This is a genomic window from Actinomadura nitritigenes (assembly GCF_017573545.1).
In the GTDB taxonomy this organism is placed as follows: domain Bacteria; phylum Actinomycetota; class Actinomycetes; order Streptosporangiales; family Streptosporangiaceae; genus Spirillospora; species Spirillospora nitritigenes.
The window spans coordinates 1-111,965 of record NZ_JAGEOK010000010.1; the positions used below are offsets into that span (position 1 = coordinate 1).

Here is a 111,965-nt window from a genome sequence, read left to right on the forward strand (position 1 = left end):
TTGGGCGGGTACGGGTACACGCGGGAGTTCCCGGTGGAGCGGATGATGCGCGACGCCAAGATCACCCAGATCTACGAGGGCACCAACCAGATCCAGCGCATGGTCATCGCCCGCCAGCTCCTCAAGTGACCCGGCGCTCGTACCCGCGACCGGACCGCGGCTGACGGGCCTTCCCGCGGGAAGACCCCCAGGACGGCGGATGACGGCGAAAGGGCTGTCGCCGCCGGGGGAGTGCCGTCAGGATGGTGGTGCCGGCGGTCCACCGCGGACGAGGGAGCGCGCATGAGCGGAACAGGGCCCGTACCCGAGATCGACACGAGCACCTCGCACGTGGCGCGCATCTGGAACTACTGGCTGGGCGGCAAGGACAACTATCCCGTCGACCGGGAGGTCGGCGACCAGATCCTCGGGATCCTCCCGGACGTGGCGCGCCTCGCCCGCGCGTCCCGGCTGTTCCTCAACCGGGTGGTCTGGCACCTGGCCGCCGAGGCGGGCGTCCGCCAGTTCGTCGACATCGGGACGGGCCTCCCCACCGTCGACAACACCCACGAGGTCGCGCAGCGCGCGGCGCCCGACGCGAAGATCGTCTACGTGGACAACGACCCGCTGGTCCTCGCGCACGCGCAGGCGCTCCTCACCAGCACCCCCGAGGGCGCGACCGCCTACGTCGACGCCGACCTGCGCGACCCGGACCGCATCATCGCGAAGGCCGCCGAGACCGTCGACCTCGATCGTCCCGTCGCGCTCACGCTGATGGGCATCCTGGAGTTCGTCACCGACGACGAGCAGGCGTACGCGGTCGTCCGGCGGCTGCTGGACGCGGTGCCGCCCGGCAGCTACTTCGCCATGTACGACGGGACGAACGTCGTCCACGGCGAGGCGTCCGACCGGATCGTCGACGTGTGGAACGCCTCCGGCAACGCCGGCCTGGTGCTGCGCACGCCCGAGGGCATCCGCCGCTTCTTCGACGGCCTCGAACTGCTGGACCCCGGCGTCGTCCCGGTGAACGAGTGGCGGCCCGAGGTGACCGTCGGGACCGAGCCGGAGCCCGTCGACGCCTACGGCGGCGTCGGCCGCAAGCCCTAGCCCGGACCCCGGCCGCCGGGGGCCCCGTCCGCGTGCCGAAGGATCTCGGTGATCGCGAACGCCGCGTCGAGCCGCCCGCCCTGCACGGCGGCCTTGTAGTAGACGAGCGCGGCCTCCCCGTCCGCCGCCGCGCCGCCCCGGCCCGCCTGGTCGCCGAGCAGGTGGGCGCGGCGGGCCGCCTCCGCGGCGTCCAGCCCGTCGGGCGAGGCGTCCAGCAGGTCCAGCGCGCCGGGATGGCCGGCCGCCGCGGCCTCGATCAGCAGCGGGACGGTCTCCCCGCCGCGGGCCGGGTCGGTGCCGAGCAGCACCGCGACCCGGTAGAGCGCGTCGGCGTCCCCGGCCGCCGCGCGATCGAGCAGCGCCCGGCCGCGCGGGCCGTACCCGGCGACGGTCGCCCGCTGCGACTCCGTCAGCCGCACCGGCCTGACCGGTTCCCCCTCCGGCGGCGCGAGCGCGCGCCCCGGCCCCGTGCTCTCCGTATCCGCGGGCGGGCGGGGCGGCGGGACGGTCCGGCCCGGGGACCGGGCGGCGCGCAGCCGGGCCTGCCACGCGGGCAGCGACGCGGTGCCCGGATCGCCGGAGCGCACGCCGGTCTCCCAGGCGCGGCGCTGGCAGCAGAGCACGAAGCTCGCCACCCAGGCGGCGGTGGGGAGCCGCTTGCGCCGCCCGGCGAGCACGTCGAAGATCCCGGTCGTCGACAGCGACGGGAGGTCCCGCCGGCCGTAGAGCTCGCCGAGGTGCTCGGAGACCTCCGCGAGCCTGCGGTACGGCGGCCGGTTGCAGGAGTCGTAGAGCGCGTTGAGCGCGCGGATGAAGGCGTCCGGCCCGGCGGGCCGGGAAGCGTCGTCGATCATGTCTGGTCGCCCTTGCCGGCAGGGAGCTGACCTGTCCGGCTTCATGCTGCCAGCCGGGCGGCCCGGCCGGGGCCCGTATCGCCATCACAGGCCGCGCAGGATCCGCCACAGGATCGCCTGCGTCGCGGTGGCGGGCGCGGCGGCCAGCACGAGCCGGTTCATGGTGTGCCAGTAGGGCACCGCGCCCGGCCCGGACGGGTACACCGCCCCGTTCAATCGTTCCACGTACACGACGTCGGGCAGTTCGGGCTGCGGCGGCCGCAGCAGCGAGAACGACCCGCCGGCCACGGGCGGCGCCGCGTCCGCCGCCAGCGGCAGCACCTGCAGGGTGACGTGGGGCAGGTCGCAGACGTCCAGCAGGTGCTCGAACTGCGCGAAGGCGACCGTCCGCCCACCCGGCCCGCGCCGCAGCGCGGCCTCCTCGATCACCGCCCACAGCCGCGCGGGCGCCGGCCTGTGCAGGATGCGGCGCCGGACGGCCCGCAGCTCGGCGAGCCGCTCCGCCTCGCCGGCGCCCCGGTGCTCACCGAACAGCGCGCGCGTGTACGCCTCCGTCTGCAGCAGGTCCGGGACGACCTGTGCCTCGTAGGCGCGGATGAGGCTTGCCGACTGCTCCAGCTCCAGGTACGGCTCGTACCAGCGCGGGACCACGTCCCGGAACGCGGACCACCAGCGGGACGCGTTCGCCTGCCGCGCCAGGCCCAGCAGCGTGGCGACCGCGGCCCGGTCGGTGGCGCCGTACGCGGCGCACAGGTCCGCGACCTCGCGCAGCCGCAGCTCCGCCCGGCCGAGTTCCAGCCGGCTGATCCAGGTCCGCGACCGGCGGAGCACGGCCTCGGCGTCCTCCAGGCTGTGGCCGCCGGCCTCGCGCAGCCGCCGCAGCTGGGCGCCGAGGACCATCCTGGCCACCGTGGGGCCGGTCTCCCACTCCTCGTGGAAGCCGTCTCCGGCCTGTTCGGCCGCACCTGTGCTCATGCCTGCCTCTGCGCGGACCGCCGTGGGGGCGTTCCCCGCCGAACGCTAACCCAGCGCCGCGCGGCGTGTCCCGCGGTTCGGCGGGCGGCGGGCGTTGCCGCACCGGACCCCGCTCGCTACGCTGGCCGATAAACGGGGAGTTCCCCGTTTTCCCTCCCGAGAGGATTCCCGTGACCCCCACCATCGAGGACCGGCTGGCGATCACCGATGTGATCTCGCTGCACGGCCACTACGCCGACACCGGCGAGCTCGACCGCATGACGGAGCTGTTCACCGAGGACGTCGTCTACGACGTGACCGCCATCGGCGGCGGCCTGATCGAGGGCCGCGCCGCGCTGAAGCAGGCCGCCCTGGACCTCGGCGACCGCAACCCGCTGGCCCACCACGTCACCAACGTCGTCGTCACCGGCGTGGACGGGGACCGCGCGCACGCCGTCTCGAAGGCCATCGCCCTGCTGCCGGACCGCGGCTGCGTCGGCGCCACCTACGACGACACGCTGGTGCGCGACGGCGACGGGTGGCTGATCCGCCGCCGCACGATCCGCCCGCGCCGCACGCCCCTGACGCCCTGACCGCGCCCGGCGCGGCGGGGCGGGGCGCCCGTGGGCGGCGGACCTGGCCGAAATAGCATGTGCGAGGCCGCTGGAGTCGACCACGTGAGGAGCGGTTCGTGCGAGACATCGCCGTGTTCAGCGGGAGCGCCCACCCCGAGCTCGCCGCCGAGGTCTGCGCCCATCTGGGGGTCCCGCTGAGCCCGGCCCGGGTGTCCCGGTTCGCCAACGACTGCCTCGAGGTCCAGCTCCAGGCCAACTGCCGCGAGCGGGACGTGTTCCTCATCCAGCCGCTCGTCGCGCCCGTCCAGGAGCACCTGGTCGAGCTGCTCCTCATGTGCGACGCGGCGCGCGGCGCGTCCGCGAGCCGCATCACCGTCGTGATGCCGCACTACTCCTACGCGCGGTCCGACAAGAAGGACGCGCCGCGCATCTCGATCGGCGGCCGGCTCGTCGCCGACCTGCTCGTCGCGTCCGGCGCGAGCCGCGTGCTGGCGATGACGCTGCACTCGCCGCAGGTGCACGGCTTCTTCTCCGTCCCGGTGGACCACCTGCACGCGCTCCGCGAGCTCGCCGAGCACTTCCGGCAGTACGACCTGTCGCGCACCACCGTCGTCTCGCCCGACCTCGGCAACGCCAAGGAGGCCGCGGCCTTCGCCCGGCTGCTCGGCGCGCAGGTGGCGGCCGGCGCCAAGCAGCGCTTCTCCGACGACCGGGTGCGGATCAGCTCGGTCATCGGCGAGATCGCGGGCCGGGACGTGATCGTGCTGGACGACGAGATCGCCAAGGGCAGCACCGTCCTGGAGCTGCTGGACCGGCTCCGCGAGCTCGGCCCGCGCACCGTCCGGGTCGCCTGCACCCACGGCCTGTTCTCGGCGGGCGCGCTGCAGCGGCTGTCCGCCGAGCCGGACGTGCTGGAGATCGTCTGCACCAACACCGTGCCCGTCCCTGACGGCGAGCGCGGCGACAAGCTGCGGGTCCTGTCCATCGCCCCGGCCCTGGCCGAGGCGGTCCGCCGCATCCACAACGGCGAGTCGGTCAGCGCCCTCTTCGAAAGCCCCCACCCCTGACCGCTCCGGGGCGGGGTCAGAGGAGCATGTCGCTGCCGCCGGACTCTTCTTCGCCGTCGGTCGTGTGCTCGGGTTCGAGGTACTCGTCCTCGGGCCAGAGCTCGTTGGCGAGGAAGGCGAGGTACTCCTCGTCGCCCGGGTCGAGTTCGGCGGTCATGGACTCGGGATGGACGCCGCCGGGGTCGGTGGCGAGGTCGGCGACGGGGTCGGGAGCGGGGTCGGCGGCGGACGCGGGCTCGATGGCGGGCGGCCCGTCCTGGGCAGGGGGCGCCGCGGGACGAAGCAGGCACAGGCCGAACAGGGCGGCCACTGACACCAGGACCAGGACTGTGATCACGACACCACCCCGTCCTTTCGCGGTCGAGTTCCACATGATTCTTGCGTAAGTAGCAAAACAGTTGAACGCTACCTGGACGACCTATCGGATGGGAGCCGACATGCGGGCCGCCGGAGACAATGGCGCTGTGGAGTCTCATGCGGCGGTCGACGAGCGGGCCCGCGAACTGGCCCGCGTCGTCTGGGATCACCTGGTGCTCACCGGCCCCCTCTCCAAGGCTGACGCGATCCTCGCGCTGGGGTGCCACGACACGCGGGTGGCGGCGCACGCGGCGAGGCTTTAGCACGCGGGATGGGCTCCGGTGGTGGTCGTCACCGGCGGCCGCGGCAAGATCACTTCGGCGTGGACGGAGACGGAGGCCCAGGTCTTCGCGCGTGTGGCGCGCGACCAGGGGGTTCCGGAGGGCGCCCTGCTGCTGGAGGAGACCGCCACGAACACGGGGGAGAACATCACCGCGACCAGACGGTTGCTTGACGGACGCCTCGATCTGCGGAGCGGGATTTTGGTCGCCAAGCCGTACATGACCCGGCGGGCACTGGCCACGGCGCGCAGACAGTGGCCCGAAGCGGACTGGATCGCGGCCTGTCCGGACCTCGGGTACGACGCGTACGGGACCGGGGACGACGAGCGTCGGTTCATCGAGCTGATGGTCGGCGACCTGCAGCGGATGGAGGTGTACGCCGAGCGGGGGTTCCAGGTGCCGATGCCGGTCCCGGTGGCGGTGTGGGCGGCGTACGAGGAACTGGTCGCGCTCGGATACGACCGGCACGTGATCCGGTGACGGTGGCACAATCGGACGCATGGCGTCAGTGACCACTTACTGCCGGATCTGCGAGCCGCTGTGCGGGCTGGAGGCCACCGTCGAGGACGGGAAGGTCGTCCGGATCCGCCCCGACAAGGAGCATCCGCTGTCCCGGGGGTTCGCCTGCCCCAAGGGCATCGCGATGACCGAGGTCCAGAACGACCCGGACCGGGTCGTGCATCCGCTGCGGCGCCGCCCGGACGGCGGGTTCGAGCGGGTGAGCTGGGACGAGGCGCTCGGCGGCATCGCCGGGAGGCTGAACGCCCTGCGCCGCGAGCACGGCGGGTCGTCGATCGGCTGGTACTTCGGCAACCCGGCGACGTTCTCCTACAGCCATCCGCTGTGGCTGAACGGGTTCATGGCGGCGCTGAGGTCGCCGCACCTGTACTCGGCGGGCTCGCAGGACGTGAACAACCGGTTCGCGGCGAGCGCGCTGCTGTACGGGGCGCCGGTGCTGGTCCCGATCCCCGACCTCAAGCGCACCGGCCTGCTGCTGATGCTCGGCGCGAACCCGCTGGTGTCGCACGGCAGCCTGATCACCGCGCCGCGCATCCGCGAGGACCTGTCGGCGATCGTGGCGCGCGGCGGGCGGGTCGTGGTCGCCGACCCGCGCCGGACCGAGACGGCCCGCGCCTACGAGCACCTCCCCGTCCGCCCGGACGGGGACGCCTGGCTGCTGCTCTCGATGCTCCACGTGATCTTCGAGGAGGGGCTGCAGGACCGCGCCGCCTGCGCGCGCCAGGCGTCCGGCGCCGGGGAGCTGCGCGCGCTCGCGGACGGCTTCCCGCCCGAGGAGACCGAGGCCCGCAGCGGCGTCCCGGCGGCGGCCGTCCGGGAGCTGGCCCGCGATCTGGCGCGGGCCGAGCGGGCCGTCGTGTACGGCCGGACGGGCACCTGCCTCGGCCGGCACGGGACGCTGACCGCGTTCCTCATCGACGCGGTGACGCTGGTGACCGGCAACCTGGACCGTCCGGGCGGGGCGGTGTTCGGCGCCGCGCCGCTCTGGCTGGACGAGATCCTGCGGCTGTCCGGGCTCGCGACCTACGGCCGGACCCGCTCGCGTGTCGGCGGGTACCCGGACATCCTCGGCACCTTCCCCGCCGGGGTGATGGCCGAGGAGATCACCACGCCCGGTCCGGGACGGCTCCGCGCGCTGGTCGTCTCCGGCGGCAACCCGGCGCTGAGCGTCCCGGGCGGCGAGGCGCTCGGCGGGGCGCTGGACGAGCTGGACCTGCTGGTCACCATCGACCTCTACGTCACCGACACCGGCCGCAAGGCGGACTACGTGCTGCCGGCGACCACGTTCCTGGAGCGCGAGGACCTGCCGCTGCCGTTCCTGCAGAACCACCTCACCCCGTACGTGACGTGGACGGAGCCGGTCGTCGCGCCGCGCGGGGAGGCCCGCCAGGAGTGGGAGATCATCGAGGCGCTGGCGCGCCGGATGGGGATCGGCGTCGGCACGTTCCCCCTGCAGCGCCTCGCGCACCGGCTGGGCGTCCGGCCGTCGCCGCGGTTCCTGGTGGACGCGCTGCTGCGAACGGGCCCGGCGGGGGACTGGTACGGCCTGCGCCGGGTGCTCGGCAGGCGCGACGGGCTCAGCCTGCGCCGGCTGCGGAGGTCGCCGCACGGCGTCGTGCTCGCCGAGCACCAGCGGACGGGGACGCTGCGCCGCCGCATCCTGCACAAGGACAAGCGGGTGCATCTCGCCCCGCCCGAGATCGCCGCCGAGGTGCGGCGGCTGGCCGGGGCGCCGGAGCCGCCGGACGGCTTCCCGCTGCGGCTGATCGGCCTCCGCGAGATGCGCTCGCACAACTCCTGGATGCACAACGCGCCCGCGCTGATGCGCGGCGGGCGCGTCCAGGCGGCGCGGATCAACCCGAAGGACGCGGCCGCGCACGGGATCGAGGACGGCGCGCCGTGCCGGATCACGTCGCCGCACGGGGCGATCGAGCTGACCGCGCTGGTCACCGACGAGATGACCGAGGGCACCGTCGCGGTCCCGCACGGGTGGGGGCACCGGGGCGGCTGGCGGACGGCGAACGCGGCGGGCGGCGCGAACGTCAACGTGCTCGCGTCGCCGGATCCGGCGGACCTGGAGCCGCTGGCCGGGATGGCGTGGCTGAACGCCGTCCCGATCACGATCGGGCCGGCCTGACCGACGCATGCCGCGCGGCGGGGGCGGTCGCCGGGCGGCACGGCGGGAGGACCGCCGGAGCGGTGCGGCGGCCTCGCGGGCGGAAGCGGGGAGGAGGCGCGGGGGCCCGCGGGCCGCGCGGCGCCGCTAGGCGGCGGTGGTGGGACGGTGCGGGGCGATCACGCGTCCGTCCGGCAGCAGCTCGCCGGTGTCCTCGAAGACGACGATGCCGTTGCAGAGCAGGCTCCATCCCTGCTCCGGGTGGGCGGCGACGGTTCTCGCGGCCTCGCGGTCCAGCGCGTCGGGCCGGGGGCACGGCGGCTGGTGCGGGCAGGACGGTGCGCGTTGATCGGTCACGGGTTCCTCCACGGACGTCCCTGTGATTAAGGACATAGTGGAAGCCTGCCGCCGTTCGTCCGAAATATGCAAGTCAAGGGGGGATTCTTTACCGTTCGTCGCGTGTGCCGCCGGACAAGTTGGGGCACATCGGGACGTTCAGCGCAGAAGCCCCTCGTCCGGTTCGCCGCCGTGATCGACGTCGAGGCCGACGACCGACAGGCATCCGGTGCAGATCCACTCGGCGATGACGGCCTCGGAGTTCAGGCCGTGCGCCCGGTAGGGGCGGTCGACCCAGCGGCGCCGCATCCCGTGCCCGCACGAGGAGTGCAGCAGGCGCCCGCAGGTCGGGCACGGCCAGACGTCCTCGCAGCGCCGGTCGCACTGCGGGCACAGCGGCGACTCGTAGTGCTCGGCCGGGTCGGGGAGGTCCAGCTCGTCCCGCCACTCGTGCTCGAGGTCGAGGTACTCGTCGCCGGGCCAGTGGTGGTCGGCCAGCCACGCCAGGTACTCCTCCTCTCCGGGTGCGAGCACGGCCGTCAGCGACTCGGGGTGCTCGTCGCGCAGGGGTCGTCGCCCGGCGCGCCGCGCGGAGGCCAGCAGGGTCAGCAGGCCGAGGAGCGCGGCCGCTGCCAGGCCAGTCGCCAGGGGCATCGCGGCGTCCTTACATGATCTTGCGGCGGGAAAGTCCGATCATGAATTCACTTCACAAAACCCTGCGAACGGTACAAGAAAGGCTCTTAACGGAAAAGTCGATCAGAAAAGAATCTTCGCCTGGCTCATGATCGGGTGGGGGGCCGAAACCCCGGCCGGGCGCGGTCCGGAACCCGTACGGCCTGGGGAATCGGGGGCATCCGAGCGTCGCGGAGCCCGCGGCGGCGGCGCCGCCGGTTTCACTCTCCGCTGAATCCGGCCTCCCTCCGCCGCCGATCCCCGCGGCCCGCGGATGATCAGTCCTTGCGTCCCATCACCGCCGCCATCTGGGTGTGCAGCGGGTGCTCCAGCGGGCCCTTCGGCCCGTTCGGGCGCCATTCCGTCACGTTCGCGACGCCGGGCTCCAGGATCGTCAGCCCGTCCATGAACCCCTCGATCTGCGACGCGGGCCGGAAGTACGACCCGCCGAGGCCCGACTGGAGGATCCGCTTGGCCTCCTCGACGCGCGGGTCGTCGCCGGCGTCGTGCAGGTGCGTCAGCACGACGTGGCTGCCCTTCGGCAGGAACGGGTGCAGCGCCCCCACGACGGCGGCCGGGTCCCGCTCGTCCGGCACGTGGTGGATGATCGCGGCGAGGATCAGCGCCACCGGCCGGTCGAGGTCGATCAGCCCGGTCAGCGCCGGGTCGTTGAAGATCTTCTCCGGCTCGTAGAGGTCGCCCTGGATGAACGTGGCCACGCCCCGCTCGGTGAGCAGCGCCCGGCCGTGCGCCAGCACGATCGGGTCGTTGTCCACGTACACCACCCGGGCGTCCGGGTTCGCCGAGCGGGCGAACTGGTGCACGTTGGACGAGGTCGGGAGCCCCGACCCGATGTCCACGAACTGGTCGATCCCGACCTCGCCCGCCAGGTACTCCACCGCCCGCCCGATCGCGACCCGGTTGCCCTGCGCGACGACCGGCGCCTCCGGCACGAGCTGCATCACCATGTCGGCCACCTCGCGGTCGGCGGCGAAGTTGTCCTTGCCGCCGAGGAAGTAGTCGTACACCCGTGCGAACGTCGGCGTGGAGGTGTCGATGCCGGGAGGCGCGCTCTCCGGGAGTTCGTCGGCCACGCGTGCGGCTCCTTCTGTCGGACCCCGGAGCGGACGCGCGCGGGGCGGAACGAGATGGCCCAAGGGTAGGCCGATCCGCCGTTTCCGGCCGGGTTTTCAGGGCTTTGCCCGGCAAGTTCTGGCACCGGGTGCGGTTTTCCGCAGGGCCCGGCTGCGGCGCGCGCCCGGACGGGTCGGCGGCCCGCTCCATGGTGGCGGGAACGCCCGGTTCCTAGCGTCGAGGACATGATCGAGACGACGTACGCGTGGGCGTCCGCGGTGGCCGGCGGCGAGCCGTCCGGCGGGATCACCGGATGGGCGACGCATCTGATGGAGCGGCTCGGCGCGCCCGGCGCCGGGGTGGCGATCGCGCTGGAGAACCTCTTCCCGCCGCTGCCGAGCGAGGTGATCCTCCCGCTCGCCGGCTTCACCGCCGCGCAGGGCCGGATGAGCCTGGCCGCCGCGCTGGTATGGACGACGCTGGGCTCGGTGATCGGCGCGCTGGCCCTCTACGGCGTCGGCGCGCTGATCGGCCGGGACCGGATCCGCGCGCTGGTCGCGCGGCTCCCGCTGGTGAAGCTCGCCGACCTCGACCGCACCGAGGCGTGGTTCGCCCGGCACGGCGGCAAGGCGGTGTTCTTCGGCCGGATGATCCCGATCTTCCGGAGCCTGATCTCCGTCCCGGCCGGGCTGGAGCGGATGCGGATGGCCGCCTTCCTCGTCTACACGACGCTGGGGAGCCTGCTGTGGAACACGGTGTTCGTGCTGGCCGGGTACTGGCTCGGCGACAACTGGACGGCGGTCCAGGACCTCGTCGGCGTCTACTCCAAGGCGGTGGTCGCGGTGGTGGCCGTCGCGGTCGCGGCCTTCCTGGCGGTGCGTATCGTGAAGGCCCGCGGTGGACGGCACCGCGGCGCCTCCGCCCGGCAGCACCCCCACCGAGAACTCGAACGTGACCGCATCCTCTGACCCGCCGCCCGCACCGCGCCGCGGCCCTCGCGCGATGGCCGCCGCGGCGGCGCGGGCCGGGGCCGGCCTGCTGCTCGGCGCGGTCACCGCCGCCGTGGAGGTGGTCCTGCTGGCGGCCGCGGCGCTGCTCATGGCGTACGCGCTGGCGTTCTCGCGCGGGCAGCGGGCCGTGCCGGGCGTCGTCGCGGACGGCGCGCGCCGCCTCACCGAGCTGGAACGCCGCCGGCTGGCGTTCCTCGGCGAGACCGGCGCCGCCGAGTACGGTCCGCTGCGCGCCCTCGCCTACCTCGTCCTGCGGGTCCCGGTCGGGCTGCTCGGCGGGGCCATCCTCACCCTGATCGGCTACGGCGCCGCCATGGTCGCCGAACTCGCGGTGAGCTGGTGGATCACCGGGGACTACCTGGACGGCATCCGGCCGTCCTGGTGGATCGTCCTGTACATCGGCGTCGCCGGGCTGGTCCTGCTGTTCCTGGCCGTCCAGGGGCTGGCCGGGGTGGCGGCGCTGGAGCGGGCGGTCGCGCGCCGCTGCCTCGGCCCGAGCCCCCTCGCCGAGTACGAGCGGCGGATCGCGCAGCTCTCCGTCACCCGCGCGCAGGTCGTCGACGCCGTGGACGACGAGCGCCGGCGCATCGAGCGCGACCTGCACGACGGCGTCCAGCAGCGGCTCGTCGCGCTCGGCATGCTGATCGGCCGCGCGCGCCGCGCCGGCGACCACGCGAGGGCCGCCGAGCTGCTGAGGCAGGCGCACGAGGAGTCGCGGCGGGCGCTGGAGGACCTCCGCGAGGTCGCCTGGCGGGTCTACCCGGCGGCGCTCGACGGCGAGGGGCTGCGGGCCGCGCTGGAATCGGTCGCCGAGCGGTCCGCGGTCCCGGTGACGATCGGCTACGACGTGCCGGGCCGCCCGCCGCACGCGGTCGAGACCGCCGCGTACTTCGTGGTCTGCGAGGCCGTCACGAACGCCGCCAAGCACGCCGGCGCCGGACGGGTACGCGTGGAGGTCGCGGGATCCGGGACAATGATCGGCGTGCGCATCGAGGACGACGGGACCGGCGGGGCGGACCCGTCCGGCGGCGGGCTCGCCGGGCTGGCCCGCCGGGTCGCCGCGCTGGACGGGACGTTCGCCGTGCACAGCCCGCCCGGCGGCCCCACCGTGATCACCGCGGAGCTGCCGTGCGGGTGATGCTGGCCGAGGACTCCACCCTGCTGCGCGAGGGCCTGGTGCGGCTGCTCGCCGAGGAGGGCCACGAGGTCGCGGCGGCCGTCGGCGACGGCGACGCGCTGATCGCGGCGGTCGCGGGCGGCCCGCCGGACGCGGTCGTCGTGGACGTCCGGATGCCGCCGACGCACACCGACGAGGGCCTGCGCGCCGCGCTGGAGATCCGCCGCCGCTGGCCCGCCGTCGGCGTGCTCGTCCTGTCGCAGTACGTCGAGAAGCGCTACGCCGCCGAGCTGATCACCGCGGACACCGCCGGCGTCGGGTACCTGCTGAAGGACCGGGTGGCGCAGGTGGAGGAGTTCCTCGACGCGCTCGACCGCGTCGGCGCCGGCGGGGCCGCGTTCGATCCGGAGGTGGTGCGGCGGCTGCTGGCGCACAGCACGCACGCCGACCCGCTGTCCCGGCTGACCCCGCGCGAGCGCGACGTCCTCGACCACATGGCCCAGGGCCACACGAACGCCTCGATCGCCGCGCACCTGCACGTCTCGCAGAGCGCGGTGGAGAAGCACGTCAACGCGATCTTCGACAAGCTGGACCTGTCGCACGCCGCCGGCTACAGCCGCCGCGTGCTGGCGGTGCTGCGCTACCTCGGCTCCTGAGAGCCGGTGACACGGGAGGAGACGACCATGGTCGGCAAGCTCGACTGGGAACCGGCCGCCGGGCGGACGGACCTGCTGGCGGACCCGGTGGCGGCCGCGATCGGCGGCGTCCCCGACGCCGAGGCCGCCGCGATCGATCCGGACCTGGCGGACACGGCGGCGTTCTGCGAGCGCTACGACGTGCCCCTGGAGGTCAGCGCCAACTGCGTCGTCGTCGCGGCCAAGCGCGGCGGCGAGGTGACGTACGCGGCGTGCATGGTGCTCGCCACCGACCGTGCCGACGTGAACGGCGCCGTCCGCAAGCACCTCGGCGCCCGCAAGGTCTCGTTCGCGCCGATGGACCAGGCCACCTCGCTCACCGGCATGGAGTACGGCGGCATCACCCCGGTGGGCCTGCCCGCCGGCTGGCCGGTGCTGGTGGACGAGGCGGTGGCCGCCGCGCCCCGGGTCGTCATCGGCAGCGGGCTCCGCAAGTCGAAGATCCTCCTGCCCGGCAAGGCGCTGGCCGGCCTGCCCGGCGCCGAGGTCATCGCCCTCGCCCAGTAGCCGTGCCGTCCGACGCCCTGCGACGCGCCCTCACCGACCCCGGCCCGCGCCCGCTGCCGGACGAGGCCGCCCGGCTGCTGGAGGACCTGGACGCGCCGCCCCGCCTGGCGGCGCATCTGCGGGCCGTCCACGACGTCGCCGCCGAACTCCTCGCCTGGGCGGCCGACCGGCATCCGGCGCTCGCCGTGGACGCCGGGGCCGTCCTGTTCGGCGCGGCGACCCACGACATCGGCAAGGCCCTGCATCCGGAGGAGCTGTCGGGGCCCGGGTCGCGGCACGAGGAGGCGGGGCACGCGCTGCTCCGCGAACGCGGTGTCGAGGAGCGGCTGGCGCGCTTCGCCCGCACCCACGCGTCCTGGGACGCCCCCGGCATCGGCGCCGACGACCTGCTCGTCAGCCTCGCCGACAAGGTCTGGAAGGCCAAGCGCGTTCCCGGCCTCGAGGACCGCGTCGTGGACGTGCTGGCCGCCGCGTCCGGCGCCGAGAGGTGGGAGGTCTTCCTGGGGCTCGACGACGTCTGCGACCGGATCGCCGCCGGCGCGGACCGCCGCCTGGCCTTCCAGTCGGCCTATCCGGTCGTCGCCTGACCGCCGCGCGCGGCTGTGCGGCGGGGCCCCCGCGGCCCGCCGCGCCGCGTCGTGTCGATCGACATCGGGAGTAGACCCGGGGTCCGTCCGGAAATCATCGCGCGGACCGGAATCACCTCGGAATCGCGCCGACCCGGTAGGCGGTGCCGCCGGCGGCGCGGGCCCGGTCGAGCAGCGCCCGGTTGGCGGCGAGCATCTCCGGGACGGCCGCGCACCCGGGGGAGGCGGTCTTCAGGACGCTGAACAGCACCGGCTCCGGAGGCGCGGCGAGCATCGGCACGTGCCCGACGCGCAGCGCCTTGATCAGGACGACGCCGCTGAGCCCGAGATCGCGCGGCGCCATCTCCTCCAGCGTGGCCTCGATGACGGCGGCGGCGCGGTCCCGGGGCAGGAACACCATGACCCACGGATGCGGCCGGGCCCACTCGCCGAGCGCGACGAGCTCCTCGACGTCGGTACGCATGCGGTCGGCGAACGCGAGGAAGGGCAGTTCCTCGGTCTCGGCCGTTCCCGGCGGGACCGGGCCGTCCCCGTACAGGGTCGCCTTGACCTCGTACCGCCACCCGTCGGGAGACGGTTTGGCCTGCCCCGCCACGTCGTCGGCCGCGACCTCGCCCTGCACGCGCAGCAGACCGGCCGCGTCCCGGCAGGGGATCGTGCAGGTCAGCACCCGTTCCGGAGCCGGGACGAGGCGCAGCGCCGCGCTCGTGATCACGCCGTGCCGGCCGAGCCCGCCCCGGACCGCGTCGAACAGGTCCGGCCGGACGCGCGGCGAGCACGCGACGGCGCGCCCGCCGGCCACGACGTCGAGGCCGAGGACGTGGTCGGCCTGCGTCCCGTGCCGGTGCGAGGCGCCGCCGACCCCGCCCGCGGAGAGCGTCCCGCCGACGGTCACGTCGAGGAAGTCGGTCAGCACGGGCGGCGCGAGGCCGTGCGGCAGCGTCGCCGCCAGCACCTCGCGCCACGTCGTCCCGGCGCCGGCGACCGCGCGCCCGGAGGCGACGTCCCCGACGCCGGCGAGGCCCCGCATGTCGAGGCAGATCCCGCTGGTCAGCGACTGGCCGAACGTCGAGTGCCCGCAGCCGCGGGGGACCGCCTCCAGCCGCCGCGCCCGCGCCTCGCGCAGCGCCTCGACGACCTCGTCCGCGCCGGCCGGCCGCACCACCCGGACCGGTGCCCGCTCCACGATCCCGCCGAAGTCCCGCATGGAACCGAGCGTCCCAGCACGGCCCCGTCCGGGGAACCCCGGCGGGCGCGCGCCGCGTCCGCGAGCGGGGTGCGGACGCGGCGGTCAGCGGGCGCGGAGGCGGTCGCCGACGCGGGTGAGGGCGTCCCCGAGCAGTTCGATCTCCTCGGCGGTGAGAACGTCGATGAGGGCCTCCCGGACCACCCTGCGGTGGCCGGGGCGGACGCGGTCGAGGGCCGCGGCGCCCTCCGCGGTGAGCTCCGCCCACACCGAGCGCCGGTCGGACGCGCAGCCGGTGCGCCTGACCAGGCCCACCTGCTCGAGGCGGCCGACCTGGTAGGTGAGCCGGCTCTTGGAGATCATCACCTCGCGGGCGAGGTCGGACATGCGCAGCCGGCCGCCGTCCGCCCCGCGCAGCCGCACCAGCACCTCGAACTCGGCGTGCGACAGCCCGCCGTCCCGCTTGAGCTGGCGTTCGATCGCGTGGTCGAGCAGGTGGCCGGCGGCCAGGAAGGCCGTCCAGGCGCGCAGCTCGGCCGGTTCGAGGGCGTCCCCCGCGTCCGTCATGTCGAGATTCTAGTTGACGTGGATTCGAGCTGAAGTTTCTAGATGGTCTGAATTTGAACGACCTCTGCCACGGCCGCGCCAGTTGCACTTTCAACCACCGCCGAGAGGCATCGGTTACGGCCCCTGCGTGCGAATTGCCGCGCGCAGGGGCCGGGTGCCTTGCCAGGATGGCTCCATGGACGCGTGGGAGGCGTTGACGGCCGAATACGCCGGCCTGGAGGCGCGGCTGGCGGACCCACACGTCCATCGGGACTTCCGGCGCGCGCGCAGGCTGCGCCGTTGCGTAGCGGCACTGCGGCCGCTCGCCGAGGACGCGCTGCGCCTCCGGGCCCTTCTGGACGACCTGCGCGACGCCGGCGATCTCGCCGCCGATCCCGCCTGGCGTGCCGAGGCCGACCGGATCGGCCGGGAGGCCGCGTCCCTGCGGGCGGACCTGGCCGCCGCCGTCGCCGCCCGCGACCCCTTCGACCCGTACGACGCGATCGTGCTGATCGACGCGGAGGACGGCGGCCACCGCCACGTCCAGGCCGCCGTGACCGCGTACCAGGAGGATGCGCGCGATCGGGGGTGGCGCGTCGAGCACCTCTACAACGACCCGCCGCCGCACTGGGCGGCGTTGGAGATCACGGCGGGGGAGGAGGGGCCCGGTCCGTGGTCGGTCCTGAAGGCCGGCAACGGGCCGGTTCGAACGGCCGACGCCCTGGTTGCCGTGCACGTCACCGTCCTGCCCGACGCGGAGCCCTCACCGGTCGGCCCCGAGGACGTCCGCATCGACCTGTACTGCACCCGCGAGCCTGGCGCGCAGACCATGCTCCGGGTCCTCCACGAACCGACCGGCATCGGCGCGTACGGACGCCACCCGGACCCCGCGCGCGCCCAGGCCAACGCCATGCGCGTGGTGTCGGCTCAGCTCGCCGCCATGGAGAGTGCTCCGGAAGGCCGCTATCAGGCGGTTCCGCAGGCGCCGGGCGGGCACCTGCGCCTGCGGGCGGCGGCGCGCCCGGCCGCGTCGGTGTGATCTACGCAACTTTTCCTGCCCGCCGCACAGGGAAGGTGACTTTCGGGTAAACAACCGTCACCAGCCCGGAAAGGGATATGGTCCGGTCCAAATCCGGGCCGTGGGCGCCCCGCCTCCCTGACATCCCGGTTTGCTGTCATCGGGTCTTTACGTCGAAGTGACACAATGTTCCCGATGACCGTTTCTGGGCATGGTGATGACCGAGAGTTCCTGGAGAGGCGGGTCGCTGGTGTCGCGCGGTAGTGAGTTCGTTGTGGTGGCCAATCGGCTTCCGGTGGACCGGAGCGTCGGGCCGGACGGGGTTCCGGCGTGGCGGCGCAGCCCCGGCGGGCTCGTCAGCGCCATCGCCCCGGTGATGCGGCGCAGGAACGGAACGTGGATCGGCTGGACGGGCGCGCCCGGCGAGGAGCTGGAGCCGTTCGAAGAGGACGGCATGTCGCTCCATCCCATCGCGCAGTCCGCCGAGGAGGTCGCCCTTTACTACGAGGGCTTTTCCAATGCCACGCTGTGGCCGCTGTACCACGACGTGATCGCCCCGCCCGTCTACGACCGCGCCATGTGGGACGCCTACGTGCGGGTGAACCGGCGGTTCGCGGAGGCGGCGGCGAAGGTCGCGGCCGACGGCGCGATCGTCTGGGTGCAGGACTACCAGCTCCAGCTCGTCCCGGCGATGCTGCGGGCGCTCCGCCCCGACCTGCGCATCGGCTTCTTCCTGCACATCCCGTTCCCGCCGGTCGAGCTGTTCTGGCAGCTGCCCTGGCGGCGGCAGATCCTCGAGGGCCTGCTCGGCGCGGACCTGGTCGGCTTCCAGCTGCCCGGCGCGGCGGCGAACTTCGTGCGGCTGTGCCGGCGGCTGCTGGACACCCGCTACTTCAAGCACGACGTGTTCTGGGACGACCGGGTCGTGCGCGCCCGCGCGTTCCCCATCTCGGTGGACGTCGGCGAGCTGAACGACCTGGTCGCGAGGCCCGAGGTGACCGAGCGCGCGCAGGAGATCCGCAGCGACCTCGGGGACGCGACGGTGCTGCTCGGCGTCGACCGGCTCGACTACACGAAGGGCATCACCCAGCGGCTCCAGGCGTTCGGGGAGCTGTTCGGAGACGGCCACCTCAAGCCGGGCCAGGCGGTGCTGGTGCAGATCGCGACGCCGAGCCGGGAGCGCGTGGAGCAGTACCAGCTGCTGCGCGAGGAGATCGAGCAGCAGGTCGGCCGGATCAACGGCGAATACGGCGAGATCGGATTTCCGGTCGTCCACTATCTGCACAGCTCGTATGACCGCGCCGAGCTGACCGCGCTCTACCTGGCGGCGGACGTGATGGTCGTCACGCCGCTGCGCGACGGGATGAACCTGGTGGCCAAGGAGTACGTGGCCTGCCGCCGCGACCTGCGCGGCTCGCTGGTGCTCAGCGAGTTCGCCGGCGCCGCCGCGGAGCTGAAGCGGGGCGCCTTCCAGGTCAACCCCTACGACATCGACGGGCTGAAGGGCACGCTGCTGGCCGCCTTGAACGCCGAGCCCGCCGAGCAGGCCCGGCGGATGCGGTCGATGCGCCGCCGCGTCATCGAGCACGACGTGGACCGCTGGGCGCAGGACTTCCTCAGCGAGCTGGAGCGCCCGGTCCGGTCGGTGCCCTCGCCGGTCAGTGCCGCGGAGGGCTGACCCGCAGGTCGAAGGAGGCCCACACGGCCTTCCCCCCGGTGGACAGCCGGGCCCAGCCCCACGCGTCGCTGACGCCGCTCACGACGAGCAGGCCCCGGCCGCCTTCGACGAAGCGGTCGGGGTCGCCCGGCAGGGCCTCGGGCGCACGCGCCCCCGGGTCGGTCACCGTGACGACGAGCCGTCGCGGGTGCCCCACGAGGACGACCTGGATCGGGCACAGCGGCAGCGGCTGAGGGAGCCCCTCGAGGCCGTGCCGCAGCGCGTTGGTCACGAGTTCTGAGACGGCGACGACCACGTCCTCGGCACGCTCGCCGAGGCCCCACTCGCGCAGCGTGGCCTGGGTGAACTCGCGCGCCGTGCGGGGTGCGGTGATCTCCGCGGGCAGCACGCGGCGCGCGGTGCGCGGGGTGCCGGCGTGCGCGGCCGGCCACAGTCCGGCGAGGCCGGACGCGGCCACCGGGGCGCTCGCGGGAGTGTTCGGTCGCGCGGGCGGCGGCGGAGCGTCCGGCCAGGGCGCGTGCACGGCGTGCCGCGGTCCGCGGCCGCCCCTGGCGGCGTGGGCCGCGACGTCGTCTGCCTGGTCAACGGTCATTTCTCGAACCTCGAAGGCGTGCTGGGTCGGTACCGGCGAGCGTTCGCTATCTTGCTCCCCAAGTCGTGCAGATGCAAGACCGTCTGCATGAACGAATGCAAGAACGAATGCACGTGCATCTCGTACCATGGTGTGGGGTGGGGCGAGATCGCGGCCTTTCCGTCAGGGGAGGCTGAGACGCCTGAGGGGGCACAAACGATGAACGGCCACCACCAGATGTCGGACTGGCGCGACGGGCTGGTCTGGCAGAAGAGCCGGCGCAGCAACCCGAGCGGGAACTGCGTCGAGATGGCCGAACTCCCGAACGGGGAGATCGCCGTGCGCAACTCCCGGGACCCGGAAGGGGCCGTGCTCGTCTACACGCGCGAGGAGGTGGAGGCGTTCGTGGGCGGGGCCAAGGACGGCGACTTCGACCACATGCTGGTCTGACCGTCCAATAAACCGAACGGGATTCCATTCGCCCGTCCGGGCCGGTAGCGTGCGGCCATGCACCTGGGGCACGTAGCGGCACAGACGCCCGACAAGCCCGCCGTCATCATGGCGGGCTCCGGCCGGGTCGTCACCTTCCGGGAACTGAACGACGAGTCCAACCGGCTCGCGCAACTGCTCCACGCGGAGGGGCTCCGGCCGGGGGACCACATCGCCTTCATGCTGGAGAACCACCCGCTCTACCTGGCCGTCGCCTGGGCCGCCCAGCGGTCCGGGCTCTACTACACCGCCATCAGCTCCCGGCTCCAGCCCGAGGAGCTCGCCTACATCGTGGGCAACTGCGAAGCCAAGGCCTTCATCACCAGCGCGTCGATGGAGGCCGCCGCGCAGGATCCGCCGGACGTGCCGCTGCGCCTCATGCTCGGCGGCACGGCACCGGGCTACGACTCCTACGAGGACCGCGTCGCCGCGCACCCCGCCGAGCCGATCGAGCACGAGTGCGAGGGGCAGGACATGCTCTACTCCTCGGGCACGACCGGGCGCCCCAAGGGCGTCAAACCGCCGCTCACCCAGGCCCCCATGGGCACCGCCGGCCCGCTCTACATGCTCATCACCGGGCTGTTCGGGGCCGGCGAGGACTCGGTCTACCTGTCCCCGGCGCCGCTGTACCACGCCGCGCCGCTGCGCTACTCGCTGATCTTCCAGCGGTGCGGCGCCACCGTCGTGGTGATGGAGAAGTTCGACGCCGAGCAGGCCCTCGCCGCCATCGAGAGGTACCGCGTCACGCACAGCCAGTGGGTGCCGACCATGTTCATCCGGATGCTGAAGCTCCCGGACGAGATCCGCTCCAAGTACGACCTGTCGAGCCTGGCCTGCGCCGTGCACGCCGCCGCGCCCTGCCCCGTCCCGGTCAAGGAGCGGATGATCGACTGGTGGGGCCCGATCCTGCACGAGTACTACGCGGGCACCGAGGGCAACTGCTTCGTCTACACCAACTCCGAGGACTGGCTGGCGCACAAGGGCACCGTCGGACGCCCCATCCTCGGCGAGGTCCACGTCCTGGCCGAGGACGGCGCCGAGCAGCCGCCCGGCACCCCCGGCACGCTCTACTTCGGCGGCGGCCCGCAGTTCGAGTACCACGGCGACGAGGCCAAGACCGCCGCGTCCCGCGACCCCTGGGGCCACGGCTGGACGACCCTCGGCGACATCGGCCAGGTCGACGAGGACGGCTTCCTCTACCTCACCGACCGCCGCTCCTACATGATCATCAGCGGTGGCGTGAACATCTACCCGCAGGAGGCCGAGAACCTCCTCGCGGTGCACCCCAAGGTCGCCGACGTCGCGGTCTTCGGCGTGCCCGACACGGAGATGGGCGAGGCCGTCAAGGCCGTCGTCCAGCCGTCGTCCATGGCCGGCGCGGGCCCGGAGCTGGAGGCCGAGCTGATCGCCTACTGCCGCGACCACCTCGCCCACTACAAGTGCCCGCGCTCCGTCGACTTCAGGGCCGAGCTCCCGCGCCACCCCACCGGCAAGCTCTACAAGCGCCTGCTCCGGGACGAGTACTGGAAGGACCAGAGCGCCACGACCGCCTGACCGCGGCGTTGGAACCGTCCATGGACGGCGCTGAGAGGCCCGCGAACGGCGAAAGCCCCGGTCCGGGAACCAGGTTCCCGGACCGGGGCTCAGCGGACGCCAGAGGCGTCCTAGTGCATCGCGATCGGCACTTCGGTCTTCTCCGCGGCGAGGGTGTCCGGCCGCTTGCGCGGCAGGAGCAGCGCCGGGATGAAGGCCAGCGCCAGCAGCGCCACCGCGTACCAGTAGGTGTGCTGGAACGCGTCCGCCATCGGCCCGGCGATCTTGTCCATGACCGCCTTGGGGACCGGGGCGTGGGAGTTCGCGTTGCCGCCCCCGCCGAACGGCTTGAGGTTGGACGCGAGCTTGTTGGCCAGCAGCACCGAGATCAGCGCGGTGCCGAGGGAGGTCGACACCTGCTGGATGATGTTCAGCATCGTGCTGGCCCGCGGCACCTCGTCGTGCTCGAGGGTCTGGATCGCGGCCGCCATGGTCGGCATCATCGTCATGCCCATGCCGAGGCCCATCACGAACAGCACCGCGCCGAGCGCCCAGAAGGACGTGTCGGCCTCCAGGATCGCGGCGAAGCCCGCCACCGACAGCACCACCACGACCAGGCCGACGAGGACGACCCGGCCGGGGCCGATCCGGTCGGTCAGCTTGCCGCCGATCGGCATGGTGACCATCGCGCCGAGGCCCTGCGGGGCCAGCAGCAGGCCGGAGTGCAGGGCGCCCTGCCCGCGCACCGTCTGGTAGTACAGCGGGAGCAGCAGCATCGCGCCCATGAACGCCGCCATGAACAGCACCATCGTGCCGGACGCGGCGACCACCGAGCGGCGCTTGAGCAGCCGCAGGTCGATCAGCGGGCTCTTGGCGTTCAGCGCCCGGAACACGAACGCGATCACCAGGACGGCGCCGACCACCGTCGGGATCAGCCCCTCCGGCTTGGTGAAGTCCTTCTGCTCGGCGCCCTTGGCCAGGCCGTAGATCAGCGCGGCGAGGCCGGGCGACAGCAGGATCAGCCCCGGGATGTCGAGGCGCTCGGCCCGCTGCGGCTCGTCCTTCTTCAGGATCCGCGCGGACATGAACAGCGCCACGATGCCGATCGGCAGGTTGATGAAGAAGATCCACCGCCACGACACGTCGTCGACCAGCCAGCCGCCGAGGATCGGGCCGAGGATCGGGCCGAGCAGCATCGGGATGCCGACCACGCTCATCACCTGGCCGACCCGCTTGGGGCCGGCGGCCTGCGTCAGGATCGTCATGCCGGCGGGCATGATCATGCCGCCGCCGAGGCCCTGCAGGATGCGGAAGACGATCAGCGAGCTCGCCGACCAGGCCAGCCCGGCCAGCATCGAACCGATCACGAACAGCGCGATCGAGATCATGTAGAGGCGCTTGGTGCCGAACCGCGCCGCGGCCCACCCGGTGATCGGGATCACCGTGGCCAGCGCGAGGGTGTATCCGGTCGCGACCCACTGGATGGTCGCCAGCGGGGCGTCGAACTCCTTGGTCAGGTCATTGATCGCGACGTTGACGACCGTGACGTCGAGGATGGACATGATCGCGCCGAGGACGACGCACATGGCCACCGCCAGCACGCCGCGGTCCAGCCCGCCTCCGGGAGGCGTGTCCTCCAGCGGGCCGTCCGCCGTCTGCGAAGACGCGGGAGCGGTCAACTCTCTTCCAATCGTCAGGGCCCGTGCACGCGGGCACGCAAGGACCGTGGGAACGTTCTCGGGGATACCGCAGCAAAATACTGCAGAGACTGACACTTTCGCGAACGAGTAAACTTCGCGGCCTTCGGGACTATTCCAGAGGGGTCCGACAGTCTGACCGGGGTCTGTGCTGCTCCCCGGCGTCCAGCGTCCGACCTCGACCGCGCTCGAGGTCAACACAGTGTGACGCATCCGACATCGAGGTCTCCCCCTCCCTGCAGAGCGTTCCGAAGCGGACGCACAGGCAGACCGGCGCCCAGCGAAGAACTCATCGCCCGTCTCCCGAAATTTCACGACAACTTTGCGTAACCACCCACCCCGCCCCGCTGGCCCCGCCGGCCCCGCCCGGCGCCCACTCGCACACCGGCGACGCCGGCTCCGACCCTCGATCAGCGCGCTGAGGAGACCTTCAACCGCCGTCCAAGCGCTTCGGCTCCCCGTACCTCCTGCCCTGCGCGGATGTAAACGGTGAGCTTCCGGTTGCCCGCCAGCGGCGCCAGATCCAGGCCCGGCGCGGCACCTGCCACATCGAGCATGTGAAGCCGCGGTAGGGACGCCAGCGCGCTGACGTCCGAGACCTCCCGGCAGTCCCTCAGGTACAGCCTGGAGAGCCTGTCCAGTCTTGACAGCGGTGTGAGGTCGGCCACCGGCGAGTGCGCCAGGTAGAGGAACTCCAGGTCCTCCAGCTCGGCGCACACGGAGATGTCCGCGGCGGCCTCGCAGTGGCTCAACCGCAGGTCCGTCAGGGGGAGGCGGCCCAACGGGCTCAGATCGTCCACCCAGGGGCACTCTTCGATGATCAGCCAGTCCACCTTCGGTGCGGCCTCGGCGACCTCGGCCGGCCCGCAGTCGAGCCGTGTCCGGCTGAGACCGAGCCGCCGGACCTCTCGGAGCGGTGGCAGGGAACCCAGCTCCGTCAGGTTCCTGCCGTCCTGTACGGAGAGCGAATGGAGCCCGCCATGGCGTACGAGCGGGGTGAAGTCCTCGATCTCGTCACAGGCGGTCAGCCATACGCCGGACAGTTCGGGCAGAGAGTCGAGGAACCTCAGGCTCGTCATGCCCGGTGCCCGGAGGGTCAGTTCGCGCAGCTTCGGCAGGGCTGGGAGAAGACCCGGGTCGATAACGGCGGGTTCCTCGGCCATCAGGGTGAGCCGTTCCAGAGACCCGGCGTGGTGCGCCAGGAAGCCAAGATCGGTCGGCCGGTCCGTGCTGACGTACAGCCTCGACAGTGGCGGAACCGACGCGAGGGCCGCCATCTGCCCATCGGAATGGGACACCGACAGTTCGGCACCATCTGGAAGCGAGGCGAGCACCCGCTCGGCGTACTCCCCAGGGTCGAAGTACTGCCAGGCATCGCTGAGCGCCTCCCAGACCTTCGGTCGCCGGTCGGCGCCGTAGCGGGCGAGGACGTCCAGGCTCTCCGGGCCGTTGATCAAAGCGGCCGCGCGGACCGTCGCCTGCGCCGCCCCGGCGGGCATTCCGTCGAGGCGTTCGGGCAGCCGGCTGAGGACGGGTTCGCCGGCCGTGGCGAGGGAGCGGGCGGAGGCTTCGTCTCGGGGCGGGATCAGGTCGTCCAGGCAGCGGTCGAGGTCTTCGCGCAGGTCGTCGGGGACGGACGGGAGCGTCTCCAGGCAGGCAACGGCCACCAGCTTCAAGGCACGCGAACGCCGCTTCTCAGTGTGCGCGCGGGCGAGGATGCCGGTGAGCAGTTCGCGGCGCAGCGGCTCGTTGGCGTGACCGGCGGCCATGATGACGGTCTCGCGCCAGGTGTCGCGGTGGGCGTTCCGGACGAGCAGGTCCATGTCGCCGAGGTCGGCGGCCTGCTTGGCGGCGAGGTACTCCTGGACGGTCCGGTGGACGAAGTCGATGCGTCCGGGCACCGGTTCGCGCAGGACGCCGCTGCGCTGGAGGAGCTCGTCCAGAACCTTTTCCGCCGGGGCGCGGACCTGCGGCATGGAGGAGAGGCGGTCGGCTATGAGGCGCTCCACCATCGTCTTGGGCAGTTCGACGCGGGCGCTGGTGGACAGCTGCCAGGCGATGTCCTGGAGGATCCGGACCTTCTGGTCGCGTTCGAGGGCGCTGGGGATGCCTCGTTTGGTGTCCCGCGTCTCCAGCAGCATGTCGAGTGCGGCCGTGTAGAGGCCCATGCGGTTGCGGGGGAGCGCCTCGCGGTCGAGGTTGAGGGCGCACAGCATCGCGGCGAGCAACGGGCTGGACGCGAGAGTCCGCAGGTGGGGGGCGGCCTCGAACCGTGCGAGCAACCTCGCCTCGTAAGCGGGAAGCCGCTCGGGCGCGCACGGGATGTCGGGGCAGTCGCGGACGGCGTTGTGCCAGTGCTGGACGAGCGTCCGCACGTCCGCCGGAGCGAGCTGTTCGAGGAAGGCGGTGGCGAAGCCCTCGGCGCGCAACCAGTCGGAACCGGCGGCGGCCGGACGCGAGGTCACGATGACCCGGATACCGCGGAACCCGTCGACGATCCGCTTCAGCCATTGCCGGACGGCCTGCCGCTGGCCGGTCGCCACCTCGTCGACACCGTCCACGAGGAGCAGCGCCCGCCCTGACAACAGCCTCCGGTGCACCCAGCCGCGCGGCATGATCCCCGCCAGGTTCCCCGCGACGTCATCCAGGAACTCCTCGGGACGCGGCATTGCGCCGCCCGCATGGCTGCGCAGCTTGATGAGGAACGGGACCGAGCCGTTCCATTCGTCGAGCGGCCCGGTGAAGGAGCCGCGCGCCGCCGTGATCGCGAGCCAGCGCAGCAGGGTGCTCTTCCCGCCGCCCGCCTCACCGCGCAGCAGCATCAGCCGGTGGTCGCCCAGCGCGGCCTCGACCCGGACGGCGCCCGTCCGCACCTGGTCGCGCCACTCGCTGAGCGGAACGGCCTGCGGCGCCCGATGCGGGCCTCCCGGGCTCTCGTCGGAGACGTTCAGGCTGATGTAGGCGACGCTCAGCGTCGTCTGGGGGCGCGCGAACCGCTCGAACCGGACGCCGAACAGTTCCAACGTGTCGAGGGATTCGCTGATGGACGCGAGGTAGCGGCGGGTGAACTCCTCGTCGTCCGCCTCGCCCTCAGGGGCGGTGAGGGTTCGCGCCGGGAGCCGGGCGAGGACGGCCCCGACCTGGTCGGCGAGGCCGCTGAGCCGTCCGAGCGTCTCGGCGGACGCGCGCGGCCCGAACTCCGGCAGGTGAACGACGATGCGCGCGAGGCAGTCGCAGCACTCGTCGAGCATTACTTCGTAAAGGTGCGCGCCCGCTTCGCCCAGCTCGAACTCCGCCCGACGGGCCGGCAGCCGCGACCGGAGTCCGCGCGCGAGCTTCACGGGGTCGGCGTCCGCCGCGAAGAAGGCGTCATCGGAGAGGTCGGCGTCGTCGAGCGTCCGGACGACCTCGAACAGCGCGGCGTCGCGGTCGCCGGCGGTGAGCCCGCCGAACTCGTTCCCGGCGAACGTCAGGAGCCGCTCCGCCACCGCGTCGGCGATCCCCTCGAACTGCCGCTGGACGCGCCGCCGCCTGATCTCGTCCGGGAACCCGGTCCTGATCAGTTCGGTGAGGTCCTTGCCGGCGGCGTCCCTGGTGGAACGCCCGGCGAGCCATCGCCCGACGGCCAGCCGCGCCACCGATGCGCCCACCCGCAACGCGGCCACCTCGACGGACATGGCACCTCCGCTTCAACCGGAAGATCCATTATGGCGAGAACCCCGTCTCACGCGACCGCCATTGTCCGGTCCTCGGGCGTTCCCGAGGCCTCGTGCGGCACGTGGACGAATCCCTGGCGCCTTCGCGAGGCGACCGAAACCCTCAGGTCAGGGCGGTACGCCGCGGGGCATATCCCGTCGTATCCATGCTTGACGATTCCCCAGTAGATGTCCTCGGAGACCGCGAGGACGAGCGGTGAACTGCTCGCCCGCAGGCATTTCTTCAGTCTCGGCGCGTCCAGTAATCGGCAGGCCAGATCGATGGCCTCGCCGAACGGCCCGTTCTCGTCGCGGTGGATCTCGCCCGCGTGCACGACGGCTCGAAGGCGCATGCACCGGCTCGGCCGTTCCGCCGACGAAATCGACTCGTTGTACTCGGCCAGTTGCCGGGCGAGGCCCGGTACGAGGCGGGACAGCAGATGGGTCTTCGGTAGTTCGTCGACCGGGTGGAACAGGGCGAGGACGCCGTCTCCGCGGTCCTCGAACGGGTCGCACCACCGCTCGTCGATGCCCGCGGACGCCATGGCCCGTTTCAGCTGGCCGTAGATCTGGCTCCGCAGTTCCTCCTTGATCGGGTTCGTGCGGAGCACCCCCGTCGAGTTCTCCAGGTCGACGGCCAGAATGCTTCTGTGCACCGGGTTGCCGCTCACCTGGGCGCCCCCAAATTCACTCTGCTGTTGGATCCTCCGGCAATAGTCTGCAACCGGTTCTCGGAGCCGTGCAAGATGCACGGCGACATGCATGGCCCGTGGATCGCCTCTGTATCCGTCTGGCAAGGTTGACGACTTCCAGTGAGACAGAATGATGTCAAAGGTGGGGAACCGCTTTTCCGCGAGGTCTGGTGATCCAGGGAGCGCGCGGTTATCGTTGCCCTGCAACTTGCAGATCGGCCCGGGCCGGAAGGCCGAACCGATTCGCCGGGAGGCAGGGTGGCCGCAGCCCCGACCGTCCGCCGTCGCCGCCTCGGCATCGAGTTGCGGAGGCTGCGGGAGCACGTCGGCCGGACGGTCGAGGAGATCGCGGAGCGGCTCGACTGGTCACCGTCGAAGCTGAGTCGCATCGAGAACGCCCGTATCGGTGTGCGCGTTTCGGACGTCCGGCTGCTGCTGGAGCTCTACCGGGTGGACGAGAGCCACAAGGGCGAGGTGCTGGCCCTCGCGCAGGCCGCGACGGAGCAGGGCTGGTGGGCCGAGTACCGGGACGTCCTCTCCGGTGATTTCGGCACCTATGTCGCGCTGGAGGATGAAGCGCATACGGCCCTGACTTTCGGGACGTACGCCATTCCGGGACTGCTGCAGAACAGAGAGTACGCGCATCGGATTCTGGACAGCGGCCAAGTCATTGCCGTTTCCACGCCGCGGCAGGTCGAGCGCCGGCTGGAACTGCGCATGCGGCGGCAGGAGGTACTGCGTCGCGAGAATCCGCTGGCCCTCTCCGCCGTGATCGATGAGTCCGTGTTGTTACGCGCCATCGGCGACCGCGACATCATGCAGAGGCAGATGCTCGATCTCCTCGATCTCGCCGAGTTGCCGAACGTGCACGTCCACGTGCTGCCGCTCGATGTCGACAGGGAACCGATATTCTCGGACACCTTCACGCTTCTCGAGTTCGCCCCCGCCTACGATGTCGTCTTTCCCGATATCGTCTACCTGGACAATCTCCTGACCATGGCGGTACTCCAGAGCGACAGTGCCACGCACATGTACCGGTTGTGCTGGAACGCGCTCAGGTCGCTCTCGCTCTCCGCCGACGATTCCCTGCGCCGGATATCCCGGGCCGCCGAGGAGTGGAGGGATCGCTGACCTGGCCGGCGTGTGCCGGGAGGCCCATGGAGATCACCGCTCGTAGCGGTCCTTGAGCGCTCGCAGGAGCGCGGAGAATCTCTCGCTCGTGAGGGGCAGGACCGACTCCGGGCGTGTGGAGTCCCGCACCCCGATGAGAGCCGCCGAAAGCCGTGCCGCCTCGACGCAGTTCGACTCGGCCATGCACCTCGCATCGTCCGCGCACCGTGTGCTTCTGTGCCATACCCGCGCGGGTGTGCCGGAGGTCGAATCGCCGGCGGTCCCTCCGTCGTGCTCCGTCCATGCGGGCATGCCTCGGCCCCTTCATCGCGACCATGCCGCGGGATGCGCGGCCGAAGTCGAGGCTAGCGAGGGGACGCCGGTTTCGCGGGAGTTTTCCCTAGCATTTCGGATATTGATGCTCTGTCCAACTAGTGTAAAACGGACAGTTGGAGCATAAGTGATCTTTGTGTGATGGTCACTGTGAGGGCGGCGGACGGGGTGAGCCGACGGGATGATGGCGCGTAAGGCGGTCCGCGCAATGACCGCCGGGGCGCCTTTTCGGGCCGGTGGCATGTGGCGGTGAGATTCTCAGTCGAATACGTACCGGTGTGCCGATACTCCAGCGGCAGATCGTGATGTGGCCATGGTCTCGGGGTGTCCGCCACCGATGGAAACTCGGACGGCCTCGGCGCGCCGTCTCGGTAGAGTTGCGCCGTGCCCGAGCTTCAGCGGCTGGATGCCGGCCATGCCCCGGCGGTCCTGGCGTTCGAGTTGGCGAACCGTGCCTACTTCGCCGCATCGGTCTCCGACCGGGGCGACGAGTTCTACGACCGGTTCGCCGACCGGCACAGCGCCATGCTGGCCGAGCAGGAGGCGGGCCTCTGCGCCTTCTACGTGCTCGTCGCCGAGGACGGCTCGGTTCTGGGCCGGTTCAACCTGTACGACCTCGCGGACGGAACGGCCAACCTCGGCTACCGGGTCGCGCAGCGCGTCGCCGGCCGCGGCGTGGCGACCGCGACCGTCCGGGAGCTGTGCCGGCTGGCGGCGGTGCGGCACGGGCTGCGCACGCTGCGGGCAGCCACCTCCCTCGCCAATGTCGCGTCGCAGAAGGTGCTGGCCAAGGCCGGGTTCGTCCCGGTCGGCCCGGCACACCCGGCCGACCTCGGCGGTAAGCCGGGCACCTGGTACCAGCGCGACCTGGCGTCCCGGCCGTAGACCGTCGTGCCCCTGGGCCGGGGCGGTCCAGGAATCGTGTTGACGGGCGGTGGCGGTCCGGGGCAGGATCTGGGCGTTGTGATCATCTAGAGGACCTGAGGGACCTGGCCCTGGGACGGTCCGGCAACCTGCCCTCGCGGCAAGGTGCCAAGGCCAGGAGCGATGAGGAGAGTTCATGGGCGTGCGCCTTGATGTTCCTGTGCTGGCCGGAACGCTCGTCCGGCTGGAGCCGCTGACGATGGACCACGTGGGGGAGTTGGCGGAGGCCGCCGAGGAGAACCGGGCGTCGTACGGGTTCACGCTCGTGCCCGGCGCGGCGGACATGGAGTCGTACGTCGCCGGGCAGCTCGCGCGGCCAGGGCTGACGCCGTTCGCGCAGGTCAGGGTCGCGGACGGGAAGGCGGTCGGGCATACCGGCCTCTGGGATCCGCGGACGTGGCCCGGCACGGACCGGCTGTGCGCGATCGAGGTCGGCTGGACGTGGCTGGCGGCGTCCGCGCAGGGCACCGGCATCAACGTCGAGGCGAAGAAGCTGCTGTTCACCCACGCCTTCGAGACGCTGGGCGTGGTGCGCGTCGACCTCAAGACGGATGCGCGGAACGAGCGGTCGCGGCGCGCGATCGAACGGCTCGGCGTGCACTTCGAGGGCGTCCTGCGGAGCTGGTCGCCGTCGTGGGCGCCGGGCGAGGAGGGCACGCTGCGCGACTCGGCGATGTTCTCGGTGGTCGAGCCGGAATGGCCGTCGGTGAAGACGGCCATGACGAATCGCCTGGCGGAGACCGCCCGGCGGTGACGGCTATCGGAGAGGCCGCCGGCCGATCACTGGTGGGCCAGCGGCTCCAGGAGTTCGCGGCCGTGCCGCCACGAGCCCAGTCCGCTGGCGGAGTTGATGTGCCCGCACTCGCCCGCCAGGTGCCATCGCGCCTCCCACCGCGCCGCGAAGCCTGCGGCCGCCTCGGGGGTGCAGTACGGGTCGTCGGCGCTTCCCACGACCAGGGCCGGGCACGGCAGCGGCTGCGCCGGCACGTCGGTGAACGTCGCGGCGGCCTGGCGCGGGAACGCCGGACCGTCCGGGTCGGGTGGCGCGACCAGGAACGCGCCGCCTACCTGGCGTGAGGGATCGCTGATCAGCCAGGTGGACGCCGCCCAGCAGCCCAGGCTGTGGGCCACCAGCACGACCCGGCCGTCCTGCCGCGACGCGGCGTCGTACGCGTCCTGCACAGCGCCGACCCAGTCGTCCAGGTCGGGGGCGGACCACGAGGCGGGGGAGATCCTCACCGCCGAGACGCCCCACTCCCGCTCCCACAGGGTCTGCCAGTGCTTGTCGTCCGAGCCGTCGATGCCCGGGATGATGACGTACGCGGTCACTGCCCACCACCGTTTCACTCGCCGCCCCCTGCGATCATGGGGGCGCTCGACGCAGATTCTGGTGGATGCATCAGCGTGGCGGCCGTGGCGCAAGTGATCTCAAAGAAGATGGTGCGGACGACGATGGAATCACTCGACCGGATAGACCGCGACATCCTCGCCCTGCTCCAGGCCGACGGCCGGCTGACCGGCGCGGAGGTGGGACGCCGCGTCGGGCTCTCGCAGCCCGCGGCCAGCGCGCGCATCCAGCGGCTGGAGAAGAACGGCGTCATCACCGGCTACCGGGCGTTGGTCGACCCGGAAGCCCTCGGGCTGAACATCCACGCGGTCGTCCGGCTGCGCACCACGCACGCCCGGCTCTCACCCGCCCTGGACTTCGCCTCCCGGACGTCCGAGATCACCTCCATCCTCAGGGTCACCGGGGAGGACTGCCTCATCTTCGACGTCCACTGCCCGCAGGCGGGACGGCTGGAAGAAGTCGTCGACGCACTGGCCCGGTACGGCCCCGTCACCACGTCCCTCGTGCTCCGCGCCTATCCGCAGAAGCCGCTGACCGACGCCACCCCGGCGACGTCATGACCCGCGGCGACCACGCTCGCGCCGAGGTGATCCCCGACACCACCTGCTGGTGATCGGCCCACCCATCGCCACCTGCCCGGTTGATCAAGGGCTACCGGGCGGGCTCTGAGGGACGCAGGCTGTCCAGCACGAGGTCGGCGAGGCGACCGGGCCGGGTGCGGTCGGCGCGGCGGCGTTCCGCCGTGACTGCGGCCAGGACGATGGCTTGCGCGTCCTGGCCGTCCACATCGGTCCGCACCACGCCCGCCTCCTGAGCATGGGTCAGCAGCTCGGCGAAGATCCGCTGGAGTTCGGCGGCCGTCTGCCGGGTGGCGTCCGTCAGCGTCACCCCTGCCCCATCGAGCGCTTCGGTGAGGTCCTGCTTGGTGCCGGCCTCGTGGACCAGTTGACGGAGGAAGGGAAACAGCGCCGATCCGGCATGGTCGGCCTTCAGCGCCTCGCGCGCCTGGACGATCAGATGCTCCAGGTGGTCGACGACGACGGCCTCGTAGAGGGCCTCCTTGGTGGGGAAATGCCGGTGGACGGTGCCCGGGCCCACGCCGGCCCGGCGCGCCACCTCATCGAGTGATACGCCGATGCCCTCGGTGGCGAATGCTTGGCTCGCCGCCTCCAGGACCCGTGCCCTGTTCCTGCGCGCATCGGCCCGCATCTCGTTCCACCTCGCGATCGACAACCGGGGCGCGTGCCCCGTATATTAACCGGGGCAACCGCCCCGGATACTTGAGGAGTATGCCATGCCCGTTGTCACCCCGCGCGAAGTCGTCAGCCGGCTCCTCCACCTGACCGCCTCCGGGCCCTGCGAGGAGATGGCCGACGTGTTCACCGAGGACGCCGTCTTCGAGTTCCCGTTCCAGATGCCCGGCATGCCGCAGGACGAGCAGGACCGTGAGACCTTCCGAGCCCACCTCAAGGCGGGCGCCCTGGTCCAGAGGTTCGAGTCGGTGGACAACGTCGAGATCCACCAGACCGCCGACCCGGATGTGGTGATAGCCGAGTACCGGCTGCAGGGCCGGGTCGCTGCGACGGGAAAGCGCTTCGCATCCCGGATCATCATGGTCGCCCGGGTGCGTGATGGGCTGATCAGCTGGTCGCGCAACTACTCCAACCCGCTCGACAGTGTGATCGCCTTCGACATGGTCGACGACCTCGTCTCCGGGCTGGCCCGCCACTGAGGCTCCGAAGGCGTGGCGCGAGGCTGCACTCACCGGACACGACCTAGAGCTCGAACCAGACGGCGTGGCCCGTTCCGCGCCGCTCCGTGCCCCAAGCCGTCGCGATGGACGCGACGATCCGCAGGCCCCGTCCGGTGACGTCCAGGTCCGCCGCCTCGGCGACGTGCGGGACGGTCGCCGCCCGCCCATCATCGATCACCTCGATCCGGACGGCCCGCGCCGAGTAGGTCACCTCCACGCGGATCTGGCCGTCCCGTCCCGACTCGGTGTAGCGCAGCGCGTTCGTCAGCAGTTCGCTCATGCAGAGCGCCGCGTCGTCCAGGCGCGGATGCTCCCGGCCCAGCACGTCGCGCAGCCAGCGGCGCGCGTGCCCCACCGCCCGGTCCATCCCCGGCAACAGAAGCGCGTCGAACCTCATGGTCGGCGCAGTCATCGCCCACTCCCTTCGCATCGCTGTCGCCGAAAAGAATGAGCCGGACGTCCACCGCCGATCGATGCGTTCGCCGCCCTCGTCCGCAGGTCCTCGGGCAACAGTGCCTCGGTCACTTTTGACCGAGGCACTGTTGCCGCCTTCGTTGGAAACCTTCAGCGTCACGCAAAGTCAAGGCATGATTACTCCATGGAGAACGCGCAGCGCCCGACCATGCGAAGCCGCAAGCTCGGCCAGCGCCTTCGCGCCATCCGCGAGGAGCGAGGGCTCACCCTCCAGAAGGCCGCCCGCCTGCTCAACCGCACCCCGTCCTCGCTCAGCAAGCTCGAAACCGGCAAACGCGGCATCCGCCGCCCCGCCCTGGAGCACATGCTCGACCGCTACGAGATCAGCGACCCTGACGAGCGCCAAACCCTGTACGACCTGGCTAGCCATGCCGCTGAGAAGGGCTGGTGGCACCGTTACGAAGGAAAGCTTTCATCGTCCATGTTGGACTACATCTCCTTGGAAGCGGAAGCGGCTTCCTTGAAGGCTTTTCAGCTTCACCTGATACCTGGCCTCCTGCAGACTGATGACTACGCACGCGCTGTAATCGCGGCAGGTGTCTCACAGGAGACAGTCCCGGACGTGGAGGGTCTAGCTGAAATCCGATTGCGGCGTCAGCAGATCCTCTTCGCAGAGAATCCGCCACACCTGTGGGCCATCGTGAGCGAAGCGGCGCTGCATCAGCAGTTCGGGGGTGCAGGCGTCATGAAGGAGCAGCTCAGAAGGTTGGCTGAACTGTCGCGTCTACCGAACGTGACCCTCCAGATCCTTCCCTTTGCGGTCGGTGCGCACCCAGGGCTCAACGGCTCCTTCATCACCTTGACCACTAACGAACTCTCCGTGGTGCTGGTCGAAAATCTGACGACGGCCTGGTATCTGGAGAGTTCTGACGACATTCGCCGCCACAATGTGGTCTTCGACCATCTCAGGGCGTTAGCGCTGTCGCCAAGTGATTCCCGTGCGTTGATCGAACGGCTAGTGTCGGAAGCATGACGGTTGAGCAGTTCACCTTCTCTCCATGGCGCAAGAGCAGTCACAGTGGAAGCGAAGGTCAAGAGTGCGTCGAGGTTGCCGCCGCGTGGCGGAAGAGCAGCCAAAGCGGGAGCCAAGGCTCCTCGTGTGTCGAGGCCGCCCCTGCCTGGCGGAAGAGCAGCCACAGCAGCGGCGGCAGCGGGCAGTGCGTTGAGGTGGCGGCGGCGGAGCGGCGGGTGGCGGTGCGGGACTCGAAGGATCCGGACGGGGTGGTGCTGGCCGTCGCGCCGTCCGGGTGGGCGTCCCTGCTCGCCGACGTCAAGGCCGGCTCCCTCGACCTAGCGCGCTGACCCAGGCGCAGGGGGCGGACGCGCGAAGCGCCCGTCCCCTGCCCACCTGGGGCGGTGGCTCGCCCAACGCTGCCCGGGTCAGTTCACCGGGGGCTGCCAGTTCGGGTCGGTGATGTCCTTCGGGAGGAGGCTGTCACGGGGTGCGTTCGTCCATTCAGCGGTCTTGACGATCTCGAAGAACTGGCGGGTGCCGGGGCGTAGCCCCGCCTTCTTGCGGCCGGCGGCGACGATGATGCCCTGGCTGGCGGTGAGCCGTCCGGTCTCGGGGTCGATGAGGAGCTGCCACTCGATCGTGCCGTAGTCGCGGGTGGTCTGCCTCATCGCGACGCCTCGGCCCGGGCGCCCGGCGGCGTCCGTGCCGTTGATGGTCTTGACGTCGTGGAGACCGGCGAGCATCCGGTAGGTCGCGATCCGCACCCTGTCGGTGACGACGCGGTCGACGAGCAGGATGGGCGCGGCCGTGAACAGGTAGAGGTCCGGGTCGCGCAGGCGCGTGTGGTCGAACTTGGTCGCGTAGTTCAGGATCCAGGCGCGCAGCTCGGGCGGATTCGCGGGGAGCCGGCGCTCGTCGCGGGTGTCGAAGTCGAGTTCGGCGCCCTCCTGCTTGAACGGGCCGCGCTCTTCGTCGGGTCCGGGAAGGTGGAGGTCCTGGGCGCCGGGACGCAGGTCCGCCTCCCATGCCTTCGCGTCGGCGGGCGTCGCGGGGCGGACGTCGACGTTCGGCCCGTCCCACCGCGTTCCGGTCAGCGGTCCCTTGTCGCGGGGGAGTGTGCCGAACTCCTTCGCCGATTTGGCGCCGAGGCTGTAGGAGTCCCGCGTGAGCTGCACTGTGTAGTGGACGCCTGGGTGGTAGGGGGACGACGCCACGACCGTTTCGCCCACCACGCGGTGGACGTACCAGAAGCGTCCGTCCGAGGCGTGCCGGGTCTTCGCGTCAGCGGCGGCGAGCAGGAACGTGGACGCGGGGCCGTTCTGGTCGGCCAGCGGTTCGGGGTGGTAGAGCGGCCGCGTCTCCCACCGGTAGCCCGTCCAGCAGACTCCGGCGAGGACGCAGGCGGTGGCGGCGGCGACGAGTGTCATCGTCCGCTTGGACCGGGGGAGCGGTGCGCCGCGGCGGCCCCGGACAGGCGTCGCGGCGGTCCGAGCGGCCTCGGCCAGCAGGCGGCGACGGGCCGCGCGCGTGGTCTCTGGGGACGGGGTCCGCTCGGCAGTGTGCATCCGGCTGATGAGGGTCAGATCATCCACGGTCGTCCTCCTCGTCGTGTCCCGATGCGCGCAATGCGGCGCGGACCTGTTTGCGGGCGCGGCTCAGCCGCGAGCAGACCGTCCCGTAGGCGATTCCGAGGGCTTCGGCGACCTCCGGGTAGCTGAGTTCGGCCAGCGCCACCAGCAGCAGGACGTCCCGGTCGCCGTGCCGCAGTCGTGCTAGAGCCGGGCTCAGGCCGAAGCTCGCGGCGTCCACCGCCGAGGCCACGCTGCTCTCGTGGCTCTCGACGACGTCGGCGGTGCGCATCCGGGCCATCGCCTTGTAGCGGCGCAGTTCGTCGCGGCGGTGGCGGCTGATCAGCCGGGTCGCGATGCCGTAGAGCCAGGGCCGCGCCGAGGTGTGCGCCGGGTCGAACACCGCGCGGCGGCGGAAGGCGATGAGGAACGTCTCGGCCGCGATGTCGTCCGCGGCGTCCGCGCCGAGCCGCCGGTCCACGTAGCGGTGGATGTCCCGGTAGTGCCGGTCGAACAGGTCCGCGAACCGTTCGGGGTCGCGCCGCGCGGCGGTGATGATGTCGGCGTCCGACGGCTCCGGCTCCGCAGGGGCGCCCGTTTCGGAGGGGGCGCCCGTCACGGCTCGTCCCGTGGCGCTGGGGGAAGGGTCATGCGGGACCCTTCTGGAAGCGTGGAGGGGGGTCACGTCGTTGATCGCCCGGACGCGTCCCATCCCTTCTCCCGGCCCGACGGCCGGCTCACAGGTAGTGGCCGCTCGCGAGGTAGGGGGCGGGGGCGGGCATGCCGCGGACGGCGAGGTAGCCCTCCTGGCCGATGTCGAGGCGGGCGGCGAGGCCGACGTCCACCGCCCAGTGGTTGCCGGTGGTGATGCAGTTGACGAGCGTGTCCCCGCGCGTCGCGGCGAGCGCCTCCCACAGCAGGCTCTCGGCGGTCTCGGGGCGGTCGGCGGCCAGCAGCGCGGGACGTCCCGCGGCCTCGTCGACGTAGACGTAGCCGCGCCGGCCGGGCGCGTCGGAGACGACCAGCCGCAGCGTCTCCAGCATGTGGACGTGGTCGGGGCCGTGGCCCGCGCCGCGGATCGCGGTGTCGAGCCGGTCCATCCATTCCAGGTCGCCGCTCCGCCCGTCCCGCAGGCCGCGCACGGCGGGCAGCGTGGACCGGTCGACGGTGCCGACCATCCGCATCTGCGGGTGCAGGGTGAAGCCCGCCAGCCGGTAGCGGCGCGTCGCCGCCGGATGCACCGTCGAGGAGAACAGGCCCGGACGGTCGCCGGCGTGCCGGAGGACGGCGTCCATCAGGCGCTTGCCGATGCCCTTCCCCTGCCGGCCGGGCAGGACGCCGTAGGTCGCCAGGTACCAGAGCCCTTCGCGGTTCTGGGAGACGGCGAAGCCCACGACGTCCCGGCCCTCTTCGGCGATCCAGCAGCCGTCCGGGTCGACGGACAGGAAGTGGCCCATGCGGTCGATCAGGCGGCGGGACTGCTCTTCCGTCGGCGGTTCCGGTTCCGGTTCGCTCACCCGGCGGGTGAGGCGGTCGCCTTCGAGGAACGTCACCGCCGCCGTGCGCTCGGTCGCGACGAGGTCGTCCCGCGACATGCGCCTGATGCGTACCGGATCCATGCACGCATGATCACGCGACGGGAGGGGCGGCGCACCTGATTATTCGGGCACCGCGCTCACCAGCGGTCGTGGTGGACGGCGGCTGCCAGGGGGCGGCGCCGGCGCCAGCCGTGCCGTTCGAGGTCTGGGACGGTCTCCAGGTGCGTGACCGGCCCCACGCACAGCCAGGCGACCGGGCGGACGCCCGCCGGGATGCCGAGGAGGTCGCGCAGGTAGGGCTCGCGGTAGAACGACACCCAGCCGACGCCCAGCCCCTCCGCCGTCGCCGCCAGCCAGAGGTTCTGGACGGCCAGGCAGACGGAGTACAGGCCGGCGTCGGCGATCGCGTGCCGGCCGAGGACGGCGGGGCCGCCGCGGTCGGCGTCGTAGGTGACCACGATCGACACGGTGGATTCGAGCACCCCGTCGATCTTGATGCGGGCGAAGCGGGCGGCGGCGTCGCCGGTGAGGGTGGCGGCGAACGCGTCGCGCTCGGAACGGACGTGGTCGTGGAACGCGCGGCGGACGTCCGGGTCGCGCACCAGCACGAAGTCCCAGGGCTGGGAGAGGCCGACGCTCGGGGCGGCGTGCGCGGCGGTGAGGATCCGGTCGAGGACGCCGTCGGGGATCGGTGCGCCGGTGAACTCGGCGCGCACGTCGCGGCGGCGGTGGATGACGTCGTAGAGGTTCATGGGCAGGCTCCCGCTGCGGTCGGGCCGCCCGGTCGGGCGGCCGGTGGAGCGAGGCCGGTCTTCGGACTCCCGGATCGACGCCTCACCGCCCGCCTTCCCGGCCTGACGGCCAGTGGCCGCGCGTGCGCGCGTGGGCGGCGGCTCCCCGGTCACCGCGGCGGGCCCGTGCCGGATTCGCACCGGCTTCCCGATTCTCCCCGAGGGGCACCTCGCGTCAGTTCACGCCGTCGGCGATCGTAGCGGCGCCCGCGTCCGGTGCCCGCGCCCGGGTCCGGGAACTCGGGGTCCGGGTCCGGGGACTCCGGGGCCGGGGACGGGTCAGCGGCGCTGGAAGCCGTCCTTGGTGCGCAGCCCGTAGCCGAAGACGCGGTCGACCGAGATGTGGGCCATCCAGCCGCAGAGCCCGGCGAAGATCGGCGCCCACGCGAAGGGGGTGACGGTGTAGAGCGCGATGAGCGCGAGCGGGACCAGCGCGCGGTGCGCGGCGTTGTAGTACGGGACGGCGCGTGCCGGCAGCTGCCCGCGCTCGACGGTGTGCGCGTCCCGTATCCCGGCCAGGAAGGTGAGGTCGGGCGCGATGAAGAACGCGACCGCCAGGAGCGCCGCGAGCCAGCCGTGGTTGACGCCTTCGAGGACGGCGAACGCGGCCCAGAACAGCGCGTTCGCGGCCCAGGCGGTGCGGCGGGCCACGAGCGCGGCGGAGCCCTTGCGGACGGTCGGAACGGTGGCGGTGCTCATGGCCTGCTGCCCTCCTGCTCGGCTAATGTCGTTAGCTTCAAGCTACGGCTAATGCCATTAGCTGTCAAGCTCATGGCGATCCGGGACTCGCTCAGAGGAACAGAGCGGCCAGGCGGGGTAGGCGGAGCCGGGTCTCGGCGTCGTCGTCGACGTCCCAGTCCTCGCCCGCGGGACGATCGGGCCGCCGCATCGAGCGCACGGCCGTCTCCATCGACGCGTCGAACGACCCGGTCTCTCCCATGACGCGCTCGTAGGCGTTGCGCGCCGCGTAGTGCAGACCTTCCGCGCCGATCCACCCCGTGTCCTCCAGGCCCATCCGCACCACCGTGGGGACATCGGCCAGCGTGTCGGGGTCGTCGACGGCGCGGGTGAACACGTCGCGTCCCAGCAGCGCGAGCCCTGCGCGGAAGTCCATGAAGCCGTCGTCGCCGCAGCCGCCCTCGATGAGGTAGGCGGCGTTCCAGAGCGGCCGCCGGTACGCCGAGTCGAGGACGCGCGTCAGCATGGCGTCGAACGCGACGATGCCGGGGCCGTCCAGCTCCGCGAGCCGGTCGGTGACCAGGCCGACCAGCGGGTCGTCGGGGGAGTCGCGGTCGTCGGCGTGCCCGCCGGCCTCGGCGCGCGCGTCCTCGATCAGGGCCCACCACGTCCGCTCGTCCATCGGTCCTCCCACAGCATCGGCTCCGCCGTTCGCGGGCCAATGTCGCGCACGGGTCCGACAGAGCCGGGCCGCGGGTCAGCGGGGGCGGGCGGTGAACCAGGCGCCGTCGTCGTCCAGGAAGTGGCCGAGGCGCAGGCCCGCCGCGTCCAGCACCGCGGGCAGCTCCTCGTCGCCGAGGCGCCGGTTGGTGAAGGTGTGCGTCCAGCGCCGCTCGCCGATCCGGTATTCGAGCGTCGCGACGACCGTCCCGGGCTCGGGCCGTTCGAGGTGCGCCACCCGGTAGCGGACGCCGTCGTGCGCCCACTCCCGGGGAGCCCCGTCGTGCCAGTGGGCGCCCGTGTCGCGCTGGACGACGACCATGCCGTCCGGCCGGACGTGACGCCGGCAGGCCGCCAGGAGGGACGCCCGGTCGCCGTAGTTGACCAGGTACGACATCAGCAGGACGCAGCCGAACCGCTCGGGCAGGTCCAGATCCCGGATCGGCGAGCACACCGTCCGGGCGCCCTCGATCCGGGCGAGCATCGCCGCGGAGCCGTCCACCGCCGTCACCGGATGGCCGAACTCGAGCAGGGGACGGGTGACCCGCCCGGTGCCCGCGCCCAGCTCCAGGATCGGCGTACCGGCCGGGATCGTCGTGTGGACGAGCGCGGCGCTCGCGACGTCCGGCGGGAGCGCGGCGTAGAACTCGACCGCCGACCCGTCGTCCGCGATCTCGCCGGGGCCCGTCCCGGCGCGCCGCCCGCCCGCCGCCGCGCCGTCCTCCGCCCTCGCGCCGTGCTCCGCCGTCGCCATGATCGCCATCGTCGGACGGTGATCCGCCGCCGTCAAGGCGCTCGGACCGGGGCCGCGCCGCCACATTGGACAGTCTGAACTGGACAGTTCAGGCTGCATAAATTACACTGGGGTCATGAGCGACAGCGTCGAGGCCATCTCCCCGTCGGCCGCCCGTGCCGCCCGCGAGGTGCGGGTCGTGTTCAGCCGCCTGCGCCGCAGGCTGCGCGAGATCGGCGGAGCCCACGATCTCACGCCGTCGCAGACGGCGGTGCTGAGCCGGCTGCTCAAGGACGGGGCCGCCACCGCGAGCGGGCTGGCCGCGGCCGAGGGCGTCCGCCCGCAGTCGATGGCCGCCACGCTCGGCGCGCTGGAGGAGCGCGGGCTGATCCGCCGCGACCCCGACCCCGAGGACGGCCGCCGCCAGCTGGTCACGCCGAGCGACGCCGGGCGCGAGTGGGTGGAGGGCTCCCGGCAGGCCCGCGACGAATGGCTGAGCCGCGCCCTCCAGGACCGCTGCACCGAGGAGGAGCGCGAGACGGTCCTGAGGGCGTTCGCCGTCCTCGACCGCATCGTCCAGTGACCCGGGCGCGGGAGGGGGCGCCGGGTCACGGGCGGCCTCGGCCGCGGCGGGACGGCGCGGCCCCTCCGGAAGCGGGGGGAGCCGCTTTCCGGAGGGGCGCGGCGGTCAGGACGGCGGCAGGCCGAGGGCGCGCGCGATCAGCATGCGCTGGACCTCGGACGTCCCCTCGCCGACCTCCAGGATCTTCGCGTCGCGGTAGAAGCGGCCGACGGCGTACTCGTTCATGAAGCCGTAGCCGCCGAAGATCTGCGTGGCGTCGCGGGCGTTGTCCATCGCCGCGTTGGACGCGACGAGCTTGGCGATCGCCGCCTCCTTCTTGAACGGCTCGCCGGCCAGCATCTTCGCCGCCGCCGCGTAGTACGCGAGGCGGGCGGTGTGCGCGCGGACCTCCATGTCGGCGATCTTGAACTGCATCGCCTGGTAGCGGCCGATCTCCTTGCCGAACGCCTGCCGCTCGCCCGCGTAGCGCAGGCACTCGTCCACGCAGCCCTGCGCCAGGCCGACCGACAGTGCGGCGATCGCGATCCGGCCCTCGTCCAGGATCCGCAGGAACTGCGCGTACCCCCGGCCGCGCTCGCCGACGAGGTTCTCCGCCGGGACGCGGACGTCGTCGAACGACAGCTCGCGCGTGTCCGAGGACGACCAGCCGACCTTGGAGTACTTGCGGCCGACCGTGAAGCCCGGCGTGCCGCTCGGCACGATGATCGTGGAGATCTCGCCGTCGCCGGTGAACGCGGTGACGGTCACGAACGCGGTGATGTCGGTGCCGGAGTTGGTGATGAACGCCTTCGACCCGTTGATCACCCACGAGTCGCCGTCCAGCCGGGCCGTGGTCCGCATGCCGCCCGGGACGTCGGAGCCGCCGCCGGGCTCGGTCAGCCCGAAGCCGGCGAGCTTCTCGCCGGACGTCAGCTGAGGCAGCCAGCGGGCCTTCTGCTCGTCCGACCCGAACCGGTAGATCGGCATCGCGCCGAGCGAGACGCCCGCCTCCAGCGTGATCGCCACGGACGAGTCGACCCGCGCCAGCTCCTCCAGCGCCAGGCAGAGCGCGAAGTAGTCGCCGCCCATGCCGCCGTGCTCCTCGGGGAACGGCAGCCCGAACAGCCCCATCTTGCCCATCGCCGCGACGATGTCGTACGGGAACTCGCCGCGCTCGTACAGGTCGCCGATCACCGGGGCGACGGTCTCGCGCGCGAACCGCTCGACGGTGCGCCGCAGCTCCTCCTGCTCGTCGCTGAGCTTGAAGTCGATCATCAGGGTTACTCCGTTTTCGGTGACAGGGCCTGGACGACGCGGGACGGGCTCGGGCGGCCGAGCCGCTCCGCCATCCAGCGGCTGGTGGCGACGAGCCGGTCGAGGTCGACGCCCGTCTCGACGCCGAGCCCGTCCAGCATCCAGACGAGGTCCTCGGTGGGCAGGTTGCCGGTGGCGCTCTCGGCGTACGGGCAGCCGCCGAGGCCGCCCGCCGACGCGTCCACGACGGTGACGCCGGCGCGCAGCGCGGCGAGGGTGTTGGCGAGCGCCTGCCCGTAGGTGTCGTGGAAGTGCACGGCGAGCCGGTCGGTGCCGACGCCCGCCGCGACCAGCGCCTCGATCAGCGCCGTGACGTGGCCGGGCGTGCCGACGCCGATCGTGTCGCCGAGGCTCAGCTGGGAGCAGCCGAGGTCCATCAGCCGCGTCGCGACGGACACGACCTGCTCGATCGGGACGTCGCCCTCCCACGGGTCGCCGCACACCATCGACACGTAGGCGCGCACCCACAGCCCCTCGGCGCGCGCGCGTTCCACGACGGGAGCGAACATCGCGAGCGACTCGTCCACGGTCCGGTTCAGGTTGCGGCGCGCGAAGGTCTCGGTGGCGCTGCCGAAGATCGCGATCTCGGTGATGCCGTTCGCGAGCGCCCGGTCCAGGCCCCGCTCGTTCGGGACGAGCACCGGGTACCGGACGTCGCCGGACCGGGGGAGCACGCCGAGCAGCTCCTCGGCGTCGGCGAGCTGCGGCACCCACTTCGGGTGGACGAAGCTCGTCGTCTCGATCGTGGTGAGCCCCGCGCCCGCGAGCCGGGTGACGAACTCCGACTTCACCTCGACCGGGACGATCGCCTTCTCGTTCTGCAGCCCGTCCCGCGGCCCGACCTCGTAGATCGTGACGCGGTCGGGCAGGCCGGGCAGCGGTGTCGCCATCATGCCTCCTCGATCACGGCCAGCACCGCGTCCAGGGCGACCTGGGCGCCCGCGCGGGCCGGCAGCTGCGCCACGACGCCGGCGCGCGGCGCGGTGACGGTGTGCTCCATCTTCATCGCCTCGACGACGACGAGCGGCTGACCCTCGTCCACCCGGTCGCCCTCGCCGACCTTGACCGCCAGCACGGTGCCGGGCATCGGGCTGCGCAGGACGCCGTCGCCGGACGCGTCCGCCGCGGCGCCGCCCTCCGCCTTGACGTGCTCGGCGAGCGCCCACGCGTGCCCGTCGCGTCCGAGCCAGAGCGTGCGCCCGTCGCGGGCGGCGGTGAACGAGACCGTCCTGCCGCCGTAGCTGAGGGTCGCACCGGACGGCGACGCGGTCAGCGACGCGGCCACGGGCTCGCCGTCGCCGACGGCCACCCGCGCGGACCCTGCCCGCCCTTGCACGCGGACCTCCACGGGCTCGCCGCCGGACGGCGTGATGATCCACGGCGTCCAGGCGTGCGCGCCGGGGCGCCAGCCGTCCGGGATCGCCCACGGGTCGCCGTCGGCGGGCTCCAGCGCGAGCATCCGGTCCAGCGCGGCGGCGGCGAGCACCTCCGGCGGCACGCCGTCGCCCGAGGTCAGCTCATCGAGGGCGCGTTCCACCAGGCCGGTGTCGAGGTCGCCGGACGCGACGGACGGGTGCTTCAGCAGCGCCCGCAGGAACGCCACGTTCGTCGGCACGCCCAGCAGCGTGTACCCGGCGAGCGCCCGGTCGAGGCGGTGCAGCGCCTCGGTGCGGTCGCCGCCGTGCACGATCACCTTCGCCAGCATCGGGTCGTAGGACCCGCCGACCTCGGTCCCGGCGTCGAGGCCGGAGTCGACGCGGACGCCCTCCGGCTCGTCGAGCGCCAGGACGGTCCCGCCCGTCGGCAGGAAGCCGCGTGCCGGGTCCTCGGCGTAGACGCGCGCCTCGATCGCGTGCCCGTCCAGCCGCACGCCGTCCTGCGCGAACGGCAGCGGCTCGCCGGCCGCGACGCGGAGCTGGAGCTCGACCAGGTCCAGGCCGGTGACCAGCTCGGTGACGGGGTGCTCGACCTGCAGCCGGGTGTTCATCTCCATGAAGAAGAACTCGTCCGGGCGGTCGGCGGACACGATGTACTCGACCGTCCCCGCGCCGACGTAGCCGACCGCCTGCGCGGCGGCGACGGCGGCGGCGCCCATCCGCGCGCGGGACGCCTCGTCCAGCAGCGGCGACGGCGCCTCCTCGACGATCTTCTGGTGCCGCCGCTGCAGGCTGCACTCGCGCTCGCCCAGGTGGACGGCGTTGCCGTGCGCGTCGGCGAACACCTGGATCTCGATGTGCCGGGGGTTCTCCACGAACCGCTCGGCGAGCAGGGTGTCGTCGCCGAACGAGCCGCGCGCCTCGCGGCGGGCGGACGCGATCGCGTCCGGGAGGTCCGCCGCGTCCCGGACCAGCCGCATGCCCTTGCCGCCGCCGCCCGCGGACGGCTTGAGCAGCACCGGAAGGCCGACCTCCAGCGCGGCGGCCTCCAGCTCGGCGTCCGACAGGCCCGGCTCGTCCCGCCCGGGGACGACCGGGACGCCGGCCGCGGCGACGGTCCGCTTCGCGCGGATCTTGTCGCCCATCGCCTCGATCGCGGCGGCGGGCGGCCCGATGAACACCAGGCCGGCGCCTTCGCAGGCCCGCGCGAACGCGGTGTTCTCCGCCAGGAACCCGTACCCGGGGTGGACGGCCGCCGCGCCCGCCGCGCGGGCGGCGCCGACGACCGCGTCGATGTCCAGGTAGGACGGGACGCGCAGCGCCTCGTCGGCCTCGCGGACGTGCCGGGCGCGCGCGTCGGCGTCGGTGTGGACGGCCACCGAGCGGATCCCGAGCCGCCGCAGCGTGCGGAACACGCGGACGGCGATCTCGCCCCGGTTGGCGACCAGGACGCTGTCGAACATCGATGCCCCGCGCCGGGAAGGCACCGTAGCTCCGTGCCGGGAAGACATTGAGCCCCTCACATCCGGAAGACGCCGTAGCCGACCGGCTCCAGCGGTGCGTTGGCGGCGGCGGACAGCCCGAGACCGAGGACGCGGCGGGTGTCGAGCGGGTCGATCACCCCGTCGTCCCACAGCCGGGCCGTCGAGTAGTACGGGTTGCCCTGCGCCTCGTACTGGTCGCGGATCGGCGCCTTGAACGCCGCCTCGTCCTCGGCCGGCCACTCCTCGCCGCGGGCGTCCATCTGGTCGCGGCGGACCGTCGCGAGCACGCTCGCGGCCTGCTCCCCGCCCATGACCGAGATGCGGGCGTTCGGCCACATCCACAGGAAGCGCGGCGAGTAGGCCCGGCCGCACATCGCGTAGTTGCCCGCGCCGAACGAGCCGCCGATGACGACCGTGAACTTCGGGACGCGCGCGCACGACACGGCCGTGACCATCTTCGCGCCGTGCTTGGCGATGCCGCCCGCCTCGTACTCGCGGCCGACCATGAAGCCGGTGATGTTCTGCAGGAAGACGAGCGGGACGCTGCGCCGGTCGCACAGCTCGATGAAGTGCGCGCCCTTCTGCGCCGACTCGCCGAACAGGATGCCGTTGTTGGCGACGATCCCGACCGGGTGCCCGTGGATCCGCGCGAACCCGGTGACCAGCGTCGGGCCGTATTCCTTCTTGAACTCCTGGAACCGGCTGCCGTCCACGATCCGCGCGATCACCTCGCGCACGTCGTAGGGGGTGCGCGGATCGGGCGGGACGACCCCGTACAGCTCGGACGGGTCGACCGCCGGCTCCTCCGGCGCCGCCACGTCCCACGGGCGCGGCTCGCGCGGGCCGAGCGTGCCGAAGATGTCGCGGACGATCCGCAGCGCGTGCGCGTCGTCCTCGGCGAGGTGGTCGGTCACCCCGGACGTGCGGGAGTGCAGCTCGCCGCCGCCCAGCTCCTCCGCCGTCACGATCTCGCCGGTCGCGGCCTTCACCAGCGGCGGGCCGCCGAGGAAGATCGTGCCCTGGCCGCGGACGATCACCGCCTCGTCGCTCATCGCCGGGACGTAGGCGCCGCCCGCCGTGCAGGAGCCCATGACCGCGGCGATCTGCGGGATGCCGCGCCCGGACATGGTCGCCTGGTTGTAGAAGATGCGGCCGAAATGCTCGCGGTCGGGGAAGACCTCGTCCTGGCGGGGCAGGAACGCGCCGCCGGAGTCGACCAGGTAGACGCAGGGGAGGCGGTTGTGCAGGGCCACCTCCTGCGCGCGCAGATGCTTCTTGACCGTGATCGGGTAGTACGTCCCGCCCTTCACGGTGGCGTCGTTGGCGACGATCACGCACTCGCGGCCGGACACCCGGCCGACGCCGGTGATGATCCCGGCGCCCGGCGCCTCGTCGCCGTACATGCCGTTCGCGGCGAGCGGGGACAGCTCCAGGAACGGCGAGCCGGGGTCGAGCAGCGTGTCGACCCGGTCGCGGGGGAGCAGCTTGCCGCGCGCCACGTGCCGCTCGCGGGCCCGCTCGGGACCGCCGCGCCCGGCCCGGTCGACGCGGTCGCGCAGCTCGGCCGCCAGCGCCTCGTTGTGCGCGGCGCTCGCCTTGAACGCCTCGCCGGCCACGTCGGCGCGGCTGCCGATCTCGGGTCCGGTCATGGTCCCCTTCCCTGTTAATGCTCGTTAACAACGCCGATGGTAGAGATGTTAATGCTCATTAACAAGCTTGGTCTAGACTCACCCCCATGACCTCCTACCCGGCCGCGGCGCCCGGCGACCCGGCCGCCGGGCCGCCCCTCGCCGCGGTGAACCCGCGCCGCGCGGAGATCCTCGCCGCCGCGGCCGAGCTGTTCGCCCGCCGCGGCTACCACGGGGCGTCCATCGGCGACGTCGGACGGGCCGTCGGGCTCACCGGCCCCGCCCTCTACCGGCACTTCAGCGGCAAGGAGGCCGTCCTCGGCGAGATGCTCGTCGACATCAGCGAGCGGCTGCACGCCGAGGGCGTCCGCCGCGCCGCCGATCCCGACCCCGGCCGGGCCCTCGACGCGCTGCTCCGCTGGCACATCGCGTTCGCGCTGGACAACCCGGCGCTCATCACCGTCCACGAGCGCGAGCTCGACAACGTCCCCGCGCCGCAGCGGCACGAGGTCCGCCGGCTGCAGCGCGCCTACGTGGAGGAATGGGTGGCCGTGCTGCGGCGGCTGCGCCCCGGGCTGCCCGACGGGCGGACCCGCGCCGCCGTCCACGCCTGCTTCGGCCTGCTGAACTCCACCCCGCGCAGCGCAGCCGGCCTCGACCGCGAAGCGATGGGCGCCCTCCTGCACACCATGGCCCGCGCCGCCCTCGAAGCCGCCTGACGGAACGCGCCTCGCCGGCCGCAGCGCGCCGGGACGCGCCTTCGGGCCGCCCCGGATTCCGGACGGCCCGCAATCTTGACGCGCCGACCCACGGGTGGGTCATATGGGATGAAAGGTCACCGGCCATCCCACCCGCTGCAGAGGAGAGCCGCATGGGCGTCGAGGGCGTCGGCTTCTACGAGATCGCGACCAACGACCCGGACCGCCCGGCGATCCTGGCCCCCGGCGTCCCCGTCTCCTACGGCGAGCTGCACGCCGAGGTGAACCGGCTGTCGAACGCCCTGGACGGGCTCGGCCTGCGGCCCGGCGACGCCGTCGCGACCGTCCTCGGCAACCGCCCCGACTTCCTGACCGTGCTGCTGGCGGCGATGCAGTCCGGCCTCTACATCGTCCCGGTGAGCCGCCACCTGACCGCCCCCGAGATCGGCTACATCCTCGCCGACAGCGGCGCCGGGGCCGTCGTGACCGAGAGCGCCTTCGCGCCGGTCGTGTCCGGAGCGGCCGACGAGGCCGGGATCGCCGCCGGGCTGCGGATCAGCGTCGACCCGGCCGAGGGCTACCGCTCGATGGCCGGGCTGTGCGCGTCCGGCAGCGCCTCACCGCCGGCCAAGCGCCGGATGGGCTCCATCATGCTCTACACGTCCGGGACGACCGGGCGGCCCAAGGGCGTGCGGCGCCCGCTGCTGGACGTCCCGCCGGAACTGCTCTTCGACGTCATGCGCACGACGCTGATGACCCACCTCGGCCTCGAACCGGGCGACGAGGTGCACCTCGCGATCGGACCGCTCTACCACTCGGCGCCCTGCGTCCACGCGATGATGGCGCTCAGCCTCGGGCACGCCGTCGTCGTCGCGTCCCGGTTCCGGCCCGAGCACACCCTCGAGCTGATCCAGCGGCACGGCGTCACCAACTCCTTCATGGTGCCGACCATGTTCCACCGCATGCTCGCCCTGCCCGACGAGGTCCGCGCCCGGTACGACCTGTCGTCGCTGCGGCAGGTCTACCACAGCGCCGCGCCGATCCCCGTCGAGACCAAGCAGCGGATGATGGACTGGTGGGGGCCCGTCCTCTACGAGTACTACGGCTCCACCGAGAGCGGCGCCGTCGTCGTCGCCACCCCGCAGGACTGGCTCGCCCGCCCCGGCACGGTCGGCCGCGCCGTCGACGGCGTGCGGATCAGGATCCTCGACCCGGAGGGCGCGGAGCTGCCGCCGGGCGAGACCGGCCTGATCTACGCCGCCGGCCAGCCCGGCTTCGAGTACCACCGCGACCCGGACAAGACCGCCTCCACCATGCGCGGCGAGTTCTACACCCCCGGCGACCTCGGCCGCCTCGACGAGGACGGCTGGCTCTACATGAGCGACCGCCGCACCGACCTCATCATCTCCGGCGGCGTGAACATCTACCCGGCCGAGATCGAGTCCGTGCTGCTCCAGCATCCCGCCGTCGGCGACGTCGCCGTCATCGGCGTCCCCGACGAGGACTGGGGGCAGCGCGTCGTCGCCCTCGTCGAGCCCGCGGACGGTGCCGTCGCGGGCGACGCCCTCGCCGCCGAACTGCTCGCCCACTGCGAGCCCCGGCTGGCCAAGCTCAAGCATCCGCGCCGGGTGGAGTTCCGCGCGGAGCTGCCGCGCACCCCGTCCGGCAAGCTCAGCCGCAGCCGCGTGCGCGACGCCTACCTGCGGGAACAGGAGGGCTAGGCGGTCGCGGGCGGCCCTTGGGGGAGGCGCGCCGCAAGTCGCCGGCGGGACCGTCGAACGTTCCCGGGGCGCGCCGCGTACAACGGCACATGGAAGACCAGAAGGTCGCCCCGTTCGACAGCGCCCCGACCCCTGCCGCCCCGACGTTGACCGATCTTCCAGTGATCACGGACCCCGGCTTCTACACCGACCCCGCGTACGCCGCCCAGAGCGTCCCGCCGGAGGACGCGCCGCCCCCGCCCGCCGGCGACGGCGCCGACACCGGGTCCGACAGCGGGTTCGCCACAGGGCGCGGCACGGGCCTCGGCACCGGCCTCGACACCGTGCCCCGCGCCGGGATCTCCCGCCTGGGCGACCCGGTCGCGGTCTGGCCGTGCACCGGCTGCGGCAGGCCCGTACCGCAGCCGGTGCGCGGTGCCCGCACCGTCCGCTACTGCCAGGACAACGGCGGCGCGTGCGAGCGGGCCGCGCACGAGAACCGCGAGCGTGCGCGCGAGGCGCCCGGCCTCACCGGCCAGGTCGCCTGGACGTGGGAGATGGTGGAGCGGCTCGAGGCCGTCGCCGACCGGCTCGCCGGGTCGATGGTCTCCGAGCTGAGCGTCGCCGGCGTCGAGCGGCGGGTCGCCGACGCCCGCGCCGACGCCGCCGGGCAGATCGCGGTCGCGCAGCGGGAACGGGACGCCTCGCAGCGCCAGGCCGAGGCCGCGTGGCGCGAGACCGCGACCGCCCGCGCCCGCGCGGACGCCGCCGAGGAGGCGGCCGCCGCGGCCCGCGCCGAGGCCGGGCGGTCCGCCGCCGAACGCGACGCCGCGCGGCGCGAGGGCCAGGACGCCAGGGACACCGCGGACGCCGCCGTCGCCGCCCAGCTGGCCGCCGAACGCGAACGCGACCGGATCGCCTCCCGCGAGGGCGAGCTGCTCGCCGCGCTGGAGACCGCCCGGACCGAGCTCGTCGGCCTGCACGGCCGGCTGTCGGAGACCGAGACCGCCGCCGAGGGGCAGCGGATCGAGGCCGCCGCCGCGCGGCGCGCCGCCGAGGACCTGCGCGCCGCCGTCCGCGACGCCGAGACCCAGCGCGGGCAGGCCGTCGCCGACCGCGACCAGATCCAGGCGCGCGCCCGCGAGGTCGAGGGGCGCAACCGGGACCTGTCGCGCGCCAACGAGGAGCTGCGCGCCGCCGTCCAGACCCTCACCGCCGAACGGGACGCCGCGCGCGCCGAGGCCGACCGCGCCCGCCGCCGCGTCGACGCGCTCACCCGCCCGGCGGACCCGCGGCCGGACGGCCGGCCCGCCGCCGACCGGGAACCGCCGACCGGCCTGCACCCCCTGCCCCCGCTGAACGGGTCCCCCCTGAACGGGTCTCCGGTGAACGGCTCCTCGCGGGGCGGGTCCTCGCTGGACGGCACCGACCCGCTCGCGGTCAACGGCCACCGCCTTCCCCACGCCGGCTGACCATCCGCCGGCGTATCGACCACAAAGAGGAGGTGAGGCCCTTCACCACATGTCACTGGCCCTGAACCGGCCGCCGCACCGCACCGGGGCGGTGGGGCGGCCGGTACGCCGGGCCCGGCCCGCCCGCAGGTCAGGGGCGGTTCGCCCGCAGGTACTCGGTGTAGTCCAGCGCGCCCGCGCGGACCGCCGCGTGCACGGCGCGCGCCACCCGGGCGCCCCACGTCGAACGGGGACCGGCGAACGGCTCCTCCGTGCCCGACGTCCGGGCCGCCACGCAGATCGCGTCCGACGCGGTGCCCGTGCAGGGGTAGCCCGCCTCCAAGAGCGCCTGCGTCTTGGCCTCCGTCGCGGTGACCACGGCGTTCACCAGCGCGCCGTCGCTCAACGCGACCGGCACCGCGACGACGATGTTGATCGTCCCCGGGTGCCACACCGTCCCGTGCTCCGGTGAAGCGGGCCGCGGGGGAGCGGGCTCCGGCTCCGGTGACGGCGGCGGCACGTCGAGGTGGAGCGGCGCCAGCTCCGGGTCGGCGGCCCCCTCGGGCGCCGCCGCCCATGTCGGCACGCGGAGCCCGACCGTCGCCGACGCGGCGACGCCGCCGTCCTCGCGCCGCATCGTCCGGGCGACGGACGCCGCGGTCAGCATCCCGACGCCCGGGCCGTCCAGCCCGAACGACGCGGCCAGCTCCTCCAGGTGGACGACCGGGTCCGTCCGCGCGTACCGCCCGCGGACCTGCGCGTTCAGCACCCAGTTGCGGGGCCCGATCCCGCCGCCGAGCATCGCCGACGACACCGCCCGCCACCCGGCGCCCGCGCGCCACACCGTCGCGGCGAGCCGCGCGCCGTCCTCGTCCCGCCAGACCAGCTCGATGTTCACCGGCGCTCCAGGGACAGCAGGGGCCGGCCGTCCGGCCCGGGAAGGACATGCACGCGGGCGCCGAAGTGCTCCTGGATCGCCGCCCTGGTCAGCACCTCGCCGGGCGTCCCCGCCGCCGCGACCCGGCCGCCCGACAGCAGCACCAGGTCGTCGGCGTACTGCCCGGCCAGCGTCAGGTCGTGGATCGTCGTCACGACGGTCAGCCCGTCCGACAGCCGGAGCTGGTCGATCAGCTCCATCACCTGCTGCTGGTGCCCGATGTCCAGCGCCGTCGTCGGCTCGTCCAGCAGCAGCACCGACGTCTGCTGCGCCAGCGCGCGCGCCAGCACCACACGCTGCCGCTCCCCGCCGGACAGATGGTCGAGCGGACGGTCCGCGAGCCCCGCCAGGTCGAGGCGGTCGAGGACCTCCCTCGCGATGGCGCGGTCGTGCGCGCTCTCCCGGCCCAGATGCGGGATGTAGGGGGACCGTCCCAGCAGCGTGTAGTCGAACACCGTCATCCCGACCGGAAGGTTCGGGCTCTGCGGCGCGTACGCCATCAGCCGGGCACGCTGCCGCGGCTTCATCGCCGCCAGGTCCGCGCCCGCCACCGCGATCTCGCCCGCGCACGGCAGCAGCCCGAGCACCGCCCGCAGCAGCGTCGACTTCCCCGCGCCGTTCGGCCCGATCACCGCCGTCCACGACCCCGCCGCGACCTTCAGCGACACGCCCTTCAGCACCGGACGGCCGCCCAGCGACACGTCCAGGTCCCGCACCGCGACCGTCACGTCTCCACCTGCCGCCGGCTCGCCCGCAGCACCGCCACGAAGAACGGGCCCCCGACGAACGCCGTCACCACGCCGAGCGGCAGCTCGCCCGGCGCGATCACCGTGCGGGCCGCCAGGTCGGCCAGCTCCAGGAACGCGGCCCCGCCGAGCAGCGACAGCGGCAGCACCACCCGGTACGAGCCGCCCGCCAGCCGCCGCACCGCGTGCGGCACGACGATCCCGACGAACCCGATCAGCCCGCTCACCGCCACCGCGCTCGCCGTCGCCAGCGAGGCCGCGACCAGCACCGTCAGCCGGACGCGCGCCGCCGACAGCCCCAGCGACGCCGCCTCCTCGTCGCCCACGCTCAGCACGTCCAGCAGCCGCCCGTGCGCGAGCAGCACCACCGACGAGACCAGCGAGTACGGCGCGACCAGCGCCAGCTGGTGCCAGTCCGCCGAGCCGACCCCGCCGAGGATCCACGAGTAGATCCGCTGGAGCTCCTCCGCCTTCATCTGCTGCAGGAACGTCTGCACCGCCGACAGGAACGACGACACCGCGACCCCCGCCAGCACCAGCGTCGCCGCCCGGTTCCCGCGCCCCGCCGTGCTGCCCAGCGCGTACGCCATCGCCACCCCGAGGATCGCGCCCGCGAACGCCGCGAGCGGCACCCCGTAGCCCGGGTCGCCCGGCACCAGGACGATCATCAGCGTGCCCCCGACGCCCGCGCCCGCCGCCGCGCCCAGCAGGTACGGATCGGCCAGCGGATTGCGGAACACGCCCTGGTACCCGGCGCCGGCCATCGACAGCATCCCGCCGACGAGCGCCGCCATCAGCACCCTCGGCACCCGCAGCTGGAACAGCACGTTCTCGTCGACGACGCTGAACCCGCTGTCGACGTGCACGAAGGGGAGCTTGTCGGCCAGCGCCTCGAGGATGCCCGTGACCGGGAGCCCGGCCGCGCCCACCACCAGCCCCGCCAGCAGCGTCGCGGCCAGCAGGACCAGCGCCACGGCCAGCGGCAGCACCCGCAGCCGCCCCCGCACGCGTGGCCCGGCGTCCTCTTCCCGGCGCCGTCGTGCGGCCGGGGACGGTCCGCGGTCGGGGGGCGTCACGGGCGGGGGTCCTTCGAGGCGGCGGTCAACGCGTCTTCTGCACCGCGTCGCCGATCGCCTTCACGAACTGCGGCAGGCGCGGACCCCAGCGGGAGGCGAGGTCGTCGTCCAGCGGCACCACGCCGCCGTCCTTGACGGCCCTCAGGTCCTGGAAGCCCGGCCGCTTGGCGAGGGCGGCGGCGTTCTGGCCGCAGCACTTGGTGTCCGCGAGGAAGATCAGGTCCGGGTCCTTCTTGACGAGGTACTCGCGGGACAGCTGCGGGTAGCCGCCGCTCCCCTTGTCCGCCGCATCCGCGACGTTCCGCAGGCCGAACAGTCCGTACACCTGCCCGGCGAACGTCTCGGACGTCACGGTGTGGAGCTGGTTGTCCAGCTCGTGGTAGTAGGTGAGGCCCTTGCCCTTGGTGGACGCGGCGACGGTCTTCTGGATGTCGGCGCGCATCCCGTCGGTGACCTTCTTCGCCTCCGCGGCGTGCCCGGTGGCGAGCCCCAGGTCGTCGATCTCGTCGTAGGCGTCGTCGAGCTTCGCGGCCGCCGGCTCCAGCAGCACCGGGATCTTGACCTTCTCCAGCGCCTTGACGATGCCGTCCATGTCGTTGGACAGCACGACGAGGTCGGGACGGTACTTGATGACCGCCTCGGCGTTCGGCTTGAACCCGGAGAGCTGGGTCTTCGGTGCGCCGGACGGGTAGTCCGAGAGGCTGTCCACGGCGACGACCTGGGAGCCGGCGCCGATGGCGAACAGGGTCTCGGTGTGCGTGGGGGACAGCGACACGATCCGCTTCGGATGGGCGGGAACGGCCACCGCGCCGTTGCCGGCCTGGACGGTGACGGTCGCGGCGCCGCTCTCCGGCGTCTTGGTCTTGCCGTCGCCGCCGCACCCGGCGGCGAGCGTCACGGCGGCGGTCACGATGGCCGCGCCGAGGACGCGTACGGGTCTCACAGGAGCCTCCTGGCTGCAGGGAAGCCGCGGCCCGTCATGACGGATCGCCCTTCCACGAGGTCGAGAGTCGTCGGCGCGCACGGAGGCGACCTGGCTCGGCCTCTTCGACAGGGGCACCACAGTTGCGGGACAGCGCCGGATTCACACCGGACTTCGCTCCAGGGCGCGCTTGAGGTGCAACGTTATCAGCCGCCTTATCCGGTTTCGCTCGCGCCTCGGAGTGAGTACTCACTCCATCATTGACGGAGTGAGTACTCACTCCGTACAGTGGGGGCATGGAACCCAAGAGCCGCAGGCGCGCCCCCGGGATGAGTCCGGAGCAGCGCCGCGAAATGATCGTCCGGACGGCCCTGCCGCTGGTCGCCGAGCACGGCACCGCCGTCACCACCGGCCAGATCGCCCGCGCCGCCGGCATCGGGGAGGCGACGATCTTCCGCGTGTTCGCCGACAAGGACGAGCTCCTCGACGCCTGCGTGGCGGAGGCGCTGCGCACCGACCACGTCCTCGCCGAGATCCAGGAGATCCCGCTCGACCAGCCGCTGGCCGGCCGGCTCGCCGAGGCCACCGCGGCGATCCAGGCCTACCTCGGCCGCATGGGCATGGTCCTCGGCGCCCTGCACGCCACCGGACGCCGCGAGCGCGGCTCGCACGGCGGCGGCGAGGCGGCCGACGCCGCGATCGACCGGGCGTCCGCCATGGCCCGCACGCGGGGCGCGCTGGCCGAGCTCTTCGAGCCCGACGCGGACCGCCTCCGGCTGTCCGTCGAGGACACCGCCGGGATGTTCATGGGCCTGGTCTTCACCTGGAGCCGCCCGCCCACCGGCCCCGACTCCCCGGCGCCCTCCCTCGAGGAGTACCTCGACGTCTTCCTGAACGGCGCGCTCACCGACACGACCCCCGAAGGGAGCCCCGCGTGACCATCACCCTCAACCACACCATCGTCACCGCTGCCGACAACGACGAGGCCGCCCGCTTCTTCGCCGCCGTCATGGGCTTGGACTGCAACGGCCCCCACCCGCACGCCCGCCACTTCGTCCCGGTCAAGGTCAACGACGGCCTCACCCTCGACTTCATGACCGTCGCCTTCCCGCAGGGCCACCATCTGGCGTTCGACGTCGACGCCGCCACCTTCGACGCGGTCGTCGACCGCCTCGACGCCCGCGAGATCCCCTACGGCGACCAGCCCGCCCACCCCGACAACGGGCGCGTCGCCACCGACCACCCGCTCGGCGCCCGCGGCCTGTACTTCTCCGACTCCAGCGGCAACCTCTACGAACTCATCTCGTCCTGACGCCGGCGCCGGCATGGGGCCACGCGGCGGGCGCTGGCCATGCGGCGGGCGCGGGCCGCGCGGCCGGCGTGTGTCAGCCCGCGAGCGACCTCAAGAAGGCGCGGGTCCGCTCGCGTTCCGCGCCGGGGACGAACTCGCCCGCCACGAAGTCGGTGACCCCCGCCGCGGCCAGCTCCTCCAGCCGCGCGCCGACCGCGCCCTCGTCGCCGATGACGGCGAGGTCGGCGGGGCCTTCGGCGCCCTCCCGGTCCATCATTGCGCGGTAGGACGGCAGCGTCCCGTACACCTCGAACGCCTTCGCCGCCCGCTCTCGCGCGCGCTCGGCGTTGTCCGTGACGCACACCGGAAGGACGCAGACGATCCGGGGAGCGGGACGGCCCGCCGCCTCGGCCGCGGCGGTGATGGTCGGCGCGATGTGGTCGCGGACGGTGGCGGGCCCCGTCATCCACAGGACGGTCCCGTCGGTGCGCTCCGCGGCGAGCTTCAGCATCTTGGGGCCGAGCGCCGCCAGCAGCACCGGGACCCGGCCCTCGTTCGGGACGGTCAGCCCGACCTGGCCGCGCAGGGTCTCGCCGGTGAACGACGCCGTCCGGTGGTCGAGCAGGGGCAGCAGGATCGACAGGTACTCGTCCATGTGCCGCAGGGGGCGTCCGAAGTCGTACCCGAACATGTCCTCGATGACGACCTTGTGCGACAGGCCGATGCCGAGGGTCAGCCGTCCCTCGCCGAGAGCGAGCGCCGTCGTCCGCGCCTGCTGGGCCAGCGCCGCCGGGTGCCGCGGATACGTCGGCACCACGGCGGTCCCCAGCTCGATGCCCGGCACCCGGCTTCCCGCCACCGCGAGCGCGGTCAGCGCGTCCACGCCGAAGATGTTCGACATCCACGCCGAGGCGAAACCGTCGTCGGCGGCGCGCCGCACATCGTCGGCCAGCTTGTCGAGCGCGGCGGGACCGCCGCGCTCGCCGAGGGAAACACCGATGCGCACGAGGACCTCCCTGATCTGCTGTCCCGATCGTCGCACAGAGCGTCGCCGGGCGAGCCGGGCAGGGGTCGCGCTCACTCTCGCGCCCTGCGGCGACCCCTGCTCCTGCGGCGGCGGTCCTGGGCCCGCGTCCTGCGGCGGGCGTCACGAATCGTCCGGGTCCTGATGTCGCTGCCCGTACCGGTCCGCCAGATCCCGGTCGTTGTCGGCCCACCGGCGATGCCGTTCGGCCGACTCCAGATGCGCCGCGGCCTCTTCGGGATGGACGGCCGCCATGTCCTCCAGCAAGGCCGCCGCCCTGTCATGGGCCGACGCCGAGGACAGCATGGACCGCAGCGCGTGCTCGCCGATCCCGCGCCGCGGCGGACGCCCGGCGGCACGCGAACGGAAGCCGTCCGGGGCCCGCGGCTCGTTGGCCCGGGCCTCCGCCTCCGGCGGCTCTCCGCGCGCCGTCAGGCGCAGCGCGCGGTCTTCGCCGCCCATACCGGCCGCCCCGACCCGCGCGCCCGTGGCTTCACCAGCGCCCCCGACACACCGGCTATCTACCCACCCACCTGCACGTTCAGCCCCACCCGCCCCACTTCTCCCCGGGGGTCGGGAGGGAACCCTGGAGCGCGATGTCCGATCATGGAGGGGTGGTGACTCCGGATCCCGTGACGCTCCAGGCCGCCGACGGTGTGCGGATCGACGCAGGACACCTCGGCGGTGACGGCGACCTCTGCTTCGTGCTCGCGCACGGCTTCACCTGCTCCTGGCGGCAGCCCGCGCTCCGCCGCATCGGCGCGGTGCTCCACCGGTACGGCGGCGTCCTCGCCCTGGACCTGCGCGGCCACGGGCGGTCCGGCGGGCACTCCACGGTCGGCGACCTCGAGGTCCTCGACGTGCAGGCCGCGGTCACGGCGGCACGCGTCCGGGGGTACCGGCGCGTCGTCGTCGCGGGCTTCTCGCTGGGCGGCGCCGTCGCCATCCGGCACGCCGCTCTGCACGGCGCCGTCGACGCGGTCGTCTCGGTCAGCGCGCCCGCCCGCTGGTACTACCGCGACACCGTCCCCATGCGCCGCGTCCACTGGGTGATCGAGCGGCCCCTGGGGCGGCTCGCCGTCCGCCTCGCGCGCGGAACGCGCATCGCCGCCAAGGGCTGGGACCCCGTCCCGGAGGCGCCGCACGAGGTCGCGGCGCGCATCGCTCCCGTGCCCCTGCTGATCGTCCACGGTGACGCCGACGCGTTCTTCCCCATCGAGCACGGGCGGCAGCTGTACGACGCGGCGGGCGACCCGAAGGAACTGTGGATCGAACCCGGGTTCGGCCACGCGGAGGTCGCCGCGACCCCGGCTCTGATCCACCGCATCGGCGCGTGGGCGGCGTCCTCCGCCATCGCGATGCGTCCCGACGCGGCGCTCTGACGATCTGACGGCTCGTCCAGCGGCGCCGCACCCTGCGAAGCGGTGGCCGCATCGCTCGCGGCCGCCCCGGCGCCTCCTTGAGCGCGCCGTGTCATCGCACACTCCTTTGCCCTAATGGTGCTAGGCACGCCCTAGCGGTGTTAGATTGAATCTAACGCTGCTAGGGAAGGAGTCGCATGGTCGACCAGAGACCGGCCCCCGAGATCACCGGCCGCCAGGATCGGGAGAGCGGATGGTGGCCGCTCGCGGCGATCGTCGCCGCCGTCTTCATGCTCATGCTGGACGCGACGGTGGTGACCGTCGCCGTCCCGGGAATGCGTCACGACCTGCACGCCGGCCTCGGCGACCTGCAATGGGTCGTGAACGCCTACACGATGGCGATGGCCGCCTCCCAGCTCACGGCCGGAGCGTTCGCCGACCGCTGGGGGCGGCGCCGCTCCTTCCTCGCGGGCGTGGCGCTGTTCGCCGCGGCGTCGCTGGCGTGCGGCCTGGCGCCCACCGCCGCGGCCCTCATCGCGGCGCGGGCCGTCCAAGGGCTCGCGGGGGCGCTGATGTTCGCGACCACGCTCGCGCTCATCGCGCAGTGCTACACCGGACAGGCCCGCGGCGTCGCGTTCGGCGTGCGGGGCACCGCCGCCGGGCTCGCCGTCGTCCTCGGCCCCGTCGTCGGCGGCGCGCTCGTCTCGGGGCTCGGCTGGCGCTGGGTCTTCCTGGTGAACGTGCCGGTCGGAGCCGTCACCCTGGCGATGGGCGCCCGAGCGCTGCCGCGCGAGGAGACTCCCCGCGCACGGCGCCGCATCGACCTCGCCGGGCCCTGCCTCCTTGCCGTCTCCCTGTCCCTGCTGGTCTTCGGGCTCCTGCGGGTCCAGCAACACGGATGGGGAAGCGCCGAGACCGCGCTCGTCTTCTGCGCGTCGGCGGCGTCGCTCGCGGCGTTCCTCGTCGTGGAGAGCCGCCTGGCCGACCCGATGCTGGACCTGTCGCTGTTCCGGGACCGCGCGTTCAGCGGGACCCAGGTCGGGTCGTTCGCCGTGCAGGCGAGCGTCTTCGCCCTGCTCATCTACGTGTCGCTGTGGTTCCAGGACCAGCTCGGCTTCTCCGCGCTCAAGACGGGCCTGTGCTTCCTGCCCCTCGTCGTCCCCATCCTCGTCGCCGGTCCGATCGCCGGCGCCGTCATGGACCGCCTCCCCAAGGGGCTGCTCGTCACGGCGTCGCTGACGCTCCTCGCGCTGGCGATCCTGCTCATGCACGGCCTCACGCCCGGCTCGTCCTGGACGCACCTGGCCCCGGGCATGGCGCTGGCCGGCCTCGCGTGCGGGATCGCGCTGCCGACTCTCGGGGGCCTCGCCGTGGACGTCGCGGACCGGTCCCGGCTCGGCATGGCGTCCGGCGTCAACAACACCGTCATGCAGGTCGGGTCCGCGGTGGGGATCGCGGTGTACGGAGCGGTCCTGAGCCGGCACAGCGTGTTCACCGAGGGGCTGGACACCCTCTTCACCACCGCGGCCGCCGTCGCCCTGGGCGGAGCCGTCCTCACCGCGGTACTCCTTGGCAGGAGACGCCTCTGACCTGCTTCGACAGGGGGTTATCCACATTCTCCCGAGCCCCTTCCCGGGGGCTCGCGGGGTCGGCATCATCGGTGACCATGAACGGATTCGGCATCACCTGGAAGCGGACGGCGGGGGGCCCGGCCGTCCCGGTCGGCCCCGGCGTCTACTTCGCCCCCGGCACCGGCTCCCCGCTCACCGCCCGCGCCGCCGCCCTCAGCGGCCTCCTCCCGCCGGGCGCGGTCATCGCCCGCCGCACCGCCGCCTGGATCTGGGGCATCGACGTCCTCCCGCCGGGCGTGAACGAGACCGACTGGGACGTCGAACTGATCACTCCCGGGCCGGCCGAGTGCGCGACGGGCCCGCCCGTCGCCGACCACGTGGACCTTCCACCCGATCACGTGCGGGAGGAGGCGGGCATCCGCGTCACCTCCCGCGCACGGACGGCCCTCGACTGCACGCGCTGGCTTCCGCGCTCCGAGGCGGTCGCCGCACTGGATCAGTTCCTCCGGAACGGAGTCGACACCGATGAACTCGAGGCCATGGCCCGTACGCTCCCCGGCTACCACGGCAACAGGCGGCTGCGCGACCTCCTGCGCCTCGGCGACCGTGGCGCGGCCTCCCCCGGGGAGAGCTGGGTCCGGACCGCCGTCGTCGACGCGGGCTTCCCGCGCCCGCGCACGCAGGTGCCCGTCGCCGGGCCGCCCGACCGCTGCCTCTACGTGGACCTCGGCTACGAGGACTACCGCGTCGGCATCGAGTACGACGGCGAGCGCCACCACACCGGCCGGGCCGCCCGCGCCCACGACGAAAGCCGCCGCCGCTGGCTCGCGAGGGAGATGGGCTGGCAGATCATTCCCGTCACCAAGCTCTTCCTGTACCGGCCGGCCCCCTACCTGGAGGCGCTTCTGACCGCACTCCTCCAACGCGGCTGGAAACCCGGTGACGCGACGATGGCCCGCATCGCCGCCCGCCTGACCTCCCTCTCCCGCCGCCCCCGCTGACCACCGCGTCCAACGCGGCGCCCGCTGGCCCGCGCCTACTGGCCCGCGCCCCTTGGCCCGTGACGGCAGGCCCGCGTCTGCTGGCGCCGCGCCGGTTGGCCACGAGTGCTCGCGCCGCGCCGCCTGGTCGCAGCGGCTGGCGCCGTACCGCTGGCCCGCGGCGGCTGGTGCAGCGTCGGTTGGTCACGGCGGCCGGCCCGCGGCGGCTGGCCCAAACCTGCTGGCTGGCGGCGGCTGGCGCCGCGTCGCCTGGTGCCGTGCCCGCTGGCCCGCGGCGGCTGGTGGCGCGTCGGCTGTTCACGGGGCTCGGGCCGCGCGCGCGACGGGTACTCAGTCCAGCAAGGCCGAGAGACGCTTGGGGGCGATCAGGCGGTAGCTGTCCTCGATGAGCTCCGCCAGTTCCTCCCAGTCCTGCTCGACGTCCAGGCGAGCGCCGACCCATCCCTTGGCGCCGACGTACTTCGGGACGAAGAAGCGCTCCGGGCCCTCCGGCACCAGGGCCTCCTGCACCCCCGGCCCCGCCTTGAACATCATGGACGAGCCGTCCTCGCTCGTCATCACGAACAGCTTGTCGCGGACGCGGAAGGAGGGCGATGTGTGACCCCCGAACGGCTTCTCGGTCGCCTCCGGCATTCCCAGGCAGATCTCCCGGAGCCGCTCCAGCACGTCCATGCGCCCGCCCTTTCCCAGGAAGAATGACCGTGAAGGGAGCCTAACCAGGGCCGCGTCAGCCGACGAGCAGGACGAGCTTCCCGCGCATGCGGCCCTCCTCGCCGGCCCGGTGCGCCTCCGCGATCCCGGCGAGCGGGAAGGTCCGCGCGACCGGGAGCGAGAAGCGTCCGGCCTCGATCAGCGCGCCGATCTCGCCGAGCACGTGGACGGCGCGGCCTGCGTCCCCGCGGCTGAACCGCACCCCGTGCTCCCGCGCGCCGGCGAAGTCGGCGACCGTGACGACGTGCTCGGCGCCGCCGGCGAGAGCGATGAGCTCGGGCAGCACCCCGCTTCCGGCGACGTCGAGCGCCAGGTCGACGCCGCCGGGCGCCAGCGCGCGGACCCGCTCGGCCAGGCCCTCGCCGTAGGCGACGGGCTCGGCCCCCAGCGAGCGCAGGTACTCGTGGTTGGCCGGGCCGCCCGTACCGATCACGCGCGCGCCGCGCGCCATGGCGAGCTGGACCGCGGCGCTGCCGACGCTTCCGGAGGCGCCGTTGATGAGCAGTGTGCCGCCGCTTGCGACGCCGAGCTGGTCGAGCGCGCGCGTGGCCGTCTCGATGGCCGCAGGCAGCGCCGCGGCCTCGGGAAAGTCAAGCGACGGCGGGATGGGCGCGTAGAAGGACAGCACGGCCAGCTCGGCCTGCGCCGCCCCCTCGGCGGACAAGCCGAAAACGCGGTTGCCGACGGCCACGTCCTCGACGCCCTCGCCCAGCTCGTCCACGATGCCCGCCGCCTCGTGGCCCAGCGTCTGCGGAAGCTCCGGATCCATCAGGCCCCGGCGCTTCTTCCAGTCGCTCGGGTTGACGCCGGCCGCGCGCACCGCGATCCGGATCTCGCCGGGGCCAGGATGCGGATCGGGAAGATCCACGATCTCGAGCACCTCCGGGCCTCCGAACCGGTCGAAACGCGCTGCCTTCATCATCCGCTCCGATGTCACTCCAGGGGGCCTCGCACCCGCTGAATGCGCGACGGCGAACGCCGTATCGCCGCGGAACACCGTACGTCACAGAGGGGCTCTCCTCCGACATCTCCATTGGTGAGTCGACGAACACGCCAAAACGGATGACCTGCTCGCACGGCGCCGGGTCACCGGAGCTCTTCCGTTTGACGGAAGCGGGGGGTGACGCGAGCCCGGAGGAGCGGCGATGGTCGGGACGACCACGAACGCGAGGGGGGCACGTGACCGACCAGAGCGCCGTCGAGACCGAGGTCGTCGTCCTGGACAGGACCGATCTCGCGGAAGGCGTCGTGGGGCTGACGCTGGGCGCCGCCGGCGGAGGCGCGCTGCCGTCCTGGCGGCCCGGCGCCCACGTGGACCTGCTGCTGTCCGACGGTCTCGTGCGGCAGTACTCGCTGTGCGGCGATCCGGCCGACGATCGGACGTGGCGGCTCGGAGTGCTGAGGGAGGGGCCGGGCTCGACGTTCGTCCACGAGAGCCTGAAAGTCGGCGACAAGGTCCTCACGCGCGGCCCGCGCAACCATTTCGCTCTGGAGGACGCGCCCGGCTACCTGTTCCTGGCCGGAGGCATCGGCATCACGCCGATCCTGCCGATGGTGGCGGCGGCGGATGCGGTGGGTGCGGATTGGCGGCTCCTCTACGGCGGGCGCGAGCGGGCGGCGATGGCCTTCCTCGACGACCTGGCGCGCTACGGGGAGCGGGTCGAGGTGCGGCCGCAGGACGAGTTCGGACTGCCCGACCTCGACGCCGCGCTCTCCGGGCTCAAGGAGGGCACGCTCGTCTACTGCTGCGGGCCCGAGCCGATGCTGGCGGCGGTCGAGGAGCGGTGCCCCCGTGGCGCGCTGCGCACCGAACGCTTCTCCGCGAAGCCCGTCACCGGCCCGGACGAGGCGTTCGAGATCGAGCTGTCGCTCACCGGCCGCACCCTGCGGGTCGAGTCCGGGCGTTCGATCCTGGAGACGGTCGAGGAGGCGGGCGTCGCGGTCCTGTCGTCGTGCCGCGAGGGGACGTGCGGAACATGCGAGACGCCCGTCCTGGACGGCGAGCCTGACCACCGCGACTCCGTGCTCACCGACGACGAGCGCGCGGACGGCGGCTTCATGATGATCTGCGTGTCCCGCGCCCGAGGCCCGCGCCTGGTCCTCGAACTCTGAACAGGCCGCCTTCGCCGCACCGCGCCGCGCCGCGCGCGTCGTCGCCCACGACGCGCGCCGGGTTGCTGGGCTGTGCGCGGCGCTGGCGGTGGTGTGTGCGTCGTCGGCTGTGATGCGCGCCGGGTTGCTGGGATGTGCGCCGCGCTGACCGTGGTGTGACCCGTCCTGGTGGTGGTACGCGGTGTTGCCCTGGCTGCCCGCGGGGTGTGCTGCGTCGACCGTGGTGTGCGCTGGTCGCTCCGTGAAGCGCGCCGGGTTAGTGGGCTGTACGCGGCGTCGCCGGTGATGTGCGCCAGGTTGGTGGGGTGTGCGTTGCATCGGCCGTGGCGCGCGTCGCGTCGGCCGTGATGTGCACTGCCCTGGAGGTATGGGGTGGTGTGCGGTGATGATCGTGGAGCGCGCTGGCTACCGGCGAGTTGCGCTGCGTCGACCGTGGTGTGCGCTGGTGGCCTCGTGGTGCGCCGGGTTGTGGCGTGCGGGCGTCGACGGCCGTGACGCGCGCCGGGTTGGTGGGGTGTGCGTCGTGTTGGTCCGGGGTGGGGGTGTGTCCGTCAGGATGGGGGGTGCGGGTGGTGGCGTGGTGGTGATGGGAGGTGGGGATGGAGGGGGCGTACTTCGTTATCGGGGACGGTTACGCGCTCTATCAGGGCGCCGTGGCGGAGGGGACCGTTCATCGGCATGCCGCCTTCCAGGTGGCCATCGGCGTTCATGGTGAGGTGGCCATGGACGATGAGGCCGGAAACCGCTTCAGCGATGTGGCGTTGATCGTGCCGCCCATGGTCGGTCACAGGCTGCTTCCGGTCCGGGAGCTCCGCACCCTCTTCGTGGAGCCGCATTGCGCGTTCGCCGATCGCTTGCGGGTGGTCTGCGGCAGCGGCATCACCCCGGCTCCCGGCATGCGGGGGCTGCGTGAGGAGGACGTCGCCGGTGGCCGTCTGTCGGGGGAACTCGACGGGCGGTTGCTGGACGCGATGCGCGTGCTGATGGACGAGCGGATCCCGATGACGGCGCTGGCGGCGAGGGTCGGGCTGTCCCCGCAGCGGCTCCGCGCGCTGGCGCGGGCGGAGCTGGGCATGCCGCTCGCGCGCTGGCGCATCTGGCGGCGCCTCGCCCGGTCGGCCGAGGCGCTGCGCGAGGGACGGACGTTGAGTGGCGCCGCGCTTGCGGGCGGTTTCGCCGACCAGGCGCACTTCACCCGCGAGATGCGCCGCATGATGGGGCTGACGCCTTCGGAGGTCGTCCGGGCGCTCGGGCGTCAGCCGCGCCGCGCCGTGTAGATGGAGATCGAGCCGTTGACCGTCGGCACGGCCGCGGTCTCCCGCACCTGGACGAAGCCGACCTCGGAGATGAGGCCCGGCAGCCTCCCGTCGGCGTTGAACTGCGTGTCCTCGCGGCCGTCCGCCAGCTGCACCAGGCGGAAGGCCAGCCGCATCGGCCGGGTGCGCTGAAGACCGAAATCGGCGATGACCAGCCGGCCGCCGGGCCGCAGCGTCTCGAGCATCGACGCCAGGATCGCCCGCTTCATCGGCACGGGACACTGGTGGAGGACGAGGCTCGACACGACGGTGTCGGCGGTTCCCGCGTCCACGATGTCCGTCAGCGCGTCGCCCATCCCGGTCCGCCATTCGACGCCGGCCGCTTCCGCCTTGCGCTCGGCGGCCGCGAGCACCTTCGGATCCGGGTCGACGCCGATGATGCGAGCGGACGGCTCGACGCCGTGCAGGAGCAGGGCCAGCGATCCGGTGCCGCAGCCGACGTCGACGACGAGGTCGCCGGCCCTGACCGCGGCGTGCATGGCGACCATGCTCCGCCACAGGCGTTCCCTGGTCAGCGCGATCACGGCGTCGTAGAGGCGGGGGAGGGCGACGCGGCCCAGCGCGGGCGTGAAGGTCTGCTCGGTCATGACCGGAAGTGTCGGCCGTCCGGCGTGGCCGGTCTTGAACGAACCGCTCGCGCGTCAGACGGGCGTGATCGGCAAGGAGCGGCGGGGCTTGAAGGCGAAGTCGGAGCCGGTGCTGAACCGGACGACGGCCACCTCGTCGGGCTCGGGCGCGGGCTCGTCGCGGCGGACGACGGTCAGCCGCCAGTCCTGGTCGCTGCCGGTGACCATGGTGTCGAGGCGGGGGTCCAGGGCGCGGACGACGGCCTGGAGCGCGGTCGTCCAGCCGGGCCCGCACAGGGAGATCCAGGCGCCGTCCTCGTGGGCGGGGGAAGGGCGGACGGTGACGGCCGCGCCGCCGACGGACGCGTCGACGTAGGCCGACGGATTGAGGAGCGGGTGGACCGCGAGGAGCCGGGCGGCCCCCTCCGGCGTGGCCGGCAGGTCGAGGGCGCGCGCGAGGCGTTCGGCGGCGACGCCGGCGATGCCCACGAGCTGCCTGCGGCGGATCCGGAGCAGGCCCTCGTCGTCGGCGCGTGCGGCCACGGCGAGGGTGAAGGCCCGGTTGAGCAGGTGCATCTGCAGGCACACCTCGTCGGCGATCCGGGCGAGCGCGGAGCGGGAGAAGGCGGCGAAGTCGAGGTCGGACAGCAGCGGGCCGGTGTAGTCGGCGAGGCCGTCGTCGGCCGGGTCGATCGGCGCCAGGTCGAGGGTCGCGGCGCGCGATCGCTCGTTGTCGGCGAGCAGCGGGATGCCCTGCGCGTCCGGGTGGGACTCGTCGATGACCACGGTCCAGGCGCAGTGCGGGTGCCGGTCGGCGGGCGAGCGCGGCGGCCGGTGGATCGGGCGGACCCGGGCCTTCGGGTTGGTCGCGACGGCGGTCGCGTCGAAGGTGGGGTCCTCGATGTCGTGGCACATGGAGCGGACGTAGTCGTCGCCCATCGGCTCGACGTCCATGAGGGCGCCGCAGTGGTCGAGGTGGAACTCGCCGTGCCACCGGTCGTGGACCGTGTAGCGGAAGTCCATGAACTGCGGCGGGGCGCCGATGTCCAGCTGGAGGCCCTTGAAGATCGTCGGGACGTCGCCCTTCCCGGGCACCTCGGGGGCGTAGCCGAGCGCCCGCTGCATCCGCCGGGTGTAGACGGGGCTGGACGCGGCCCACTCCTCGATCGCGATCCGCGCCATCTCCTCCCGGCCGAACGCGGAGATGCACCACGCCATTCCGGAACGGTCGATGAGCTGCCCGATCAGGAGCAGCTCCGGGACGGCGACGGCGAGTTCCTCCCGGGACAGTGCGGCGTATCGGCTGGGCGCTATCGCTCCAGGGTGCGTCATCTGGCGATCTCCTCGAAGATGAAACGGGTTCTCGTGGGCGTCACTTCGCGGTCAGGCCGAGCCGGGCGGCGGTCTTGTCCAGGTATTCGATCACCGTCGCCTCGTCGGCGTCGGGCACGCCCCAGATCAGCTCGGACGCGCCGGCGGCGGACCACTCGGCGAGGTCGTCGGGGGAGGGCCGCTTGGCGACGAGGATCCGCACGTCGGGTTCGCCGGGGCGGCCCGCGTCCGCCCACTCGCGGCGCAGCAGGGCGGCCTTGCCGGCGATGCCGGTCTCGATCGGCGTGGTCATCCAGCCGTCGGCGTGGCGGGCGATCCACCGCATGGTCTTCGGTCCGCCGCCGGCACCGACGATCACCGGGATGCGGCCCTGCGGCGGCTTGGGGTAGGCCCAGCTCGGCCCGAACGACACGAACTCGCCGTCGTAGGAAGCCTCCTCCTCGGTCCACAGGGCGCGCATCGCCTCCAGGTACTCCTTCAGGACGGTGCGGCGCCTCGCCGCCGGGACGTGGTGGTCGGCCAGCTCGTCGGTGTTCCAGCCGAAGCCGGCGCCGATGGTCAGCCGGCCGCCGGACAGGTGGTCGAGGGTCGCGAGCGTCTTGGCGAGCGTGATCGGGTCGGACTCCACGGGCAGCGAGACGGCGGTGGCGAGGCCGATCCGCTCGGTCACGGCGGCGGCGGTCGCGAGCGACACCCACGGGTCGAGGGTGCGCGTGTAGCGGTCGTCGGGCAGGTCCTGGCCGCCGGTGGGGTGCAGCGCGTCGCGGCGCACCGGGATGTGGGTGTGCTCGGGCACGTAGAAGGTGTCGAAGCCGCGCTCCTCGGCGGCCTTCGCGAGGGCTGCCGGCGTGATGCCGCGGTCGGAGGTGAAGAGCACGATTCCGTTGCGCATGGCGTCATAGTAGAACGTGTTCTAGGCTTCCTGGAATAGTGACTGGACAGCTGTCCGACCGTGATGTCCGCGGGTCGGCCTTCCACTGGAAAAAGGAGAAGTCGATTCAGATCCGGCTATTGCGGCGATCTCCGGCCCGGTCTACGGTGGACACATGTCCAGTCAGGTGACCAGTCCGGCGCTGCGGCAGGGCCTCAACGCCCGGCAGGCCGAAACGGTGGAGAACCTGATGGCCGCCGGACTCGAGGAGCTGCGCGCCGTCGGGCACGAGACGCTGACGATCCGGACGGTGGCCCAGCGCGCGGGCGTCTCCCCGGCGACCGCCTACACCTACCTCTCGTCCAAGAACCACCTCTTCGCGGAGCTGTTCTGGCGGCACCTCAGCGAGGACGACGGCGCCGCGCCGGCCGGAGCCGGCGCCACCGAGCGGCTGCAGGCGACCGTCCGGGCGCTGACGGCCCGGATCGTCGCGGAACCGGAGCTGGCGGCGGCGGTGACGCCGGCGCTGCTCGGAGGCGATCCCGACGTCGCGCGGCTGCGCCTGCGCATCGGCGGTGAGTTCTACTCCCGGTTCGAGGCGGCCCTCGCCGGGCCGGGGCGGCCGGGGGCGCAGGCCGACGCCGCCGTCCTGGAGGTGCTGGTCCTCACCTTCACCGGCGCGCTGCTGCAGGCCGGCATGGGCCTGCTGACCTACGACCAGATCGCCGACCGGCTCGTCTCGGCCGTGGAAGTGATCATGAGGGGCAACGAATGAGCGCTTCGAGTGACGTAGGGGTCGAACCCCTGGTCTTCGACCCCTACGACTACGAGTTCCACGAGGACCCGTACCCGCTCTACCGGCGGCTGCGCGACGAGGCGCCGGTCTTCCACGCCGAGCGGGACGACCTGTGGGTGGTCTCGCGCCACGCCGACGTGTTCGACGTGCTCCGCGACGACGCGGCGTTCTCCAACCGGATGGGCGTCTCCCTCGACGCGAGCGCGTGGAGCCCCGACGCGCACCGGGTGATGAGCTTCCTCGCCCTCGACGGGCAGCGGCAGACCCGGCTGCGCAGGCTGGTGTCCGCCGCGTTCACGCCGCGCCGGGTCAAGGAGCTCCAGCCGCAGATCCAGCGGCTCACCGACCACTACCTCGAACGCACCTTCGCCGCCAGCGCCGAGCACGGCGAGGCCGACTGGATCACCGACTTCGCCGGGAAGCTCCCCATGGACGTCATCTCGGAGATGATGGGGGTGCCGGAGCCCGACCGGGACGAGGTCCGGCGCCTCGCCGACCTGGTCGTGCACCGCGAGGACGGCGTCCGCGACGTCCCGCCGGCGGGCATGGAGGCGGCCGGCGAGCTCCTCACCTACTACGCGGGGATGGTGAAGGAGCGCCGGGCCGCGGCGGAGACGGCGGGGGACCTCACCGCCGCGCTCACCGTGGCCGAGATCGACGGCGACCGGCTGGACGACAGCGAGATCATCGCTTTCCTCTTCCTCATGGTGGTCGCCGGGAACGAGACGACCACCAAGCTGCTCGGCAACGCGCTGTACCACCTCTCCGCGCACCCCGGGCAGAAGGCGGAGGTGCTCGCGGACCCCGGCGATCCCGAGACGCTGGTGACGCCGTGGATCGAGGAGACGCTGCGGCACGACACCTCCAGCCAGATGCTCGCCCGCTACGTCGTCGACGACGTGGAGATGCACGGCACGACGATCCCGGCCGGGTCCAAGGCGCTCGTCCTGCTCGGCTCCGCCAACCGCGACGAGCGGGTCTTCACCGACCCGACCGTGTACGACGTCCACCGGCCCAAGAGCGAGCTCGGCCAGATCCTCAGCTTCGGCTCCGGCAAGCACTTCTGCCTCGGCGCGAACCTGGCCCGGCTGGAGACGCGGGTCGTGCTCAACGAGCTGGTCCGGCGCGTCGAGGACTTCGAGGTGCACGCCGACCGGGCCGTGCGCGTGCACTCCACCAGCGTCCGCGGCTTCGCCGAGCTGCCGACCGGCTTCACCCTGAGGAAGGGCTGAGGCGGAGGGACTGGGAGGGACCGGAGATGTCCAGGAAGTACCCGCATCCCGAACGCCGCCCCGCGGTGGTGACGGGCGCGTCGTCCGGCATCGGCGCGGAGACGGCCAAGGTGCTCGCGGCGGCCGGCCATCCGGTGGCGCTCGGCGCGCGCCGGGTCGGCGTCCTCGAGGAGATCGCCGCGGCCATCCGCGCCGAGGGCGGCGAGGCGGTCGCGCACGCGCTCGACGTCTCCGACGACGGCTCGGTCGCCGACTTCGCCGCGAAGGCGACCGCCGACCTCGGCGACATCGAGGTCGTCGTCAGCAACGCCGCGCTGGTGGCGCCCGGCGCGACCATCGAGGTCAGCTCCGAGCGCTTCGCGCGGGAGATCGACCTCAACCTCGTCGGCGCGCACCGGGTCGCGCGGGCGTTCGTGCCCGCGATGGTCGGGCGCCGGCGCGGCGACATCGTCTTCGTCTCGTCGGACGTCGCCGTGCGCGCGCGGCCGTTCATGTCGGCGTACTCCGCCGGCAAGTGGGGCCTGGAGGGAATGGTCAGCGCGCTGCAGATGGAGCTGGAGGGCACCGGCGTCCGGGCCTCGGTCATCCGCCCCGGCCCGACGTGGAGCGGCATGGGCGCCGACTGGGACGCCGACGAGGCCGCCTTCGTGCTCGACCAGTGGGTCCGCTTCGGGCTCGCCCGGCACCCCCACTTCCTCAAGGCGAGGGCGCACGCCGACGCGATCGCCACGATCGTCGGCGCGCCCCGCGGCGTGCACCTCAGCCTGCTCGACGTCAATCCCGAAGCGCCCGTGGAGGAGAAGCCATGACCCCCGCCGAGAGTCATCGGCTCGCCGCGATCCCCGAGGTGAGCACGGTCCTCGACGACCAGAGCCCCGAGGTGCCCGAGATCATCCGCGGCACCGGTCACCTGCCGGAGATGCGGGCCGACCCGATCTCCCTGTTCCACCGCGTCCGCGAGGAGTGCGGCGACGTCGGGCGCTTCCGGCTCGCCGACAAGGACGTGGTGCTGGTCAGCGGCGCCGAGGCGAACGAGGTGTTCTTCCGCGCGCCCGACGAGCGGCTCGACCAGGCCGCCGCGTACCCGTTCATGACGCCGATCTTCGGCAAGGGCGTCGTGTTCGACGCCTCGCCGGAGGAGCGCCAGCAGATGCTGAAGAACCAGGCGCTGCGCGGGGACATGATGCGCGGGCACGCGCGGACGATCGAGGCGGAGATCCGCCGGATGGTCGCCGGCTGGGGCGAGGAGGGCGAGATCGACCTCCTCGACTTCTTCGCCGAGCTGACCATCTACACCACCTCGGCGTGCCTGATCGGCAAGCCGTTCCGCGACGAGCTGGACGCCTCGTTCGCCGAGCACTACCACGAGCTGGAGCGCGGCACCGACGCCATCGCCTACGTCGACCCGTACGCCGACATCGACAGCTTCCGGCTGCGCGACGCGGCGCGGGAGAAGCTGGTCGGGCTGGTGCAGGGCATCATCGAGCGGCGCAAGGAGCGGGGGAAGGTCCCGCGCGACCAGCGCGACCTGCTCGACGTCCTGATCTCGCTGGACATGAGCGCCGACCACATCACCGGCATCTTCATCTCGATGATGTTCGCCGGGCACCACACCTCCAGCGGCACCGCGTCCTGGGCCATGATCGAGCTGCTGCGCCACCCGGACGTGCTGGCCGAGGTGGTCGCCGAGCTGGACGCGCTGTACGCCGACGGGACCGAGGTGTCGTTCCAGGCGCTGCGGTCGATCCCGGTGCTGGAGTCGGCGCTGAAGGAGACCCTGCGCCTGCACCCGCCGCTGATCATCCTGATGCGGCTGGTCCGGGAGGACTTCGAGCTGCTCGGCAGGACGATCCCCGCCGGGACGATGCTGGCGGCGTCGCCGCGGGTCTCCAACCGGATCGAGGAGGACTTCCCCAAGGCGGGCGACTTCGACCCGGGACGCTACATCGACCCCCGGCAGGAGGACCTGCAGAACCGCTGGACCTGGATCCCCTTCGGCGCCGGCAGGCACCGCTGCGTCGGCAACGCGTTCGCGATGATGCAGATGAAGGCGATCTTCTCCGTGGTCCTGCGCGACTACACGTTCGAGGCCGCCCAGCCCCTGGACTCCTACCGGGACGACTTCACCAAGATGGTCATCCAGCTCGAGCGGCCCTGCCGGGTGCGGTACCGGCGCCGGGCCGGGAGGTGAGCGCGGTGCGCGTCGTCGCCGACACCGACATCTGCCAGGGGCACCAGCTGTGCCAGGGCGAGGCGCCCGACGTGTTCGGGTTCGACGAGGAGAAGGACGTGGTCGTGATCCTCGACGAGCGTCCGGACGAGTCCCGCCGCAAGGACGTGGCCACGGCCGTGCGGTACTGCCCGGCCTTCGCGCTTTCGATCGACGAGGACTGAGGGGACGACGTGGGAGAAGACGGCGGGCTGACCCGGGCCGAGATCGAGGAGTTCTGGGACTCCTGGCTGGCGATCAACCGCGAGGCCGAGCGGACCGGCGACTGGCGGGTGATGGCCGAGTGGTACGCCGAGGACGCGACGTACGGCTGGATGTACAGCCCCGACGAGCACTTCATGGCCGTCGGACGCGACCAGATCCGGGACTGGGCGATCGGCATCGAGATGGACGGCCTCGACGGCTGGCACTACGACTACCAGGTCACGGTGATCGACGAGAAGAAGTCGATGATCGTGGGGTTCTGGAAGCAGAAGTCCGGGATCATCAACGACGCGACGGGCGGGGAGTACGAGATCCTCGGCATCGGCGGCTCGTGGTTCGGCGTCGAGCGGCAGTCCGCGGGCGCGGACGCCGGCCAGATCAAGATCGCCTGGCAGCGGGACTGGTTCGACATGCCGTCGAACGTCCACACCTTCATGGAGATCATCAACTCCGGCAAGGCGCCCGAGACGCTGCTGAAGCGGATGAAGGTCGCCGGGCACGGCGTCCCGGGCCACTACCACTACGCCGAGATGCCCTCGACCCTGTGGCCGCCGCCCGTCGAGCGCGGCGACCACATCACGCAGGCCCCCAAGGACGCGCCGGAGGCGGCGAAATGACCGAGCGCGTTCCCACGAATCCGCCCGCGCAGCAGTACGTCGACGGCAAGCTCGGCGCCGCGGGCGGCGGGGCGTCGTACCCGATCCTCAACCCGGCGACCGGGCAGGAGATCGGCCGGGCGCCCGACGGCACCGCGGCCGACGTCGACGCCGCGATCGGCGCCGCCCGCCGCGCGTTCGACGAGTCCGGCTGGGCGACCGACCGCGCGCTGCGGATCCGGGTGCTGCGCCAGTTCCACCAGGCGCTGCTCGACAACGCCGACGCGCTCCGCGCCCTCACCACCGCGGAGGCGGGGGCGCCGGCGTTCTTCGTCGCCGGCCCGCAGTTCGACACCCCGGTCGAGAGCCTGAAGTGGACGATCGACCTCGCGGAGGGCTACGCGTGGGAGACCGACCTGGGCGTCGGCGTCACGATGGGCATCCGGTCGCGCCGCACCCTGCACCGCGAGCCCGTGGGGGTCGTCGCGGCGATCACGCCGTGGAACTTCCCCAACCAGATCAACCTCGCCAAGATCGGGCCGGCGCTGGCCGCCGGGAACACGGTGGTGCTCAAGCCGGCGCCCGACACCCCGTGGCTGGCGGCCGAGCTGGGCCGGCTGTTCGCCGAGTGCACCGACATCCCGGCCGGCGTCCTCAACGTCGTGACGCCGCGCGACAACACGGTGGCGGCGCTGCTGACCGGCGACCCGCGCGTGGACCTGGTCTCGTTCACCGGCTCGACGGCCACGGGACGGGCGATCGCGGCGGCCGCGGCGCCGACCCTCAAGCGGGTGTTCCTCGAACTCGGCGGCAAGTCCGCCGCGATCGTGCTGGACGACGCGAACCTCAAGGCCGTCGTCGGCACCACCGCGTTCGCGGCGTCCGTGCACGCCGGCCAGGGATGCGCGATCACCACCCGGCTGGTGGTGCCCCGGGACCGCTACGACGAGGCGGTGGAGATCGCCGCGTCCACGATGGCCTCGCTGGGCGCGAAGGACCCCGCCGACCCCGGCACCATCTGCGGTCCTGTCATCTCCGCGGCGCAGCGCGACCGGGTGAAGTCCTACCTCGACCTCGCGGTCCGGGAGGGCGGGCGGTTCGCGACCGGCGGCGGGATCGCCGAGCAGGACGGCGAGCTCGCCGGCGGGTTCTGGATCGAGCCGACCGTCGTCGCCGGCCTCGACAACACCGCGCGGGTAGCCCAGGAGGAGATCTTCGGCCCGGTGCTGACCGTCATCGCGCACGACGGCGACGACGACGCCGTCCGGATCGCCAACGAGTCGCCGTACGGGCTCTCGGGGTCGGTGGACTCCGGTGACCTGGAGCGGGCGAAGGCGGTCGCGGCGCGGATCCGGACCGGCACGATCGGCGTCAACGGCGGGCTGTGGTTCGGCGCGGACGCGCCGTTCGGCGGCTACAAGCAGTCCGGGATCGGCCGCGAGATGGGCGTGGCCGGGTTCGAGGAGTACCTCGAGACCAAGACCACGGCGGAACCGGCCTAGGCGGGGACGTGGAGGGGAACGGGATGAGCGACATCGTCCGCGTCGGATTCGTCGGGCTCGGCGACATCGGCAAGCCGATGGCGACCCGGCTGGCCGCGCAGCAGGCCGACGCCGGGCTGGCCCTCAGCGTGTTCGACCTGGCCGCGGCGCCCGTCGAGGAGCTGGTCGCGGCCGGGGCGAAGGCGGCCGGCGGCGCCGGCGCGCTCGCCGCCGGCAGCGACGTGCTGTGCGTGATGGTCAACAACGACGAGCAGGTCCGCTCGGTGCTGGACGAGGTGCTGGCCGCCGCCCCCGCCGGCCTCACCGTCGCGGTCCACTCGACCGTCGCGCCAGGGACGCCCGCCGAACTGGAAGCCCTCGCCGCACGGCGGGGCGTCCGGCTGGTCGACGCGCCCGTGTCCGGCGGCGTGATGGGCGCGGGCACCGGCGAGCTGGCCATCATGGTCGGCGGCTCGGAGGAGGCGTTCGCCGCGGTCCGCCCGGTCCTGGACGTCCTGGCGAAGAAGGTCGTGCACGCCGGGCCGATCGGCGCGGGCACGAAGTTCAAGCTCGCCCGCAACCTGATGCACTACGCCGCCTTCACCGCGGCGACCGAGGCGCAGCGGCTGGCGGAGGCGGCCGGGCTCGACATCGTCGCGCTCGGCGAGGTGGTCCGGCACACCGACGCGCTCACCGGCGGCCCCGGAGCGATCATGTACCGGGACACGACCGCCGAGATGGAACCGGGGTCGTTCTGGTTCACCACCTTCGGCCACCTCCGGCAGCTCGCGGAGAAGGACCTCGACTTCGCGATCGCGCTGGCCGACGAGCTCGGCGTCGACGTACCGCTGGCCAGGATCGCGCGCGAGCGCCTCGCGCCCGGCCTGGGATTTCCCGAGGAGCAGCAGTGAGCGACGAGAAGACCGGGAAGTTCGACGGCCTCCCCGAGGCGCGGGCCCGCGGCCTGCGCAAGATGGAGCAGGTCTACGGCTTCGACATGACCGACGGCACCGGCGACTTCTTCCGCTACACCGCCGACCACCTGTTCGGCGACGTCTGGCAGCGGCCCGGCCTGTCCGACCGGGACCGGCGCCTGCTGCTCATCGGGCTGCTCGCCGGGCAGGGCGCCGCCGACGTGCTCGGCATCCAGGTGCCCGCCGCCCACGCCGCCGGGGAGCTCGACGACGCGGCGCTCCGCGAGATCGTCGTGTTCCTCAGCCACTACGCGGGCTGGCCGAACGGCGCGCGGCTCAACTCCATCGTCGAGGAGACGATCGCCAAGGCGGCCCGCAAGGCCGCACGGGCCGCCGAGAAGCGGGACTGAGGAGCACCATGGCCATCCGCGTCCTGCACGTGGCGACCGGCAACGTCGGCCGCATCGCCCTGGCGCAGCTGATCGAGGACCCCCGCTTCGAGCTGGCGGGCCTCGTCGTGTCCGACCCCGGCAAGGTCGGGCGCGACGCCGGCGACCTCGCCGGCCTCGGCACGGTCACCGGCGTGGCCGCCACCGACGACCTCGACGCGGCCCTCGCGGTGCGGCCGGACTGCACCGTGTACTGCGCGATCGGAGAGACCCGGCTGTTCGAGGCGCTCGCCGACATCGAGCGGATCCTCGCCTCCGGCAGCAACGTCGCCGCGTCCTCGCCGGTGCCGCTGATCTACCCGTGGGGCCTGCTGCCCGACCGCATGATCGACCCCATCGAGAAGGCGTGCGAGGCCGGCGGGACGAGCCTGTTCGCCAGCGGCGTGGACCCCGGATGGGTCAACGACCTGCTGCCCTTCGCGATCGCGAGCACCTGCCAGCGGGTGGAGCAGGTGCGCTGCTCGGAGATCGCCGACTACGCGACGTACGACGGCGGCCCGGTCATGTTCGACTTCATGGGCTTCGGCCGGCCGCTGGACGACCTGCCGAGGATGTTCAAGCCGGGGATCCTGGCGGCGTCCTGGGGCGTCAGCCTCCGGATGATGGCCCGCGGGTTCGGCTTCGAGCTCGACGAGATCACCGAGTCGTACGAGCGGGAGCCGGCGCCGGAGGCGTTCGACGTCGCCGCCGGGCACATCCCGCGGGGCGGCGTCGCGGCGATGCGGTTCCAGATCACCGGCGTCGCCGCCGGCAAGGAGGTGCTCGTCATCGACCACACGACCCGGCTGCGCGACGACCTGCGCCCCGACTGGCCGCGCCCCGCGCAGGACGGCGGATCCTACCGGCTGGAGATCACCGGCGAGCCGTCCTACCGCGTCGACGTGTGCCCGACCAGCGCCAAGGGCGACCACAACTACGCCGCGATCGCCGCCGGCGCTGGCCGCATCGTCAACGCGATCCCCGACGTCGTCGCGGCGCCGCCCGGCCTGCGGACCCCGCTCGACCTGCCGTTCAACACCGCCCGCGGCGTCTTCGCGAACACGCTGGCCCGCTGAGACCCCGCGACAGAGAGGACATCGACATGGGACGCGTGGACGGGAAGATCGCCCTGATCAGCGGCGGCGCGCGCGGGATCGGCGCGGCGAGCGCACGGGCGCTGGCGGCTGAGGGCGCGAAGGTGGTGCTCGGCGACATCCTCGACGAGGAGGGCAAGGCCGTCGCGGACGAGCTGGGCGACGCCGCCCGCTACGTCCACCTCGACGTGACGAGCCCCGACGACTGGACCGCCGCCGTGCAGGCCGCCGTCGGCGAGTTCGGCGGGCTGAACGTGCTGTTCAACAACGCCGGGATCGCCAACGGCGCGGCCATCCAGCGGTTCTCGCTGGAGAAGTGGCAGAAGATCATCGACATCAACCTCACCGGCCCCTTCCTCGGCATCCGCGCGGCGACGGACGCGCTGATCGCGGCCGGCGGCGGGTCGATCATCAACACCTCGTCCATCGAGGGGCTGCGCGGCACGTCCTGGGCGCACGGCTACGTCGCGTCGAAGTGGGGGCTGCGCGGCCTGACCAAGTCGGTCGCGATGGAGCTCGCGCCGCACGGCGTCCGGGTCAACTCGCTGCACCCGGGCCTGATCCGGACGCCGCTCACCGACGGCATCCCCGACGACATGATCCCGGTCCCGCTCGGGCGGCCCGGCCTGCCCGAGGACGTCGCGTCGTTCGTGGTCTTCCTGGCCAGCGACGAGTCCTCCTACGCCACGGGGACGGAGTTCGTCATCGACGGCGGCACCGTCAACCAGATCCCGCACAAGTGACCCCGGCGCCCCCGGACGTCCGGTGACCCCAGAAGCACAGTGATTCGAGACAGGAACCGATGAACGCACAGACCTCCCCTGGAATGGCCGTTCCCGCGGTGGTACCGGCCGCGGAACTCCCCGACGGCGCCGAGCGGTTCGACGTCGTGGTGGTGGGCTTCGGGATCGCCGGAGGGTGCGCCGCGCTGGAGGCCGCGCGCTCGGGAGCCCGGGTGCTGCTGCTGGAGCGCGCCGCCGTCCACGGCGGCACGTCGAGCATGTCGGGCGGCCACTTCTACCTCGGCGGCGGCACCGCCGTCCAGAAGGCCACCGGCCATGAGGACACGGCCGAGGCGATGGCGCGCTACCTGATGGCGAGCACGAAGGACCCGGACGAGGAGAAGATCCGGACCTACTGCGAGGGCTCGGTCGAGCACTTCGACTGGCTGGAGGCGCTGGGGTTCGCGTTCGAGCGCTCCTACTTCCCGGGGAAGGCGGTGATCCAGCCCGGCACCGAGGGGCTGATGTTCACCGGCAACGAGAAGGTGTGGCCCTTCCGCGACGGGATCCCGCCGGCGCCGCGCGGCCACAAGGTCCCGGTGCCGGGCGACACCGAGGGCACCAAGATCGTGATGGACCTGCTGCGGGACCGGGTCGAGGAGGCCGGCGTCGAGGTCCGCTACGAGACCGGCGCGACCAACCTGGTCGTGGACGCCGGCGGCGCGGTCGCCGGCGTCGCCTGGCGGAACTTCGACCGGACGGGTGTGGTCGCCGCCGCCGGGGTGGTGATCGCGGCCGGCGGGTTCGTGATGAACGCGGACATGGTCGCGGCCTACACGCCGGCCCTCGGCGAGAAGCTGTTCACCCTCGGCGGCACCTACGACGACGGGCTCGGCATCCGGCTGGGCCAGTCGGCCGGCGCCGCGCTGGAGCACATGGACGAGCCGTTCATCACCGCCCCGTTCTACCCCCCGTCGTCGCTGGTCAAGGGCCTGATCGTCAACAGCCGCGGCGAGCGGTTCGTGGCCGAGGACAGCTACCACGCGCGCACCTCGTACTTCGTGCTCCGGCAGCCGGGCGCGGCGGCGTACCTCATCGCCGACAGCGACCACATGGAGGAGCAGCGGATGCCGCTCGTCCCGCTGAAGGACGGCTACGAGACGATCGAGGAGATGGAGGCCGGCCTCAAGCTGCCTCCCGGCTCGCTCGCGGCGACGATGGCGCGCTACAACGAGCACGCCGCGCGGGGCGAGGACCCCGACTTCCACAAGCACCCCGACTGGCTGGCGCCGCAGGCGAAGGGGCCGTGGGGCGTCTACGACCTGACCCTCGGCACCGCCCTGTACGCCGGTTTCACCCTCGGCGGCATGGCGACCACGGTCGACGGCGAGGTCCGGCGGGCCGACGGGTCGGTCATCGGCGGGCTCTACGCGGCCGGCGCCTGCGCGTCCAACATCGCCCAGGACGGCGCCGGGTACTGCTCCGGCACCCAGCTCGGCGAGGGCTCGTTCTTCGGGCGCCGGGCCGGTGCCGCCGCCGCCGCGCGGGCGCGCGGAACGTCCCGGTAGGGACGCCCCGCGCCGGTCGCCATGCCTACGCGGGCTGCTCGACGGTGCGCAGCGCGCGGCGGAGCGCGCCGAGGCGGTCGGCGGCCATGCGGCGGGAGACGGCCGCGTCCGGGATCAGGCCGGAGCCGTGGAAGGTCCCCGGGTAGTGGTGCACCTCCGTCCCCACGCCCGCCTGGACGAGCCGCAGCGCGTACGCGAGGCCCTCGTCGCGGAGCGGATCGAACTCGCAGGTGGTGACGTAGGCGGGCGGCAGGCCGGTGAGGTCCTCGGCGCGGGCGGGCGCCGCGTAGGGGGAGACCCCGGCGGTGCCGCGGACGCCTTCGCCGAGGTAGTAGTCCCAGCTCAGCTCGGCGTTCGGGCGGTTCCAGATCGGGGTGTCGGCGAACGCGCGCATCGACGGGGTGTCGAGCCGGTCGTCGAGCTCGGGGATGCCGAGGAGCTGGAAGCAGAGCGCGGGGCCGCCGCGGTCGCGAGCCAGCAGCGCGGTCGCCGCGGACAGGCCGCCGCCGGCGCTCTCGCCGCCGACCGCGAGCCGGCCGGGGTCGATGCCGAGCCCGGCGGCGTTCGCGGCGGTCCAGGTCAGCGCGCTGTAGCAGTCCTCCAGGCCGGCGGGGAACGGGTGCTCGGGCGCGAGCCGGTACTCCACGGACAGCACCACCGCGCCGACCTCGGCGGCGATGCACAGCGCGTCGTCGTGAAAGGCGTCGACGCTGCCGAGGACGAACCCGCCGCCGTGGATGTAGAGCAGGCCGGGCAGCCGCCCGCCCGCCCCCGCCGGGGTGAAGATCCGCACCGGTACCGCCGGCGCGCCGCCGGGTCCGGGGACGGCGACGTCGCGGACGTCGACCGGGACGGGCGGCTCGTACCGGGGGCGCGCGTCGAGGAGCCGGTCGTCGGCCTCCCGCATCGCCGCGGGGTCGGTCAGCGTGATCTCGGGGATCATGGAGATCCACGGGGCGAGCTCCGGGTCGAAGGCGTACGTCACGTTCCGGCTCCTCTCGGCGGCTGACCACCAGTTTCGGCGCGATCGGCCGTCCCGCCCAGCCGCCGACCGGCGGGGATCGCGGACCGGAATCCGCCGATCGTCGGGTGGCGTACGATCCGTCCATGAAGGGGCTGCTCCTGCGGTTGTCGGGGCTCGACGCCGACGCGGAGAACGCCGTCCGGGTGATCGGCTTCTTCGACCGGCTGATCGCGGGACGCGCGAGCCCGCAGGCCCTGGTGCGCGCCACCGCGACGCTCGCCGAGTGCCCCGCCGGGCTGGCCGACCCGGCGCGCGGGATCTCGCTGCGCTCGGAGCCGGGCGCGGCGGCGGGGGAGCGGGCCGTCCGGGAGTTCGCCGAGACCGGGATCGTGTGGCTGGAGCGGTCCGGCGCGCCGCTGCCGCTGGACGACATCGTGCTGGAACGGTTCGCCTTCGCCGCGACGGTGCTGCTGGAGCGCGAGCGCGGCGGCCGGGACGACGCCGCGCTGGTGGACCTGGTCGTGGCGGCGGACGCCGCGGAGGCCGAACGGTCCCGCGCGCTGCGGGCGATGCGGTTCGAGCCGTCCGCGCCGCTGCACGTGCTGGCCGTCGCGGGCGGCGACGCCGCCGCGGTGCTCGGCGTCCTCGGCCGGGACGCGCGCGCCGCGACGCTCGGGCACGTGCACGCCGTCCTGGCGCGGGACGTCCCGGCGGACCTGGAGGACCGGACGCCGGACGGGACGCGGATCGGGGTCGGTCCCGCGCTGCCCGGCGCCGAGGCGCCCGACGCGTGGCGGCTGGCCCGGTCGGCGCTGCGGTTCACGACCCTCGGCGACGGCCTGCCGTCGGTGGTGCGCCACGACCGGCTCGGCGGGCTCGCCGCGATCGCCGCGCGGCTGCGTCCGGAGGACATCGCCCTGGTCGCGGACGTGGCGGCGCTCGACCGGCTCGCCGCCGAACCGCACGGCGACGACGTCCTGGCGGTGCTGGTCGCGTTCTGCGCGACGGGCTCGACCCGCAAGGCCGCCGCCCGCGTGCACCGCCACCACAGCACGATCGCGGCGCGGCTGTCGCACGCGGAACGGCGCCTCGGATTCTCCTTCCACGCGCCCGGCGGGCGGCTGCGGCTGGACCTGGCGCTGCTGCTGCGCCACCTGAGGGACGAACCGGGCTGAGTCCCGGTTAACAGATCTGTGTCCTGACTTTTCTTGCCATATTGATCACCCGTAGGCAGCCTCTTCTGGTATGGGAGACGCCCGCCTGACCGTCCTCGTCCCGGTTCCCCCGCCCTTACCGCCGAGTGACGGGAGGCGCGCGTGAGCTTCTCCGACTACCTCGCCGACCGGTGGCCGACGATCGCGCGGGAGATGGCCGAGCACGCCGAGGTGGTGCTGATCGCCGTCGGCATCGCCGCGGTGGTCGGGATCGGCCTCGGCATCGCGGTGGAGGGCCGCCCGCGGCTGAGCCGGCTCGCGCTCGGCGTCACCGGCACCATGCTGACCGTCCCGTCGCTGGCGCTGTTCGGGCTGCTGATCCCGCTGTTCGGGCTGGGCTTGGCGCCGACGATCACGGCGCTCGTGCTGTACGCGGTGTTCCCGATCCTGCGCAACACGATCACCGGGCTGGAGTCGGTGCCGGGCGCGGTCGAGGAGGCGGCCCGCGGGATGGGGATGGGCCGCGCGAGCCGGCTGCTGCGGATCCGGCTGCCGCTGGCCTGGCCCGTCGTGCTCACCGGCGTCCGGGTCGCCACGATCATGACGGTCGCGATCGCCGCGATCGCCGCCGCCGTCGCCGGCCCCGGGCTCGGCGAGCTGATCTTCGGGGGGCTGTCGCGGATCGGCGGCGCGAACGCGCTGAACGACACGCTCGCCGGCACGCTCGGCGTCGCGCTGCTCGCGCTCGCCCTGGACCTGCTGTTCGCCGCCGTGTCGCGGCTGACCACACCGAGGGGCATGCGATGACGGAGATGATCCGGCTCGACGGCGTCACCAAGCGCTACCCCGGCCAGGACGCGCCGGCCGTCGACGGGCTCACGCTGAGCGTCCGGGAGGGCGAGATCGTCGTGCTGCTCGGGCCGTCGGGCTGCGGCAAGACGACGACGCTGCGGCTGATCAACCGGCTGATCGAGCCCACCGGGGGGCGCATCTTCCTCGACGGCGAGGACGTCACCCGGGTGAACCCCGACGAGCTGCGCCGCCGCATCGGCTACGTCATCCAGCAGGTCGGGCTGTTCCCGCACATGACGATCGCCGGGAACATCGGCCTCATCCCGCGCACGCTCGGCTGGGACAAGAAGCGCGTCCGCGCCCGCGTCGACGAGCTGCTCGACATGGTCGGCCTGGACCCGGGGACGTACCGGGGCCGCTACCCCAAGGAGCTGTCGGGCGGGCAGCAGCAGCGGGTCGGGGTGGCGCGCGCGCTCGCCGCCGACCCGCCCGCGATGCTGATGGACGAGCCGTTCGGCGCGCTCGACCCGATCACGCGGGAGCGGCTGCAGGACGCGTTCCTGGAGCTGCAGGCCCGGATCGGCAAGACGATCGTGCTGGTCACGCACGACCTGACGGAGGCGCTCAAGCTCGGCGACCGGATCGCGATGCTCGGCGAGCACGCCCGGCTCGTCCAGTACGACGCGCCCGCGGCGATCCTCGCCGAGCCCGCCGACGCGTTCGTCGCGTCGTTCGTCGGTGCGGGCGCGGCGATGCGGCGGCTCCGGCTGGTCGAGGTCGGGTCGATCGGGCTGGTGCCGGTCGAGGCGGTCGGCCCCGTGTCGACGAGCGTGCGCGCGGACCAGAGCCTGTACGAGGCGCTCGACGCGATGCTGCGGGCCGGCGACGAGGGCGCGGTGGTGCTGGACGAGGACGGGCGGCCCGCCGGCGCCGTCTCCTGGTCGACGATCGTGCGGGAGACGCCGAGCGGCGGCGGGTCACCGCCCGCCGAGGCGTCCGAGGCGTCCGCCGGGCCGCTCGCCGACCCGCCTGCCGGGCCGCCGTCCGGCGAGCGGCCGCTGACGGAGGCGCCGGGCCGGGAGAGCGGCCGCCGATGAGCGTCACCGCGATGCTCGACGGCCGCCCGGACGGCCCGCGCGGCGACCGGACCGCGCGGGACGAGGCGGCCGGGGACAGGGCTCCCCGCTCCGCCACCGGGATGATCGCGACGCCCGCCGTCCTCGTCCTCGCGACCGCCGCCCTCTTCGCCTACCTGCACGGGCGGCACCTCGACGCGATCGAGAGGCGCTCGATCAACCGGGACGTGATCACCCAGCGGTTCGTCGAGCACATCGAGCTGGTGGCGGTGTCGACGGCCCTCGTCCTCGCGATCGCGATCCCGCTCGGCGTGCTGCTCACCCGGCCGGGGCTGCGCCCCCTGGCGGCGCCGTTCCTCGCGCTGGCGAACGTCGGGCAGGCCGTCCCGTCCATCGGGGTGCTGGTGCTGCTCGCCGTCACGGTCGGCATCGGCTTCCAGAAGGCGGTGATCGCGCTCATCCTCGTGTCCGCGCTGCCCGTGCTCCGCAACACCATGGTGGGGCTGCGGGGCGTCGACCGGTCGCTGATCGACGCCGGGCGCGGCATCGGGCTGTCCCGGACGGCGGTGCTGCTGCGCGTGGAGCTGCCGCTCGCCGTGCCGGTGATCCTCGCCAGCGTCCGCGTCGCGGTGATCCTCAACGTCGGGAGCGCGACGCTCGCCGCGTTCACCAACGCGGGCGGCCTCGGCGACCTCATCAACACCGGCATCGCGCTGAACCGGACCCCGATCCTGCTCACCGGCAGCGTCCTGACCGCCGTGCTGGCGATGGCGGCGGACTGGCTCATCGGCATCGTCGAGCACTACCTGCGCCCGCGCGGCATCTGAATCCCCTTGAGGAGAGTCACCATGCGCCTGCTCCCCCTCGTCGCCTCCGTCGCCGCCGTCGGCCTGACCGCCGGGTGCTTCAGCTCGTCCGGCACCGATGCCAAGGCGGGCAGCCTCGCCAAGGGCAACTCGCTGAAGGGCGCCACCGTCACGGTCGGCGGCAAGGAGTTCACCGAGCAGCTCGTCCTCTGCCAGATCACGGCGCTGGCGCTGCGGTCGGCGGGCGCGACCGTCAAGGAGAAGTGCGGGCTGCAGGGCAGCAACACCACGCGCGCCGCGCTGACGTCCGGCAGCATCGACATGTACTGGGAGTACACCGGGACGGCCTGGATCAACTACCTGAAGAACACCAAGCCGCTCAACAACCCCACCGAGCAGTACCAGGCCGTCGCGCAGCAGGACCTCGGCAAGAACCACGTGAAGTGGCTGGCGGCCGCGCCCGCCAACAACACCTACGCCATCGCGGTGAAGACGACGACGATGCAGCGGCTCGGCATCACGGACCTGTCCGGTTACGCCAAGCTGGCGCACACCGACCCGGCCAAGGCGTCCACCTGCGTGGCCAGCGAGTTCGCCGGGCGCAGCGACGGCTGGCCGGGGTTGCAGAAGGCGTACGGGTTCACGCTGCCCAAGTCGTCGGTCGCGACCCTCGCCGAGGGAGCCATCTACGACGCCATCGGCAAGGGCAAGCCGTGCGACTTCGGGGAGGTCGCGACCACCGACGGCCGCATCAAGGCGCTCGGCCTCACCTCGATCCCCGACGACAGGAAGTTCTTCCCCGTCTACAACCCCGCGCTGACGGTGCGCGACGCGGTCGACAAGGACCACCCGGCCATCGAGAAGATCATGAACCCGATCGCGGCGGCGCTCACCGACTCCGTCCTGCAGACCCTCAACGGGGAGGTCGACATCCGGGGCAAGGAGCCCACCGACGTCGCGCAGACCTGGCTGCAGTCGAAGGGGTTCATCGGCAAGTAGGGCCTGCCGGAGGACTCTGCCAGGCGGCGGGCCACCGGGCTGTCGGACTTCGTTGTTCCGCCCCGGCGCTCGCCGGGCAGGACACCAGGGTGGCCGAGTCCGCTGACCGCGGGGAGGGACCAGGGATGAAACCGTTCGCGTCGTCGGCCGACCTGGCGGAGAAAGAGCGGAGCCTGGAGGTGCTCGCGGACGGGGTGTACGCGCTCACCGCCGAAGGCGATCCGAACGTCGGCGCGGTCGAGGCCGAGGACTTCGTCGTGTGCTTCGAGGCGCTCGCCACGCCGGTGGCGGCGCGCGAGTGGCTGTCGATGCTCCGCGAGCACACCGACAAGCCCGTCCGGTACCTGGTGCTGTCGCACTACCACGCGGTGCGGGTGCTGGGCGCGAGCGCGTTCGGCGCCGACGTCGTCGTGGCGCACGAGAAGACGCGCGAGCTGGTCGCCGAGCGCGGGCGGCAGGACTGGGAGTCGGAGCTCGGGCGGATGCCGCGGCTGTTCAAGGAGCCGGCGTCGATCCCCGGCCTGACGTGGCCGACGGCGACGTTCAGCGACCGGTTCACGATCCAGCTCGGCGGCGACCGCGGCGAGCTGGTGCTCCGGTACTGCGGGCGCGGGCACACCGAGGGCGACATCGTCGCGTGGCTGCCGAGGCAGGGGGTGCTGTTCGCCGGTGACCTCGTGGAGGCGCAGGCGGCGCTCTACACCGGGGACGCCTTCCACCGGGACTGGGCGTCGGGGACGCTGGACCGGGTCGCGGCCCTCGGCGCCGAGGCGCTGGTGGGCGGCCGCGGCGCGGTGGCGGCCGGCCGGGAGGCGGTGGACGCGGCGATCGGGCAGACACGGCACTTCCTGCAGGTGATGATCCGCGAGGTGACGGCCGTGCAGGGGCGCGGCGGGACGCTGAAGGAGGCGTTCGAGGCGGTCCGCGCCGAGCTGGAGCCGGAGTACGGGCGGTGGCCGATCTTCGAGCACTGCCTGCCCTTCGACGTGTCCCGGCTGTGGGACGAGCTGTCCGGCGTCGAGCGCCCCGCGATCTGGACCGCCGAGCGCGACCGGGCCGTCTGGGATGAGCTCCAGGGCTGACCCGGCACCGGCCGGGCCCGACGCCCCGTCCGGCGCGCCGGACGCGCCGGTCGTCGTGGCCGGGGCCGGGCCGGTGGGCCTGGTCGCCGCGCTGCTGCTGGCGAGGGCGGGCGTGCCCGCGACCGTCCTGGAGGCCGCGGACCGGTGCGAGCCGGCCGGGTCCAAGGCGATCTGCTTCCAGCGCGACGTCCTCGACGTGCTGGACCGCGCCGGCTGCGCCGAGCGGATGATCGCGCGCGGGGTCACCTGGACGACCGGCCGCACCTACTACCGCGGCACCGAGCTGTTCGCGGTCACGTTCCCCGATGCCGTCCGCGGCGACGTCCCGCCCTGGATCAACATCTCGCAGGCCGAGGTCGAACGGTACCTGCGCGACCTGGCGGACGCCGAACCCCTGGTGGACGTCCGGTACGGGCACCGCGTCACCGGCCTGCACCAGGACGAGGACGGGGTGCGGGTCCGCGCGGAGACCCCGGGCGGCGCGGCCACCGTCGCCGGAAGCCACCTGATCGGGGCCGACGGGCCGCACAGCGCCGTCCGCCGGCTCCTCGGCGTCGGGTTCCCCGGCCGTTCGTTCGACGACCGGTTCCTCATCTGCGACGTCCGCGCCGACCTGCCGTTCCCGAACGAGCGCCGGTTCTACTTCGACCCCGAATGGAACCCCGGCCGGCAGGTCCTCGTGCACCAGTGCCCCGACCGGACGTGGCGGATCGACTGGCAGATGCCCGCCGGGTACGACTTCGAGGCCGAGCGCGCCTCCGGGGCCCTGGACGCGCGCATCCGGGAGATCACTGGCGACGCCCCCTACGAGATCGTGTGGGCGTCGGTGTACCGGTTCCACCAGCGGTGCGCCGAGACGTTCCGCCGCGGCCGGGCGTTCCTGGCGGGGGACGCGGCGCACCTGTACGCGCCGTTCGGGGCGCGCGGGCTGAACTCCGGCGTCCAGGACGCCGAGAACCTCGCCTGGAAGCTCGCGTTCGCCCGCCGCGGCCACGGCTCCGAGCTCCTCCTCGCCAGCTACGACACCGAGCGCCGGGCGGCGGCGCGGGAGAACCTCGCGGTCACCACCCGCACGATGGAGTTCCTCGTCCCGCACACCGCCGGCGAGAGGGACCGGCGGCTGACCGCGCTGGACGCCGCGCTCACCGACCCCGGCGCGCGCGCCCGCATCGACTCGGGGAAGCTCGCCGAGCCGTACTGGTACATCGACTCGCCGCTGACCACGCCGCCTCGACGACCCGGATCGGCGCCCGCCGGCGGGTTCCCGCGCGCCGCCGGGGCCGCCCGCCCGCCGGTCCCCGGCGTCCTCTGCCCCGACGGCCCCTGCGTCGTCGACGGGCGCGCGACCCGGCTGCGGCGGCTGTTCGGCGCGGAGTTCGTCGCCCTGGCCGCCGCGGGGGAGCGGTGCGACCGGATCCGGGAGTCGGCGGCCGGCGTCCCCCTCGCGGTCCACGCCCTGGACGCCATCGACGCCTCCGGCGCCGTCCGCGCCGCGCTGCGGGCGGGACCCGACACCGTTCACCTCGTCCGGCCCGACGGCCATCTCGCCGCCGTCCTCCCGGCCTTCGACCCGGGCGCGTTCACCGCGGCGCTGCTCCGCGCCTGCGGCCGCCCCTGACCGCCCCCGCTCCCGCCTGGGATTGTGCGGGAAAGGGGGACGGGAGTTTCACAGGCGCCGGGTCCATTCGGTAACCTCGGACTCGGGCCGAGAGGCGCTGCAACGGACGCGCGGGCGTCCGCCACGCTCGGCCCTGGACCGGAACACGCAAGGGCGCCTCCCAACGACACGGGAGGTGGCTGGTGGGCAGGACCGAAGAGCTGCGCGGGCTTCTGGACGAGCGGATCGTGGTGCTCGACGGAGCGTGGGGCACGATGCTCCAGGGCGCCGGGCTCACCCCGGAGGACTACCGGGGCGACCTCATCGGCGGCGATCACGAGAAGGACGTCACCGGCGACCCCGACCTGCTGAACCTCACCCGTCCCGACGTGATCCTGGACGTCCACCGGCAGTACCTCGAGGCCGGCGCCGACATCACGACGACCAACACCTTCACCGCGACCAGCATCGGGCAGGCCGACTACGGGCTGGAGAGCCTGGTCCGCGAGATGAACGTGCAGGGCGCCCGGCTCGCCCGGCAGGCGGCCGACGAGTACGGGAAGCGGTTCGTCGCCGGGTCCGTCGGCCCGCTGAACGTCACCCTGTCGCTGTCGCCCCGGGTCGAGGACCCGGCCTACCGCGCCGTCACCTTCGACCAGGTCAAGGCCTCCTACGCGGAGCAGATCGCGGGCCTCGCCGAGGGCGGCGTCGACCTGCTGCTGATCGAGACGATCTTCGACACGCTGAACGCGAAGGCGGCCATCGCCGCGGCCCGCGAGGTCGCCCCCGAGCTGCCGCTGTGGATCTCGGTGACGATCGTCGACCTGTCCGGCCGGACGCTGTCCGGGCAGACCGTCGAGGCGTTCTGGCGCTCGATCGAGCACGCCGAGCCGCTGGTCGTCGGCGTGAACTGCTCGCTCGGCGCCGAGGAGATGCGCCCGCACGTCGAGGAGCTCGCGCGCCTCGCCGGCACCTACACCGCCTGCCACCCGAACGCGGGCCTGCCGAACGCCTTCGGCGGCTACGACCAGACGCCGGACGAGATGGGCGCCAAGCTCAGCGACTTCGCCGCGGCCGGCATGGTCAACGCCGTCGGCGGCTGCTGCGGCACGGGCCCCGCGCACATCGCCCGCATCGCCGGCGCGGTGCGCGAGCGCGCCCCGCGCGAGGTCGCCGCGCCCGGCGCCGCGACCCGCTTCAGCGGCCTCGAGCCGTTCGAGATCGGCCGGGACACCGGCTTCGTCATGATCGGTGAGCGCACCAACGTCACCGGCTCCAAGCGGTTCCGCAAGCTCATCGAGGCGGGCGACCACCAGGGCGCCGTGGACGTGGCGCTGGAGCAGGTGCGCGGCGGCGCGAACCTCCTCGACGTCAACATGGACGCCGACCTGCTCGAGAGCGAGCGGGAGATGACGACGTTCCTCAACCTGATCGCGACCGAGCCCGAGGTGGCCCGCATCCCGATCATGGTGGACAGCTCGCGGTGGAGCGTGCTGGAGGCCGGGCTGAAGACGGTCCAGGGCAAGGGCGTCGTCAACTCGATCAGCCTCAAGGAGGGCGAGGAGCCCTTCCTGGAGCAGGCCCGCCGCATCCGCGACTTCGGCGCCGGCGTCGTCGTCATGGCGTTCGACGAGCAGGGCCAGGCCGACACCGCCGACCGCAAGGTGGCGATCTGCGGCCGCGCCTACGACCTGCTCACGCAGAAGGCCGGGTTCGCGCCCGAGGACATCATCTTCGACCCGAACGTGCTGGCCGTCGCGACCGGCATCGCCGAGCACAACGGCTACGCCAAGGCGTTCATCGACGCGCTGCCGCGGATCAAGGAGCGCTGCCCCGGCGCCCGCACCAGCGGCGGCATCTCGAACCTGTCGTTCTCGTTCCGCGGCAACGAGATCGTCCGCGAGGCGATGCACTCGGCGTTCCTGTTCCACGCGGTGAAGGCCGGGCTGGACATGGGCATCGTCAACGCCGGTCAGCTCGCCGTCTACGAGGACATCCCCGCCGACCTGCTCGAACTCGTCGAGGACGTGCTGTTCGACCGGCGTCCGGACGCCACCGACCGGCTCGTGTCGTTCGCCGAGAACGTCAAGGGCAAGGGCACGCAGCGCGAGGTGGACCTGTCCTGGCGGGACGCGCCGGTGGAGCAGCGGCTGTCGCACGCCCTCGTGCACGGGATCGTCGACTTCATCGAGGAGGACACCGAGGAGGCCCGGCAGAAGCTCCCGCGCCCGCTCGACGTCATCGAGGGCCCGCTGATGGACGGCATGAAGGTCGTCGGCGACCTGTTCGGGTCCGGCAAGATGTTCCTGCCGCAGGTGGTCAAGAGCGCCCGCGCGATGAAGCGCTCGGTCGCCTACCTGGAACCGTTCATGGAGGCCGAGAAGGAGAAGGCGCTGGCCGAGGGCCGCGTCCAGGCCGACCGCGGCCAGGGCAAGGTCGTCCTCGCGACGGTCAAGGGCGACGTGCACGACATCGGCAAGAACATCGTCGGCGTCGTCCTCGGCTGCAACAACTACGACGTCATCGACCTCGGCGTGATGGTGCCCGCCGCCAAGATCCTCGACACCGCGATCGCGGAGGGCGCCGACGCGGTCGGGCTGTCCGGGCTGATCACCCCGTCGCTGGACGAGATGGTGTCGGTCGCCACCGAGATGCAGCGCCGCGGGATGAACCTGCCGCTGCTGATCGGCGGCGCCACCACGTCCCGCCAGCACACCGCGGTGCGCATCGCGCCCGCCTACGACCGGACCACCGTCCACGTGCTGGACGCCTCCCGCGTCGTCGGCGTCGTGTCGAACCTGCTCGACCCCGAACGCGCCCAGGCGCTGGCGGTCTCCAACGCCGAGGAGCAGCAGCGGCTCCGCGAGCAGCACGAGAAGAAGCAGCGCGCGCCGATGCTGACGATCCGGCAGGCCCGCGCCAACCGCGAGACCGTGCCCTTCGACGACCTGCCCGTGCCCGCCTTCACCGGGGTGCGCACCCTCGAGCCCCGCCTCGAGGAGCTGCGCGCGATGATCGACTGGCAGTTCTTCTTCCTCGCCTGGGAGCTGAAGGGCAAGTACCCGGCGATCCTCGAGCAGCCGGTCGCGCGCGAGCTGTTCGACGACGGCAACAGCCTGCTCGACAAGATCATCGCGGACGGGCTGCTGCGCGCCCGCGGCGCCTACGCGTTCTGGCCCGCGCACTCCGAGGGCGACGACATCGTCCTCGACTCCGGCGAGGCCCGCTTCCCGATGCTGCGGCAGCAGACCGCCAAGCCCGAGGGCCGCCCCAACCGGTGCCTGGCCGACTACGTCGCCCCGGCCGGCGACCACCTCGGCGGGTTCGCGGTCACGGTGCTCGGCGCGGAGGAGCTCGCCGCGCAGTTCGAGGCCGACAACGACGACTACCGGTCGATCATGGTGAAGGCGCTGGCGGACCGGCTCGCCGAGGCGTTCGCCGAGTACGCCCACCTCCAGGCGCGGCGCGACTGGTTCGAGCCGGACGCCCACCCGAAGCTGGAGGACCTGCACGCCGAGCGGTTCCGCGGCATCCGCCCGGCGCTCGGCTATCCGGCGAGCCCCGACCACAGCGAGAAGAAGGACCTGTTCGAGCTGCTCGGCGCGGACCGGCTCGGCATCGGGCTGACCGAGTCGTACGCGATGACGCCCGCCGCCAGCGTCAGCGGGCTGATCTTCGCGCACCCGTCCGCGCGGTACTTCACCGTCGGGCGGATCGGCCGCGACCAGACCGAGGACTACGCGGCGCGGCGCGGGCTCGCCCTTCCCGAAATCGAGCGGTGGCTGCGCCCGAATCTCGCCTACGAAACGGAATGAGCTGCGGCGGCGGCCGCCGCACTGTCCTGAACCGGCCAATTTTCCGCGGCTCGGGAGCGCCTTTCGTCCGGTAATCGAAATGACGCGGTAAAGGGCCGCCGATTACCATGGCCCGCGTGTCGGTTGCGCTGGCTGCCCGGGCGGTCCCGAGGAAGTGGAGCACCCCGCGCTGGCTGTGGACGGTGCTGGCGGCCGCCGTCGGGCTGACGGTGCTGTCCTGGCTGGCGGCGACGGCGGTGCTGGTCGGAAGCCGGTCGGCGGTGTCGTCGGTGAAGGACGACGGCGCCCCCGCCTACGTCAGCGCCCGCACCGCGCACGCCGCGCTGTCGGACGCCGACCGGGCCGCGTGGCAGAGCTTCCGCTCCGGCGCGGCCCGGCTCATCGGCCCCGGCCAGCGGTTCCGGGACGACCTGACGACGGCCGGCGACAATCTCGCGCGCCTCGCCGAACTCGATTTCGGCGGCGCCGCCGGACGCGACCTGCTGCGCGCCGTGAACGCGCAGGTCGTCACCTATCAGGGGCTCGTGGAACAGGCCGACGCCACCTATCGGGAAGGGCTCGAAAAACTCGGGTACGCCTATCTCGGCTACGCCTCCGACCTCCTGCACGGCGACGGCGGGCTGCTCTCCCGGATCGACGAGGTCGCGCGGCGGGACCTGCGCGGCATCGACGACCGGCGGGACTCGGCCTGGGCCGGCGGCCGCCTCGCAGTCGGCACCGCCGCCGTCGGCGTGGTCCTGCTCGCCGTCCTCGGCTACGCGCAGGTGGCGATGGCGCGGCGCTTCCGGCGGCTGATCAACCTGCCGCTGGCCGCCGCGAGCGTCCTGCTGGTGGGGCTGCTCGTCTGGACGTCCATGGCGTTCCTGCACGTCGACCACGCCTTCGCGGACGCCTCCGACCACGGAGTGCCCGCCTTCGACCGGACGCTGCAGGCGCAGATCCGCGACGCCGACGCCGGGTCCGGCGCGCTCCGCGCCGGACGCACCGCGCCGCAGAGCGGCGGCCTGGACATCGCCGCCGCGGACAAGGCGCAGCGCCCGCTGGAGGCGAAGCTGTCCGACGCCACCGACACCCGCGGCCTGGACGCCGGGCTGCCGCTGCTGTCGCTGGCCGTGGCGGGGCTCTCCGCCCTCGGACTGTGGATCCGGCTCCGCGAATACAGGAGATGACCGTGCGACTGCTGGCAGCGCTCCTCCTGCTCTGCGCGTTCACCACCGTGTCCTGCGGCGGCGCCGGATCGGGGCAGAGCGTCACGGTGCTCGGCTCGTGGACGGGCGCCGAGGGCGACGCGTTCCGCGCGGTGCTGTCCGGCTTCGAGAAGAGCACCGGCATCCACGTCGACTACACCGGCACCCGCGACGCCCGCGCCATCCTCGCCAGCGAACTGCACGACGGCACGCCGCCCGACACCGCCGTCCTCGCCACGCCCGGCGACCTGCGCACCTACGCCGCCGCCGGGGAGCTGGCGCCGGTCGGCGGCGCGCAGCAGGGCATCGGCGGCGACCTGACCGGCGCGACCGGCCCGGACGGCGCCCGCCGCCCCTACGGCATCGTCGTCAAGGCGGCCGTGAAGGGCCTGATCTGGTACGCCCCGCGAGCCCTGCCGGCGGCGACGCGGGCGCGGCTCGCGCAGCCGATCGGGTCCTTCGACGACCTGGCGAAGATCGCGTCCGGCGCGGCGGCGAAGCCCTGGTGCCTCGGCCTGGAGGACACGTCCAACTCGGGCTGGCCGGGCACCGACTGGATCGAGGACGTCGTGCTGCACGAGTCCGGTGCCGCCGTCTACGACCAGTGGGTGTCCGGGAACCTGGAGTGGACGTCGGACCCCATCCGCAAGGCGTGGCAGACGTTCGGGACCGTGCTGGCCGGCACCCGCTCCGGCACGGACGCCGTCCTGCTCACCGGCTACGGCAAGGCGGGCGCGCCGATGTTCGCGAACCCGCCGGGGTGCCTGTTCGACCACGAGGCGTCGTTCATCACCGCCTTCTACGGCCAGACCTCCGGCCGCCCGCAGGCGGGCCGCGACTACGACTTCGTGCCGTTCCCCGGCGGGCGGGCGGTGGAGATCGGCGGCGACCTGCTCGGCATGTTCCGCGCCACACCGGCCGCGCGCAAGCTCGTCGCGTACCTGACCACGGCGAAGGCCCAGGAGACGTGGATCAAGCGCCCGGGGAGCGGCGCGTTCTCGCTCAACCGGTCCGTCCCGCCGGGCGACTACCCCGACCCGCTGTCCCGGCGGATCGCGCAGACCCTGGCGAGCGCGGGCACGGTCCGCTTCGACGCCTCGGACTCGATGCCGACCGTGATGGCCGCCGCGTTCGACCACGCCGTCCTGGAGTACGTCACCGACCCCACCGCGCAGCGCCTCGACCGGATCCTCCGCTCGCTGGACCGGCTCCGCTGCACGACCGGCTCCGCCTCCGCCCCGCCGAAGAACTGCTGACCGGCGGCGCCGGGACCGCCCGCGAGGGACGGCCCCGGCGTCCGCCGCGTCCTCAGGCGCTCGGGCCCGTGATGGTGATCGCCGGGCTGACGGTGAACGCCGCCGCGAAGGAGACGGCGGTGCCGGCCGCGATACCGCAGCCCCCGCCGTAGCCGACGGTGCCCTGCCCGGTCCGCAGCACCGAACCGCTGTTGGTGTAGTTCGCGTTGAGGGCGGACAGGATGAAGGAGCACGAGGTGCTGTGGACGATGATGAACGGGTTGAACACCGTCAGCTCGGTCCGTCCCGCCGCGGCGTCGTAGCTCTGCCCGTCCAGGATGTCGCCGGTCCAGCCACTGGAGATCGAGACGCCCCACGTCACGCCCTTGGCGTCCGTGCAGTTCTCGGCGTAGCCGTTCCCGATGCGCCCGAGCCCGGCCGGGCCGGAGGACACGCTCGGCAGTGTTCCGGCGAGGTGCATGGTGGGGCAGGTGATGGCCGTGCTTCCCGCCGTGATGGCCAGGGTCCCGGAATCGGCGGTGAAGACGCCCGTGGAGGAGGGATTCACGACCGTCCAGCCGGACGCGGCGGACGCGGGGGAGGCGGCGAGGACGGACGGGGCGAGGGCGGCCGAGGCGGCCAGGGCGGTGCCGAGCTTGCGCATCGGTGGCAGGTCCCTTCGGGAGGGCGATGGTCCCTTCTATGACCTCCGCGGGAGGGGAAACGTGACAGCCGGGTCCGCCTGCACGAGGGCGAGGGCGAGGTGGGCGAAGCGGTCGGCTATCTCGGCGGCGGTGAGCGGGCCGTCCTCGCGGAACCACACCGACACGCCCGTCGCCATCGTGAGGATGCCGCGGACGGCCTCCGACGGGTAGGGCGTGCCGAACGCGCCGGACGCGGCGCCGTCGTTCACGACGCGGTGGAACATCCGCTCGTGCCGGTCGCGCTTGGCGATGAGCAGGGCGCGCTCGCGCCGCTCGATGCTGTGCATCTCGCCGACGCCGAGCACGGCCTCGCGGCGCAGCTCGGTGTGCACGAGGACGTGCTCGCGGACGAGCCGGCGCAGCCGCAGGGCGGGGTCGGGCGGGGCGTCGGCCAGGACGGCCGCGCAGCGCTCGATGAGGTGGTCGATGGTCCGGTGCATGATCGCCACGAGCAGGTCGTGCTTGGAGCCGAAGTAGTGGTAGAGCACGGCCGGGCTCATCCCGGCGCGGTCGGCGATGTCGCGGACGGACGTGCCGTTGAAGCCCTTCTCCGACATCGTCTCGACGGCCGCCGAGATGAGGATCCGGGTGCCGGGCGTGTCGGTCGGCAGGGACAGCGCGTCGCTCGACGTGGGCGTGACGTCGGCGGTGGTGCGGTGGGCCGGTGTGCCGCGCCCGCGGGACGCGCGCCGCGGTCCGGCGCCTGCGTCGTCGTCCACGAAGATCCTCCTCTGGATTCCGCCTGCATTCCAACGTACATTCGTTCAATGCCATCCCAGCCGGCAACCGGGAGTGTGACACCGTGACCGCACCCGTCCCCGATCCGCTGGCGGCGCTGACCGCCGCCCACCCGTCCAAGACCGCGATCATCGAGGGGGACCGGCGGCTGAGCTACGCCGCGTTCAACGCGCTGGTCAACCGCTACGCCAACGTGCTGGTGGGCCTCGGTGTCCGGGCCGGCACCAAGGTGACCTGGTGCGGGCGCAACAGTACCGAGGTCGTCGCCCTGATCGCCGCGCTGCGCAAGGCCGGCGCGGTCGGCGTCCCGCTGAACTACCGGCTGAGCCCCGAGGAGGCGTCCTACGTCGTCGCGAACGCCGACAGCGCGCTGGTGCTGTTCGACGTGGAGCAGGCGCCGCAGCTGGAGCTCGCGGCGCGCGAGGTCGAGGGCGTCCGCGGCTGGCTGGCGTTCCGCGGCGGCACCGGGGACGTGCCGGGCTGGGCGTCGGACCTGGACGCCGACGCGGCCGCGAGCCCGGAGACCGAACCGGCCGCCGCGGGCGACGACCCGGCGGCGGGCACCGCGATGTTCTACACGTCCGGGACCACCGGCAAGCCGAAGGGCGTGGTGCGCGGGCAGCCCGACCCGGAGATCGTCATCGGGCTGGTGACGGAGATCGGGTACCAGCCCGACGACGTGTACCTGACGACGGGCCCGCTGTACCACTCCGGCCCGATGAGCTTCATGCTGATCGTCCAGCAGATGGGCGGCACCGTCGTGGTGATGCGCGACTTCGCCCCCGACCGCTGGCTGGAGCTGGTCGAGAAGCACAAGGTGACCGCGACGTTCTCGGCGCCGACCCCGATCCGGCGCGTGCTGGACCTGCCGGACGAGGTGATCGCGGCCCGGGACCTGTCGTCGCTGCGGCGGTTCATCGCCAACGCGGCGCCCTGGCCGTTCGAGCTGAAGCGCCGCTACGTCGAGCGGATCGGCGACGGGTCGCTGTTCGAGGTGTACGGGTCGACGGAGCTGGGCGTCGACACGATCCTGCGGCCGGAGGACCAGATGCGCAAGCCGGGCAGCTGCGGGCGGCCCGCGCCCGGCATCGAGATCGCGCTGTTCGACGACAAGGGCGGGCGCGTCGAGGAGCCGCAGGTGCCCGGCGACCTGTACGTGCGCAGCAAGGCGACGTTCGACGCCTACTACAAGGCGGACCGCAAGTTCGAGGACGCCCGGCTCGGCGAGTGGCTGACGGTCGGCGACATCGCCTACCGCGACGAGGAGGGCTTCTACTACATCTGCGACCGCCGCACCGACATGATCATCTCGGGTGGGATGAACATCTACCCGGCCGAGATCGAGGCGGTGCTGACCGCGCATCCGGCGATCGCGGACGCGGCCGTCTTCGGGATCCCGTCGCAGGAGTGGGGCGAGTCCGTGCACGCCGCGGTCGTGGTGCACCCCGGCGCCGAGGCGTCCGACGCGGACCTGGACGCGTTCTGCCGCGAGCACCTCGCCTCGTACAAGGTGCCGCGCGGCTACGACCGGATCGCCGAGGTGCCGCGCAACCCGTCGGGCAAGGCGCTCAAGCGGCAGCTGCGCGACCCGTACTGGGAGTCGCAGGAGACCAGGATCGGCTGACGGGGGGCGGCTTCCCCGGGAGCCGCCTCCGGTGCCAAGCTGACCGGAGCAAGCGTTAGGGAGGGTGTGTGGACTTCGAGCTGCCCCCGGAGCTGACCCGGCTCCTGGCCGATCTCGACGCGTTCATCGAGCGCGAGATCGCGCCGCTGCAGGCGCAGGACGACAACGAGCGCTTCTTCGACCACCGCCGCGAGTACGCGCGGACCGACTTCGAGAACGGCGGCGTGCCGCGCCCGGAGTGGGAGGAGCTGCTCGGCGAGATGTTCCGCCGGGCCGACGCGGCCGGCTGGCTGCGCTACGGCCTGCCCGGGTCGCTCGGCGGCTCGGACGGCACGAACCTGGACATGGCGGTGATCCGCGAGCACCTCGCCCACAAGGGCCTCGGCCTGCACAACGACCTGCAGAACGAGTCGTCGATCGTGGGAAACTTCCCGTTCGCCCACATGCTGCTGGACTTCGGGACGGACGAGCAGAAGGAGGAGTTCCTGCAGCCGATGCTCGCCCGCGAGAAGCGCATCGGCTTCGGGCTCACCGAGCCCGGCCACGGCAGCGACGCGACCTGGATGGAGACGACCGCCGTCCGGGACGGCGGCGACTGGGTGATCAACGGCGCCAAGCGCTTCAACTCCGGCATGCACTCGGCCACCCACGACGTCGTGTTCGCCCGCACGTCCGGGAAGTCGGGCGACGCGCGCGGGATCACCGCGTTCTTCGTGCCGGCCGACGCCCCGGGGTTCTCCGTCGACTTCCACTGGTGGACGCTCAACATGCCCACCGACCACGCCGAGGTCACCATCCGGGACGTGCGGGTGCCGGACTCGGCGGTGTTCGGCGCCGAGGGGGAGGGGCTGGCGGTCGCGCAGACCTTCGTGCACGAGAACCGGATCCGGCAGGCCGCGTCCGGGGTCGGCGCGGGCCAGTACTGCATCGACCGCAGCGTCGCGTACGCGCGGGAGCGGGTGACGTTCGGGCAGCCGCTCGCCACCCGGCAGGCGATCCAGTGGCCGCTGGTGGAGCTGCAGACCGAGGCGGAGATGCTGCGCGGGCTCGTCCGCAAGACGGCGTGGGAGCTGGACCGGGTCCCGCACCTGCAGATCAGCGACAAGGTCTCGATGTGCAACTACCGCGCCAACCGGTTCGTGTGCGAGGCGGCCGACCGGGCGATGCAGGTGCACGGCGGCCTCGGCTACACCCGGCACACCCCGTTCGAGCACATCTACCGCCACCACCGCCGCTACCGGATCACCGAGGGCGCGGAGGAGGTCCAGATGCGCAAGGTGGCCGGCTACCTGTTCGGCTTCGCCGGCCCGAACAAGGCGCGCCGCGCCGAGAGGGAGGGCTGAGGCCGATGCCGGGCGCGCGCGCCGCCGACCCCGCGCCGCCGGGGATCGACGCCGCACGGGTGGGGGAGTGGCTGGCGTCCCACGTCGGCGGGCTGGCCGCCCCGCTCCGGTTCGCGCTGGTGTCGGGCGGCCGGTCCAACCTCACCTACCGGGTCACCGACGCGGCGGGCGCCGTGTACGCGCTGCGCCGCCCGCCGACCGGCGGCGTGCTGGAGACGGCGCACGACATGGGGCGGGAGTGGCGGTTCATCTCGGCGATGGCCGGGACCGCCGTCCCCGTCGCGCCGCCGCTGGCGTTCTGCGACGACGCCGCCGTCACCGGGGCGCCGTTCTACGTGATGGGGTTCGTGGACGGGACCGTCCTCGCCGACCGCGCCGCCGCCGAGAGGCTGTCGCCCGACGCGAGGGCGAAGGCGTGCGAGAACCTCGTGGACGTGCTCGCCGCACTGCACGCCCTCGACCCCCAGGAGGTCGGGCTCGGCGACATGGTCCGCCGCACCGGCTTCGCCGAGCGGCAGCTGCGGCGCTGGCGGCACCAGGCGCACCGGTCGGGCGCCGCCTACCTCCGGCTGCTCGACGAGGTGCACGACATGCTCGCCGCGCGTGTCCCGGAGCAGGGCAGCGGCATCGTGCACGGCGACTACCGCCCGGGGAACCTCGCGTTCGGCCCGGACGGGACGGTCCGCGCGGTGTTCGACTGGGAGCTGGCGACGTCCGGCGACGCCCTCGCCGACCTCGGCTACCTGGTCTCGACCTGGCAGGAGCCGGACGATCCGCCGGGCGCCGCGCCGCCCGGGCCGACGACCGTGCCGGGGTTCGCGTCCCGCGCGGACCTGGCCGGCCGGTACGCGCGGCTGTCGGGGCGCGACGTGTCCGGCCTGCCGTACTGGACGGCGTTCGCGCACTGGCGGTCGGCGTGCATCGGCGCCGGCGTGCAGGCCCGCTATCTTGCCGGTCACATGGCCGACGACGGCTACCTGGCGGAGGCCGGCGAGCGCGGGGCCCTCGGCGTCGAGCTGGCCGAGAAGGCCCGCGCCGGCCTGCGCGCGGACGAGATCTGACGAGCGGGGACGCTGACGAGTGGAGGCGACGAGATGACAGAGGACTACCGCGCGAGGGCGCGCGCGTGGCTGGCCGCGAACGCCCCCGGCCCGGTCGGCGGCCTGCCGCCCGCGGAGCAGCTGAGCGCGGCCAAGCGGTTCCAGGCGGCGCTGTACGAGGCGGGCTTCGCGGGCATCACCTGGCCGCGGGAGGCCGGCGGGCAGGGCCTCGGCCCGGCCGAGCAGCAGATCTTCGCCGAGGAGGCCGCCGAGTACGACCTGCCGACCTACCCGTTCATCGTCAACATGGGCATGTGCGGGCCGACGCTGATCGACCTCGGCACCGCCGAACAGAAGAGCCGCTACCTGCGCCCGCTGCTGAGCGGCGCGGAGATCTGGTGCCAGCTGTTCTCCGAGCCGGGCGCCGGATCGGACGTGGCGAGCCTGCAGACCAGGGCCGTCCGCGACGACGGCGGCTGGGTGGTGAACGGCCAGAAGGTCTGGACGACGAACGCGCAGTGGGCCGACTTCGGCGCGCTGCTCGCCCGCACCGACCCCGACGTCCCGAAGCACGCGGGCCTCACCATGTTCATCGTCGACATGCGCGCGCCGGGAGTGACCGTCCGGCCGCTGAAGGACATGTCCGGCAAGGCGCCGTTCAACGAGGTCTACCTCGACGGCGTGCGGATCCCCGCGGACGCCGTCATCGGCGAGGTGGGGCAGGGCTGGCGGGCGGCGATCACCATGCTCGGGCACGAGCGGGTGGCGATCGGCGGGTCCCGCCCGTCCCGCGACAGCGCGCTGACGTTCGACGCGGTCCTCGCCCTGGCCCGCCGGCAGGGCGCCGCCGACGCCCCGGCGCACCGCGAGCGGCTCGCCGGGCTGTACGCGCACGAGCGCGCGCTGGAGCTGTTCAACGCGCGGCTGCGGCAGGAGGCGCAGGCCGGCCGCCCGCCGGGGGCGCGCGGCTCGGTCGGCAAGCTGGCGGGCGCGCTCCAGCTGCGCCGCGCCATCGAGACCGCGGGGGAGCTGGCCGGCGCGGGCGCGGTCGCGTGGGAGCCCGGCGACCGGTACGGCGACGACCTCGCGCTCGGCATCAACTCGGCGCCCGCCACCGGCATCGCGGGCGGCACCAACGAGGTGCAGCGGAACATCATCGGCGAGCGCGTCCTCGGGCTGCCGAAGGAGCCGCAGGTGGACCGGGACGTCCCGTTCCGCGAACTGAAGGTCGGCACGCAGCGGACGGAGGACGCCCGATGAGGCTCGTTCTGGACCCCGAGCACGAGGAGCTGCGGGCGACCGTCCGCAAGGTGCTGGCCGACCGGGCGCCGAGCGCGAAGGTCCGCGAGGCGATGGACTCCCCGGACGGGTTCGACCGGGCGCTGTGGCGCACTCTCGGCGACCTCGGCGTCCTCGGCCTGGTCGTGCCGGAGGCGTTCGGCGGCGCCGGCGCGGGCCACGTGGAGCGCGCCGTCGTCCTGGAGGAGCTCGGCGCCGCCCTGACGCCCGGGCCGTTCCTGGCCTCCGCCGTGCTCGCCACGGACGCGCTGCTCGCCCTCGACGACGTCGGCGCCGGCGGCGACCACCTGCCGCGGCTGGCCGCCGGCGACCTGATCGGCACGGTCGCGGCCGCCGAGGACGGCGCCTGGGACCTCGCCGGCGGCGCGACCACGGCGGCCGAGCGCGACGGCCGCTGGGAGCTGACCGGCACCAAGACCCCCGTGCTCGCCGGCGACACCGCCGACCTGGTCCTGGTCTACGCCCGCGCCCCCGGCGGGCCCGGCTGGTTCGCGGTGGAGGGCGGCGCGCCCGGGGTCACCCGGACCACCCTGACCGGCCTCGACCCGACACGGCGCCTCGCGCGGATCGACTTCGCCGCCGCCCCGGCCCGCCGGCTGGTCAGCGCCGACCCCGGCGCCGCGCTGGAGACCGTCACCGGCCTCGCCGCCGTCGCGCTGGCCGCCGAGCAGGTCGGCGGGATGCGGCGGGCGATGGAGCTGACCGTCGACTATGCCAAGGCGCGGGTGCAGTTCGGCCGCCCGATCGGCTCCTACCAGGCGGTCAAGCACGGCTGCGCGGACATGTACAGCGCGTGGGAGCTCGCCGTGTCCGTCCTGCGGTACGCCGCCTGGACCGCCGACCACGACCTCGCCGGACTGCCCATGGCCGCCGCGCTGGCGCAGACCTACATCGGGCCCGCCTACTTCCGGACGGCGACGGACATGGTCCAGTACCACGGCGGCATCGGCTACACCTGGGAGCACGACGCGCACCTGTACTACAAGCGCGCCAAGAGCTCCGAGCTGCTGTTCGGCCCCCCGAGCGCGCACCGCGCCCGCCTCGCCGACCAGCTCCAGATCTAGCGGCCCTCCAGGACGGCGCGGGCGGCGTTGTGGCCGGGGATGCCGCTCACGCCCCCGCCGCGCCGCGCGCCCGCGCCGCACAGCAGGAGGCGCGGGTGGCCGGTCTCGACGCCCCACCGTTCCGCCCCGCCCTCGGCGTAGGGCCAGGCGAGGTCGCGGTGGAAGATGTGGCCGCCCGGCAGGCCCGCGTCCCGTTCGAGGTCGACGGGCGTCTTCACCTCCAGGCAGGGGGCGCCGTCCGGCGCGCGGAGCAGGCAGTCCTCGATCGGCTCGGCGAGCACGGAGCCGAACGAGGCGAGCGTCGCGCGCAGCGCCTCCTCCCGCGCCCGCGCGGGATCGGCGCGGAACAGCCGGGCGGGCATGTGCAGGCCGAACAGGGTCAGCGTGTGCGCCCCGGACCGGCGCAGGTCCGCGCCCAGGATCGACGGGTCCGTCAGGGAGTGGCAGTACACCTCCGCGGGCGGTACGTCGGGGATCGTCCCGCCCGCCGCCTGTGCGTGGGCGGCGGCGAGCCGGTCGCGTCCCTCGTTGATGTGGAAGGTGCCGCCGAACGCCTCCTCGGGGCGGACCGACGGGTCGCGCAGCCGCGGTAGGCGGGCGAGCACCATGTTCACCTTGAGCTGCGAGCCCTCGGGCGGATCCTGCGGGGCTTCGCCGAGGAGCCGGGACAGCACCGCGGGAGGCAGCGCGGCGAGGATCCGGCGCCCGGTGACCGCGTGCTCGGCGCCGTCCGCGTCGCGGAAGGCCACCTCTCCGGACGCCGGGTCGATCGCGAGGACCTCCATGCCGGTGCGCAGCTCCGCGCCCGCCGCCCGCGCCGCGGCGGCGAGCGCCTCCGTCACCGCGCCCATGCCGCCGACCGGCACGTTCCAGTCGCCGGTGCCGTTGCCGATCAGGTGGTAGAGCAGGCAGCGGTTCGCGAGCAGGGACGGGTCCGCCGGGTCGGCGAAGGTGCCGATCAGCGCGTCGGTCAGCACGATCCCGCGCACCGTGTCGTGGCGGAACAGCCCGTCCACCGACGCGCCGATCGGGTGCTCGAAGAACGTCCGCCACGCCTCGTCGTCGCCGACCGCCGCGCGCAGGCCGGCGCGGTCGGGCAGCGGCTCCAGCAGGGTCGGCGCGACCCGCCGCGCGACGTGCCCGGCCAGGCCGTAGAACCGCCGCCAGGCGGCGAAGTCGCGGTCGTCCCCGGTGACGGACGCGAACGACGCGGCGGTGCGGGCCTCGTCGGCGCCGTCGACCAGCACGCCCGTGCGGCCGGACGGCGTGTAGGAGGCGAACCGGCGCCGCCGCAGCTCGACCGCCAGCCCGAGATCCCGGACGATCTCCGTGGGCAGCAGGCTGACCAGGTACGAGTACCGCGACACCCGCGCGTCCACGCCGGGGAACGGCCGCGCCGACACCGCCAGCCCGCCGAGGTGCGGCAGGCGTTCGAGCACGAGCACGCGCCGGCCCGCGCGCGCGAGGTAGGCGGCGGCGACGAGGCCGTTGTGGCCGCCGCCGGCGACGACGACGTCATAAGCGGGCACCGTGGCATGAGCGGACAACGGGGTCATCCCTTCAGAAGAGCGTCGGCGGCTCGGCCGGGACGGGCTCGGGGAGCGGTTCCAGTTCCGGGACGAGGGCGCGCACGTCGTCGTGGAAGCGGCGGGCCAGCGGCAGCGCCTCGGCGTTGTCCGGGGTGTGCACGAACACCGTCGGCGAGCGCCCCTCGCGCAGCCAGCCGGCGACCTTCTCCGCCCATGGCCGCCAGCCCTCGACCGTGCGGGACGTGTCGTCGCGGCCGAGGTAGCGGACCACCGGGCGGTCGGTCAGGGCGGGCGCCCGGCGCGGGACGCGCGGCTTCTTCGTCCACGCGTCCCGTTCGGCGTCGCTGGTCGGCGGGCTCCGGAACAGGACGGTCGTGTCGAACGGCACCCACTCCGCCCCGGCTCCGGCGAGGACCCGCATGAGGTCGCGCGCGGCCCGGCCGTCCTCGAAGAAGGCCCGGTGCCGGACCTCGGCGGCGTACCGGTACGCGGGCGGCAGGTCCCGCAGGAACGCCGCCAGCGCCCCGAGGTCGTGCGGGCCGAACGCGCCGGGGAGCTGGATCCAGAGGGCGTGGACGCGGGGGCCGAGCGGCTCGATCGCCGCGAGGAACGACCGCAGGTCCTCGCCCGGGTCCGCGAGCCGGCGCTCGTGCGTGATCGTCTTCGGCAGCTTGAGCAGGAAGCGGAAGTCCGGCGCGGTCTGCCGCGCCCACGACTCCACCGTCGCCCGCGTGGGCGTCGCGTAGAACGTCGTGTTGCCCTCCACGGCGTTGCACCACGACGCGTAGGCGTGCAGGCGCTCGGCCGGAGCCAGCGGATGGGGCAGGAAACGGCCCTGCCACGGCGCGTGCGCCCACATCGCGCATCCCACATGAAGCCGCATGGACGCGACGTTAGCGGAGGCGGGGCGCGGACCGGTCCGTCCGGTAACGGAACGGGGAAGGATCGCCGGCCTCCGGCGGCGTCAGGGGCCTGACGACTAGTGTGCTCGCACAGGGCACGAGTGGAAGGCGGTGGCCGGTGAGCGGTCCCGAGCAGGCGCCGGCGGGGGTCGACACCACCGTCCCGAGCGTCGCGCGGATGTACGACTACTACCTGATGGGCAAGGACAACTACCAGGTGGACCGCGACGCCGCGGAGAAGGTCGTCGCGGCCAGCCGGGCGAGCGGCACCGACATCCGGATCGCGGCCCGGGACAACCGCGGCTTCCTCGGGCGGGCCGTGCGGACGCTCGCCGAGGCCGGCGTCCGCCAGTTCCTCGACATCGGCGCCGGGCTCCCGACGCAGGAGAACGTGCACCAGGTGGCGCTGCGCCACGCGCCCGGCTCGCGGGTCGTGTACGTCGACAACGACCCGATGGTGCTCGTGCACGCCCGGGCGCTGCTCGCCGACGACCCGGCGACCGCCGTCGTCGAGGGGGACCTGCACGACCCGGCGAGCATCCTCGGGCATCCCGAGGTCGTCTCCCGCATCGACTTCGCCGAGCCGGTCGCCGTCGTCTTCTGCGCCGTGCTGCAGTTCGTGCCGGACGACGCGGAGGCCGCGGCGCTCGTGGCCGCGTTCCGGGACCGGTCCGCCCCCGGCAGCCACATCGTGCTCTCGCACCCCTTCCCCGGCGAGCGGCCGGGAGAGGCGTTCGAGGAGATCGGCCAGGTCTACACGAAGACCCCGTCCGGGTCGTTCACCCTGCGGAGCCGCGCCTCGGTCGGGAGGCTGCTCGCCGGCACCGAACTGCTGGACCCGGGGCTGGTCCCGGTGCAGAGGTGGCGGCGGGACGAGGCGCCGCCCGACTTCACCGTCCCCTCCTACCTGGGCGGCGTCGGCCGCATCGGCTGACCGTCCGGCACCGCGCGCGCCGTCCGGACGCCGCGCGTTCGCGGCGGGGTGTCGCGGCGCTTACGTTCCGATAACCCTCGGCCTCCTACCATCCGGCGAGTGGCCAGTACGGCCGCCGGTGATCCGACCGGGGCGAGGAGGTGGGCCGAGTGCTGCCGGATCCGGACGTGACCGTCGTCGTGGTCGCCCGCGGCGGCCCGCGCGGCCTCGCGCGCGCCGTCCGCTCGGCGCTGGAGCAGTCGCTGCCGGGCGTCGAGGTCGTGATCGTGGACGAGGCGGGCGGCGCGCCCGGCGCGCGCGCGACGGCGCGGCTCGTCGCGGGGGCCCGGGACCGGGTGCGGGCGTTCGCGCTGCAGGAGCGGTCGGGCGGCGACGGCCGGGCCCGCAACCTCGGCCTGCGCTACGCGCGCGGCAGGTACGTGATGTTCCTCGACGCCGGCGACACCCTCGATCCGCACGCCTGCAAGACCATGGTGACCGCCGCGGCGCAGGCGGGTGCCGACCTCGTCGCGGGGCGCTCCGTCCGGGTGTCCCGCGACGGGGAGCGGACCGCGTACCCCCACCTGTACCGGGAGCGGAGGCTCCATCCGTCGATCGGGGACGCGCCGCACCTGCTGGACGACGCGATGGCCGCCGACAAGTGCTACCGGCGCGCGTTCCTGGAGCGGGAGGACCTGCGGTTCGCCGGCCGGCTGCGGCACGCGGACCTGCTGTTCACGGCCGCCGCCTACGCCGCCGCCCGCCCGATCGCGGTGGTGCCCGACCGGGTCCACAACCGGTGCGACACCACCACGGGCGGCCGCGGGGACGTCCCGGGGACCGATCTGGGCGACTTCGCCGACCGGCTGGAGATCCACCGGCGGACCGGCGCGCTCCTCCGCGCGCGGGGCTCGGAGGCCCTCGCGCGCCGGGTGGAGGCCCGGTTCGCCGGCGAGGTGCTGCCGCGCCTCCTGCGCGAGCTGCGCGGCCGGGAGCCCGGGCACCGGGACGCGTTCGTCGAGCTGGCCCGCGGCTACCTCGCCGAGCTGGACGAGACGCTCCTCGCGGACGCCGGGCGGATCCCGGCGATCGCCGCCCTCATGGTGCTGGAGGGCGACACCGCCGCGGCGATGGCCGCCGCCGACTACGCGCCGCGCGGCGCCGGGAGGCCCGTCCTGGCGATCGAGCCCGTGGAGCGGGACGGCCGGGTCTACTGGCCGGGCGCCCACCTGGGCACCGCGCTCGGCCGCCGCGTCCTGGACATCACCGACCTCGGCATCGGGACCGCCCCGCTGGGCGCGCTGCGGCTCGGCGGCGAGGTCACCCGGGTGTGCCGCGCCGGGCGGGCGCTGCGCGTGTCCGGGACCGTCGCCAACCCGCTCGGCCGCCTCGGGCCCGGGACGGACCTGGACGGCGTCCTGGAGATCCGCGACCGGCACCGGGACGGCCGGGCGTTCGCGGTGCCGGCGACCGTCCGGGCCCTGGACGGGAAGATCACCTGGGAGGCGGTGTTCGTCCCGGACGCCGTGATCCGGCCGACCGGCCTCGCCGACCGGACCTGGGGGCTGTGGCTGCGCCTGCGCGCGGGCGGGAGCACCGTCGAGGTCCGGCTGACGTCGGACGGCACCGCGCACCGGGGGCTGGTCCTGCCCGTCCGGCCCCGGCTGACCCGGGCCGCCGGCGACCGGCTGGAGGCCTACGTCGCCGAGACCGGCGAGCTCGCCCTGCGCGTCGCGGCGGCCGGATGGCCCGCGCGGGCGGCGCTGCCCGCGCTGCGCCGGGCCGGCCGCTCGCGGCTGCGGCCGGCGGCCCGCGGCCGCACCGGACCGCCGGGGGATCGGCCCGGGGATCCCGCTTCCGGCCCGCCGGCCCGCCCCGCCGTGCGATGATCACCGGGTGCGACGCGGTCGCGACCCCCGTCTACAAGCGTGTAGATTTCGGGGACGCCGGACCGGGCGCTGGCCCGGTCCCTCCTGAACACGGGGGATCCCATGATCGACGCCTTCGGCGCACTGCCCGCGGTGGTGAACCCGCTCGACGCCGGGTCGCTGCTGACGGCCTTCGGCGCCATCGGCATCGCCGTGGTGATGTTCGCCGAGACCGGGCTGCTGATCGGCTTCTTCCTGCCGGGCGACTCGCTGCTGTTCACCGCCGGCCTGCTGTGCACGGCGAGCTCGCACGGCGACACCCGGCTTTCGCTGCCCTGGGTGCTGGCGGCGGCCGCGTTCGGCGCGCTGGCCGGCGCGCAGACCGGCTTCGTCATCGGGCGCCGCGGCGGGCGCGCGTTGCTCGCCCGCACCCGCAACCGGCACCTGCTGGAGGGGGTCCAGCGGGCCGAGGAGTTCCTCGCCCGGTACGGGCACGGCAAGGCCATCGTGCTGGCCCGGTTCGTCCCGGTCGTCCGGACCGTCCTGAACCCGCTGGCGGGCGCGCTGGACGTGCCGACCCGGGTGTTCACGGTCTGGCAGATCGCCGGCGGGCTGGTGTGGAGCCTCGGCCTGGTGCTGGGCGGCTACCTGCTCGGCTCCTCGATCCCGAACGTCGACCACTACCTGCTCCCGGCCGTCGCGGTGATCGTCGCGCTGTCGCTCATCCCGGTCGCCCTCGAACTGCTCAAGGGGCGCCGCAAGAAGACGGGCTCCCGCGGGCGGGCGCCCGGGGCGGCCGACGAGGTGCCGCCGCGCCGCCCGGCGGGCTCGCGCGGCGCGCACCGGCGGGTGAGGTGAGCGCCCTGCGCGCACCGAGGTTCGAGGGGCGGTCGGCGGCTCTCCCCAGGAGGCGCGCATGACCGGCGGACGCAGGCCGGCGGGCGCCCTCGAGTCGGAGATCATGAGGGTGCTGCACCAGGCCGCGGAACCGCTGACCCCGGCCGGGGTGCGGCAGCGCCTCGACGGCGACCTCGCCTACACCACGGTCGTGACGATCCTGACCCGCATGCACGGCAAGGGGCTGCTGGTCCGCGACAGGTCCGGCCGCGCCTTCCGGTACGCGCCGGTGACCGACGAGCCCGGGATGGTCGCCCGGCGCATGTACCAGGCCATGGACGGGCGGCCCGACCGCGCCGCCGTCCTCGCGCGGTTCGTCGAGTCCCTCTCCGCCCAGGACGAGCGGCTGGTCCGCACGCTCCTCGGGAGCGGGTGAGCGGCCATGGAGCCGGACACCCTGCTGCCCCTGGTGCTGCCCGCCGTGATGGCCCTCGCCGCGCGTCCCCTGTCGAGCCGGCTCCCGCCGCGCACCGCGACGTGGCTGCTCACCGCCACCGCCGTCGTGCTGGCGCTGGCCAGCACGGCGACCCTGGCCGTGCTGGCGCTGGGCGGGACGCTGCGGCTGCCGGTGATCGCGGCGCTCGGCCACCTGTCCGAGCACGTCCTGCACCGCGACCCGCAGACCAGCCCGATCGTGGCGACGCTCGCGGGCCCGGCGCTGGCCGCGAGCCTCGCGGCGGGCGGCTACGCCGCGGTGCGGCGCGTCCGCGCCCTGCTGGCGGGCGCGCGGGCGGCCCGCGACCTGCCCGGCCGGGAGGTCGTCGCGGTGGTCGCGGACGACGCGGCGGACGCGTTCGCGCTCCCCGGCCGCCCCGGCCGCGTCGTCGTCTCCACCGGGATGCTGTCGATCCTGGACGAGGCGGAGCGGCGCGTCCTGCTCGCGCACGAGCACGCCCACCTGTCCGGGCGGCACCACGTCTTCCGCGCGCTGGTCCACGTCGCTTCGGCCGCGAACCCGATGCTGCGGCCGCTGCGCGGCGCCGTGACCTTCACGACCGAGCGCTGGGCGGACGAGCGGGCCGCGGCCGGGGCCGACCGCGGGCGGGCCGCCCGCGCGATCGGCAAGGCCGCCCTCGCGCACAACCGGCGGCCCGGCCTCGGGCACGCCGCCGCCCTCGGCATCGGGCGGGCCGCCGGGCTCGGCCGCCGCCCCGGGCCGCTGCCGCGCCGCGTCGCCGCGCTGCTGGCGCCCCCGCCGCCGCGCCGCCGGTGGCTCGTCGTGGCCACGGCGGCGCTGGTCGTCCTGTCGGTGTGGGCCGCCAACGACGGCGTGCTCGACCTGCACCGGCTGATCGAGCACGCGCAGACCCGCTAGGGCGCCTCGGTCGGCTAGGACGGCTCGGTCGGCTCGGGAGGCTCGGACGTGCGGGGGCGTTCCAGCAGGTCGCGCAGGAGCCGCTCGTCGTTCTCGGTCAGCTCGGAGACGAACCGGGCCAGCACGCCCGGACGCTCCTCGCCGCTGCGGTCGAGTTCGGTGCGCATGCGGCGGGCGGTGAGCGCCGCGGTGTCCTCCACGGCGGCGCTGTAGGCGTAGGTGCGCCCGGCGCGGACCCGGAGCAGCAGGCCCTTGGCGTGCAGCCGGGCGAGGATCGTGGCGACCGTCGTGCGGGCCAGGCCGTCGCCGAGGGCGGCGCGGACGTCCCGCGCGGTCAGCGGCCGCTCGGCGGCCCAGATCGTCTCGAGCACCGCCGATTCCAGCTCGCCCGAGGGGCGGCGCGCCGCAGAGGTCACGGGCCCGAGTGTGCCACACGGCCGGCGGCGAACCCATGGACGGCAGGTGGACGACACGCGTCGGCGCGGGTCAGCGGGGTGCGAGCAGGTCGCCGACGGCGGCGATGCCCGCCCGCACGGCCCGCTCTCCGGTGTTGCCGAACCCGAGCACGAGCTGCACCGGCGTGTCCCCGCCGTCCGCGCGGCACATGCTCATCCCGTGCAGGCCGACCCCGCGGGCGCGGGCCGCCGCCACCAGCGCCGCCTCGCCGCCGGGGAGGCCGAGGTGCGCGACGGCGTGGAATCCGGCGTCCAGGCCCGTCAGCCGGACGCCGGGCGCGTGCTCGGCGAGCGCCGCGAGCAGCGCGGCCCGGCGCGCGGCGTACACCGGCCGCATCCGCCGCAGGTGCCGGTCGTAGCGGCCCGACTCGATGAGCCGGGCGAGCGCGAGCTGGTCGAGCGCCGGGGAGCCGCGGTCGCTGAGCAGCTTGTGCTCCAGGATCGCCGCCGCGAGCGAGGGCGGGGCGAGCAGCCAGCCGAGGCGCAGCGCGGGCGCCAGCGACTTGCTCACCGTGCCGATCGAGACGACCCGGTCGGCGGCCAGGCCCTGCAGCGCGCCGACCGGCTCGCGGTCGTAGCGGAACTCGGCGTCGTAGTCGTCCTCGATGATCACGGCGTCCCGGTCGGCCGCCCACGCGATCAGTTCCAGGCGCCGGCGCGGGGCCATGACCACGCCGGTCGGCCACTGGTGCGCCGGGGTGACGACCACCGCGCGGGCGCCGGTGGCGGCGAGCGCACGCACGTCGACGCCGTCCTCGTCGACCGGCACCGGCACCGCGTCCAGCCCCGCCCACGCCGCGGCGGCCTCGGTGGAGCGGGGACCGCCGGGGTCCTCGTAGGCGACCGTCCGCACCCCCGCCCGGGCCAGCGCGCCGAACGCCAGCACCAGCCCCTGGGCGTGGCCGGAGCAGACGACGATCCGGTCCGGCTCCGCGGCGGCCGCCCGGACGCGCCGCAGGTACCCGGCCAGGACCTCGCGCAGGGGCGTCGCGCCCGCCGGGTCGCCGTAGTCGAGCGCGGCGGTCGGGATCGCCCGGCCCGCCTCGCGGACCGCCCACAGCCAGTCGGCCATCGGGAAGGAGCCGAGGTCGGGCACCCCGGGACGGAAGTCGGCGATCAGCCGGGCGGGCTCGGGGGCGGGCGGCGCGGGCGCCGCCGGGGCCGGGGGCGCCGCCCCGGCCGCGACGCGGGTGGCCGAGCCGGTCCGCGTGGCGAGATACCCCTCCGCCTGCAGCTGGGCGTAGCACTCCTGGATCAGCCCGCGGGAGATCCCCAGCGTCCGGGCCAGCTCCCGGGAGGACGGCAGCCGCTCGCCCACGCGCAGCCTGCCGCACCGGATCGCGTCCCTGACCTGGCGTTCCAGCTGGCAGCGCAGCGGTTCGGCGGACGCCCTGTCCAGCGCCAGCAACAGTTCGGGGGACGAACCGGACCACTCCAGCGGCATGGAAGTGGAGCTTATCGGCGGTCCGCCCGGTCCGTACCGTGATCGGCATGACGACGACGCACTGCCCCGAAGCCCCCGCCCTCGCCGCGAGACCGGCCCTCGTGACCCGCCCGCTGATGCTGCGGTTCGTGTCCATGCTCGGCGCGGCGATCAGCTTCTACCTGCTGCTGTCGGTGGTGCCTCTCTACGCCCAGGGGTCGGGCGGGGGCGGCGGCGCGGCGGGCCTGGCGACCGGCGCGCTGATGTTCGCCACCGTGTGCGGCGAGTTCGGCACCCCGTGGCTGGTGAACCGCTACGGGTACCGGGCCGCGCTGGGCGCCGGGCTCGTGCTGCTCGGCGCGCCCGCCCTCGTGCTGACGGTGTCGTCGAGCATGGCGTGGATCGTCGTGGTCTGCCTGCTGCGCGGTCTCGGGTTCGCGGTGACGGTGGTGGCCGGCGGCGCGCTGACCGCCTCCCTGATCCCGGACGAGCGGCGCGGCGAGGGGCTGGCGCTCGTCGGCATCGTCGCGGGCGCCCCGGCGCTCGGCGCGCTGCCGCTCGGCGTGTGGTCGGCGCGGCACTTCGGGTTCACGCCCGTCGCCGTCGTCGCGGGCCTCGCCGCGTTCGCCGCGGTCGCCTCCGTGCCCGGGCTGCCGGACGGCGAGCGCGGCGGCGGGCGGGCCACCGGGGTGCTCGCCGGGCTGCGCTCGCCGGCGCTGTCGCGTCCCGCGCTCGTCTTCGGCGCGTCCGCGCTGGTCGCCGGCATCATCGTCACGTTCCTGCCGCTCGCCGTCGCGTCCGCGTCCGCCGGGGTCGTCGCGGCGGCGCTGTTCCTGCAGCCGCTCGCCTCGACCGTCGCCCGCGTCGCGGCGGGCCGGATCGGCGACCGGCGCGGGTCGGCCGGGCTGGTGCCGCCCGGCGTGCTCCTGTCGGCGGCCGGCGTCCTGCTCACCGCGCTCACCCGGCACGATCTCGCCGTGATCGCCGGGGTGACGGTGTTCGGCGTCGGGTTCGGGCTGCTGCAGAACGCCACGCTCGCCCTGATGTACGCGCGGGTGCCGCGGTCCGGGTACGGGACGGTCACCGCGCTGTGGAACGTCGCCTACGACGCCGGGATGGGCGCGGGCGCGCTCGGCTTCGGGCTCGTCGCCGGGTGGACCGGCTACCCGTGGGCGTTCGTCCTCACCGCGGCGCTGCTGGCGGCGGCGCTGCCCGTCGCGCTGCGCGACGTGCGCGCCGCCCGCGAGGAGTGACCGCCGCGACCGGTGGGCGGGCGTCCCGCTCACCGGGCCCGATGCCCGCCCCAGAGCGGCAAATATTGTATCAAGTATCTCCAGGCAGGGATCTTGAGGAGGAGCGGGCGATGACGGAGACGCTGCGGATCGAGGACGACGGCGCGGTGCGGACGCTGGTCTTCGCCCGCCCCGAGGCGGCCAACGCCTTCAACGAGGAGCTGTACCACGCCGCCGCGCGGGCGCTGCGGGACGCCGCGTCGGACGACGCCGTCTCGGTCGTGCTGCTCACGGGGGAGGGCCGCGCCTTCACCGCCGGGACCGACATCAAGGAGATGGCCGAGATCGCCCGCGACCACGCCGCCGGGCGCTCGGACCAGGAGATGGGCGGCGGGTTCATCGCGCTCGTGGACGCGCTCGCCGAGTTCCCCAAGCCGCTGATGGCGGCGGTGAACGGCTCCGGCGTCGGCCTCGGGATCACCATGCTGGGCCACTGCGACGTGGTGCTCATCGCCGAGCACGCGCGGCTGATGGCGCCGTTCGCCTCGATGGGCGTCGTCCCCGAGGCGGCGGGCAGCTACCTGCTGCCCGCCCGCATGGGCCACCAGCACGCCGCGCTCGCGCTGTTCACCGGGAACTGGATCACCGCGGAGGAGGCCGTGCGCTGCGGCCTGGCGCTGCGCGCGTGCCCGGCGGAGACGCTGCTGGAGACCGCGCGCGGCATCGCCCGCGAGATCGCGGCCAAGCCGCTGGCGTCGCT

Annotated in this window: 113 protein-coding genes and 2 riboswitches (1 of these 115 running past the window's edge); of the genes, 68 read left to right on the forward strand and 45 right to left on the reverse strand. The window is 73.5% G+C overall.

From position 1 onward, the window contains the following. The coding region (locus J4557_RS16480) for an acyl-CoA dehydrogenase family protein (RefSeq protein ID WP_279576085.1) at positions 1-129 on the forward strand (129 nt) is incomplete at its 5' end. Positions 130-282: 153 nt separating this feature from the next. Continuing rightward, complete coding sequence (locus J4557_RS16485; protein WP_208267430.1) at positions 283-1,086, forward strand: SAM-dependent methyltransferase; 804 nt, start codon at positions 283-285, stop codon at positions 1,084-1,086. On the opposite strand, the gene J4557_RS16490 is transcribed toward J4557_RS16485, so the two are convergent. Beyond that, positions 1,083-1,940, reverse strand: coding sequence for a hypothetical protein (locus J4557_RS16490; protein ID WP_208267431.1), 858 nt, complete (start codon positions 1,938-1,940; stop codon positions 1,083-1,085). The two genes, J4557_RS16485 and J4557_RS16490, sit on opposite strands and share 4 nt — an antisense overlap. Positions 1,941-2,024: 84 nt before the next feature. Further along, positions 2,025-2,915, reverse strand: coding sequence for a helix-turn-helix domain-containing protein (locus J4557_RS16495; protein WP_208267432.1), 891 nt, complete (start codon positions 2,913-2,915; stop codon positions 2,025-2,027). 170 nt (positions 2,916-3,085) lie between these two features. Between J4557_RS16495 and J4557_RS50920 the strand changes: the two genes are divergently transcribed. Both J4557_RS50920 and J4557_RS16505 read left to right on the forward strand, forming a co-directional pair. After that, positions 3,086-3,487, forward strand: a complete 402-nt coding sequence (locus J4557_RS50920) for a nuclear transport factor 2 family protein (protein WP_208267433.1) — start codon at positions 3,086-3,088, stop codon at positions 3,485-3,487. A 98-nt stretch (positions 3,488-3,585) separates the two neighbouring features. Continuing rightward, on the forward strand, positions 3,586-4,536 hold the full coding sequence (locus tag J4557_RS16505; protein ID WP_208267434.1) for a ribose-phosphate diphosphokinase: 951 nt from the start codon (positions 3,586-3,588) through the stop codon (positions 4,534-4,536). Positions 4,537-4,552: 16 nt separating this feature from the next. Here J4557_RS16505 and J4557_RS16510 read toward each other — a convergent pair whose 3' ends face one another. After that, positions 4,553-4,873, reverse strand: a complete 321-nt coding sequence (locus J4557_RS16510; protein WP_208267435.1) for a hypothetical protein — start codon at positions 4,871-4,873, stop codon at positions 4,553-4,555. Between the two features lie 127 nt (positions 4,874-5,000). Here J4557_RS16510 and J4557_RS16515 point away from each other — a divergent pair, with 127 nt between their 5' ends. The 3 genes from J4557_RS16515 to J4557_RS16525 are packed head-to-tail and all read left to right on the forward strand — an operon-like array spanning position 5,001 to position 7,830. Next, positions 5,001-5,156, forward strand: coding sequence for a hypothetical protein (locus J4557_RS16515; RefSeq protein ID WP_208267436.1), 156 nt, complete (start codon positions 5,001-5,003; stop codon positions 5,154-5,156). Positions 5,157-5,174: 18 nt separating this feature from the next. Beyond that, on the forward strand, positions 5,175-5,654 hold the full coding sequence (locus J4557_RS16520) for a YdcF family protein (protein ID WP_208267437.1): 480 nt from the start codon (positions 5,175-5,177) through the stop codon (positions 5,652-5,654). Between the two features lie 19 nt (positions 5,655-5,673). Continuing rightward, positions 5,674-7,830 (forward strand): molybdopterin-containing oxidoreductase family protein, encoded by a 2,157-nt coding sequence (locus J4557_RS16525; protein ID WP_243775887.1) that lies wholly within the window; start codon positions 5,674-5,676, stop codon positions 7,828-7,830. 126 nt (positions 7,831-7,956) lie between these two features. Here J4557_RS16525 and J4557_RS49630 read toward each other — a convergent pair whose 3' ends face one another. From J4557_RS49630 to J4557_RS16540, 3 genes are all read right to left on the reverse strand, one after another. Next, positions 7,957-8,166, reverse strand: a complete 210-nt coding sequence (locus tag J4557_RS49630; RefSeq protein WP_190858671.1) for a DUF5999 family protein — start codon at positions 8,164-8,166, stop codon at positions 7,957-7,959. 138 nt (positions 8,167-8,304) lie between these two features. Continuing rightward, positions 8,305-8,799 carry a hypothetical protein gene (locus J4557_RS16535; RefSeq protein ID WP_208267438.1) on the reverse strand — a complete coding sequence of 165 codons (495 nt, stop codon included), beginning with the start codon at positions 8,797-8,799 and terminating at the stop codon, positions 8,305-8,307. A 296-nt stretch (positions 8,800-9,095) separates the two neighbouring features. Continuing rightward, on the reverse strand, positions 9,096-9,911 hold the full coding sequence (locus J4557_RS16540; RefSeq protein ID WP_208267439.1) for an SAM-dependent methyltransferase: 816 nt from the start codon (positions 9,909-9,911) through the stop codon (positions 9,096-9,098). A 225-nt stretch (positions 9,912-10,136) separates the two neighbouring features. Here J4557_RS16540 and J4557_RS16545 point away from each other — a divergent pair, with 225 nt between their 5' ends. The 5 genes from J4557_RS16545 to J4557_RS16565 are packed head-to-tail and all read left to right on the forward strand — an operon-like array spanning position 10,137 to position 13,807. After that, positions 10,137-10,859 (forward strand): DedA family protein, encoded by a 723-nt coding sequence (locus tag J4557_RS16545; protein ID WP_243775889.1) that lies wholly within the window; start codon positions 10,137-10,139, stop codon positions 10,857-10,859. Continuing rightward, a complete protein-coding gene (locus tag J4557_RS16550; protein ID WP_307799870.1) occupies positions 10,843-12,039 on the forward strand; it encodes a sensor histidine kinase in 1,197 nt (398 codons plus the stop codon). Before J4557_RS16545 ends, J4557_RS16550 begins: the two co-directional genes overlap by 17 nt. Further along, positions 12,030-12,674, forward strand: coding sequence for a response regulator (locus J4557_RS16555; protein ID WP_208267440.1), 645 nt, complete (start codon positions 12,030-12,032; stop codon positions 12,672-12,674). Before J4557_RS16550 ends, J4557_RS16555 begins: the two co-directional genes overlap by 10 nt. A gap of 27 nt (positions 12,675-12,701) precedes the next feature. Next, positions 12,702-13,220 (forward strand): YbaK/EbsC family protein, encoded by a 519-nt coding sequence (locus tag J4557_RS16560; RefSeq protein WP_208267441.1) that lies wholly within the window; start codon positions 12,702-12,704, stop codon positions 13,218-13,220. Positions 13,221-13,222: 2 nt separating this feature from the next. Then, positions 13,223-13,807 carry an HDIG domain-containing metalloprotein gene (locus J4557_RS16565; protein ID WP_307799873.1) on the forward strand — a complete coding sequence of 195 codons (585 nt, stop codon included), beginning with the start codon at positions 13,223-13,225 and terminating at the stop codon, positions 13,805-13,807. Between the two features lie 112 nt (positions 13,808-13,919). Here J4557_RS16565 and J4557_RS16570 read toward each other — a convergent pair whose 3' ends face one another. Beyond that, positions 13,920-15,014: an FAD-binding protein gene (locus tag J4557_RS16570; protein WP_208267442.1), complete on the reverse strand. Its 1,095-nt coding sequence runs from the start codon at positions 15,012-15,014 to the stop codon at positions 13,920-13,922. 84 nt (positions 15,015-15,098) lie between these two features. Beyond that, positions 15,099-15,560: a MarR family winged helix-turn-helix transcriptional regulator gene (locus tag J4557_RS16575; RefSeq protein ID WP_208267443.1), complete on the reverse strand. Its 462-nt coding sequence runs from the start codon at positions 15,558-15,560 to the stop codon at positions 15,099-15,101. A gap of 175 nt (positions 15,561-15,735) precedes the next feature. Here J4557_RS16575 and J4557_RS16580 point away from each other — a divergent pair, with 175 nt between their 5' ends. Further along, positions 15,736-16,578, forward strand: a complete 843-nt coding sequence (locus J4557_RS16580; protein ID WP_208267444.1) for a PCRF domain-containing protein — start codon at positions 15,736-15,738, stop codon at positions 16,576-16,578. A gap of 196 nt (positions 16,579-16,774) precedes the next feature. Continuing rightward, positions 16,775-18,235 (forward strand): alpha,alpha-trehalose-phosphate synthase (UDP-forming), encoded by a 1,461-nt coding sequence (locus tag J4557_RS16585; RefSeq protein ID WP_279576087.1) that lies wholly within the window; start codon positions 16,775-16,777, stop codon positions 18,233-18,235. On the opposite strand, the gene J4557_RS16590 is transcribed toward J4557_RS16585, so the two are convergent. After that, positions 18,216-18,827 carry an ATP-binding protein gene (locus J4557_RS16590; RefSeq protein WP_208267446.1) on the reverse strand — a complete coding sequence of 204 codons (612 nt, stop codon included), beginning with the start codon at positions 18,825-18,827 and terminating at the stop codon, positions 18,216-18,218. The two genes, J4557_RS16585 and J4557_RS16590, sit on opposite strands and share 20 nt — an antisense overlap. Positions 18,828-19,025: 198 nt before the next feature. Between J4557_RS16590 and J4557_RS16595 the strand changes: the two genes are divergently transcribed. Then, positions 19,026-19,256: a DUF397 domain-containing protein gene (locus J4557_RS16595; protein WP_243775890.1), complete on the forward strand. Its 231-nt coding sequence runs from the start codon at positions 19,026-19,028 to the stop codon at positions 19,254-19,256. Positions 19,257-19,313: 57 nt separating this feature from the next. Beyond that, positions 19,314-20,849 carry an acyl-CoA synthetase gene (locus J4557_RS16600; protein ID WP_208267447.1) on the forward strand — a complete coding sequence of 512 codons (1,536 nt, stop codon included), beginning with the start codon at positions 19,314-19,316 and terminating at the stop codon, positions 20,847-20,849. Positions 20,850-20,959: 110 nt separating this feature from the next. Here J4557_RS16600 and J4557_RS16605 read toward each other — a convergent pair whose 3' ends face one another. From J4557_RS16605 to J4557_RS16615, 3 genes are all read right to left on the reverse strand, one after another. Next, complete coding sequence (locus J4557_RS16605; RefSeq protein WP_243775891.1) at positions 20,960-22,507, reverse strand: DHA2 family efflux MFS transporter permease subunit; 1,548 nt, start codon at positions 22,505-22,507, stop codon at positions 20,960-20,962. A gap of 428 nt (positions 22,508-22,935) precedes the next feature. Continuing rightward, positions 22,936-26,202 (reverse strand): NACHT domain-containing protein, encoded by a 3,267-nt coding sequence (locus tag J4557_RS16610; RefSeq protein ID WP_208267448.1) that lies wholly within the window; start codon positions 26,200-26,202, stop codon positions 22,936-22,938. 47 nt (positions 26,203-26,249) lie between these two features. Next, positions 26,250-26,876 (reverse strand): hypothetical protein, encoded by a 627-nt coding sequence (locus tag J4557_RS16615; RefSeq protein WP_208267449.1) that lies wholly within the window; start codon positions 26,874-26,876, stop codon positions 26,250-26,252. Positions 26,877-27,170: 294 nt separating this feature from the next. Between J4557_RS16615 and J4557_RS16620 the strand changes: the two genes are divergently transcribed. Then, positions 27,171-28,043 (forward strand): helix-turn-helix domain-containing protein, encoded by an 873-nt coding sequence (locus tag J4557_RS16620; RefSeq protein ID WP_208267450.1) that lies wholly within the window; start codon positions 27,171-27,173, stop codon positions 28,041-28,043. 33 nt (positions 28,044-28,076) lie between these two features. On the opposite strand, the gene J4557_RS50925 is transcribed toward J4557_RS16620, so the two are convergent. Then, complete coding sequence (locus tag J4557_RS50925; RefSeq protein ID WP_208267451.1) at positions 28,077-28,334, reverse strand: DUF397 domain-containing protein; 258 nt, start codon at positions 28,332-28,334, stop codon at positions 28,077-28,079. A 405-nt stretch (positions 28,335-28,739) separates the two neighbouring features. On the opposite strand from J4557_RS50925, the gene J4557_RS16630 reads away from it, so the two are divergent. Next, entirely contained in the window at positions 28,740-29,240 is a 501-nt protein-coding gene (locus J4557_RS16630) for a GNAT family N-acetyltransferase (RefSeq protein WP_208267452.1), read from the forward strand. A 79-nt stretch (positions 29,241-29,319) separates the two neighbouring features. Further along, positions 29,320-29,409: riboswitch (SAM riboswitch) on the forward strand. A 6-nt stretch (positions 29,410-29,415) separates the two neighbouring features. Beyond that, positions 29,416-30,033 carry a GNAT family N-acetyltransferase gene (locus J4557_RS16635; RefSeq protein ID WP_208267453.1) on the forward strand — a complete coding sequence of 206 codons (618 nt, stop codon included), beginning with the start codon at positions 29,416-29,418 and terminating at the stop codon, positions 30,031-30,033. 26 nt (positions 30,034-30,059) lie between these two features. Here the strand turns inward: J4557_RS16635 and J4557_RS16640 are convergent, their stop codons facing one another. After that, positions 30,060-30,608: an RBBP9/YdeN family alpha/beta hydrolase gene (locus tag J4557_RS16640; protein WP_208267454.1), complete on the reverse strand. Its 549-nt coding sequence runs from the start codon at positions 30,606-30,608 to the stop codon at positions 30,060-30,062. An 84-nt stretch (positions 30,609-30,692) separates the two neighbouring features. Between J4557_RS16640 and J4557_RS16645 the strand changes: the two genes are divergently transcribed. Next, positions 30,693-31,187 (forward strand): Lrp/AsnC family transcriptional regulator, encoded by a 495-nt coding sequence (locus J4557_RS16645; protein WP_208267455.1) that lies wholly within the window; start codon positions 30,693-30,695, stop codon positions 31,185-31,187. A 91-nt stretch (positions 31,188-31,278) separates the two neighbouring features. Here J4557_RS16645 and J4557_RS16650 read toward each other — a convergent pair whose 3' ends face one another. Further along, positions 31,279-31,836 carry a TetR/AcrR family transcriptional regulator gene (locus J4557_RS16650; protein WP_208267456.1) on the reverse strand — a complete coding sequence of 186 codons (558 nt, stop codon included), beginning with the start codon at positions 31,834-31,836 and terminating at the stop codon, positions 31,279-31,281. Between the two features lie 85 nt (positions 31,837-31,921). On the opposite strand from J4557_RS16650, the gene J4557_RS16655 reads away from it, so the two are divergent. Continuing rightward, positions 31,922-32,359, forward strand: a complete 438-nt coding sequence (locus J4557_RS16655) for a nuclear transport factor 2 family protein (protein WP_208267457.1) — start codon at positions 31,922-31,924, stop codon at positions 32,357-32,359. 43 nt (positions 32,360-32,402) lie between these two features. Here the strand turns inward: J4557_RS16655 and J4557_RS16660 are convergent, their stop codons facing one another. Then, positions 32,403-32,792 carry an ATP-binding protein gene (locus J4557_RS16660; protein WP_208267458.1) on the reverse strand — a complete coding sequence of 130 codons (390 nt, stop codon included), beginning with the start codon at positions 32,790-32,792 and terminating at the stop codon, positions 32,403-32,405. Positions 32,793-32,978: 186 nt separating this feature from the next. Between J4557_RS16660 and J4557_RS16665 the strand changes: the two genes are divergently transcribed. Both J4557_RS16665 and J4557_RS16670 read left to right on the forward strand, forming a co-directional pair. Beyond that, entirely contained in the window at positions 32,979-33,827 is an 849-nt protein-coding gene (locus tag J4557_RS16665; protein ID WP_208267459.1) for a helix-turn-helix domain-containing protein, read from the forward strand. Then, positions 33,824-34,156: a DUF397 domain-containing protein gene (locus J4557_RS16670; RefSeq protein ID WP_208267460.1), complete on the forward strand. Its 333-nt coding sequence runs from the start codon at positions 33,824-33,826 to the stop codon at positions 34,154-34,156. The genes J4557_RS16665 and J4557_RS16670 overlap by 4 nt, the downstream gene beginning before the upstream one ends. A gap of 78 nt (positions 34,157-34,234) precedes the next feature. On the opposite strand, the gene J4557_RS16675 is transcribed toward J4557_RS16670, so the two are convergent. The 7 genes from J4557_RS16675 to J4557_RS16705 form a co-directional block, all read right to left on the reverse strand. Next, positions 34,235-35,401, reverse strand: a complete 1,167-nt coding sequence (locus J4557_RS16675; protein WP_208267461.1) for an anti-sigma factor — start codon at positions 35,399-35,401, stop codon at positions 34,235-34,237. Next, a complete protein-coding gene (locus tag J4557_RS16680; RefSeq protein WP_307799877.1) occupies positions 35,394-35,996 on the reverse strand; it encodes an RNA polymerase sigma factor in 603 nt (200 codons plus the stop codon). The genes J4557_RS16675 and J4557_RS16680 overlap by 8 nt, the downstream gene beginning before the upstream one ends. Before the next feature lie 118 nt (positions 35,997-36,114). After that, positions 36,115-36,996, reverse strand: a complete 882-nt coding sequence (locus tag J4557_RS16685; protein ID WP_208267463.1) for a GNAT family N-acetyltransferase — start codon at positions 36,994-36,996, stop codon at positions 36,115-36,117. A 56-nt stretch (positions 36,997-37,052) separates the two neighbouring features. Further along, on the reverse strand, positions 37,053-37,667 hold the full coding sequence (bluB, locus tag J4557_RS16690) for a 5,6-dimethylbenzimidazole synthase (protein ID WP_208267464.1): 615 nt from the start codon (positions 37,665-37,667) through the stop codon (positions 37,053-37,055). 44 nt (positions 37,668-37,711) lie between these two features. Then, a riboswitch (cobalamin riboswitch) is annotated at positions 37,712-37,884 on the reverse strand. A gap of 101 nt (positions 37,885-37,985) precedes the next feature. Further along, positions 37,986-38,405: a DUF4260 family protein gene (locus J4557_RS16695; protein ID WP_208267465.1), complete on the reverse strand. Its 420-nt coding sequence runs from the start codon at positions 38,403-38,405 to the stop codon at positions 37,986-37,988. Between the two features lie 91 nt (positions 38,406-38,496). Continuing rightward, positions 38,497-39,066, reverse strand: coding sequence for a DUF4240 domain-containing protein (locus tag J4557_RS16700; RefSeq protein WP_208267466.1), 570 nt, complete (start codon positions 39,064-39,066; stop codon positions 38,497-38,499). A 75-nt stretch (positions 39,067-39,141) separates the two neighbouring features. After that, positions 39,142-39,867: a class I SAM-dependent methyltransferase gene (locus J4557_RS16705; protein WP_243775894.1), complete on the reverse strand. Its 726-nt coding sequence runs from the start codon at positions 39,865-39,867 to the stop codon at positions 39,142-39,144. 106 nt (positions 39,868-39,973) lie between these two features. Here J4557_RS16705 and J4557_RS16710 point away from each other — a divergent pair, with 106 nt between their 5' ends. After that, on the forward strand, positions 39,974-40,420 hold the full coding sequence (locus tag J4557_RS16710) for a MarR family winged helix-turn-helix transcriptional regulator (protein ID WP_208267467.1): 447 nt from the start codon (positions 39,974-39,976) through the stop codon (positions 40,418-40,420). A 105-nt stretch (positions 40,421-40,525) separates the two neighbouring features. Here the strand turns inward: J4557_RS16710 and J4557_RS16715 are convergent, their stop codons facing one another. Genes J4557_RS16715 through J4557_RS16730 form a run of 4 tightly spaced genes read right to left on the reverse strand, consistent with a single transcriptional unit; the run spans position 40,526 to position 46,222 of the window. Then, positions 40,526-41,674: an acyl-CoA dehydrogenase family protein gene (locus tag J4557_RS16715; protein WP_208267468.1), complete on the reverse strand. Its 1,149-nt coding sequence runs from the start codon at positions 41,672-41,674 to the stop codon at positions 40,526-40,528. A 5-nt stretch (positions 41,675-41,679) separates the two neighbouring features. After that, positions 41,680-42,606, reverse strand: a complete 927-nt coding sequence (locus J4557_RS16720; protein ID WP_208267469.1) for a hydroxymethylglutaryl-CoA lyase — start codon at positions 42,604-42,606, stop codon at positions 41,680-41,682. Next, entirely contained in the window at positions 42,603-44,552 is a 1,950-nt protein-coding gene (locus tag J4557_RS16725; RefSeq protein ID WP_208267470.1) for an ATP-binding protein, read from the reverse strand. The genes J4557_RS16720 and J4557_RS16725 overlap by 4 nt, the downstream gene beginning before the upstream one ends. 56 nt (positions 44,553-44,608) lie before the next feature. Then, positions 44,609-46,222: a carboxyl transferase domain-containing protein gene (locus tag J4557_RS16730; RefSeq protein WP_208267471.1), complete on the reverse strand. Its 1,614-nt coding sequence runs from the start codon at positions 46,220-46,222 to the stop codon at positions 44,609-44,611. A gap of 86 nt (positions 46,223-46,308) precedes the next feature. Here J4557_RS16730 and J4557_RS16735 point away from each other — a divergent pair, with 86 nt between their 5' ends. The 3 genes from J4557_RS16735 (at position 46,309) to J4557_RS16745 (ending at position 50,071) form a co-directional block, all read left to right on the forward strand. Beyond that, positions 46,309-46,920, forward strand: coding sequence for a TetR/AcrR family transcriptional regulator (locus tag J4557_RS16735; RefSeq protein ID WP_208267472.1), 612 nt, complete (start codon positions 46,309-46,311; stop codon positions 46,918-46,920). 152 nt (positions 46,921-47,072) lie between these two features. Further along, positions 47,073-48,620: an AMP-binding protein gene (locus J4557_RS16740; RefSeq protein ID WP_208267473.1), complete on the forward strand. Its 1,548-nt coding sequence runs from the start codon at positions 47,073-47,075 to the stop codon at positions 48,618-48,620. 161 nt (positions 48,621-48,781) lie between these two features. Then, the gene (locus tag J4557_RS16745; protein WP_208267474.1) at positions 48,782-50,071 is read left to right on the forward strand and encodes a phytochrome family protein; all 1,290 of its coding nucleotides are present in this window, start codon (positions 48,782-48,784) and stop codon (positions 50,069-50,071) included. 130 nt (positions 50,072-50,201) lie between these two features. Here J4557_RS16745 and J4557_RS16750 read toward each other — a convergent pair whose 3' ends face one another. The 4 genes from J4557_RS16750 to J4557_RS16765 form a co-directional block, all read right to left on the reverse strand. Continuing rightward, positions 50,202-50,942: an adenosylcobinamide amidohydrolase gene (locus J4557_RS16750; protein WP_208267844.1), complete on the reverse strand. Its 741-nt coding sequence runs from the start codon at positions 50,940-50,942 to the stop codon at positions 50,202-50,204. A gap of 2 nt (positions 50,943-50,944) precedes the next feature. Next, positions 50,945-51,715, reverse strand: a complete 771-nt coding sequence (locus J4557_RS16755) for an ABC transporter ATP-binding protein (RefSeq protein ID WP_208267475.1) — start codon at positions 51,713-51,715, stop codon at positions 50,945-50,947. After that, entirely contained in the window at positions 51,712-52,740 is a 1,029-nt protein-coding gene (locus J4557_RS16760) for a FecCD family ABC transporter permease (RefSeq protein WP_208267843.1), read from the reverse strand. Before J4557_RS16760 ends, J4557_RS16755 begins: the two co-directional genes overlap by 4 nt. A gap of 94 nt (positions 52,741-52,834) precedes the next feature. Further along, a complete protein-coding gene (locus J4557_RS16765) occupies positions 52,835-53,752 on the reverse strand; it encodes an ABC transporter substrate-binding protein (RefSeq protein WP_208267476.1) in 918 nt (305 codons plus the stop codon). Positions 53,753-54,027: 275 nt separating this feature from the next. On the opposite strand from J4557_RS16765, the gene J4557_RS16770 reads away from it, so the two are divergent. Then, a complete protein-coding gene (locus tag J4557_RS16770) occupies positions 54,028-54,669 on the forward strand; it encodes a TetR/AcrR family transcriptional regulator (RefSeq protein ID WP_243775895.1) in 642 nt (213 codons plus the stop codon). Further along, positions 54,666-55,043 (forward strand): VOC family protein, encoded by a 378-nt coding sequence (locus tag J4557_RS16775; RefSeq protein ID WP_208267477.1) that lies wholly within the window; start codon positions 54,666-54,668, stop codon positions 55,041-55,043. The genes J4557_RS16770 and J4557_RS16775 overlap by 4 nt, the downstream gene beginning before the upstream one ends. 73 nt (positions 55,044-55,116) lie before the next feature. Here J4557_RS16775 and J4557_RS16780 read toward each other — a convergent pair whose 3' ends face one another. Together J4557_RS16780 and J4557_RS16785 are read right to left on the reverse strand one after the other, a co-directional pair. Then, a complete protein-coding gene (locus J4557_RS16780; protein ID WP_208267478.1) occupies positions 55,117-56,028 on the reverse strand; it encodes an LLM class F420-dependent oxidoreductase in 912 nt (303 codons plus the stop codon). 141 nt (positions 56,029-56,169) lie between these two features. Continuing rightward, positions 56,170-56,508, reverse strand: coding sequence for a hypothetical protein (locus J4557_RS16785; protein WP_208267479.1), 339 nt, complete (start codon positions 56,506-56,508; stop codon positions 56,170-56,172). Positions 56,509-56,663: 155 nt separating this feature from the next. Between J4557_RS16785 and J4557_RS16790 the strand changes: the two genes are divergently transcribed. From J4557_RS16790 to J4557_RS16800, 3 genes are all read left to right on the forward strand, one after another. After that, positions 56,664-57,428 (forward strand): alpha/beta hydrolase, encoded by a 765-nt coding sequence (locus tag J4557_RS16790; protein ID WP_307799880.1) that lies wholly within the window; start codon positions 56,664-56,666, stop codon positions 57,426-57,428. 176 nt (positions 57,429-57,604) lie between these two features. Then, positions 57,605-58,996, forward strand: a complete 1,392-nt coding sequence (locus tag J4557_RS16795) for an MFS transporter (RefSeq protein ID WP_208267481.1) — start codon at positions 57,605-57,607, stop codon at positions 58,994-58,996. 77 nt (positions 58,997-59,073) lie between these two features. Continuing rightward, a complete protein-coding gene (locus tag J4557_RS16800) occupies positions 59,074-59,979 on the forward strand; it encodes a type IV toxin-antitoxin system AbiEi family antitoxin (protein WP_208267482.1) in 906 nt (301 codons plus the stop codon). Between the two features lie 330 nt (positions 59,980-60,309). Here J4557_RS16800 and J4557_RS16805 read toward each other — a convergent pair whose 3' ends face one another. Further along, the gene (locus J4557_RS16805) at positions 60,310-60,651 is read right to left on the reverse strand and encodes an MmcQ/YjbR family DNA-binding protein (protein WP_208267483.1); all 342 of its coding nucleotides are present in this window, start codon (positions 60,649-60,651) and stop codon (positions 60,310-60,312) included. Positions 60,652-60,706: 55 nt separating this feature from the next. Further along, positions 60,707-61,609, reverse strand: a complete 903-nt coding sequence (locus J4557_RS16810) for an NADP-dependent oxidoreductase (RefSeq protein ID WP_208267484.1) — start codon at positions 61,607-61,609, stop codon at positions 60,707-60,709. A gap of 260 nt (positions 61,610-61,869) precedes the next feature. Between J4557_RS16810 and J4557_RS16815 the strand changes: the two genes are divergently transcribed. Both J4557_RS16815 and J4557_RS16820 read left to right on the forward strand, forming a co-directional pair. Continuing rightward, complete coding sequence (locus J4557_RS16815; protein WP_307799882.1) at positions 61,870-62,802, forward strand: PDR/VanB family oxidoreductase; 933 nt, start codon at positions 61,870-61,872, stop codon at positions 62,800-62,802. Between the two features lie 599 nt (positions 62,803-63,401). Beyond that, positions 63,402-64,079, forward strand: coding sequence for a helix-turn-helix domain-containing protein (locus tag J4557_RS16820; protein WP_208267486.1), 678 nt, complete (start codon positions 63,402-63,404; stop codon positions 64,077-64,079). Here J4557_RS16820 and J4557_RS16825 read toward each other — a convergent pair. The 3 genes from J4557_RS16825 to J4557_RS16835 are packed head-to-tail and all read right to left on the reverse strand — an operon-like array spanning position 64,058 to position 66,908. Then, the gene (locus tag J4557_RS16825) at positions 64,058-64,705 is read right to left on the reverse strand and encodes a class I SAM-dependent methyltransferase (RefSeq protein WP_208267487.1); all 648 of its coding nucleotides are present in this window, start codon (positions 64,703-64,705) and stop codon (positions 64,058-64,060) included. The two genes, J4557_RS16820 and J4557_RS16825, sit on opposite strands and share 22 nt — an antisense overlap. A gap of 54 nt (positions 64,706-64,759) precedes the next feature. Then, positions 64,760-66,016, reverse strand: coding sequence for a hypothetical protein (locus J4557_RS16830; RefSeq protein ID WP_208267488.1), 1,257 nt, complete (start codon positions 66,014-66,016; stop codon positions 64,760-64,762). 40 nt (positions 66,017-66,056) lie between these two features. After that, on the reverse strand, positions 66,057-66,908 hold the full coding sequence (locus tag J4557_RS16835) for an LLM class F420-dependent oxidoreductase (RefSeq protein ID WP_208267489.1): 852 nt from the start codon (positions 66,906-66,908) through the stop codon (positions 66,057-66,059). Between the two features lie 154 nt (positions 66,909-67,062). Between J4557_RS16835 and J4557_RS16840 the strand changes: the two genes are divergently transcribed. Genes J4557_RS16840 through J4557_RS16895 form a run of 12 tightly spaced genes read left to right on the forward strand, consistent with a single transcriptional unit; the run spans position 67,063 to position 78,152 of the window. Further along, positions 67,063-67,662, forward strand: a complete 600-nt coding sequence (locus J4557_RS16840; protein WP_208267490.1) for a TetR/AcrR family transcriptional regulator — start codon at positions 67,063-67,065, stop codon at positions 67,660-67,662. After that, on the forward strand, positions 67,659-68,915 hold the full coding sequence (locus J4557_RS16845) for a cytochrome P450 (protein ID WP_208267491.1): 1,257 nt from the start codon (positions 67,659-67,661) through the stop codon (positions 68,913-68,915). Before J4557_RS16840 ends, J4557_RS16845 begins: the two co-directional genes overlap by 4 nt. Before the next feature lie 26 nt (positions 68,916-68,941). Next, positions 68,942-69,724 carry an SDR family oxidoreductase gene (locus tag J4557_RS16850; RefSeq protein ID WP_208267492.1) on the forward strand — a complete coding sequence of 261 codons (783 nt, stop codon included), beginning with the start codon at positions 68,942-68,944 and terminating at the stop codon, positions 69,722-69,724. After that, positions 69,721-71,106: a cytochrome P450 gene (locus tag J4557_RS16855; RefSeq protein WP_208267493.1), complete on the forward strand. Its 1,386-nt coding sequence runs from the start codon at positions 69,721-69,723 to the stop codon at positions 71,104-71,106. Before J4557_RS16850 ends, J4557_RS16855 begins: the two co-directional genes overlap by 4 nt. 5 nt (positions 71,107-71,111) lie before the next feature. Continuing rightward, positions 71,112-71,309 carry a ferredoxin gene (locus J4557_RS16860; protein WP_208267494.1) on the forward strand — a complete coding sequence of 66 codons (198 nt, stop codon included), beginning with the start codon at positions 71,112-71,114 and terminating at the stop codon, positions 71,307-71,309. Positions 71,310-71,318: 9 nt separating this feature from the next. Then, a complete protein-coding gene (locus J4557_RS16865; protein ID WP_208267495.1) occupies positions 71,319-71,966 on the forward strand; it encodes a nuclear transport factor 2 family protein in 648 nt (215 codons plus the stop codon). Next, the gene (locus J4557_RS16870) at positions 71,963-73,447 is read left to right on the forward strand and encodes an aldehyde dehydrogenase (RefSeq protein ID WP_208267496.1); all 1,485 of its coding nucleotides are present in this window, start codon (positions 71,963-71,965) and stop codon (positions 73,445-73,447) included. Before J4557_RS16865 ends, J4557_RS16870 begins: the two co-directional genes overlap by 4 nt. Before the next feature lie 23 nt (positions 73,448-73,470). Then, positions 73,471-74,337: an NAD(P)-dependent oxidoreductase gene (locus J4557_RS16875; protein WP_208267497.1), complete on the forward strand. Its 867-nt coding sequence runs from the start codon at positions 73,471-73,473 to the stop codon at positions 74,335-74,337. Next, a complete protein-coding gene (locus J4557_RS16880; protein WP_307799885.1) occupies positions 74,334-74,750 on the forward strand; it encodes a carboxymuconolactone decarboxylase family protein in 417 nt (138 codons plus the stop codon). The genes J4557_RS16875 and J4557_RS16880 overlap by 4 nt, the downstream gene beginning before the upstream one ends. A gap of 8 nt (positions 74,751-74,758) precedes the next feature. After that, positions 74,759-75,844 (forward strand): NAD(P)H-dependent amine dehydrogenase family protein, encoded by a 1,086-nt coding sequence (locus tag J4557_RS16885; protein ID WP_208267498.1) that lies wholly within the window; start codon positions 74,759-74,761, stop codon positions 75,842-75,844. 26 nt (positions 75,845-75,870) lie between these two features. Continuing rightward, on the forward strand, positions 75,871-76,605 hold the full coding sequence (locus J4557_RS16890) for a glucose 1-dehydrogenase (protein WP_208267499.1): 735 nt from the start codon (positions 75,871-75,873) through the stop codon (positions 76,603-76,605). 59 nt (positions 76,606-76,664) lie between these two features. Then, positions 76,665-78,152: an FAD-binding protein gene (locus tag J4557_RS16895; RefSeq protein ID WP_208267500.1), complete on the forward strand. Its 1,488-nt coding sequence runs from the start codon at positions 76,665-76,667 to the stop codon at positions 78,150-78,152. Between the two features lie 25 nt (positions 78,153-78,177). Here the strand turns inward: J4557_RS16895 and J4557_RS16900 are convergent, their stop codons facing one another. Continuing rightward, positions 78,178-79,137 (reverse strand): alpha/beta hydrolase, encoded by a 960-nt coding sequence (locus J4557_RS16900; protein ID WP_307799888.1) that lies wholly within the window; start codon positions 79,135-79,137, stop codon positions 78,178-78,180. 122 nt (positions 79,138-79,259) lie between these two features. On the opposite strand from J4557_RS16900, the gene J4557_RS16905 reads away from it, so the two are divergent. The 10 genes from J4557_RS16905 (at position 79,260) to J4557_RS16950 (ending at position 92,880) form a co-directional block, all read left to right on the forward strand. Beyond that, on the forward strand, positions 79,260-80,291 hold the full coding sequence (locus J4557_RS16905; protein ID WP_208267501.1) for a helix-turn-helix domain-containing protein: 1,032 nt from the start codon (positions 79,260-79,262) through the stop codon (positions 80,289-80,291). A gap of 141 nt (positions 80,292-80,432) precedes the next feature. Beyond that, complete coding sequence (locus J4557_RS16910) at positions 80,433-81,077, forward strand: ABC transporter permease (protein WP_307799889.1); 645 nt, start codon at positions 80,433-80,435, stop codon at positions 81,075-81,077. Beyond that, on the forward strand, positions 81,074-82,159 hold the full coding sequence (locus J4557_RS16915) for an ABC transporter ATP-binding protein (RefSeq protein WP_243775896.1): 1,086 nt from the start codon (positions 81,074-81,076) through the stop codon (positions 82,157-82,159). The genes J4557_RS16910 and J4557_RS16915 overlap by 4 nt, the downstream gene beginning before the upstream one ends. Continuing rightward, on the forward strand, positions 82,156-82,965 hold the full coding sequence (locus J4557_RS16920; RefSeq protein WP_243775897.1) for an ABC transporter permease: 810 nt from the start codon (positions 82,156-82,158) through the stop codon (positions 82,963-82,965). The genes J4557_RS16915 and J4557_RS16920 overlap by 4 nt, the downstream gene beginning before the upstream one ends. 21 nt (positions 82,966-82,986) lie before the next feature. Further along, positions 82,987-83,943: a glycine betaine ABC transporter substrate-binding protein gene (locus J4557_RS16925; RefSeq protein ID WP_208267502.1), complete on the forward strand. Its 957-nt coding sequence runs from the start codon at positions 82,987-82,989 to the stop codon at positions 83,941-83,943. 125 nt (positions 83,944-84,068) lie between these two features. Beyond that, entirely contained in the window at positions 84,069-85,025 is a 957-nt protein-coding gene (locus J4557_RS16930; protein ID WP_208267503.1) for an MBL fold metallo-hydrolase, read from the forward strand. Further along, the gene (locus tag J4557_RS16935) at positions 85,009-86,643 is read left to right on the forward strand and encodes an FAD-dependent monooxygenase (RefSeq protein ID WP_208267504.1); all 1,635 of its coding nucleotides are present in this window, start codon (positions 85,009-85,011) and stop codon (positions 86,641-86,643) included. The genes J4557_RS16930 and J4557_RS16935 overlap by 17 nt, the downstream gene beginning before the upstream one ends. Positions 86,644-86,825: 182 nt before the next feature. Then, complete coding sequence (gene metH, locus J4557_RS16940; RefSeq protein ID WP_208267505.1) at positions 86,826-90,437, forward strand: methionine synthase; 3,612 nt, start codon at positions 86,826-86,828, stop codon at positions 90,435-90,437. A gap of 116 nt (positions 90,438-90,553) precedes the next feature. Next, positions 90,554-91,606, forward strand: a complete 1,053-nt coding sequence (locus tag J4557_RS50930) for a GlnX family signal transduction membrane protein (RefSeq protein WP_208267507.1) — start codon at positions 90,554-90,556, stop codon at positions 91,604-91,606. Positions 91,607-91,608: 2 nt separating this feature from the next. Beyond that, positions 91,609-92,880 (forward strand): ABC transporter substrate-binding protein, encoded by a 1,272-nt coding sequence (locus tag J4557_RS16950; protein WP_208267508.1) that lies wholly within the window; start codon positions 91,609-91,611, stop codon positions 92,878-92,880. Between the two features lie 52 nt (positions 92,881-92,932). Here J4557_RS16950 and J4557_RS16955 read toward each other — a convergent pair whose 3' ends face one another. Next, on the reverse strand, positions 92,933-93,523 hold the full coding sequence (locus J4557_RS16955) for a hypothetical protein (RefSeq protein WP_208267510.1): 591 nt from the start codon (positions 93,521-93,523) through the stop codon (positions 92,933-92,935). Positions 93,524-93,559: 36 nt separating this feature from the next. After that, entirely contained in the window at positions 93,560-94,282 is a 723-nt protein-coding gene (locus J4557_RS16960; RefSeq protein ID WP_208267511.1) for a TetR/AcrR family transcriptional regulator, read from the reverse strand. Positions 94,283-94,365: 83 nt separating this feature from the next. Here J4557_RS16960 and J4557_RS16965 point away from each other — a divergent pair, with 83 nt between their 5' ends. The 5 genes from J4557_RS16965 (at position 94,366) to J4557_RS16985 (ending at position 100,671) form a co-directional block, all read left to right on the forward strand. Then, positions 94,366-95,925, forward strand: a complete 1,560-nt coding sequence (locus J4557_RS16965) for a class I adenylate-forming enzyme family protein (RefSeq protein WP_208267512.1) — start codon at positions 94,366-94,368, stop codon at positions 95,923-95,925. Between the two features lie 68 nt (positions 95,926-95,993). Then, positions 95,994-97,268, forward strand: a complete 1,275-nt coding sequence (locus J4557_RS16970; RefSeq protein ID WP_208267513.1) for an acyl-CoA dehydrogenase family protein — start codon at positions 95,994-95,996, stop codon at positions 97,266-97,268. A 5-nt stretch (positions 97,269-97,273) separates the two neighbouring features. After that, on the forward strand, positions 97,274-98,329 hold the full coding sequence (locus J4557_RS16975) for a phosphotransferase family protein (protein WP_208267514.1): 1,056 nt from the start codon (positions 97,274-97,276) through the stop codon (positions 98,327-98,329). Between the two features lie 33 nt (positions 98,330-98,362). After that, positions 98,363-99,568, forward strand: coding sequence for an acyl-CoA dehydrogenase family protein (locus J4557_RS16980; protein WP_208267516.1), 1,206 nt, complete (start codon positions 98,363-98,365; stop codon positions 99,566-99,568). Then, complete coding sequence (locus J4557_RS16985; RefSeq protein WP_208267518.1) at positions 99,565-100,671, forward strand: acyl-CoA dehydrogenase family protein; 1,107 nt, start codon at positions 99,565-99,567, stop codon at positions 100,669-100,671. The genes J4557_RS16980 and J4557_RS16985 overlap by 4 nt, the downstream gene beginning before the upstream one ends. On the opposite strand, the gene J4557_RS16990 is transcribed toward J4557_RS16985, so the two are convergent. Further along, positions 100,668-102,200: a phytoene desaturase family protein gene (locus J4557_RS16990; RefSeq protein WP_307799893.1), complete on the reverse strand. Its 1,533-nt coding sequence runs from the start codon at positions 102,198-102,200 to the stop codon at positions 100,668-100,670. The two genes, J4557_RS16985 and J4557_RS16990, sit on opposite strands and share 4 nt — an antisense overlap. A gap of 31 nt (positions 102,201-102,231) precedes the next feature. After that, positions 102,232-103,083 carry a DUF72 domain-containing protein gene (locus J4557_RS16995; RefSeq protein WP_243775898.1) on the reverse strand — a complete coding sequence of 284 codons (852 nt, stop codon included), beginning with the start codon at positions 103,081-103,083 and terminating at the stop codon, positions 102,232-102,234. A 137-nt stretch (positions 103,084-103,220) separates the two neighbouring features. On the opposite strand from J4557_RS16995, the gene J4557_RS17000 reads away from it, so the two are divergent. The 5 genes from J4557_RS17000 (at position 103,221) to J4557_RS17020 (ending at position 108,095) form a co-directional block, all read left to right on the forward strand. Continuing rightward, the gene (locus J4557_RS17000; RefSeq protein ID WP_208267521.1) at positions 103,221-104,036 is read left to right on the forward strand and encodes an SAM-dependent methyltransferase; all 816 of its coding nucleotides are present in this window, start codon (positions 103,221-103,223) and stop codon (positions 104,034-104,036) included. 149 nt (positions 104,037-104,185) lie between these two features. After that, the gene (locus J4557_RS17005; RefSeq protein WP_208267523.1) at positions 104,186-105,904 is read left to right on the forward strand and encodes a glycosyltransferase family 2 protein; all 1,719 of its coding nucleotides are present in this window, start codon (positions 104,186-104,188) and stop codon (positions 105,902-105,904) included. 102 nt (positions 105,905-106,006) lie between these two features. Continuing rightward, positions 106,007-106,741 carry a DedA family protein gene (locus J4557_RS17010; RefSeq protein ID WP_208267524.1) on the forward strand — a complete coding sequence of 245 codons (735 nt, stop codon included), beginning with the start codon at positions 106,007-106,009 and terminating at the stop codon, positions 106,739-106,741. Positions 106,742-106,799: 58 nt separating this feature from the next. Continuing rightward, positions 106,800-107,156 carry a BlaI/MecI/CopY family transcriptional regulator gene (locus J4557_RS17015; protein ID WP_208267526.1) on the forward strand — a complete coding sequence of 119 codons (357 nt, stop codon included), beginning with the start codon at positions 106,800-106,802 and terminating at the stop codon, positions 107,154-107,156. Between the two features lie 6 nt (positions 107,157-107,162). Beyond that, positions 107,163-108,095 (forward strand): M48 family metalloprotease, encoded by a 933-nt coding sequence (locus tag J4557_RS17020; protein ID WP_208267527.1) that lies wholly within the window; start codon positions 107,163-107,165, stop codon positions 108,093-108,095. 14 nt (positions 108,096-108,109) lie between these two features. Here the strand turns inward: J4557_RS17020 and J4557_RS17025 are convergent, their stop codons facing one another. Beyond that, positions 108,110-108,511 (reverse strand): BlaI/MecI/CopY family transcriptional regulator, encoded by a 402-nt coding sequence (locus J4557_RS17025; protein WP_208267529.1) that lies wholly within the window; start codon positions 108,509-108,511, stop codon positions 108,110-108,112. A gap of 70 nt (positions 108,512-108,581) precedes the next feature. Beyond that, a complete protein-coding gene (pdxR, locus tag J4557_RS17030) occupies positions 108,582-109,994 on the reverse strand; it encodes a MocR-like pyridoxine biosynthesis transcription factor PdxR (RefSeq protein ID WP_208267531.1) in 1,413 nt (470 codons plus the stop codon). Positions 109,995-110,041: 47 nt separating this feature from the next. On the opposite strand from pdxR, the gene J4557_RS17035 reads away from it, so the two are divergent. Both J4557_RS17035 and J4557_RS17040 read left to right on the forward strand, forming a co-directional pair. Further along, the gene (locus tag J4557_RS17035; protein WP_208267533.1) at positions 110,042-111,226 is read left to right on the forward strand and encodes an MFS transporter; all 1,185 of its coding nucleotides are present in this window, start codon (positions 110,042-110,044) and stop codon (positions 111,224-111,226) included. Between the two features lie 110 nt (positions 111,227-111,336). Beyond that, positions 111,337-111,965, forward strand: partial view of an enoyl-CoA hydratase/isomerase family protein gene (locus J4557_RS17040; protein WP_208267534.1) — the 5' portion only. Its footprint extends 136 nt past the window's final position; 629 of the gene's 765 nt are visible here — the first part of the coding sequence; it begins with the start codon at positions 111,337-111,339; the stop codon falls past the right edge of the window.

Excerpts from the sequence above, each read along its gene's own strand:
- J4557_RS16485 (WP_208267430.1), top strand. The coding sequence starts at position 283 with ATGAGCGGAACAGGGCCCGTACCCGAGATCGACACGAGCACCTCGCAC.
- J4557_RS16490 (WP_208267431.1), bottom strand. The coding sequence starts at position 1,940 with ATGATCGACGACGCTTCCCGGCCCGCCGGGCCGGACGCCTTCATCCGC.
- J4557_RS16495 (WP_208267432.1), bottom strand. The coding sequence starts at position 2,915 with ATGAGCACAGGTGCGGCCGAACAGGCCGGAGACGGCTTCCACGAGGAG.
- J4557_RS16525 (WP_243775887.1), top strand. The coding sequence starts at position 5,674 with ATGGCGTCAGTGACCACTTACTGCCGGATCTGCGAGCCGCTGTGCGGG.
- J4557_RS16535 (WP_208267438.1), bottom strand. The coding sequence starts at position 8,799 with ATGCCCCTGGCGACTGGCCTGGCAGCGGCCGCGCTCCTCGGCCTGCTG.
- J4557_RS16545 (WP_243775889.1), top strand. The coding sequence starts at position 10,137 with ATGATCGAGACGACGTACGCGTGGGCGTCCGCGGTGGCCGGCGGCGAG.
- J4557_RS16560 (WP_208267441.1), top strand. The coding sequence starts at position 12,702 with ATGGTCGGCAAGCTCGACTGGGAACCGGCCGCCGGGCGGACGGACCTG.
- J4557_RS16570 (WP_208267442.1), bottom strand. The coding sequence starts at position 15,014 with ATGCGGGACTTCGGCGGGATCGTGGAGCGGGCACCGGTCCGGGTGGTG.
- J4557_RS16575 (WP_208267443.1), bottom strand. The coding sequence starts at position 15,560 with ATGACGGACGCGGGGGACGCCCTCGAACCGGCCGAGCTGCGCGCCTGG.
- J4557_RS16580 (WP_208267444.1), top strand. The coding sequence starts at position 15,736 with ATGGACGCGTGGGAGGCGTTGACGGCCGAATACGCCGGCCTGGAGGCG.
- J4557_RS16585 (WP_279576087.1), top strand. The coding sequence starts at position 16,775 with ATGACCGAGAGTTCCTGGAGAGGCGGGTCGCTGGTGTCGCGCGGTAGT.
- J4557_RS16590 (WP_208267446.1), bottom strand. The coding sequence starts at position 18,827 with ATGACCGTTGACCAGGCAGACGACGTCGCGGCCCACGCCGCCAGGGGC.
- J4557_RS16595 (WP_243775890.1), top strand. The coding sequence starts at position 19,026 with ATGAACGGCCACCACCAGATGTCGGACTGGCGCGACGGGCTGGTCTGG.
- J4557_RS16600 (WP_208267447.1), top strand. The coding sequence starts at position 19,314 with ATGCACCTGGGGCACGTAGCGGCACAGACGCCCGACAAGCCCGCCGTC.
- J4557_RS16610 (WP_208267448.1), bottom strand. The coding sequence starts at position 26,202 with ATGTCCGTCGAGGTGGCCGCGTTGCGGGTGGGCGCATCGGTGGCGCGG.
- J4557_RS50925 (WP_208267451.1), bottom strand. The coding sequence starts at position 28,334 with ATGCCCGCATGGACGGAGCACGACGGAGGGACCGCCGGCGATTCGACC.
- J4557_RS16635 (WP_208267453.1), top strand. The coding sequence starts at position 29,416 with ATGGGCGTGCGCCTTGATGTTCCTGTGCTGGCCGGAACGCTCGTCCGG.
- J4557_RS16650 (WP_208267456.1), bottom strand. The coding sequence starts at position 31,836 with ATGCGGGCCGATGCGCGCAGGAACAGGGCACGGGTCCTGGAGGCGGCG.
- J4557_RS16655 (WP_208267457.1), top strand. The coding sequence starts at position 31,922 with ATGCCCGTTGTCACCCCGCGCGAAGTCGTCAGCCGGCTCCTCCACCTG.
- J4557_RS16660 (WP_208267458.1), bottom strand. The coding sequence starts at position 32,792 with ATGACTGCGCCGACCATGAGGTTCGACGCGCTTCTGTTGCCGGGGATG.
- J4557_RS16665 (WP_208267459.1), top strand. The coding sequence starts at position 32,979 with ATGGAGAACGCGCAGCGCCCGACCATGCGAAGCCGCAAGCTCGGCCAG.
- J4557_RS16670 (WP_208267460.1), top strand. The coding sequence starts at position 33,824 with ATGACGGTTGAGCAGTTCACCTTCTCTCCATGGCGCAAGAGCAGTCAC.
- J4557_RS16685 (WP_208267463.1), bottom strand. The coding sequence starts at position 36,996 with ATGGATCCGGTACGCATCAGGCGCATGTCGCGGGACGACCTCGTCGCG.
- bluB (WP_208267464.1), bottom strand. The coding sequence starts at position 37,667 with ATGAACCTCTACGACGTCATCCACCGCCGCCGCGACGTGCGCGCCGAG.
- J4557_RS16695 (WP_208267465.1), bottom strand. The coding sequence starts at position 38,405 with ATGAGCACCGCCACCGTTCCGACCGTCCGCAAGGGCTCCGCCGCGCTC.
- J4557_RS16700 (WP_208267466.1), bottom strand. The coding sequence starts at position 39,066 with ATGGACGAGCGGACGTGGTGGGCCCTGATCGAGGACGCGCGCGCCGAG.
- J4557_RS16705 (WP_243775894.1), bottom strand. The coding sequence starts at position 39,867 with ATGGCGATCATGGCGACGGCGGAGCACGGCGCGAGGGCGGAGGACGGC.
- J4557_RS16710 (WP_208267467.1), top strand. The coding sequence starts at position 39,974 with ATGAGCGACAGCGTCGAGGCCATCTCCCCGTCGGCCGCCCGTGCCGCC.
- J4557_RS16715 (WP_208267468.1), bottom strand. The coding sequence starts at position 41,674 with ATGATCGACTTCAAGCTCAGCGACGAGCAGGAGGAGCTGCGGCGCACC.
- J4557_RS16720 (WP_208267469.1), bottom strand. The coding sequence starts at position 42,606 with ATGATGGCGACACCGCTGCCCGGCCTGCCCGACCGCGTCACGATCTAC.
- J4557_RS16725 (WP_208267470.1), bottom strand. The coding sequence starts at position 44,552 with ATGTTCGACAGCGTCCTGGTCGCCAACCGGGGCGAGATCGCCGTCCGC.
- J4557_RS16730 (WP_208267471.1), bottom strand. The coding sequence starts at position 46,222 with ATGACCGGACCCGAGATCGGCAGCCGCGCCGACGTGGCCGGCGAGGCG.
- J4557_RS16735 (WP_208267472.1), top strand. The coding sequence starts at position 46,309 with ATGACCTCCTACCCGGCCGCGGCGCCCGGCGACCCGGCCGCCGGGCCG.
- J4557_RS16740 (WP_208267473.1), top strand. The coding sequence starts at position 47,073 with ATGGGCGTCGAGGGCGTCGGCTTCTACGAGATCGCGACCAACGACCCG.
- J4557_RS16770 (WP_243775895.1), top strand. The coding sequence starts at position 54,028 with ATGGAACCCAAGAGCCGCAGGCGCGCCCCCGGGATGAGTCCGGAGCAG.
- J4557_RS16785 (WP_208267479.1), bottom strand. The coding sequence starts at position 56,508 with ATGGGCGGCGAAGACCGCGCGCTGCGCCTGACGGCGCGCGGAGAGCCG.
- J4557_RS16795 (WP_208267481.1), top strand. The coding sequence starts at position 57,605 with ATGGTCGACCAGAGACCGGCCCCCGAGATCACCGGCCGCCAGGATCGG.
- J4557_RS16800 (WP_208267482.1), top strand. The coding sequence starts at position 59,074 with ATGAACGGATTCGGCATCACCTGGAAGCGGACGGCGGGGGGCCCGGCC.
- J4557_RS16805 (WP_208267483.1), bottom strand. The coding sequence starts at position 60,651 with ATGGACGTGCTGGAGCGGCTCCGGGAGATCTGCCTGGGAATGCCGGAG.
- J4557_RS16810 (WP_208267484.1), bottom strand. The coding sequence starts at position 61,609 with ATGAAGGCAGCGCGTTTCGACCGGTTCGGAGGCCCGGAGGTGCTCGAG.
- J4557_RS16820 (WP_208267486.1), top strand. The coding sequence starts at position 63,402 with ATGGAGGGGGCGTACTTCGTTATCGGGGACGGTTACGCGCTCTATCAG.
- J4557_RS16825 (WP_208267487.1), bottom strand. The coding sequence starts at position 64,705 with ATGACCGAGCAGACCTTCACGCCCGCGCTGGGCCGCGTCGCCCTCCCC.
- J4557_RS16830 (WP_208267488.1), bottom strand. The coding sequence starts at position 66,016 with ATGACGCACCCTGGAGCGATAGCGCCCAGCCGATACGCCGCACTGTCC.
- J4557_RS16835 (WP_208267489.1), bottom strand. The coding sequence starts at position 66,908 with ATGCGCAACGGAATCGTGCTCTTCACCTCCGACCGCGGCATCACGCCG.
- J4557_RS16840 (WP_208267490.1), top strand. The coding sequence starts at position 67,063 with ATGTCCAGTCAGGTGACCAGTCCGGCGCTGCGGCAGGGCCTCAACGCC.
- J4557_RS16845 (WP_208267491.1), top strand. The coding sequence starts at position 67,659 with ATGAGCGCTTCGAGTGACGTAGGGGTCGAACCCCTGGTCTTCGACCCC.
- J4557_RS16850 (WP_208267492.1), top strand. The coding sequence starts at position 68,942 with ATGTCCAGGAAGTACCCGCATCCCGAACGCCGCCCCGCGGTGGTGACG.
- J4557_RS16855 (WP_208267493.1), top strand. The coding sequence starts at position 69,721 with ATGACCCCCGCCGAGAGTCATCGGCTCGCCGCGATCCCCGAGGTGAGC.
- J4557_RS16870 (WP_208267496.1), top strand. The coding sequence starts at position 71,963 with ATGACCGAGCGCGTTCCCACGAATCCGCCCGCGCAGCAGTACGTCGAC.
- J4557_RS16875 (WP_208267497.1), top strand. The coding sequence starts at position 73,471 with ATGAGCGACATCGTCCGCGTCGGATTCGTCGGGCTCGGCGACATCGGC.
- J4557_RS16885 (WP_208267498.1), top strand. The coding sequence starts at position 74,759 with ATGGCCATCCGCGTCCTGCACGTGGCGACCGGCAACGTCGGCCGCATC.
- J4557_RS16890 (WP_208267499.1), top strand. The coding sequence starts at position 75,871 with ATGGGACGCGTGGACGGGAAGATCGCCCTGATCAGCGGCGGCGCGCGC.
- J4557_RS16895 (WP_208267500.1), top strand. The coding sequence starts at position 76,665 with ATGAACGCACAGACCTCCCCTGGAATGGCCGTTCCCGCGGTGGTACCG.
- J4557_RS16905 (WP_208267501.1), top strand. The coding sequence starts at position 79,260 with ATGAAGGGGCTGCTCCTGCGGTTGTCGGGGCTCGACGCCGACGCGGAG.
- J4557_RS16915 (WP_243775896.1), top strand. The coding sequence starts at position 81,074 with ATGACGGAGATGATCCGGCTCGACGGCGTCACCAAGCGCTACCCCGGC.
- J4557_RS16920 (WP_243775897.1), top strand. The coding sequence starts at position 82,156 with ATGAGCGTCACCGCGATGCTCGACGGCCGCCCGGACGGCCCGCGCGGC.
- J4557_RS16925 (WP_208267502.1), top strand. The coding sequence starts at position 82,987 with ATGCGCCTGCTCCCCCTCGTCGCCTCCGTCGCCGCCGTCGGCCTGACC.
- J4557_RS16930 (WP_208267503.1), top strand. The coding sequence starts at position 84,069 with ATGAAACCGTTCGCGTCGTCGGCCGACCTGGCGGAGAAAGAGCGGAGC.
- J4557_RS16935 (WP_208267504.1), top strand. The coding sequence starts at position 85,009 with ATGAGCTCCAGGGCTGACCCGGCACCGGCCGGGCCCGACGCCCCGTCC.
- J4557_RS16955 (WP_208267510.1), bottom strand. The coding sequence starts at position 93,523 with ATGCGCAAGCTCGGCACCGCCCTGGCCGCCTCGGCCGCCCTCGCCCCG.
- J4557_RS16975 (WP_208267514.1), top strand. The coding sequence starts at position 97,274 with ATGCCGGGCGCGCGCGCCGCCGACCCCGCGCCGCCGGGGATCGACGCC.
- J4557_RS16980 (WP_208267516.1), top strand. The coding sequence starts at position 98,363 with ATGACAGAGGACTACCGCGCGAGGGCGCGCGCGTGGCTGGCCGCGAAC.
- J4557_RS16985 (WP_208267518.1), top strand. The coding sequence starts at position 99,565 with ATGAGGCTCGTTCTGGACCCCGAGCACGAGGAGCTGCGGGCGACCGTC.
- J4557_RS16995 (WP_243775898.1), bottom strand. The coding sequence starts at position 103,083 with ATGCGGCTTCATGTGGGATGCGCGATGTGGGCGCACGCGCCGTGGCAG.
- J4557_RS17010 (WP_208267524.1), top strand. The coding sequence starts at position 106,007 with ATGATCGACGCCTTCGGCGCACTGCCCGCGGTGGTGAACCCGCTCGAC.
- J4557_RS17015 (WP_208267526.1), top strand. The coding sequence starts at position 106,800 with ATGACCGGCGGACGCAGGCCGGCGGGCGCCCTCGAGTCGGAGATCATG.
- J4557_RS17020 (WP_208267527.1), top strand. The coding sequence starts at position 107,163 with ATGGAGCCGGACACCCTGCTGCCCCTGGTGCTGCCCGCCGTGATGGCC.
- pdxR (WP_208267531.1), bottom strand. The coding sequence starts at position 109,994 with ATGCCGCTGGAGTGGTCCGGTTCGTCCCCCGAACTGTTGCTGGCGCTG.
- J4557_RS17035 (WP_208267533.1), top strand. The coding sequence starts at position 110,042 with ATGACGACGACGCACTGCCCCGAAGCCCCCGCCCTCGCCGCGAGACCG.